At 71.9% G+C, this 112,764-nt stretch carries 112 protein-coding genes (2 of these 112 only partly in view); 43 read left to right on the top strand and 69 right to left on the bottom strand.

All coding sequences use genetic code 11. The annotated features are described in order from the left end of the window. From AC3YO9_RS16095 to rimP, 13 genes are all read right to left on the bottom strand, one after another. Window positions 1-410, bottom strand: partial view of a polyribonucleotide nucleotidyltransferase gene (locus AC3YO9_RS16095; RefSeq protein ID WP_489983880.1) — the beginning only. It extends 1,870 nt beyond the left edge of the window; the window shows 410 of its 2,280 coding nt (coding positions 1-410); it begins with the start codon at window positions 408-410; its stop codon lies off the left edge, out of view. Window positions 411-674: 264 nt separating this feature from the next. Then, window positions 675-944, bottom strand: a complete 270-nt coding sequence (gene rpsO, locus AC3YO9_RS16090) for a 30S ribosomal protein S15 (RefSeq protein ID WP_127782386.1) — start codon at window positions 942-944, stop codon at window positions 675-677. Window positions 945-1,118: 174 nt separating this feature from the next. Then, complete coding sequence (locus AC3YO9_RS16085) at window positions 1,119-1,613, bottom strand: helix-turn-helix domain-containing protein (RefSeq protein WP_489983879.1); 495 nt, start codon at window positions 1,611-1,613, stop codon at window positions 1,119-1,121. Continuing rightward, the gene (locus tag AC3YO9_RS16080; protein ID WP_489983878.1) at window positions 1,610-2,590 is read right to left on the bottom strand and encodes a bifunctional riboflavin kinase/FAD synthetase; all 981 of its coding nucleotides are present in this window, start codon (window positions 2,588-2,590) and stop codon (window positions 1,610-1,612) included. The genes AC3YO9_RS16085 and AC3YO9_RS16080 overlap by 4 nt, the downstream gene beginning before the upstream one ends. Window positions 2,591-2,622: 32 nt before the next feature. Further along, window positions 2,623-3,597: a tRNA pseudouridine(55) synthase TruB gene (truB, locus tag AC3YO9_RS16075; protein ID WP_489983877.1), complete on the bottom strand. Its 975-nt coding sequence runs from the start codon at window positions 3,595-3,597 to the stop codon at window positions 2,623-2,625. Window positions 3,598-3,681: 84 nt separating this feature from the next. Next, complete coding sequence (locus AC3YO9_RS16070) at window positions 3,682-5,058, bottom strand: MATE family efflux transporter (protein ID WP_489983876.1); 1,377 nt, start codon at window positions 5,056-5,058, stop codon at window positions 3,682-3,684. Further along, window positions 5,055-6,026, bottom strand: a complete 972-nt coding sequence (locus tag AC3YO9_RS16065) for a DHH family phosphoesterase (RefSeq protein WP_489983875.1) — start codon at window positions 6,024-6,026, stop codon at window positions 5,055-5,057. Before AC3YO9_RS16065 ends, AC3YO9_RS16070 begins: the two co-directional genes overlap by 4 nt. After that, the gene (rbfA, locus tag AC3YO9_RS16060) at window positions 6,026-6,517 is read right to left on the bottom strand and encodes a 30S ribosome-binding factor RbfA (protein WP_127782380.1); all 492 of its coding nucleotides are present in this window, start codon (window positions 6,515-6,517) and stop codon (window positions 6,026-6,028) included. The genes AC3YO9_RS16065 and rbfA overlap by 1 nt, the downstream gene beginning before the upstream one ends. A gap of 126 nt (window positions 6,518-6,643) precedes the next feature. Beyond that, the gene (locus AC3YO9_RS16055; protein ID WP_127782379.1) at window positions 6,644-6,937 is read right to left on the bottom strand and encodes a DUF503 domain-containing protein; all 294 of its coding nucleotides are present in this window, start codon (window positions 6,935-6,937) and stop codon (window positions 6,644-6,646) included. Between the two features lie 78 nt (window positions 6,938-7,015). Next, window positions 7,016-9,955, bottom strand: coding sequence for a translation initiation factor IF-2 (infB, locus tag AC3YO9_RS16050; RefSeq protein ID WP_489983874.1), 2,940 nt, complete (start codon window positions 9,953-9,955; stop codon window positions 7,016-7,018). Between the two features lie 88 nt (window positions 9,956-10,043). Continuing rightward, window positions 10,044-10,322 carry a YlxR family protein gene (locus tag AC3YO9_RS16045; protein ID WP_346773869.1) on the bottom strand — a complete coding sequence of 93 codons (279 nt, stop codon included), beginning with the start codon at window positions 10,320-10,322 and terminating at the stop codon, window positions 10,044-10,046. Window positions 10,323-10,396: 74 nt separating this feature from the next. Further along, on the bottom strand, window positions 10,397-11,452 hold the full coding sequence (gene nusA / locus AC3YO9_RS16040; RefSeq protein WP_127782378.1) for a transcription termination factor NusA: 1,056 nt from the start codon (window positions 11,450-11,452) through the stop codon (window positions 10,397-10,399). Beyond that, window positions 11,449-12,150 carry a ribosome maturation factor RimP gene (gene rimP / locus AC3YO9_RS16035; RefSeq protein WP_489983873.1) on the bottom strand — a complete coding sequence of 234 codons (702 nt, stop codon included), beginning with the start codon at window positions 12,148-12,150 and terminating at the stop codon, window positions 11,449-11,451. Before rimP ends, nusA begins: the two co-directional genes overlap by 4 nt. Window positions 12,151-12,244: 94 nt before the next feature. Between rimP and AC3YO9_RS16030 the strand changes: the two genes are divergently transcribed. The 3 genes from AC3YO9_RS16030 to AC3YO9_RS16020 are packed head-to-tail and all read left to right on the top strand — an operon-like array spanning window position 12,245 to window position 13,685. Next, complete coding sequence (locus tag AC3YO9_RS16030; protein WP_489983872.1) at window positions 12,245-12,814, top strand: hypothetical protein; 570 nt, start codon at window positions 12,245-12,247, stop codon at window positions 12,812-12,814. After that, window positions 12,811-13,278, top strand: coding sequence for a DUF4439 domain-containing protein (locus tag AC3YO9_RS16025; RefSeq protein WP_127782375.1), 468 nt, complete (start codon window positions 12,811-12,813; stop codon window positions 13,276-13,278). The genes AC3YO9_RS16030 and AC3YO9_RS16025 overlap by 4 nt, the downstream gene beginning before the upstream one ends. Continuing rightward, on the top strand, window positions 13,275-13,685 hold the full coding sequence (locus tag AC3YO9_RS16020; RefSeq protein ID WP_489983871.1) for a YjbQ family protein: 411 nt from the start codon (window positions 13,275-13,277) through the stop codon (window positions 13,683-13,685). Before AC3YO9_RS16025 ends, AC3YO9_RS16020 begins: the two co-directional genes overlap by 4 nt. 16 nt (window positions 13,686-13,701) lie before the next feature. On the opposite strand, the gene AC3YO9_RS16015 is transcribed toward AC3YO9_RS16020, so the two are convergent. Next, complete coding sequence (locus AC3YO9_RS16015; RefSeq protein WP_489983870.1) at window positions 13,702-15,438, bottom strand: proline--tRNA ligase; 1,737 nt, start codon at window positions 15,436-15,438, stop codon at window positions 13,702-13,704. Between the two features lie 120 nt (window positions 15,439-15,558). Here AC3YO9_RS16015 and AC3YO9_RS16010 point away from each other — a divergent pair, with 120 nt between their 5' ends. The 4 genes from AC3YO9_RS16010 to AC3YO9_RS15995 all read left to right on the top strand — a co-directional run bounded on the left by AC3YO9_RS16010 (window position 15,559) and on the right by AC3YO9_RS15995 (window position 19,818). After that, entirely contained in the window at window positions 15,559-16,494 is a 936-nt protein-coding gene (locus tag AC3YO9_RS16010) for a DoxX family protein (protein ID WP_489983869.1), read from the top strand. Window positions 16,495-16,602: 108 nt separating this feature from the next. Then, window positions 16,603-17,340 carry a peroxide stress protein YaaA gene (gene yaaA, locus AC3YO9_RS16005; protein ID WP_489983868.1) on the top strand — a complete coding sequence of 246 codons (738 nt, stop codon included), beginning with the start codon at window positions 16,603-16,605 and terminating at the stop codon, window positions 17,338-17,340. 69 nt (window positions 17,341-17,409) lie between these two features. After that, a complete protein-coding gene (locus AC3YO9_RS16000) occupies window positions 17,410-18,261 on the top strand; it encodes an SGNH/GDSL hydrolase family protein (RefSeq protein ID WP_127782370.1) in 852 nt (283 codons plus the stop codon). A 126-nt stretch (window positions 18,262-18,387) separates the two neighbouring features. After that, window positions 18,388-19,818: an NCS2 family permease gene (locus AC3YO9_RS15995; RefSeq protein ID WP_127782369.1), complete on the top strand. Its 1,431-nt coding sequence runs from the start codon at window positions 18,388-18,390 to the stop codon at window positions 19,816-19,818. An 81-nt stretch (window positions 19,819-19,899) separates the two neighbouring features. Here the strand turns inward: AC3YO9_RS15995 and AC3YO9_RS15990 are convergent, their stop codons facing one another. Further along, window positions 19,900-20,682: an IclR family transcriptional regulator gene (locus AC3YO9_RS15990; RefSeq protein WP_241249789.1), complete on the bottom strand. Its 783-nt coding sequence runs from the start codon at window positions 20,680-20,682 to the stop codon at window positions 19,900-19,902. Between the two features lie 715 nt (window positions 20,683-21,397). Between AC3YO9_RS15990 and AC3YO9_RS15985 the strand changes: the two genes are divergently transcribed. The 7 genes from AC3YO9_RS15985 (at window position 21,398) to AC3YO9_RS15955 (ending at window position 30,489) form a co-directional block, all read left to right on the top strand. Then, window positions 21,398-22,822, top strand: coding sequence for an ABC transporter substrate-binding protein (locus tag AC3YO9_RS15985; protein ID WP_489983867.1), 1,425 nt, complete (start codon window positions 21,398-21,400; stop codon window positions 22,820-22,822). A 288-nt stretch (window positions 22,823-23,110) separates the two neighbouring features. Next, entirely contained in the window at window positions 23,111-24,520 is a 1,410-nt protein-coding gene (locus AC3YO9_RS15980; protein WP_127782367.1) for an ABC transporter substrate-binding protein, read from the top strand. Window positions 24,521-24,839: 319 nt separating this feature from the next. Beyond that, the gene (locus tag AC3YO9_RS15975; protein WP_489983866.1) at window positions 24,840-27,155 is read left to right on the top strand and encodes an ABC transporter permease; all 2,316 of its coding nucleotides are present in this window, start codon (window positions 24,840-24,842) and stop codon (window positions 27,153-27,155) included. Continuing rightward, on the top strand, window positions 27,142-27,876 hold the full coding sequence (locus AC3YO9_RS15970; RefSeq protein ID WP_127782365.1) for an ABC transporter ATP-binding protein: 735 nt from the start codon (window positions 27,142-27,144) through the stop codon (window positions 27,874-27,876). Before AC3YO9_RS15975 ends, AC3YO9_RS15970 begins: the two co-directional genes overlap by 14 nt. Beyond that, window positions 27,873-28,619, top strand: coding sequence for an ABC transporter ATP-binding protein (locus AC3YO9_RS15965; protein WP_127782364.1), 747 nt, complete (start codon window positions 27,873-27,875; stop codon window positions 28,617-28,619). Before AC3YO9_RS15970 ends, AC3YO9_RS15965 begins: the two co-directional genes overlap by 4 nt. A 4-nt stretch (window positions 28,620-28,623) precedes the next feature. Beyond that, on the top strand, window positions 28,624-28,998 hold the full coding sequence (locus AC3YO9_RS15960; RefSeq protein ID WP_127782363.1) for a hypothetical protein: 375 nt from the start codon (window positions 28,624-28,626) through the stop codon (window positions 28,996-28,998). Window positions 28,999-29,124: 126 nt separating this feature from the next. Then, a complete protein-coding gene (locus AC3YO9_RS15955; RefSeq protein WP_489983865.1) occupies window positions 29,125-30,489 on the top strand; it encodes an HNH endonuclease signature motif containing protein in 1,365 nt (454 codons plus the stop codon). Between the two features lie 89 nt (window positions 30,490-30,578). On the opposite strand, the gene AC3YO9_RS15950 is transcribed toward AC3YO9_RS15955, so the two are convergent. The 14 genes from AC3YO9_RS15950 to AC3YO9_RS15885 form a co-directional block, all read right to left on the bottom strand. Further along, the gene (locus AC3YO9_RS15950; RefSeq protein ID WP_489983864.1) at window positions 30,579-32,189 is read right to left on the bottom strand and encodes an ABC transporter substrate-binding protein; all 1,611 of its coding nucleotides are present in this window, start codon (window positions 32,187-32,189) and stop codon (window positions 30,579-30,581) included. A gap of 48 nt (window positions 32,190-32,237) precedes the next feature. Next, entirely contained in the window at window positions 32,238-33,239 is a 1,002-nt protein-coding gene (locus AC3YO9_RS15945; RefSeq protein WP_489983863.1) for an ABC transporter ATP-binding protein, read from the bottom strand. Further along, window positions 33,236-34,339, bottom strand: a complete 1,104-nt coding sequence (locus tag AC3YO9_RS15940; protein WP_489983862.1) for an ABC transporter ATP-binding protein — start codon at window positions 34,337-34,339, stop codon at window positions 33,236-33,238. Before AC3YO9_RS15940 ends, AC3YO9_RS15945 begins: the two co-directional genes overlap by 4 nt. Then, complete coding sequence (locus AC3YO9_RS15935) at window positions 34,336-35,457, bottom strand: ABC transporter permease (protein WP_489983861.1); 1,122 nt, start codon at window positions 35,455-35,457, stop codon at window positions 34,336-34,338. Before AC3YO9_RS15935 ends, AC3YO9_RS15940 begins: the two co-directional genes overlap by 4 nt. Then, window positions 35,444-36,397, bottom strand: a complete 954-nt coding sequence (locus AC3YO9_RS15930) for an ABC transporter permease (RefSeq protein WP_489983860.1) — start codon at window positions 36,395-36,397, stop codon at window positions 35,444-35,446. The genes AC3YO9_RS15935 and AC3YO9_RS15930 overlap by 14 nt, the downstream gene beginning before the upstream one ends. Window positions 36,398-36,458: 61 nt before the next feature. After that, entirely contained in the window at window positions 36,459-38,081 is a 1,623-nt protein-coding gene (locus tag AC3YO9_RS15925; protein WP_489983859.1) for an ABC transporter substrate-binding protein, read from the bottom strand. A gap of 144 nt (window positions 38,082-38,225) precedes the next feature. Continuing rightward, window positions 38,226-39,848, bottom strand: a complete 1,623-nt coding sequence (locus AC3YO9_RS15920) for an ABC transporter substrate-binding protein (protein WP_489983858.1) — start codon at window positions 39,846-39,848, stop codon at window positions 38,226-38,228. 135 nt (window positions 39,849-39,983) lie between these two features. Further along, window positions 39,984-40,760 (bottom strand): SDR family NAD(P)-dependent oxidoreductase, encoded by a 777-nt coding sequence (locus AC3YO9_RS15915; RefSeq protein WP_489983857.1) that lies wholly within the window; start codon window positions 40,758-40,760, stop codon window positions 39,984-39,986. Window positions 40,761-40,800: 40 nt separating this feature from the next. Further along, window positions 40,801-41,628 carry a MaoC/PaaZ C-terminal domain-containing protein gene (locus AC3YO9_RS15910; RefSeq protein WP_489983856.1) on the bottom strand — a complete coding sequence of 276 codons (828 nt, stop codon included), beginning with the start codon at window positions 41,626-41,628 and terminating at the stop codon, window positions 40,801-40,803. Window positions 41,629-41,633: 5 nt separating this feature from the next. Then, a complete protein-coding gene (locus tag AC3YO9_RS15905; RefSeq protein ID WP_489983855.1) occupies window positions 41,634-42,812 on the bottom strand; it encodes a lipid-transfer protein in 1,179 nt (392 codons plus the stop codon). Then, window positions 42,812-43,276, bottom strand: a complete 465-nt coding sequence (locus AC3YO9_RS15900; RefSeq protein WP_489983854.1) for a MaoC family dehydratase — start codon at window positions 43,274-43,276, stop codon at window positions 42,812-42,814. The genes AC3YO9_RS15905 and AC3YO9_RS15900 overlap by 1 nt, the downstream gene beginning before the upstream one ends. After that, the gene (locus tag AC3YO9_RS15895; RefSeq protein ID WP_489983853.1) at window positions 43,273-44,388 is read right to left on the bottom strand and encodes an acyl-CoA dehydrogenase family protein; all 1,116 of its coding nucleotides are present in this window, start codon (window positions 44,386-44,388) and stop codon (window positions 43,273-43,275) included. Before AC3YO9_RS15895 ends, AC3YO9_RS15900 begins: the two co-directional genes overlap by 4 nt. Then, entirely contained in the window at window positions 44,388-45,380 is a 993-nt protein-coding gene (locus AC3YO9_RS15890) for a bifunctional MaoC family dehydratase N-terminal/OB-fold nucleic acid binding domain-containing protein (protein ID WP_489983852.1), read from the bottom strand. The genes AC3YO9_RS15895 and AC3YO9_RS15890 overlap by 1 nt, the downstream gene beginning before the upstream one ends. Next, window positions 45,377-46,543 (bottom strand): acyl-CoA dehydrogenase family protein, encoded by a 1,167-nt coding sequence (locus tag AC3YO9_RS15885; protein WP_127782350.1) that lies wholly within the window; start codon window positions 46,541-46,543, stop codon window positions 45,377-45,379. The genes AC3YO9_RS15890 and AC3YO9_RS15885 overlap by 4 nt, the downstream gene beginning before the upstream one ends. Before the next feature lie 254 nt (window positions 46,544-46,797). Between AC3YO9_RS15885 and AC3YO9_RS15880 the strand changes: the two genes are divergently transcribed. Beyond that, window positions 46,798-47,259 carry a nuclear transport factor 2 family protein gene (locus tag AC3YO9_RS15880; protein WP_489983851.1) on the top strand — a complete coding sequence of 154 codons (462 nt, stop codon included), beginning with the start codon at window positions 46,798-46,800 and terminating at the stop codon, window positions 47,257-47,259. A 9-nt stretch (window positions 47,260-47,268) separates the two neighbouring features. Here the strand turns inward: AC3YO9_RS15880 and AC3YO9_RS15875 are convergent, their stop codons facing one another. Genes AC3YO9_RS15875 through casI form a run of 3 tightly spaced genes read right to left on the bottom strand, consistent with a single transcriptional unit; the run spans window position 47,269 to window position 50,734 of the window. Further along, window positions 47,269-48,153: an LLM class F420-dependent oxidoreductase gene (locus AC3YO9_RS15875; protein WP_489984085.1), complete on the bottom strand. Its 885-nt coding sequence runs from the start codon at window positions 48,151-48,153 to the stop codon at window positions 47,269-47,271. A 13-nt stretch (window positions 48,154-48,166) separates the two neighbouring features. Beyond that, window positions 48,167-49,042 carry an SDR family NAD(P)-dependent oxidoreductase gene (locus tag AC3YO9_RS15870; protein ID WP_127782348.1) on the bottom strand — a complete coding sequence of 292 codons (876 nt, stop codon included), beginning with the start codon at window positions 49,040-49,042 and terminating at the stop codon, window positions 48,167-48,169. 3 nt (window positions 49,043-49,045) lie between these two features. After that, the gene (gene casI / locus AC3YO9_RS15865; RefSeq protein WP_489983850.1) at window positions 49,046-50,734 is read right to left on the bottom strand and encodes a steroid-22-oyl-CoA synthetase; all 1,689 of its coding nucleotides are present in this window, start codon (window positions 50,732-50,734) and stop codon (window positions 49,046-49,048) included. Between the two features lie 221 nt (window positions 50,735-50,955). Between casI and AC3YO9_RS15860 the strand changes: the two genes are divergently transcribed. Beyond that, window positions 50,956-51,471, top strand: a complete 516-nt coding sequence (locus tag AC3YO9_RS15860) for a nuclear transport factor 2 family protein (RefSeq protein WP_489983849.1) — start codon at window positions 50,956-50,958, stop codon at window positions 51,469-51,471. A 13-nt stretch (window positions 51,472-51,484) separates the two neighbouring features. On the opposite strand, the gene AC3YO9_RS15855 is transcribed toward AC3YO9_RS15860, so the two are convergent. Then, on the bottom strand, window positions 51,485-52,273 hold the full coding sequence (locus AC3YO9_RS15855; protein WP_489983848.1) for an SDR family NAD(P)-dependent oxidoreductase: 789 nt from the start codon (window positions 52,271-52,273) through the stop codon (window positions 51,485-51,487). Between the two features lie 287 nt (window positions 52,274-52,560). Between AC3YO9_RS15855 and AC3YO9_RS15850 the strand changes: the two genes are divergently transcribed. Next, a complete protein-coding gene (locus AC3YO9_RS15850; protein WP_127782344.1) occupies window positions 52,561-53,589 on the top strand; it encodes an alcohol dehydrogenase catalytic domain-containing protein in 1,029 nt (342 codons plus the stop codon). 13 nt (window positions 53,590-53,602) lie between these two features. Here AC3YO9_RS15850 and AC3YO9_RS15845 read toward each other — a convergent pair whose 3' ends face one another. Beyond that, on the bottom strand, window positions 53,603-54,334 hold the full coding sequence (locus AC3YO9_RS15845; protein ID WP_127782343.1) for a PaaI family thioesterase: 732 nt from the start codon (window positions 54,332-54,334) through the stop codon (window positions 53,603-53,605). Between the two features lie 274 nt (window positions 54,335-54,608). Between AC3YO9_RS15845 and AC3YO9_RS15840 the strand changes: the two genes are divergently transcribed. Then, window positions 54,609-55,412: an SDR family NAD(P)-dependent oxidoreductase gene (locus tag AC3YO9_RS15840; protein WP_489983847.1), complete on the top strand. Its 804-nt coding sequence runs from the start codon at window positions 54,609-54,611 to the stop codon at window positions 55,410-55,412. A gap of 45 nt (window positions 55,413-55,457) precedes the next feature. Continuing rightward, complete coding sequence (locus tag AC3YO9_RS15835) at window positions 55,458-56,387, top strand: TIGR03619 family F420-dependent LLM class oxidoreductase (protein ID WP_489983846.1); 930 nt, start codon at window positions 55,458-55,460, stop codon at window positions 56,385-56,387. Here the strand turns inward: AC3YO9_RS15835 and AC3YO9_RS15830 are convergent. Then, window positions 56,384-57,082 (bottom strand): TetR/AcrR family transcriptional regulator, encoded by a 699-nt coding sequence (locus tag AC3YO9_RS15830; RefSeq protein ID WP_489983845.1) that lies wholly within the window; start codon window positions 57,080-57,082, stop codon window positions 56,384-56,386. The genes AC3YO9_RS15835 and AC3YO9_RS15830 overlap by 4 nt on opposite strands. Window positions 57,083-57,209: 127 nt before the next feature. Between AC3YO9_RS15830 and AC3YO9_RS15825 the strand changes: the two genes are divergently transcribed. After that, window positions 57,210-58,727: an MFS transporter gene (locus AC3YO9_RS15825; protein WP_489983844.1), complete on the top strand. Its 1,518-nt coding sequence runs from the start codon at window positions 57,210-57,212 to the stop codon at window positions 58,725-58,727. Window positions 58,728-58,797: 70 nt separating this feature from the next. Here the strand turns inward: AC3YO9_RS15825 and AC3YO9_RS15820 are convergent, their stop codons facing one another. Then, window positions 58,798-59,976, bottom strand: a complete 1,179-nt coding sequence (locus AC3YO9_RS15820; RefSeq protein ID WP_489983843.1) for an acyl-CoA dehydrogenase family protein — start codon at window positions 59,974-59,976, stop codon at window positions 58,798-58,800. A 55-nt stretch (window positions 59,977-60,031) separates the two neighbouring features. Next, the gene (locus AC3YO9_RS15815) at window positions 60,032-60,892 is read right to left on the bottom strand and encodes an alpha/beta fold hydrolase (protein WP_489983842.1); all 861 of its coding nucleotides are present in this window, start codon (window positions 60,890-60,892) and stop codon (window positions 60,032-60,034) included. A 175-nt stretch (window positions 60,893-61,067) separates the two neighbouring features. On the opposite strand from AC3YO9_RS15815, the gene AC3YO9_RS15810 reads away from it, so the two are divergent. From AC3YO9_RS15810 to AC3YO9_RS15795, 4 genes are all read left to right on the top strand, one after another. Beyond that, the gene (locus AC3YO9_RS15810) at window positions 61,068-61,964 is read left to right on the top strand and encodes an LLM class F420-dependent oxidoreductase (protein ID WP_127782336.1); all 897 of its coding nucleotides are present in this window, start codon (window positions 61,068-61,070) and stop codon (window positions 61,962-61,964) included. Beyond that, window positions 61,957-62,463 carry a nuclear transport factor 2 family protein gene (locus tag AC3YO9_RS15805; protein WP_489983841.1) on the top strand — a complete coding sequence of 169 codons (507 nt, stop codon included), beginning with the start codon at window positions 61,957-61,959 and terminating at the stop codon, window positions 62,461-62,463. Before AC3YO9_RS15810 ends, AC3YO9_RS15805 begins: the two co-directional genes overlap by 8 nt. Window positions 62,464-62,647: 184 nt before the next feature. After that, on the top strand, window positions 62,648-63,565 hold the full coding sequence (locus tag AC3YO9_RS15800) for a 3-oxoacyl-ACP reductase (RefSeq protein WP_127782334.1): 918 nt from the start codon (window positions 62,648-62,650) through the stop codon (window positions 63,563-63,565). Window positions 63,566-63,640: 75 nt separating this feature from the next. Then, on the top strand, window positions 63,641-64,384 hold the full coding sequence (locus AC3YO9_RS15795; protein WP_127782333.1) for an SDR family NAD(P)-dependent oxidoreductase: 744 nt from the start codon (window positions 63,641-63,643) through the stop codon (window positions 64,382-64,384). 67 nt (window positions 64,385-64,451) lie between these two features. Here AC3YO9_RS15795 and AC3YO9_RS15790 read toward each other — a convergent pair whose 3' ends face one another. Further along, window positions 64,452-66,074: an acyl-CoA synthetase gene (locus tag AC3YO9_RS15790; RefSeq protein WP_489983840.1), complete on the bottom strand. Its 1,623-nt coding sequence runs from the start codon at window positions 66,072-66,074 to the stop codon at window positions 64,452-64,454. A gap of 279 nt (window positions 66,075-66,353) precedes the next feature. Here AC3YO9_RS15790 and AC3YO9_RS15785 point away from each other — a divergent pair, with 279 nt between their 5' ends. The 4 genes from AC3YO9_RS15785 (at window position 66,354) to AC3YO9_RS15770 (ending at window position 69,814) form a co-directional block, all read left to right on the top strand. Continuing rightward, window positions 66,354-66,545 (top strand): hypothetical protein, encoded by a 192-nt coding sequence (locus AC3YO9_RS15785; protein ID WP_164860528.1) that lies wholly within the window; start codon window positions 66,354-66,356, stop codon window positions 66,543-66,545. Between the two features lie 82 nt (window positions 66,546-66,627). Continuing rightward, the gene (gene trxA / locus AC3YO9_RS15780) at window positions 66,628-66,999 is read left to right on the top strand and encodes a thioredoxin (protein WP_127782330.1); all 372 of its coding nucleotides are present in this window, start codon (window positions 66,628-66,630) and stop codon (window positions 66,997-66,999) included. Window positions 67,000-67,050: 51 nt separating this feature from the next. After that, complete coding sequence (gene deoC / locus AC3YO9_RS15775; RefSeq protein ID WP_489983839.1) at window positions 67,051-67,728, top strand: deoxyribose-phosphate aldolase; 678 nt, start codon at window positions 67,051-67,053, stop codon at window positions 67,726-67,728. 82 nt (window positions 67,729-67,810) lie between these two features. Then, the gene (locus tag AC3YO9_RS15770; RefSeq protein ID WP_489983838.1) at window positions 67,811-69,814 is read left to right on the top strand and encodes a SpoIID/LytB domain-containing protein; all 2,004 of its coding nucleotides are present in this window, start codon (window positions 67,811-67,813) and stop codon (window positions 69,812-69,814) included. A gap of 3 nt (window positions 69,815-69,817) precedes the next feature. Here the strand turns inward: AC3YO9_RS15770 and AC3YO9_RS15765 are convergent, their stop codons facing one another. The 3 genes from AC3YO9_RS15765 to AC3YO9_RS15755 all read right to left on the bottom strand — a co-directional run bounded on the left by AC3YO9_RS15765 (window position 69,818) and on the right by AC3YO9_RS15755 (window position 71,921). Beyond that, the gene (locus AC3YO9_RS15765; RefSeq protein WP_489983837.1) at window positions 69,818-70,144 is read right to left on the bottom strand and encodes a DUF732 domain-containing protein; all 327 of its coding nucleotides are present in this window, start codon (window positions 70,142-70,144) and stop codon (window positions 69,818-69,820) included. A gap of 390 nt (window positions 70,145-70,534) precedes the next feature. Beyond that, window positions 70,535-70,906, bottom strand: a complete 372-nt coding sequence (locus AC3YO9_RS15760) for an SdpI family protein (protein WP_489983836.1) — start codon at window positions 70,904-70,906, stop codon at window positions 70,535-70,537. Window positions 70,907-71,057: 151 nt separating this feature from the next. After that, window positions 71,058-71,921 (bottom strand): helix-turn-helix domain-containing protein, encoded by an 864-nt coding sequence (locus AC3YO9_RS15755; protein WP_489983835.1) that lies wholly within the window; start codon window positions 71,919-71,921, stop codon window positions 71,058-71,060. 75 nt (window positions 71,922-71,996) lie between these two features. Between AC3YO9_RS15755 and AC3YO9_RS15750 the strand changes: the two genes are divergently transcribed. Next, window positions 71,997-72,590: a TIGR03086 family metal-binding protein gene (locus AC3YO9_RS15750; protein ID WP_127782324.1), complete on the top strand. Its 594-nt coding sequence runs from the start codon at window positions 71,997-71,999 to the stop codon at window positions 72,588-72,590. Window positions 72,591-72,597: 7 nt separating this feature from the next. Here AC3YO9_RS15750 and AC3YO9_RS15745 read toward each other — a convergent pair whose 3' ends face one another. The 9 genes from AC3YO9_RS15745 to AC3YO9_RS15705 form a co-directional block, all read right to left on the bottom strand. Continuing rightward, entirely contained in the window at window positions 72,598-73,551 is a 954-nt protein-coding gene (locus AC3YO9_RS15745; protein WP_489983834.1) for an urease accessory protein UreD, read from the bottom strand. Next, on the bottom strand, window positions 73,548-74,165 hold the full coding sequence (gene ureG, locus AC3YO9_RS15740; protein ID WP_127782323.1) for an urease accessory protein UreG: 618 nt from the start codon (window positions 74,163-74,165) through the stop codon (window positions 73,548-73,550). Before ureG ends, AC3YO9_RS15745 begins: the two co-directional genes overlap by 4 nt. A gap of 57 nt (window positions 74,166-74,222) precedes the next feature. Next, window positions 74,223-74,939 (bottom strand): urease accessory UreF family protein, encoded by a 717-nt coding sequence (locus AC3YO9_RS15735; protein WP_127782322.1) that lies wholly within the window; start codon window positions 74,937-74,939, stop codon window positions 74,223-74,225. Next, window positions 74,936-76,675 carry an urease subunit alpha gene (ureC, locus tag AC3YO9_RS15730; RefSeq protein ID WP_489983833.1) on the bottom strand — a complete coding sequence of 580 codons (1,740 nt, stop codon included), beginning with the start codon at window positions 76,673-76,675 and terminating at the stop codon, window positions 74,936-74,938. The genes AC3YO9_RS15735 and ureC overlap by 4 nt, the downstream gene beginning before the upstream one ends. Beyond that, complete coding sequence (locus AC3YO9_RS15725; protein ID WP_489983832.1) at window positions 76,672-77,079, bottom strand: urease subunit beta; 408 nt, start codon at window positions 77,077-77,079, stop codon at window positions 76,672-76,674. Before AC3YO9_RS15725 ends, ureC begins: the two co-directional genes overlap by 4 nt. A 55-nt stretch (window positions 77,080-77,134) precedes the next feature. Next, on the bottom strand, window positions 77,135-77,917 hold the full coding sequence (locus AC3YO9_RS15720) for a sirohydrochlorin chelatase (RefSeq protein ID WP_489983831.1): 783 nt from the start codon (window positions 77,915-77,917) through the stop codon (window positions 77,135-77,137). 1 nt (window position 77,918) lies between these two features. After that, window positions 77,919-78,224, bottom strand: coding sequence for an urease subunit gamma (locus AC3YO9_RS15715; RefSeq protein WP_127782318.1), 306 nt, complete (start codon window positions 78,222-78,224; stop codon window positions 77,919-77,921). Continuing rightward, window positions 78,221-79,933: a purine-cytosine permease family protein gene (locus AC3YO9_RS15710; RefSeq protein WP_489983830.1), complete on the bottom strand. Its 1,713-nt coding sequence runs from the start codon at window positions 79,931-79,933 to the stop codon at window positions 78,221-78,223. Before AC3YO9_RS15710 ends, AC3YO9_RS15715 begins: the two co-directional genes overlap by 4 nt. A 101-nt stretch (window positions 79,934-80,034) precedes the next feature. Next, window positions 80,035-80,592, bottom strand: a complete 558-nt coding sequence (locus AC3YO9_RS15705) for a hypothetical protein (protein WP_489983829.1) — start codon at window positions 80,590-80,592, stop codon at window positions 80,035-80,037. Window positions 80,593-80,717: 125 nt separating this feature from the next. On the opposite strand from AC3YO9_RS15705, the gene AC3YO9_RS15700 reads away from it, so the two are divergent. The 10 genes from AC3YO9_RS15700 (at window position 80,718) to AC3YO9_RS15655 (ending at window position 90,191) form a co-directional block, all read left to right on the top strand. Continuing rightward, window positions 80,718-81,590: an endonuclease/exonuclease/phosphatase family protein gene (locus tag AC3YO9_RS15700; protein ID WP_489983828.1), complete on the top strand. Its 873-nt coding sequence runs from the start codon at window positions 80,718-80,720 to the stop codon at window positions 81,588-81,590. Window positions 81,591-81,768: 178 nt separating this feature from the next. Beyond that, entirely contained in the window at window positions 81,769-82,443 is a 675-nt protein-coding gene (gene biuH, locus AC3YO9_RS15695; protein WP_127782316.1) for a biuret amidohydrolase, read from the top strand. A 54-nt stretch (window positions 82,444-82,497) separates the two neighbouring features. Further along, window positions 82,498-83,835 (top strand): cytosine permease, encoded by a 1,338-nt coding sequence (locus AC3YO9_RS15690; protein WP_489983827.1) that lies wholly within the window; start codon window positions 82,498-82,500, stop codon window positions 83,833-83,835. A gap of 25 nt (window positions 83,836-83,860) precedes the next feature. Further along, window positions 83,861-85,321: an amidase gene (locus AC3YO9_RS15685; protein WP_489983826.1), complete on the top strand. Its 1,461-nt coding sequence runs from the start codon at window positions 83,861-83,863 to the stop codon at window positions 85,319-85,321. After that, window positions 85,318-86,361, top strand: a complete 1,044-nt coding sequence (locus tag AC3YO9_RS15680) for a formamidase (protein WP_489983825.1) — start codon at window positions 85,318-85,320, stop codon at window positions 86,359-86,361. The genes AC3YO9_RS15685 and AC3YO9_RS15680 overlap by 4 nt, the downstream gene beginning before the upstream one ends. 365 nt (window positions 86,362-86,726) lie before the next feature. After that, window positions 86,727-86,969: an acyl carrier protein gene (locus AC3YO9_RS15675; protein WP_489983824.1), complete on the top strand. Its 243-nt coding sequence runs from the start codon at window positions 86,727-86,729 to the stop codon at window positions 86,967-86,969. A gap of 114 nt (window positions 86,970-87,083) precedes the next feature. After that, the gene (locus tag AC3YO9_RS15670) at window positions 87,084-88,007 is read left to right on the top strand and encodes a manganese catalase (RefSeq protein ID WP_127782312.1); all 924 of its coding nucleotides are present in this window, start codon (window positions 87,084-87,086) and stop codon (window positions 88,005-88,007) included. A gap of 113 nt (window positions 88,008-88,120) precedes the next feature. Beyond that, on the top strand, window positions 88,121-88,960 hold the full coding sequence (locus tag AC3YO9_RS15665; protein ID WP_489983823.1) for an SDR family oxidoreductase: 840 nt from the start codon (window positions 88,121-88,123) through the stop codon (window positions 88,958-88,960). 40 nt (window positions 88,961-89,000) lie between these two features. Continuing rightward, window positions 89,001-89,717 carry a hemerythrin domain-containing protein gene (locus tag AC3YO9_RS15660; RefSeq protein WP_489983822.1) on the top strand — a complete coding sequence of 239 codons (717 nt, stop codon included), beginning with the start codon at window positions 89,001-89,003 and terminating at the stop codon, window positions 89,715-89,717. A 39-nt stretch (window positions 89,718-89,756) separates the two neighbouring features. Then, a complete protein-coding gene (locus tag AC3YO9_RS15655) occupies window positions 89,757-90,191 on the top strand; it encodes a VOC family protein (protein ID WP_489983821.1) in 435 nt (144 codons plus the stop codon). Between the two features lie 6 nt (window positions 90,192-90,197). On the opposite strand, the gene AC3YO9_RS15650 is transcribed toward AC3YO9_RS15655, so the two are convergent. The 14 genes from AC3YO9_RS15650 to AC3YO9_RS15585 all read right to left on the bottom strand — a co-directional run bounded on the left by AC3YO9_RS15650 (window position 90,198) and on the right by AC3YO9_RS15585 (window position 104,731). Next, window positions 90,198-90,713 carry a GNAT family N-acetyltransferase gene (locus tag AC3YO9_RS15650; RefSeq protein ID WP_489983820.1) on the bottom strand — a complete coding sequence of 172 codons (516 nt, stop codon included), beginning with the start codon at window positions 90,711-90,713 and terminating at the stop codon, window positions 90,198-90,200. Window positions 90,714-90,734: 21 nt separating this feature from the next. Further along, complete coding sequence (locus AC3YO9_RS15645) at window positions 90,735-91,148, bottom strand: arsenate reductase ArsC (protein WP_127782307.1); 414 nt, start codon at window positions 91,146-91,148, stop codon at window positions 90,735-90,737. After that, window positions 91,145-92,248, bottom strand: a complete 1,104-nt coding sequence (gene arsB / locus AC3YO9_RS15640) for an ACR3 family arsenite efflux transporter (protein ID WP_489983819.1) — start codon at window positions 92,246-92,248, stop codon at window positions 91,145-91,147. The genes AC3YO9_RS15645 and arsB overlap by 4 nt, the downstream gene beginning before the upstream one ends. After that, on the bottom strand, window positions 92,245-92,607 hold the full coding sequence (locus AC3YO9_RS15635; protein ID WP_489983818.1) for an ArsR/SmtB family transcription factor: 363 nt from the start codon (window positions 92,605-92,607) through the stop codon (window positions 92,245-92,247). Before AC3YO9_RS15635 ends, arsB begins: the two co-directional genes overlap by 4 nt. 45 nt (window positions 92,608-92,652) lie before the next feature. Next, window positions 92,653-93,333: a sirohydrochlorin chelatase gene (locus AC3YO9_RS15630; RefSeq protein ID WP_489984084.1), complete on the bottom strand. Its 681-nt coding sequence runs from the start codon at window positions 93,331-93,333 to the stop codon at window positions 92,653-92,655. Beyond that, on the bottom strand, window positions 93,330-94,478 hold the full coding sequence (locus AC3YO9_RS15625; RefSeq protein ID WP_127782305.1) for a uroporphyrinogen-III synthase: 1,149 nt from the start codon (window positions 94,476-94,478) through the stop codon (window positions 93,330-93,332). The genes AC3YO9_RS15630 and AC3YO9_RS15625 overlap by 4 nt, the downstream gene beginning before the upstream one ends. A 29-nt stretch (window positions 94,479-94,507) precedes the next feature. Beyond that, window positions 94,508-94,933 carry a nitrite reductase small subunit NirD gene (gene nirD, locus AC3YO9_RS15620; RefSeq protein WP_127782304.1) on the bottom strand — a complete coding sequence of 142 codons (426 nt, stop codon included), beginning with the start codon at window positions 94,931-94,933 and terminating at the stop codon, window positions 94,508-94,510. Then, window positions 94,930-97,494 carry a nitrite reductase large subunit NirB gene (gene nirB / locus AC3YO9_RS15615; protein ID WP_489983817.1) on the bottom strand — a complete coding sequence of 855 codons (2,565 nt, stop codon included), beginning with the start codon at window positions 97,492-97,494 and terminating at the stop codon, window positions 94,930-94,932. The genes nirD and nirB overlap by 4 nt, the downstream gene beginning before the upstream one ends. Beyond that, window positions 97,491-98,984: a nitrate/nitrite transporter gene (locus AC3YO9_RS15610; RefSeq protein WP_127782302.1), complete on the bottom strand. Its 1,494-nt coding sequence runs from the start codon at window positions 98,982-98,984 to the stop codon at window positions 97,491-97,493. Before AC3YO9_RS15610 ends, nirB begins: the two co-directional genes overlap by 4 nt. A gap of 159 nt (window positions 98,985-99,143) precedes the next feature. Beyond that, window positions 99,144-100,370 carry a threonine ammonia-lyase IlvA gene (gene ilvA / locus AC3YO9_RS15605; RefSeq protein ID WP_489984083.1) on the bottom strand — a complete coding sequence of 409 codons (1,227 nt, stop codon included), beginning with the start codon at window positions 100,368-100,370 and terminating at the stop codon, window positions 99,144-99,146. Window positions 100,371-100,435: 65 nt separating this feature from the next. Then, complete coding sequence (locus AC3YO9_RS15600; RefSeq protein WP_489983816.1) at window positions 100,436-101,281, bottom strand: TIGR02569 family protein; 846 nt, start codon at window positions 101,279-101,281, stop codon at window positions 100,436-100,438. Window positions 101,282-101,429: 148 nt separating this feature from the next. Next, window positions 101,430-102,614 (bottom strand): adenylyltransferase/sulfurtransferase MoeZ, encoded by a 1,185-nt coding sequence (gene moeZ, locus AC3YO9_RS15595; RefSeq protein WP_127782301.1) that lies wholly within the window; start codon window positions 102,612-102,614, stop codon window positions 101,430-101,432. Between the two features lie 127 nt (window positions 102,615-102,741). Next, window positions 102,742-103,698: a DUF3152 domain-containing protein gene (locus tag AC3YO9_RS15590; RefSeq protein ID WP_346773865.1), complete on the bottom strand. Its 957-nt coding sequence runs from the start codon at window positions 103,696-103,698 to the stop codon at window positions 102,742-102,744. Window positions 103,699-103,744: 46 nt separating this feature from the next. Then, window positions 103,745-104,731 (bottom strand): alpha/beta fold hydrolase, encoded by a 987-nt coding sequence (locus AC3YO9_RS15585; RefSeq protein WP_489983815.1) that lies wholly within the window; start codon window positions 104,729-104,731, stop codon window positions 103,745-103,747. 133 nt (window positions 104,732-104,864) lie between these two features. Between AC3YO9_RS15585 and AC3YO9_RS15580 the strand changes: the two genes are divergently transcribed. After that, window positions 104,865-105,551 carry a TetR/AcrR family transcriptional regulator gene (locus tag AC3YO9_RS15580; protein ID WP_489983814.1) on the top strand — a complete coding sequence of 229 codons (687 nt, stop codon included), beginning with the start codon at window positions 104,865-104,867 and terminating at the stop codon, window positions 105,549-105,551. Window positions 105,552-105,611: 60 nt separating this feature from the next. Here the strand turns inward: AC3YO9_RS15580 and AC3YO9_RS15575 are convergent, their stop codons facing one another. Together AC3YO9_RS15575 and AC3YO9_RS15570 are read right to left on the bottom strand one after the other, a co-directional pair. Next, window positions 105,612-105,842 (bottom strand): DUF3107 domain-containing protein, encoded by a 231-nt coding sequence (locus AC3YO9_RS15575; protein WP_127782298.1) that lies wholly within the window; start codon window positions 105,840-105,842, stop codon window positions 105,612-105,614. Window positions 105,843-105,982: 140 nt separating this feature from the next. After that, complete coding sequence (locus AC3YO9_RS15570; protein ID WP_206518106.1) at window positions 105,983-106,654, bottom strand: ferritin-like fold-containing protein; 672 nt, start codon at window positions 106,652-106,654, stop codon at window positions 105,983-105,985. 376 nt (window positions 106,655-107,030) lie between these two features. Between AC3YO9_RS15570 and AC3YO9_RS15565 the strand changes: the two genes are divergently transcribed. Further along, window positions 107,031-108,662, top strand: coding sequence for a DEAD/DEAH box helicase (locus AC3YO9_RS15565; RefSeq protein ID WP_489984082.1), 1,632 nt, complete (start codon window positions 107,031-107,033; stop codon window positions 108,660-108,662). Between the two features lie 11 nt (window positions 108,663-108,673). Then, entirely contained in the window at window positions 108,674-109,915 is a 1,242-nt protein-coding gene (locus AC3YO9_RS15560) for an Rv3212 family protein (RefSeq protein WP_489983813.1), read from the top strand. Here the strand turns inward: AC3YO9_RS15560 and AC3YO9_RS15555 are convergent. Beyond that, on the bottom strand, window positions 109,908-110,705 hold the full coding sequence (locus AC3YO9_RS15555) for a ParA family protein (RefSeq protein WP_127782294.1): 798 nt from the start codon (window positions 110,703-110,705) through the stop codon (window positions 109,908-109,910). The two genes, AC3YO9_RS15560 and AC3YO9_RS15555, sit on opposite strands and share 8 nt — an antisense overlap. 88 nt (window positions 110,706-110,793) lie before the next feature. Here AC3YO9_RS15555 and AC3YO9_RS15550 point away from each other — a divergent pair, with 88 nt between their 5' ends. Then, window positions 110,794-111,678 (top strand): oxygenase MpaB family protein, encoded by an 885-nt coding sequence (locus AC3YO9_RS15550; RefSeq protein ID WP_489983812.1) that lies wholly within the window; start codon window positions 110,794-110,796, stop codon window positions 111,676-111,678. Here the strand turns inward: AC3YO9_RS15550 and AC3YO9_RS15545 are convergent. Both AC3YO9_RS15545 and AC3YO9_RS15540 read right to left on the bottom strand, forming a co-directional pair. Next, the gene (locus AC3YO9_RS15545) at window positions 111,641-111,967 is read right to left on the bottom strand and encodes a hypothetical protein (protein WP_241249780.1); all 327 of its coding nucleotides are present in this window, start codon (window positions 111,965-111,967) and stop codon (window positions 111,641-111,643) included. The two genes, AC3YO9_RS15550 and AC3YO9_RS15545, sit on opposite strands and share 38 nt — an antisense overlap. Beyond that, window positions 111,964-112,764, bottom strand: partial view of a RecB family exonuclease gene (locus AC3YO9_RS15540; protein ID WP_489983811.1) — the 3' portion only. The gene runs 105 nt beyond the window's last position; only the last 801 of its 906 coding nucleotides appear in the window; the start codon falls outside the window, past its right edge; its stop codon occupies window positions 111,964-111,966. The genes AC3YO9_RS15545 and AC3YO9_RS15540 overlap by 4 nt, the downstream gene beginning before the upstream one ends.

Here is a 112,764-nt window from a genome sequence, read left to right as displayed (position 1 = left end):
CTCATCACGGTGATGACGACCTGGATCTCGTTGCGCAGCCCGGCCTTGAAGGTGGGGCGCAGCGGCCGGTCGATGAGCCGGCAGGTGAGCACGGCGTCGGTGGAGGGACGGCCCTCGCGACGGAAGAAGGAGCCGGGGATGCGGCCCGCGGCGTACATCCGCTCCTCCACGTCCACGGTCAGCGGGAAGAAGTCCAGGTGGTCCTTGGGGTGCTTGGAGGCGCTGGTCGCGGAGAGCAGCATCGTCTCCTCGTCCAGGTACGCCACCACGGCGCCGTTGGCCTGCTGGGCCAGGTGGCCGGTCTCGAACCGGATGGTGCGCTGGCCGTAGGTGCCGTTGTCGATGACCGCGGTGGCCTCGTACACGCCCTCGTCCTCGAAGCTCTGGTCGTTCTGGTTGGTCTCGCTCATGTAGCTACCTCTCGTCTTTTCCTCGTCTGCCTCCGCGTCGCGCCCGGTCCGTGGGCGGACCTGTCGCGGGACGGCGGCCTTCGATCGAAGCGCTCGGGCTCGTCCAGGTGTGCCTGGCGTCCGAGTGCCACTACCGAGGACCGACTCACGCGTGCTCCGGCGCGGCGGAGTGGGAGTGTTCCCTGGTGGAGCTGGTGGTTCTGGTGGAGCAGGTGGTGCGGTCCGGTGGGGTCACGCCGCGAGGCCCGACCCCACCGGGTTGCATCAGCGACGCAGACCGAGCCGCTCGATCAGCGAGCGGTAGCGCTCGATGTCGACCTTGGCGACGTACTTGAGCAGGCGACGACGACGCCCGACCAGCAGCAGCAGGCCGCGGCGGGAGTGGTGGTCGTGCTTGTGCATCTTCAGGTGCTCGGTGAGGTCGCGGATGCGCTTGGTCAGCAGCGCGACCTGGGCCTCGGGGGACCCGGTGTCGGACTCGTGCAGGCCGTACTCGCTGAGAATGGCCTTCTTGTCCTCGGTGCTCAACGCCACGTACTGATCTCCTCGTTCACTGACGTCCGTGCGGGACGGTCGCCGGGCGGACCCGGCAGGAGCAGAGCCCTGCGCGGTGCTGCCGGAGGCGACCGGGGCGGTCCTGAGTGACCGCCGTGACCAGTGCTGGCCGGGTGTCGCCGCCACGGACCGCAGCCACACCTTCTGCCCACACTAGCAGGGAGCAGATACCGCAGCCTGCGACAACAGCCTGGCCAGCACCGGAGACTCCGCCGCGACCAGCTGGGCACACCGGGCGAGCTCGTCGGACCCGCACAGCTCGCGCAACGCCTGCACCAGCGACGGCGTTCCCGCCGCGACGGCGGCGTGCACCGGCCCGCGCTCCCCCGCCGCCTGGGCCACCACCACTGCCGGCGCCGCGGTGGCCACCTCGTGCAGGACCTGCCGGCGCCGGGCCTGCCCGGCGATGGTGAGCGCAGCCCGCTCCAGCAGCACCAGGCGGGCCAGCGCCACCGGGTTGGCCAGCTTCTGCCGGCGCCCGCTCATCACCTGGCTGAGCATGGGTGCGCTGACTCCGAGCACGGCGGCCAGCTGAGCCTGGGAGATGTCGAACTCCACCACCAGGCGGCGGGCACGCTCGCCGAACGGTTCGCCGTAGTACTCCCGCTGCTTGTCCAGGTTCCGGCGGACCGTCTCGGCCGTGCTCACCCCCGGTCGCCCTCCGGCGCAACCCCCAGCAGCTCCCGGGTGCGCTCGATGTCGTGGGCCATCGCGGCCGTCAGGTCGGTGACCTGGTCGAACTTCTCCATGCCGCGCAGCCGCGCCACGAAGTCCACTGCCACGTACTGGCCGTAGAGGTCGGCGGTGGTGTCGAGCACGAAGGCCTCCACGGTGCGGGTGCGGCCGGAGAAGGTGGGGTTGGTGCCCACCGAGACCGCGGCCGGACAGCGCTCGCCGGGGGTCACGCTGCCCACCGTGGGCCCCTTGCCCAGCAGGGTGAACCACGCGGCGTAGACCCCGTCGGCAGGGATGGCGGAGTGCATCGGCGGGGCGATGTTGGCGGTGGGGTAGCCCAGGTCGCGGCCCCGGCCGTCACCGCGCACCACCACACCCTCCAACCGGTGCGGACGGCCGAGCGCCTCGGCCGCGGCCTGCACGTCGCCGGCGTCCACGCAGGAGCGGATGTAGGTGGAGGAGAAGGTGACGTCGTGCTCCACCAGCAGGCCCACGCCGTCGGTGCTGAAGCCGAAGCGCTGCCCCAGCCGGTGCAGGGTCTCGATGTCGCCCTTGCCGCCGCGGCCGAAGGTGAAGTTCTGCCCCACCACCACGTCGGCGGCGTGCAGGCGCTCCACCAGCACCTCGTGCACGAAGCCCTCGGCGGACAGCCGGGACAGCTCGGCGGTGAAGGGCAGCACGCAGAACACGTCCACGCCCAGCTCCTCGGCCAGGTCGGCCCGGCGGGCCAGGGTGCTCAGCTGCGCGGGGTGGCTGCCCGGGCGGACCACCTCGGCGGGGTGCGGGTCGAAGGTGAGCAGCACGCACGGCACGTTGCGGGCGCGGGCGTGCTGCACCGCCGTGGAGATCAGCTGGGCGTGCCCGCGGTGCACCCCGTCGAAGACGCCGATGGTGACGACGCAGCGCCCCCACCCGGCCGGTACTCCGTCAAGTCCTCGCCACCTCTGCACACCATCACCCTAGTGGCAGACCTGGATCCGGATCAGTTGGTGCCAACCTGCTGCTGGGAGCGGTGCTGGGCGAGGTGCTCGGCGCGCAGCGTGGCCGGGCGCACCACCATCACCGTGCGGGCTCGGTTGCCCGTCTCCTCCAGCAGCGCCACCGCCAGCCCGTCCGGGCCGACCGCGGCGTGCACCCCCTCGATCCCCACCGGCTCCAGCCAGCGGCCCTGGCTGACCGACTCGGCCTGCTCGGCGGTGACCTCCCGCGACCCGAAGGCCGCCCGGATCGCCTCGTCCACGTCCAGGCTCACCCGGGGCGCCTCGGCCAGCTCCTCCAGGGTGCGGGCGTGCTCCAGGGTGAACGAGCCCACCCGGGTGCGCCGCAGCGCGGTGAGGTGGCCGCCCACCTCCAGGGTGGCGCCGAGGTCGCGGGCCAGCGCCCGCACGTAGGTGCCCGAGGAGCACTCCACGTCCACGTCCAGGTCGAGCACGGGGTCGCCGTCGGCGGTGGTGGTGCGGCGTCGGGCGTTGACGTGCAGCCGGGACACGACGACCGAGCGGGCGGCCAGGTCCACCTGCTCCCCCGCCCGCACCCGGGCGTGGGCGCGCTGGCCGTCGACCTTGATGGCGCTGACGGTGGCGGGCACCTGCTCGATGGCACCGGTGAGCCCGGCGATCACCTGGTCGACGGCGTCGTCGCTGAGCCCGCTGGGGTCGCCGACCGTCTGCACCTCGCCCTCGGCGTCGTCGGTGCTGCTGGACTGCCCGAGCCGGATGGTGGCGGTGTAGGCCTTGGTGGTGAGGCTGAGCAGGCCGAGCATCTTGGTGGCGCGCTCCACCCCCAGCACCAGCACGCCGGTGGCCATCGGGTCGAGGGTGCCGGCGTGGCCGATCTTGCGGGTGTTGAGCAGCTTGCGGCAGCGGGCCACCACGTCGTGGCTGGTCAGGCCCGCGGGCTTGTCCACCACGAGCAGGCCGGCGCCGGTCAGGCCGTCGTTGTCAGGGAGCTGGGACACTGCACCGATCCTGCCAGAGCCGCCGGTGCGCCCGGACCACCCGTTGGGCGCCGGGTGGACCCCGTCACTTCCGGGTGGACCCCGTCACGACCGGGTGGCGCCGGCCACCGCCCAGCGCCCCGACCGGGTGCGCACCACCACGGCGGCCAGGCGCAGCAGCATGAAGACGCTGAGCCCGGTCCAGATGCCGACCAGGCCCCAGTCCAGGGCCAGGGAGAGCCAGATCAGCGGCAGGAAGCCCAGCACCGCCGAGCCCAGGGTGGCGGTGCGCAGGAACCGTGCGTCCCCGGCACCCAGCAGCACGCCGTCCAGGGCGAAGACCACCCCGGCCACCGGCATCATCGCCACCAGGAACCACCACGCCTTGGGGATCTCGGCGAGCACGGCGGCGTCGGCGGTGAACACCCGCGGCAACAGCCCGCTGGCGGCGGCGAAGGCCAGGGCCAGCCCGACGCCCAGCACCGCCGACCAGCGGGTGATCCGCCAGGCCAGCGCCCGCGCCGAGGCGGTGCGCGAGGCACCCAGCGCCGCGCCCACCAGCGCCTGGGCGGCGATGGCGAGGGAGTCCAGCACCAGCGCCACGAAGTTCCACAGCTGCAGCACCACCTGGTGCGCGGCCACGCTGGCCGCGCCGAAGCGGGCGGCCACCGCGGCGGCGGAGAGGAAGCAGAGCTGAAAGCCGAGGCTGCGCAGCAGCAGGTCGCGGCCCAGCACGAGCTGCGCCCACATCAGCGCCGGCTGGGGCCGCAGCCGCACCCCCGGCTGCGCGTGCGCCTCCCGGCGCAGGGCCTGCAGGAACAGCGCAGCGGCCAGCACCTGCGCCACCACGTTGGCCACCGCGGAACCGGCCAGGCCCATCCCCACCGGGTGCACCAGCACCGGGCAGAGCACCGCCGAGACGGCGTTGCCCACCACCACGTAGCGCAGCGGGCGCACGGTGTCCTGCACGCCCCGCATCCAGCCGTTGCCCGCCAGCGTCACCAGGATGAGCGGGGCGCCGAGCACGGCGATGCGCAGCCACTGCTCGGCCTCGGCAGCCACCTCGCCGCCGCCGGCCAGCACCCGGGTGATCGGGCCGGCGAACAGCTGCACCCCGAGCACCACCAGCACCCCGATGGCCATGGCCAGCCAGGTGGCCTGCGCACCCTCGGTGACGGCGTCCGCCCGGCGGTGCGCACCGTGCAGCCGGGCCGCCCGGGCGGTGGTGCCGTAGGAGAGGAACGTGAGCTGGGTGCTGACCTGGGCCAGCACCACCGCTCCCACGGCCAGCGCACCCAGCGGCACCGCACCGAGGTGGCCGACGACGGCGGTGTCCACCAGCAGGTAGACCGGCTCGGCGGCCAGCACGCCCAGCGCGGGCAGCGCCAGCCGCGCAACCTGCCCGGCGGATCCCTCCTCGCGCGGGAGGGTGTCGGCGGCCTGCGGGGTGGGGCGGTCGTCCCGGTCTGCTGCGCGGCTCATCCGAGCACGGCCAGCAGCGCGGCGACGACCTCCTCGGCCGTGCCCACCGCGGAGTACCCGGCGGCCAGCCGGTGCCCGCCGCCGCCCAGCGCGGTGGCCGCCGCAGCGACGTCCACCTCGCTCTTGGCGCGCAGGGACACCGTCCAGCCCAGCTCGCTGGTCTGCTTGAGCACCGCGGCCACCTCGGCCTCCGAGGCGGTGGCGACCAGGTCGATGATGCTCTCGGTCTCCTCCGACCGCAGTCCCCCGATGTCGGCAGCGGGGACCACCGCGTAGGCCAGGCCACGCCCACCCGCGGCGGAGCGCTCCAGCACCGCCGAGCCCAGCACGCGGGAGAGCAGCTGCAGCCAGGCGAAGGGGTGGGTGTCCATCAGCGGGCGCACCACCTCCACCGGGTTGAGCCCCGTGGCGATGAGCCGGGACGCCAGCTCGTGGGTCTGCGGCCGGGCGCGCCGGAACGAGGAGGTGTCGGTGACCAGGCCGGCGTACAGGCAGTACGCCAGGTCCCGGTCGAGCTCCACGCCCCACGCGGCGAGCACGTCGGCCACCAGCACCGTGGTGGACTCCGCGAACGGGTCCACCAGGTTGGCGCTGCCGAAGTAGGTGTTGGACGCGTGGTGGTCGATCACCAGCGTCTGCTTGGCGGTGTCCACCCGGTCGCGCAGGTCGCCCAGGCGTCCGCTGCTGCCGCAGTCCACCACCACCAGCAGGCCGGGGGCGGGGTCCACCTCCGTGGGCGGCACCAGCAGGTCCTGGCCCGGCAGCGAGCGCAGCGACTCCGAGGGCACCGCCGGGTCGGCGAAGGACACCTGCACCCCGATGTCCGCGCGGCGCAGCGCGATGCCCAGGGCGAGCGCGCTGCCCAGCGCGTCGGCGTCCGGGTTCACGTGGCACAGCACGGTGACAGCCTCCGCCGTCCCCAGCAGGGTGGCGGCCTCGGACGCGCTGATCTCGGACGAGGCGGTCATCAGTCGGTGCCTGCACCACCGAGGCTGCTGCGGTCCACCACGTCCTCGTCGTCCTCGCGGACGCGCGGGACTCGGTAGGGATCGGGCTCGCCGGCCGGGACGGCCCGCGCTGCCGCGGCCGCCACCTCGGCGTCGCGGGCCCGAGTCTTGGCGAGCAGCTCCTCCATGTGGCGCGCGGTGTCGGGCACCGTGTCGGCCACGAAGGTCAGCGTCGGGGTGAACCGCACGCCGGTGCCGGCGCCCACCCGGGTGCGCAGCGCACCCTTGGCCTGCTCCAGCGCGATCGCGGCGCCCTGGTAGTCCGGCTCCTCGTCGACCTTGGCCCCCATCACCGTGTAGAAGATCGTCGCGTCGTGCAGGTCCGCGGTCACCTTGGTGTCGGTGATGGTCACCAGGTCGAGCCGGGGGTCCTTCACCTCGTGCTCGATCGCCGTGGCGACGATCTGGGAGATCCGCTTCGCAAGCTTGCGCGCCCGCGCGGGGTCGGCCATGACGGCCACCGTCCTCATCAGTGTCGTGGATGAATGTTGTTCAGTATGGGGTTCGTGCGCCTGCGGGGCCGACGCCGGCCCGGCACGAGAAGCGTTGTCCGCCAGTGCCACTGAGACCAGCGGCGGCTAGTCGTGCGGGCCGAGGACCCGGCGGTGCGCCGAGAGCAGGTCAAGCTCCGGCCGCCCGGCCACCATACGCTCGCAGGAGTCCAGCACCTGGTGCATGTGAGCAGCATCCGACGAGACGACGGCAACACCGATCACGCTGCGCCGGTACCGGTCCTGCAGTCCAGCCTCGGCCACCGACACCTCGAAGCGGCGCCGCAGCTCGGCCACCACGGGCCGGACCACGGAGCGCTTCTGCTTGAGCGAGGCGACGTCACCGAGGAGCACGTCCAGCTCGAGGACACCCACGTACACGTCGGCACCTCCGGCTGGTCGAGCCACAACCGCGCGGGTTGGGTGTGCTCGTGGCACACCCAACCCGCGCGTTGCGGACTAGTCGCGCGGCTTCTCGCGCATCTCGTAGGTCTCGATGATGTCGTCGACCTTGATGTCGGAGTACGACAGGGTCAAACCACACTCGAAGCCCTCGCGAACCTCCGTGACGTCTTCCTTCTCCCGCCGCAGCGAGGTGACGTTGACGTTCTCGGCGATGACGCGACCGTCCCGGATGAGCCGGGCCTTGGCGTTGCGCTTGACCTGGCCGGACTTGACCATGCAACCGGCGATCGTGCCGACCTTGGAGGAGCGGAACAGTGCCCGGATCTCCGCGCGGCCCAGCTCGACCTCTTCGTAGATCGGCTTGAGCATGCCCTTGAGCGCGCTCTCGATCTCGTCGATGGCCTGGTAGATCACCGTGTAGTACCGGATGTCGACACCCTCGCGAGTGGCCAGCTCAGTGGCCTTGCCCTCCGCGCGGACGTTGAATCCGATGATGATCGCGTTGGACGCGGCCGCCAGGTTGACGTTGGTCTCGGTGATGCCACCGACACCGCGGTCGATGACGCGCAGCTGCACCTCGTCGTCGATCTGGATGTTGTACAGCGCCTCCTCGAGGGCCTCCACCGTTCCGGAGTTGTCGCCCTTGAGGATGAGGTTGAGCTCGTTGGTCTCCTTGAGCGCCGCATCCAGGTCGTCCAGGCTGATCCGCTTGCGGGAGCGAGCCTGCAGCGCGTTGCGCTTGCGCGCGTTGCGACGGTCGGCGATCTGCCGCGCGATGCGGTCCTCGTCGACCTTCAGCAGGTTGTCGCCGGCACCGGGCACCGAGGTGAACCCGATGACCTGCACCGGGCGCGACGGGGTCGCCTCGAGGACGTCCTCGCCGTGCTCGTCGACCATCCGGCGCACCCGACCGTAGGCGTCACCGGCGACGACGGAGTCACCGACGCGCAGCGTGCCTCGCTGGATGAGCACGGTGGCCACCGGGCCACGGCCGCGGTCGAGGTGGGCCTCGATGGCCACACCCTGGGCGTCCATGTCCGGGTTGGCCCGCAGGTCCAGCGCCGCGTCCGCGGTGAGCAGCACGGCCTCCAGCAGGGCGTCGATGTTCGTGCCCTGCTTGGCGGAGATGTCGACGAACATCGTGTCGCCGCCGTACTCCTCGGCCACCAGGTTGTACTCGGTGAGCTGCTGGCGGATCTTCTCGGGGTTGGCCCCCTCCTTGTCGATCTTGTTCACCGCCACCACGATCGGCACGTCCGCTGCCTGGGCGTGGTTGATGGCCTCCACCGTCTGCGGCATGACGCCGTCGTCGGCGGCAACCACCAGGATCGCCAGGTCGGTGGCCTTCGCACCACGGGCACGCATGGCGGTGAACGCCTCGTGACCGGGGGTGTCGATGAAGGTGACCAGTCGCTGGTTGCCCTCGAGCTCGGTGAGCACCTGGTAGGCACCGATGTGCTGGGTGATGCCACCGGCCTCGCCCTCGCGGACGTTCTCCTTGCGGATGGTGTCCAGCAGTCGGGTCTTTCCGTGGTCGACGTGACCCATGACGGTGACCACCGGCGGACGCACGACGAGGTCCTCCTCGCCGCCCTCGTCCTCGCCGTAGGTGAGGTCGAAGGCGTTGAGCAGCTCGCGGTCCTCGTCCTCCGGGCTGACCACCTGCACGACGTAGTTCATCTCGGAGCCGAGCAGCTCCAGGATCTCGTCGTTGACCGACTGGGTGGCCGTGACCATCTCACCGAGGTGGAACAGGGCCTGCACCAGCGCAGCGGGGTTCGCGTCGATCTTCTCGGCGAAGTCCGACAGCGAGGCACCGCGGGCGAGCCGGATGGTCTCGCCGTTGCCGTGCGGCAGCCGCACGCCGCCGACGGCGGGCGCCTGCATGCTCTCGTACTCGGCGCGCTTCGCCCGCTTCGACTTGCGACCGCGACGGACGGGACCGCCCGCGCGACCGAAGGCACCAGCCGCAGCACCGCGACCGCGGTTGCCGCCACCGGGACGACCCCGGAAGCCGGAGCCCGCGGGGGGACCTGCCGGCGCACCGGTGCCACCACCGCGGTAATTGCCGCCGCCACCGGGACCGCCGGTGCGAGCACCGCCGGGAGCACCCGGACGACCGGGACGACCACCAGGACCGGCGGCCGGACGGGCCGCGCGCTGGGGCATCGCACCCGGGCTGGGACGCGGCGGCATGTTGCCAGGGCTGGGCCGGGGACCACCGGCGCCAGGAGCCGGACGCGGTCCGCCAGGACCGGCGGCCGGACGCGGTGCACCCGGGCGCGGAGCACCGGCACCGGGGGCAGGCGCTGCACCCGGACGCGGGGCAGCCGCAGGGCGCGGCGGCGTCGGGGCAGAGCTGAACGGGTTGTTGCCCACTCGCGGAGCCTTGGGCGCCGGAGCCTTGGGACCAGGCTTGGGTCCGGCCGGCGACGGGGCCGACGGAGCCTGGGCTGCGGGAGCCTGAGCCGCGGGGGCCTGGGGCTCCGGAGCTGCCGGTGCCTGCGGGGCAGGAGCCTGCGGCGCGGGAGCCGGAGCTGCCGCGGGGGCCTGCGGTGCGGGCGCACCGGGCTTGGCCGAGGTGGCCCGAGCCGCGGGTGCCTGCGGGGCCGGAGCCTGCGCGGCCGGGGCCTGCGGCTCCGGACGCTGGGCGGCAGGTGCCTGCGGGGCAGGAGCCTGCTGGGCCGGCGACGGCGCGGGAGCGCCCGGCCGGGGGCCGGACGGCTGCTGCGCTGCAGGCGCTTCGGGGGCGGACGGACGCGCGCCGGGACGGGGTCCCGGACGGGCTCCACCAGGCGTGGGCTGCGCGGCGGGGGCCGCGCTGCTGCCGTTCGCTCCGGGGAATGCCTCCCGCAGTCGACGGGCGACTGGCGCCTCGACCGTGGAAGACGCTGACTTCACGAACTCGCCCTGCTCCTTGAGCTTGGCGAGAACATCCTTGCTGGTGACACCGAGCTCTTTCGCTAGCTCGTGCACGCGGGCCTTACCTGCCACTGCTCTCCTTACTGGGAGGCCGGCGGCAAGATCCGCACGACCTCGGTTACAACCGACGGACGTTCATCACTGAGACTTCACGGGGTGCTCATGAGTTCTTGGCCTGTCTTCCTTGGTGGGCATGCTCTGTGGTGCTCACCGAACTGTCCGCCACGAGGGCGGCTGCTGCACTGACGTCGAGCGGACCAGGAACACGCAGTGCCCTGGGAAGTGCTCGCCGCCGCTCCGCAGCGTCCAGACACCGGCTGGTGGGGTGCAACCACGCACCCCGTCCGGTCATCCTGTGCTGCGGATCAGGGATCACGCACGAGCCTCGCGCAACTACCCTGAGCAGTTCGGCGGTCGACGCCCGGACCCGGCACCCCACACAGGTCCGTTGCGGCTGGTGTGCCGCGGCGGACCGAGTGGAACACAGGGCGTCAAGCTCGACCACGGACAAGTCTAGCGCTCCTGCCGGCCTTGCGACGAACCGTCCCGTTCACCCGGTCCCGCGGCGGCCGTCTCGTCGGTCGGCGCCGCGTCGCTGCGGATGTCGATTCGCCACCCGGTGAGCCGCGCGGCCAGCCGTGCGTTCTGCCCTTCCTTGCCGATCGCCAGGGACAGCTGGAAGTCCGGGACCACCACGCGCGCAGCGCGAGCCGCCTCGTCCACCACGGTGACGCTGACGACCTTGGACGGCGACAGGGCGTTGCCGACGAAGCGGGCGGGGTCGTCGTCGTAGTCGATGATGTCGATCTTCTCCCCCGCCAGCTCGCTCATGACGTTGCGCACGCGCTGCCCCATCGGACCGATGCAGGCGCCCTTGGCGTTGAGCCCCGCCACCTTGGTGCGCACCGCGATCTTGGACCGGTGCCCGGCCTCGCGGGCGACGGCCATGATCTCCACGGAGCCGTCCGCGATCTCGGGCACCTCCAGGGCGAAGAGCTTGCGCACCAGGTTCGGGTGGGTGCGGGAGAGGCTGATGACCGGCCCGCGCTGGCCGCGGGTGACGCCCACGACGTAGCACTTGACCCGCTCGCCGTGCTCGTAGCTCTCCCCGGGCACCTGCTCAGCCGGTGGCATCACGCCCTCCACGCCGGTGGCCTCGCTGCCGATGCGCACCACCACCATGCCGCGGGCGTTGGCCCGGGAGTCGCGCTGCACCACGCCGCCGACGATCTCGCCCTCGTGCGTGGCGAACTCGCCGAAGGTGTGCTCGTGTTCGGCGTCGCGCAGCCGCTGCAGGATCACCTGTCGCGCCGTGGTGGCGGCGATGCGGCCGAAGCCCTCCGGGGTGTCGTCCCACTCGGAGACGAGGTTGCCCTCGGAGTCGACCTCGCGGGCCATCACCCGGACCAGGCCGGTTCGCCGGTCGACGTCGATGCGGGCGTCCGGCTGGTGGCCGTCGACGTGCTTGTACGCGGTGAGCAGCGCGGACTGGATCGCCGAGATGACGGTCTCGATGGACACGCCCTTCTCCGACTCGATTGCGCGCAGGGCCGCGACGTCGATATTCACTTGTTCTCCTCGTTGTCCGCCACGGCGTTGTCCACCGTGCTCGATCCCCCCGCGTCACTGTCTTCGGTGTCTTCGGTGTCTTCGGTGTCTTCGGTGTCTTCGGTGTCGTGGTCTTCGGTGTCGTGGTCTTCGGTGTCGTCGTCATGGGTGCCGCCGGTCGCTTCCCCCAGCTCGACCGGCTCCCCGGGGACCGCACCGCGGGGCGCTCCGGTGATGGCCAGCTCGGCCGGGTCCGGCCGGGAGAACTCCACCTCGACCACGGCGGCGCGGACGTCGGCCAGCGCGACGGTGCGCACCTGTGGCTGCGGTCGAGCGGTCAGCACCAGCGTCACGGTGCCGTCGACGACCTCGCCCACCCGGCCGCTCACCTTCTCCTGCTCCAGGGTGACGGCGACTCGTCGGCCGCGGGCACGGCGCCAGTGCCGCTCCAGGGTGAGCGGGCGGTCCACACCGGGCGTGGTGACCTCGAGGGTGTAGGAGGAGTCGGCCACGCCGGGCGTGGCGTCGAGCACCGCGGAGATGGCCCGGCTCAGCTCGGCGACCTCGTCGAGCTCCAGCCCGTCCTCGGAGTCCACGATGATGCGGACGACGCTGCGACGGCCCGCTGCGGAGACCGTGACACCTTCCAGGTCGCAGGCGAAGCCGGCGACGACGTCACCGATGAGCTCGGTGACCTTGTCTGGGGGCGGGACGGGCATGAGTGGGGCTCCCAGCTGGGTTGAGGCGTGCAGTTGTGGCAGGCGACTGGAGTGCGCCCGCGAATGCTCAGACTAGCGGCTCGCGGCTGGCAAGATGACCGTCGTGCCTCCCGTTACAAGCCCCGTCCTGCCGGTGCTCACCCGCCGCCGCTTCGCGCTCGGTGCCACTGCGGTGGCAATGACCCTGGCGGCCAGCGGGTGCGGGGTGCTGGGCGGCTCGGACAGCCCTGACCAGCAGGAACAGGACATCGAGCCTCGGGTGGACCCGCTGATCGCCCTCGCCGCCGCAGCCCGTGCCGACGCCGCCGCAGCCACCCAGCTGGCCACCACCGTTCCCGAGCAGGCTGTGGTGCTCAGCACAGTGTCCGCCGACCGCACGGCGCACGCCGAGGCCATCGAGGCGGAGGTCACCCGCGCCGCGGGCCCCACCCCGGCCACCCCGCAGTCCGGGGCCACCACCACCAACCCGCCGGCCACCACGTCCGCGGCCGGGTCGACGGCCCCGGCCACCCCGGGCCCGGCCACCGTGGCCGAGCTCAAGACCGAGCTGCAGGCCCACGAGCGCGCCGCCGCCGAGCTGGCGCGGACCGAGCCGGCCTACCGCGCCGGGCTGCTGGGCTCCGTCGCCGCCGCCTGCGCCAGCCACCAGGCGGTGCTGGCATGAGCACCCCTCGCACCCCCGACGCCGCCGAGCAGCAGCAGGCCCTGGCCGACGCCGTGGCCGCCGAGCACGCTGCCGTGTTCGCCTACGGCGTGGTGGACGCCCACGCGTCGCCGCAGCGCCAGGCCTGGGTCACCGCCGTCTCCGCCGCACACCGCGCCCGCCGCGACGCCACCAGCGAGGCGCTGCGGGCCACCGGCGCCACCCCGCCGCACGCCGCGGCCGGCTACACGCTGCCCGTCGCGGTCAACGACCCGATCACGGCCGCCGAGCTGGGCGTGCGGGTGGAGACCGAGACCGCGGTGGCCTGGCGGGCCGTGCTGGAGCGCTCCGCGCCCGACGCCAGCGCCACCGGCCTGCGGGCCACCGCCGCCGCGGCGCTCACCGACTGCGCGGTGCGCGCCGCCTACTGGCGTGCCGCGCTGACCACCAACCCCGTCACCACTGCCTTCCCGGGACAGCCATGAAGACCACCGTGCTCGAGGTGCGCACCGGCTCCGCCGAGACCGTCGCCGACCTGACCGCCGACTGCGCCCGCTTCCTCGCCGACTGCGACGCCGACGAGGGCCTGCTCAACGTGTGGGTGCCGCACGCCACCGCCGGGGTGGCGGTGCTGGAGACCGGCGCGGGCAGCGACACCGACCTGCTGGCGATCCTGCGCGAGCTGCTGCCCGCCGACGACCGCTGGCGCCACCGGCACGGCTCCCCCGGCCACGGCCGCGACCACGTGCTGCCCGCGCTCGTCGCCCCGCACGCCACCATCCCGGTGCTCGGCGGCGAGCTGGCGCTGGGCACCTGGCAGTCGGTGTGCCTGGTGGACACCAACGGCGACAACACCACCCGCCAGGTCCGGCTCAGCTACCTGCGCGGCTGAGCCGGACCTCGGGGAGCTACCGCCCGCTGAGCAGCTCCAGCGCCTCGGCGGCGGGGACCTCGCGGCTGGTGCCGGCGAAGCGGTCGCGCAGCTCCACCATCCCGTCCTTCCAGCCGCGGCCCACCACGCAGATCACCGGCACGCCCAGCAGCTCGGCGTCGGCGAACTTGACGCCGGGCGACGCCTTGCGGTCGTCCAGGAACACCCGCACCCCGCGGGCGTCGAGGTCAGCGGCCAGCTGCTCCGCCCCCGCCGTGGCGTCGGCGTCCTTGCCGGCGATCACCAGGTGCACGTCGGCCGGGGCCACCTCGGCGGGCCAGCGCAGGCCGCGCTCGTCGTGGCACTGCTCGGCGATGACGGCGACCAGGCGAGACACGCCCACGCCGTAGGAACCCATGGTGGGCCGGACCTTCTTGCCGTCCTGGCCGAGCACGTCCACGGTGAACGCGTCGGTGTACTTGCGGCCGAGCTGAAAGATGTGGCCGATCTCGATGCCCCGGGCGGCCACCAGCGGCCCGCCGCCGTCGGGCGAGGGGTCGCCGTCGCGGACCTCGGCGGCCTCGATGGTGCCGTCGGGGGTGAAGTCGCGCCCGCAGACCAGGTCCACCACGTGCTTGCCCGCCTCGTCGGCGCCGGTGATCCAGGCGGTGCCGGTGACCACGCGGGGGTCCACCAGGTAGCGCACGCCGTTCGCGGCCAGCGCGCGCGGGCCGATGTAGCCCCGGACCAGGAACGGGTTCTTGGCGAAGTCGGACTCGGTGAGCAGCACCACCTCGGCCGGCTCCAGCGCCGCCTCCAGCCGCTTGGTGTCCACCTCGCGGTCGCCGGGGATGCCGACGCCCACCAGCTCCCACTCACCGCCCGGGAGCTTGGTCTTGACCAGGATGTTCTTCAGCGTGTCGGCCGCGGTGACGGTGCGGCCCAGGTCAGCACCGTTGGCCCACGTCACCAGGGCGTCGATGGTGGCGGTGTCCGGGGTGTCCAGCACCCGGGCCTCGGGCAGGCCCTCCAGCGACCGGGCGGGCGGGGCCACCGTGGTGACGGCCTCCACGTTGGCCGCGTAGCCGGACTCCAGGCAGCGGACGAAGGTGTCCTCACCGTTCGCGCTCTCGGCCAGGAACTCCTCCGACGCCGAGCCACCCATGGCTCCGGACATGGCCGAGACGATGACGTACTTGAGGCCGAGGCGCTCGAACATCCGTTGGTAGGCGCCGCGGTGGGCCGCGTAGGACTTGGCCAGGCCCTCGTCGTCGAGGTCGAAGGAGTAGGAGTCCTTCATGATGAACTCGCGGCCGCGCAGGATGCCCGCGCGCGGGCGCTCCTCGTCGCGGTACTTGGTCTGCACCTGGTAGAGGGTGACCGGGAAGTCCTTGTAGGAGTTCAGCTCACCCTTCACGGTGAGCGCGAACATCTCCTCGTGGGTGGGGCCCAGCAGGTAGTCGTTGTTCTTGCGGTCCTTGAGCCGGAACAGCGCCGGGCCGTACTCGGTCCACCGGTTGGTGGTCTCGTAGGGCTGGCGGGGCAGCAGCGCCGGCAGGCTGATCTCCTGCGCACCGATGGCGTCCATCTCCTCGCGCACCACCCGCTCCACCTCGCGGAGCACCCGCAGGCCCAGCGGCAGCCAGGAGTAGACGCCGGGAGCGATGCGGCGCACGTAGCCGGCGCGCACCAGCAGCTTGTGGCTGGGCACCTCGGCGTCAGCGGGGTCGTCGCGCAGGGTGCGCAGGAACAGGGAGGACAGGCGGGTGATCACGGGTGGTCAGCGTAGTCGCCGACGCGCGGGCCTCCCGCCGTCCTGCGGAGTGGCGTTCCCCTTCGTAGAGTTGGCGAATAGGGTCCTATAGGTCCATCACCGTCACCACAGGAGGATTCAGTGCTGATCCGTCGTCTTGCTCGACCCATGCTCGCCGCCTCGTTCATCTCGGGGGGCATCAACACGCTGCGCAACCCGAGCGCGCGGGTCGAGCAGGCCACCCCCCTCATCAACAAGGCTGAGGAGGCCCTGCCCGACGACGTCACCGCCAACGTGCCGACCGACCCCGACACCCTGGTGAAGATCAACGCCGGCGTGCACGTGCTGGGCGGGCTGCTGCTCGCCACCGGCAAGGCACCCCGCCTCGCCTCCACCGTGCTCGCGGCCTCGCTCATCCCCACCACGGTCGCCGGCCACCCCTTCTGGGAGGCCACCGACCCGAAGAAGAAGGCTGCTGACCAGCAGCAGTTCATCAAGAACGTGGGCCTGCTGGGCGGGCTGATGCTCGCGGCCGTGGACACCGAGGGCAAGCCTTCGCTGGGCTGGCGCGGACGCAAGGCCGCCAAGGCTGCCAGCGCCGCCGTCTCCACCGCGGTTCCCTTCGCCGCCGCCGGCGCCTCCGGCAAGGGCGAGTCCCTGGCCGGGGCCGCCAGCAAGGCCGCCGAGCGTGGCCAGGAGCTGGCCCACCGCGTCGCCGAGAGCGACACCACCAAGCGCCTCTCGGCCTCCAGCGAGCAGCTGGCCCAGGCTGCCCGGGTGCGTGCCGCCGAGCTGGCCCGCCTGGCCGCCGAGCGCGGCGGTGAGCTGGCCCAGGTCGCCAGCGACCGCGGACCGGTGCTGGCCGAGCAGGCCAAGGCCCGCAGCGCGGTCCTCGCCGCCGTGGCCGGCGAGCGTGGCTCCGAGTGGGCCGACCTGGCCCGGGCCCGTGGCGCCGAGCTCGCCACCGTCGCCAGCCTGCGTGGTGCCGAGCTGGCCGAGCAGGCCCGCGAGCGCGGCGCCGAGCTGGCCAAGGAGAGCGCGAAGCAGCGTCGCAAGGCGGAGCGTCGCTGGCTCTGACCTGACGATCACCGACGGCCCGGCAGGTTCCTGCCGGGCCGTCGGCGTCTGTCCGGGGGAGGTCGGGGCGCCCGGTCCCGCCGTGACCGGCGGCGATACGGTAGGTCAGTGCTCGTGCTGCTTCCGCCGTCGGAGACCAAGGCTCACGGCGGCGACGGACCCCCGCTCGACCTCGCCACCCTCGGCTTCGCCGAGCTGACCGAGCTGCGCCGCACCCTGCTGGACGCGCTCACCAAGCTGGCCACCGACCCCCCGTTGATGATGGCCGCGCTCGGCCTGGGCCCCAAGCAGGCCGACGAGGCCGAGCACAACGCCCGCCTGTGGGAGGCGCCCACCACCGCGGCGCTGGACCGCTACACCGGTGTCCTCTACGACGCCCTCGACGCCGGCTCGTTCACCGCCGCCCAGCGCGACCGGGCGCTGTCCCGCCTGGCCGTCGGCTCCGCCCTCTTCGGCCTGCTCCGCGCCGGTGACCGCATCCCCCGCTACCGGCTCTCCGCCGGCTCCACGCTGCCCGAGGTGGGCACCCTGCGCGCCCGGTGGCGCCCGGTGCTGGTGCCCGCGCTGGAGGCGGTGGACGGGCTGGTGGTGGACCTGCGCTCCGGCGCCTACGCCGCGCTCGGTCCGGCGCCGGGTGCGGTCACCGCCACGGTGCTCACCGAGCAGCCCGACGGCAGCCGCAAGGTGGTCAGCCACTTCAACAAGTCCCACAAGGGCCTGCTGGCCCGCGCGCTCGCCCTGACCCGTGCCGAGCCGGCCGACGTGCGCGGCGTGGCCGCCGTCGCGCGCCGCGCCGGGCTGCGGGTGGAGATCAGCGGTCCCACCGAGCTCGTCCTGCTCACCTGACGCTTCCTCGCCTTCCGGGCACGCCCACCGGCGCCCCCGGCTCCACCCCCCAGACAGGAGACCCCTGCTGTGCCTGCCCGCCCGTCCCGGCCCTGGACCCGCTACGTCGCCATCGGTGACTCCTTCACCGAGGGCATGAGCGACGCCCACCCCGACCAGCCCGACTACTACGTGGGCTGGGCCGACCGCCTGGCCGGGCACCTGGCCGCCATCGCCGAGAACGGCAGCGCCAGCTCCGGCGGCCCCGCGCACGCGAACACCCCGGCCGCAGGGCTGTCCTACGCCAACCTGGCCATCCGCGGCCGGCTGCTGGCGGACATCGCCGGCCGCCAGACCGACGAGGCGATCGCGCTGGCCCCGGACCTGGTGAGCATCAGCGGGGGCGGCAACGACATCATGCGTCCGCGTGCCGACGTCGAGGCGCTGGCCGCCGAGCTCGACGACGCCGTGGGCCGGCTGCGCGCCGCGGGGGCAGACGTGCTGATCGCCACGCCCGCCGACCCCAGGGGCGCGCCCGTGGTGCGCCACACGCGCGGCCGGGTGGCCACCTACACCGCGCACATCTGGACCATCGCCCGCAAGCACGACGCCTACGTGCTCAACCAGTGGGGGCTCGCCCCGCTGCAGGACTGGCGGATGTGGGCCGACGACCGCATCCACATGACCAGCGAAGGTCACCGGCGCGTGGCGCTTGAGGCGCTCAGCACGCTGGGCTGCTCCCCCACCGAGACCGGGTGGGCCGACCCGCTGCCGGTGCAGCCGACGCCCAGCCGCCGCGAGAACGCCAGGGAGACGGCGCGATGGGCCCGCGAGCACCTCGCACCCTGGGTGCAGCGGCGCATGCGGGGGGAGTCCTCCGGCGACCTGCTCGGTGCCAAGCGCCCAGAACTGCGGCCGATCGGCCCTCTCACCTGCGGCTAGTATCACCGCGTCACAACGGCGTGACCACCACGCCAGCAGCGATCGCAGCGGCGGCCACTTCCCATCTCCCTGGAGACACCTTTGACCACGGCGCAGACCTCGCCACGTCCGGCGCAGACGAGCTTCATGGACCGCTACTTCAAGATCACCGAACGAGGGTCCACGGTCGGCCGTGAGGTGCGGGGCGGCATCGTCACCTTCGTGACCATGGCCTACATCGTGGTGCTCAACCCGCTGATCCTCGGCAGCTTCTCCGCCGACTCCCCCAGCGCGCACCGCGACGTGGTGGGCAACATCCTCCCGGTCGCCCAGGTCGCCGCCGTCACCGCGCTGGTGGCGGGCGTGATGACGATCTTGTTCGGCGTCATCGCCAACTACCCGTTCGCCATCGCCACCGGCCTCGGCATCAACACCCTGCTGGCGGTCACCATCGCCCCGCAGGTGACCTGGCCCGAGGCCATGGGCCTGGTGGTCATCGACGGCATCATCATCCTGGTGCTCGCGCTCACCGGCTTGCGCACCCGGGTGTTCAACGCGGTGCCCAGCGCGCTCAAGGCGTCCATCGCCGTCGGGATCGGCCTGTTCATCGCCTTCATCGGCCTGGTCGACGCCGGCTTCGTCCGCCGGCTGCCCGACGCCGCCAACACCACGGTGCCGGTCGGGCTGGGCATCGAGGGTTCCATCGGGTCCTGGCCCACGTTCGTGTTCGTCTTCGGCGTGCTGCTCATGGGCGTGCTGGTGGTGCGCAAGGTCCGCGCGGGCCTGCTCATCGGCATCGTCGTCACCACCGTGCTCGCCGCCATCCTGCAGGCGATCTTCGACGTGGGCCCGTCCAACGGCGTGGACCCCAAGGGCTGGAACCTCAGCGTCCCGATCCTGCCGGACGTCTTCGCCAGCCTGCCCGACCTCAGCCTGGTCGGTGAGGTCAGCTTCGGCGCCTTCGCCCGCATCGGTGCGCTCTCGGCCAGCCTGCTCGTGTTCACCCTGGTGCTGGCCAACTTCTTCGACGCCATGGGCACCATGACCGGTCTGGCCAAGGAGGCCGACCTGGCTGACAAGGACGGCAACCTCCCCGGTGTCGGCAAGGCCCTGGTGGTCGAGGGCGTGGGTGCCATCGCCGGCGGTGTCGGCTCGGCCTCGTCCAACACCGTCTTCGTCGAGTCGGCCTCCGGCATCGCCGAGGGCGCCCGCACCGGCCTGGCCAACGTGGTCACCGGCGTCCTCTTCCTGGCGGCCATGTTCCTCACGCCGCTGTACTCGGTGATCCCCATCGAGGCCGCCGCTCCCGCGCTGGTGGTGGTGGGCGCGCTGATGATCGCCCAGATCAAGGAGATCGACTTCAGCGACCTCTCCATCGCGCTGCCGGCCTTCCTCACCATCGTGGTCATGCCGTTCACCTACTCCATCGCCAACGGCATCGGCGTCGGCTTCATCACCTGGGTGGTGCTGCGGGTCGCCCGCGGCCGCCGCAAGGAGATCAACCCCCTGCTGTGGGTGGTGGCGCTGCTGTTCGTCGCCTACTTCGCCGTCGGGCCGATCGAGGACCTCATCGGCTGACACCCCTCGGACGCCAGACGCCCTGTCGCCCATCCTCACGGATGGCGGCAGGGCGTCTGGCGTTGCTGGTGTCCGGACGGCTCAGCGGCGGGCGGCTGCTCCGCGGGGAACCACCGTGGGGGCCTGCACGGAGCGGGAGGCGCTGGCCGGTGCGGGGTCGGGCAGCAGCGCCTGGGAGACCCGGCGGGCGGCGTCGGCCAGCAGCGGGACCACGCGGTCGAGCTGGGCGCTGCCCGACTCGGCGCACAGGCTGATGGCGGCAACCGGTCCCTCGTGCGTGCGCACGGCGGCGGCCACGCTCGGGCACTCCGCGGTGAACTCCCCGCGGTCCAGGGAGATGCCGCCACGGGCCCGGATCCGGTTGAGCTCGCGGTGCAGGCTCATCAGGTCCCACTTGCCCGGCTGTGGTGGACGGGTGATGCGCTCACCGACGAGGTCGTCGACGCGCTCGGGCTCCAGCCAGGCCAGCATGGCGCGACCGCCGGTGGTCTTGTAGATCGCCGAGCGCTGGCCGACCTTGGAGGGCAGCACGCTGGCGTAGCGGCCGCCCACCTTGTCCAGGTACATCTCCATGGAGCCGTCCAGCACCGCCAGGTGCACCACCATGCCGGTGCGCAGGTGCAGGCTGTGCAGCACGTCCGCCGCTGCCTTGCGGATCTCGCCGTGCGCGCCGTCCTGGCCGCCGAGGCCCAGTGCCCGCCGGCCCAGGCTGTAGCCCATGGACGTGTGCTCCAGCCAGCTCAGCTGGACGAGCTGGTCGAGGATCCGGTGCGCGGTGGAGCGCGGCAGATGGGTGCGACACGCGATCTGCTCGAGGTTCAGCCGGGTGAAGCGGCTGTCGAACGCATCGACGATGAGCGTCATCCGCTCCACCATCGAGGGCGGGAGCGCTGGGCGGGCCGCTGCCTGAACCTGTGGGTTCGTGACCGCTGTCATCGTGCCTCCGTCTGACTCATTACGGCCCCCACCTGCAGGAACGCCGAAGAACTGAACTCAATTATGAAAACTGTAGCAGTGGGGCGCATCACAACCAAGCGAGTGCTTGTTAGTCCGTGTCGCGACGAGGCTCCCAGACAGCGGGACACCGGCGTGTCGCGGGTCGCAGACTGGTCTAGAACCGCGCGCGCACGGGTCCGCGCAGAGCCGTCCGAACGGTCGCCAAGGGGCTCTCAGCAGGCCCTTAGGGACGCACCAGCCCGACCGCGCGAGGGCGGCACCCGGAGCGCGCCCGGTGACACCGACGATCTCGGCCATCGAGACGTCACCCCTGTGTGATGTGCGTCGCACTCATCGCCCGCCGTGGGCGAGCTCGCGGCCCCCTGGCGACCTCGGGCGGGAACCCGGGACCGCCTCCGCCACCACCCCCGGCCGGGCGATGGTCGCCGCGTTGCCGCACGTCGGAGCGCTCGATCCGGGGCCCGCTGACGGTGAGTTCGAGTGATCTCACTCACTGAGACGCCCCACGGTATGACCTGGGTCTCGTCCTAGGTTCCTCAGGACCCGGGCCCCTGTCTGGGCAGATCCTGCAAGTAGGCGCACCAGATCCTGCCGCGAGCGCGGACAGGGTGAAGGAGAAACAGTGAGATACAAGAGAGCTGCGCAGACGGCGGCAGCGCTGGTCGCGATCGCGTTGGTGGTCCCGGCCTGTTCGTCCGACCGGACCGAGACTGCGGTGGGCGCCGACAGCGGTTCCAGCACCTCCTCGTCCAGCGAGAGCGCCAGCACCGCGTCGTCGCAGAAGTTCGGCACGCTGGACTCCCCCTGCGGCAAGGGCGACGCCAAGGGCGCCACCGACCAGGGCGTCACCGACAAGTCGATCACCATCGGCTACGGCGACGACCGCGGCGCCACCGCGAGCCCCGGCCTGTCCAAGGAGATGGGCGACGCCGTCAAGGCGATGATCGCGTGGTGCAACGAGCAGGGCGGGATCAACGGCCGCGAGATCAAGGGCAACCAGTACGACGCCGCGATCACCAAGGTGAACTCGGTGATGCAGGACTCGTGCAAGAGCGACTTCATGCTGGTCGGCCAGGGCTTCGCCGGCGACGCCGGTGGCGAGGCCACCCGCGTCGCTTGCAACCTCGTCACCGTGCCCGGGTACGTGACCAGCGCGGACGCCCTCAACGCCCCGATGATGTACGAGGCGTTCCCGACGCCGGCGGACTACTTCAACAACTCCCAGTTCCACCACCTCGCCACCCTGAGTCCCGACGCCAAGACGGGCACCGAGGTCATCTCCACCACGCTGCCCGCGGTCACCTCGACCAACCTCAAGGCCGTCGAGGGCGCCAAGGAGGCGGGCTTCACGCTGAAGAACTGCGGCATCACCACCAACTTCTCCGGTGAGCCCAACTTCGTGCCCTTCGCCGAGAAGTACAAGTCGTGCGGCATGACCTCGGCCTTCTACACCGGCTCGGGCACCCCGGCCATCTTCAACCTGCTGCAGGCCATCAACCAGGTGGGCACCCAGCCCACCTACGTGCTGGGCACGCCGTTCTACGCCGACTCCGTTGCTCAGTGGAACGCCGCCACCAAGATTCCGAACATGCACGTGGACATCGCCTTCCAGCCCTTCGAGAACGCGTCGAAGGTGCCCGCGGTGCAGAAGTACCTGGACATCGTGACCCCGACCGGTGGCAAGACCGCCCTGCTGGGCATGCAGGCCACCTCGTCGTTCCTGCTCTGGGCCACCGCGGCCAAGGAGTGCGGCAGCGACCTCACCCGCCAGTGCATGGTGAACGAGCTGTCCAAGGTGCACCAGTGGACCGGTGGCGGCCTGCACGCCACCACCGACCCGGGCGCCAACAAGCCGGCGAACTGCTCCATGACCCTCAAGCTCGAGGACGGCAAGTTCAACCAGGTCCTGCCCAAGACGCAGGGCGAGTTCGACTGCGACGGCAAGTACCTGGTCAAGGTCTCCGAGTCGGCCTGGGGCACCCAGCTGAACGAGGACCGGATCGTCACCAAGTACCTGACACCGAACACCATCAAGCCGCAGAGCTGATCACAACAGAGCTGATCACGACAGCGCTGATCTGAGGCGAGCTGGCCGGACCCCCAGGTCCGGCGGAGGGGCGGTACCGCGCGAGCGGTGCCGCCCCTCTGCGTTGCCAGAAGCAGTGACCCTGCGCGCCACCACGTCACTGTCTGTCATGTCGTTCGGTTGCCACACCTTCCTCCTGACGGCGACGTCCATCCCACTCAACGGGAAGGCTTCCGGCGTGATGTTCGTCGCACCCTAGGTTCCGTTCAACGCCTGGGGCACCTCGGGCACAGGGTGAGGAGAGAGCTTGTGAGACTGAGGAAAGTCGTCCAGACGGCAGCGGCGCTGACCGCGATTGCCCTGGTGGTCCCGGCCTGTTCGTCCAGCCGGTCGGACACTGGCAGCGACCCCGGCGCCGGCGCCCCCACCACCGCGGTCACCGCGGCCTCCGAGAAGTTCGGCACGCTGGAATCCCCCTGCGGCCAGGGCGACGCCAAGGGCTCCACCGACCAGGGCGTCACCGACCAGTCGATCACGATCGGCTACGGCGACGACCGTGGCTACGCGATCAACCCCGGCCTCAACGCCGAGATGGGCGACGCGGTCAAGGCCATGATCGCCTGGTGCAACAAGCAGGGCGGGATCAACGGCCGCGAGATCAAGGGCAACCAGTACGACGCCTCCATCACCAAGGTCAACTCGGTGATGCAGCAAGCCTGCAAGAGCGACTTCATGCTGGTCGGCCAGGGCTTCGCCGGTGACGCCGGCGGGGAGGCCACCCGGGTGGGCTGCAACCTCGCGACCGTCCCCGGGTTCGTGGTCAGCCCGGACGCCCTCAACGGCCCGATGATGTACGAGGCGTTCCCGACGCCGGTGGACTACTTCAGCAACTCCCAGTTCCAGCACCTGATCGAGCTGGACCCGGAGGCCAAGGCCGGCACCGAAATCATGGCGACCACGCTGCCCGCGGTCATCTCCACCAACGTCAAGGCCACCGAGGGCGCCAAGGCCGCCGGCATCGTCCCCAAGAACTGCGGCGTGACCACCAACTACGCCGGCGAGCCCAACTTCGTGCCGTTCGCCGAGAAGTACAAGTCCTGCGGGATGAAGACGGTGTTCTACACCGGCGCCGGCACCCCGGCCATCTACAACCTGCTGCAGGCCATCGACCAGGTCGGCGTCCAGCCCAACTACATGCTGGGCACCACCTTCTACACCGACGCCGTCGCCAAGTGGAACGCCACCACCAAGATCCCCAAGCTGAACATCGACATGGCCTTCCAGCCCTTCGAGAACGCCGACAAGGTGCCTGCGGTGCAGAAGTACCTCGACGTGGTCAACGGCGCGGGCGCCAAGCCGGCCCTGCTGGGCATGCAGGCCACCTCCTCGTTCCTGCTGTGGGCCACCGCGGCCAAGGAGTGCGGCAGCGACCTCACCCGCCAGTGCATGGTGAACAAGCTGTCCACGGTGAACGAGTGGACCGGTGGCGGGCTGCACGCCAAGACCGACCCCGGCAAGAACATGCCGACCGACTGCTCGCTCACGGTCAAGCTCGAGGACGGCAAGTTCAGCCAGATCCTGCCCAAGGAGCGCGCCGAGTTCGACTGCGACAGCAAGTACCTGGTCAAGATCTCGGAGTCCGCCTGGGGCACCCAGCTGAACGCGGACCGGATCAGCACCAAGTACCTGACGCCGAACGTGATCCTGCCGCAGAGCTGACTCAGGCCCGAGCGGCGGCAGGACCAGCCCACGAGGGGTGGCACTCGATTCGACGAGTGCCACCCCTCGTGGCCGATCAGGACGTGACCACGGTGCTCCCACTCACTGAGACTGGGTGCAGGAGTGACCTAGGTCGCACCATAGCGTTCTGCCCGTCCAGCGCTCAGCAGGCCGCGCGAACGGCCCAGCGCTGCCCCGAGCAGGTCTTTCGGAGCTCTCTCCCCACGATCCAGTGCCGACCACCGGTGCTCACAACTTGAACACCAGTGGCACCGCAGTCCGCGCCACTCCAGCCAGCCCACTTGCCGAAGGTGTGTAGATGAACGCTTTTGTGACCTTCACGATCCTGGGACTCGTGCTCGGTGCCGTGTACGCGATCGCCGCGTCCGGCCTCGTGCTCACCTACAACACCTCCGGGATCTTCAACTTCGCCCACGGTGCCCAGGCCATGCTCGGTGCGTTCTGCTACTGGCAGCTGCGCTCCGGCTGGGGGCTGCCCACCCCGGTGGCTCTGCTCATCACCCTCGGCGTCATCGGCCCGCTGATGGGCTGGGGCCTCTACCTCTTCATCATGAAGGGCCTGCGCAACACCGCCGAGGTCACCAAGATCGTGGTGACGGTGTCCATCCTGCTGGGTGCGATCTACCTCTCCCACTGGTTCTGGGACCCCAAGGACTCCCGCAGCTCGGAGAAGTTCTTCGGCAACAGCAGCCAGATCGACCTCTTCGGGTCGGTCATCAGCACCCACGACCTGATCGCCCTCGTGGTCGCCGTGCTCATCGCAATCGGCCTGCGCATCATGTTCACCCGCACCCGCATGGGCGTGTCCATGCGGGGCGCGGTGGACGACCCGGACCTGCTGCGCCTCAACGGCCACAACCCCGAGCGCATCGCCGCCACCTCCTGGGCCATGGGCTCCGTGCTCGCCGTGCTGGCCGGCATCCTCATCACTCCCATCAGCGGCGGGTCGCTGGAGGCCAACGCGCTGACGCTGCTCGTCATCGACGCCTTCGCCGCCGCGATGTTCGGCAAGCTCAAGAGCATCCCCCGCACCTTCGTCGGCGCCATCGTGCTGGGCCTGGCGAGCACCTACGTGCTGGCCTACTTCCCCTCCACCTGGACGTGGACCAGCAACTTCCGTATCTCGCTGCCGATGATCGTGCTGTTCATGGTCCTCATCGTGCTGCCGCACGACCGGCTCTCCGGCGCTGCGGTGCGCACCCGGGAGCGGGCCAACGTGCCCACCGTCCGCTCGGCCATCGCCTGGGGCGCGTTCCTCGTCGTCGCGGTGTTCCTGATCAAGCTGCTCATGGTCGACTCCGCGGTCACCCTGCTCACCACCGGCATGACGTTCGCGATCATCGCCCTCTCGCTCACCGTGCTCACCGGCTACGCCGGGCAGATGAACCTCGCGGCGATCTCCTTCGGCGCAGTGGCTACCGTGGTGGTCTTCCACTTCGGCACCACCACGTTCGGCTACGAGAGCCGCACCACCCTGGTGGGCGTGCTGCTCGGCATGGCCGCCGCGGCGGTGGTCGGCGGCATCGTCGCCCTGCCCGCACTGCGACTGCGGGGGCTCTACCTGGCGCTGGCCACGCTGGCCTTCGGTGTCTTCCTGTCCAACATGGTCCTCAACGACATCTCCCAGCACGAGCTCTTCGGCAAGAAGTTCTCGCTGTTCACCGACGGCAACCTGCTGATCCCGCCGGTCAAGGTCGGCCCGCTGGACCTCAAGGACGGTGACACCTTCCTGATGACGACCACGGCGCTGTTCGCGCTGATCGGCATCGGGCTGGTGGCCCTGCGCAACAGCGGCTACGGACGACGGCTCGCCGCCATGAAGGACAGCGAGGCGGCCTCGGCCACCCTGGGCCAGAGCCTGGTCCGGCTGAAGCTGAGCGTCTTCGTCATCTCCGCCGCCATCGCCGGTCTGGGCGGCATCCTGATGTCCAGCGCCATCGGCTCGGTCCAGTCGGACAGCTTCTCGGTGCTGGTCAGCCTCTCCCTGCTGATGCTCACCGTGGCGGCAGGCATCGGCTACGTCACCGGCGCCCTGTTCGGCGGCATCATGTCCGGCGTCGGCTTCACGATGGTCATCTCCACGTTCAACGACCTGGCGATGGACCACGAGAACCTGTCCTCGGTGTACACCACGCTCGGCTACATCGCCGCCGTCAGCCCGGCCCTCATCGGTCTCGGTGTCGGCGCCAACCCCAGCGGCACGGTGCACCAGGTGACCGAGGGCTACCGCGCCCTGCGCAACGCCAAGCCGGTGCTCATCGGTGGCGCGGTCATCGAGGTCATCCTCTACCTGCTGGCCTACACCGACACCATCGACAAGTGGTGGTTCGGCATCCTGACCATCACCCTGGTCTTCCTGCTGCCGGTGTTCGGCCAGATGCTGATGCCCGAGGCGGTGCTCGGCAAGGAGGAGATCGCCCGCCGGAAGGTCACGCCGCCCGAGCTCATCGGGGTGGACGTGCCGTTCTCCGAGCGCGACCGCCACGCGCTGGACCAGAAGCTCGGCCTGCCCGCGTTCGTCGGCGCGGTCCCCACCGGCCTCGCCACCTCCCCCGCCGCCGGCTCGCACGGCGCCGACCAGAACAAGGAGCTGAGCACCAATGCCTCTGCTTGAGAGCCGCGACATCACGGTCCGCTTCGGCGGCCTGGTCGCCGTCAACAACGTGAGCATCAGCATCGAGCCCGCCACCATCACCGGGCTGATCGGCCCCAACGGTGCTGGCAAGACGACGCTGTTCAACACCATCACCGGGCTGCAGCGCCCGTCCGCCGGCAAGATCCTGCTCGACGGCGAGGACATCACCAAGATGCGTCCGCCCAAGCGCGCGCACCGTGGCCTGGCCCGCACCTTCCAGCGGCTGGAGCTGTTCATGTCGCTGTCGGTGCGGGACAACATCCGCGTCGCCGGGGACATCCACAACGCCAACGGCCGCAGCAAGCGGATCGACGTCAACGCCGAGACCGACCGGGTGCTCGAGCTGTGCGGGCTGGGCGACATCGCCACCCAGGACGTCTCCGACATCCCCACCGGCCGTGCTCGCGTAGTCGAGCTGGCCCGGGCGCTGATGACCGAGCCCCGCGTGCTGCTGCTGGACGAGCCGGCGTCGGGCCAGACCGAGCACGAGACCGACCAGTTCGCCGACCTGCTGGTGCAGCTGGCCGCCGGCGGCCTGGCCATCTGCCTGGTGGAGCACGACCTGCCACTGGTGATGCGGGTGTGCTCGATGATCCACGTCCTGGACTTCGGCTCGCTGCTCGCCTCGGGCACGCCCGAGCAGGTGCGCCAGGACCCCGCAGTGATCGCCGCCTACATCGGCACGGAGGACGTCGCATGACCGACACGCTCACCGCTCCCGGCAGCGGGCCGGCCCACCCCGCCGTCGAGCCGATCCTGGAGCTCGCCGACGTTCGCGCCGGCTACGGCGCCATCGAGGTGCTGCACGGCGTGAACCTGCAGGTGCTGCCCGGGCAGGTGGTGGCCCTGCTGGGTCCCAACGGTGCCGGCAAGACCACCTCGCTGAAGATCTGCTCCGGCCTGGTGCCGGTCAGCTCGGGCGAGCTGCGGCTGTCCGGGCGGGCCGTCAACGGCGCAGGTGCCTCGGACCTCGCCAGGCTCGGGGTGTGCTCCATCCCCGAGGGCCGTGGGGTGTTCGCCAACCTCAGCGTCCGCGAGAACCTCTGGATCGGCACCGGCACCGGCACCAGCCTGGAGCACATGGAGGAGGTGGCGTACGCCCGCTTCCCCATCCTGGGCAAGCGCCGCAACCAGCTGGCGGGGTCCATGTCCGGTGGTGAGCAGCAGATGCTGGCGCTGTCCCGGGCACTGGGCACCGACCCCACGATCCTGTTGCTCGACGAGCTATCCATGGGGCTCGCGCCCCTGATCGTGTCGCAGATGTACGACACGGTGGGCCAGCTGGCGGCAGAGGGGCTGACCATCCTGGTCGCCGAGCAGTTCGCCCGGGCAGTCCTGCCCATCGCGGACTCGGCGGCGCTGATGCTGCAGGGCCGGCTGGTGCGAGTGGGCGCACCGGACGAGATCGAGAACGAGCTTTCAACCAGCTACCTAGGAGGATGACCTGATGACTGCTGAGCAGCGTCGTGAGCAGTTCAAGACAGATGTGGCCGAGCTCAAGCTCAAGACCGGTGGCTCCCGCCGCGACGGTCTGGTGCAGGGACTTGGTGTTCTCGGGATGGCCGTCGGCGTGATCGCCGCGTTCGTCTGCTACTCCATGTCGCTGAGCCAGACCAGTGTGGACGTGCTGTCCACCCAGGTGCTGACCCTGGCGTTCGTCGCGCTCACCGTCCTCGGTGCCGCGCTCTACCTGGCCGGCGCGCTGGCCAAGGTGCTGCGGCTGTGGCTGCTGCGCCAGCTCTACGAGGGCCAGGCCCACGTGGACCAGCTCGCCGCCGCCCTGGGTGGTTCCGGTGTCGAGAGGGACAAGACCACCGTCTGACCTTGCTGGTCATCCTCAGGACGCAAGCCGCCGCCTCCCGCTCCGGGAGGCGGCGGTTCTGCATTGTCAGGGCTTCGTTGCTGGTCAGGGGCAGAAACTGTCGGGGCGGGCTCCTATGATTCGAACATGAGTTCGAGTGGCGCAGCGGTGGCAGTGGAGGACCTCCCCGACGAGGTCTCCTCGCTGCTGGCTGAGCACGCCGCGATGATGGCTCGGCTGCAGCAGCTGCCGCTGGCCGGGCTCAGCGATGCCGGGGTGATGGCGGTGGTGCGCGAGGTGGAGCGAGTGCACCGGATGAAGCCCACGGTGGACCACCGCCTGATTGTGGAGATGGAGTGCCGCTCCTTGGCCACGGTGTTCCTGGCCCGGGGCACGGCGGGGTTGTTGTCAGAAGTGCTGCACCTGGACATCCAGGAGGCCCGCGCTCGTGTCCGAGCAGCGGAACTTCGCGGCCCGCGCACGTCCTTCACCGGTGAGGATCTCGGTCCTCTGCAGCCCGCCACAGCAGCAGCCGAGGCGGAAGGATCCCTCTCGCCGCGGCACGCCGACATCATCACCAAGACGCTGCACGACCTACCCGCATCGCTGGACGCCGAGACTGTTGGTCTGGCCGAGCAGACCCTCGCCGCGCCGGCCTGCGCGCTGCGCCCGTCCGAGCTGGCCAAGGCGGCGGAGCGGCTGACTGCCTACTTGGACCCGGATGGGCGGGAGACGTCTGACGTGGATCGGGCGCGGCGGCGGGGTTTCACCATCGGCCGCCAGCGCCCGGACGGGATGAGCCGCATCAGTGGTGAGCTGGATCCCATGACGCGAGCCCTGGTGGACGCGGCGTTCTCCGCCGCCGCCCGGCCCGTCACCGAGGACGGCATGGCGGACCCGCGCAGTGCCGCACAACGCAACCACGACGCGCTGGCCACGCTGTGCCGCAACGCGCTGGCGGGTGGTGAGCTGCCGAGCAACCGCGGGTTGCCGGCCACGGTGGTGGTCACCATGGGACTGGCGGACCTGGAACGCCGGGCGGGTTCCGCATCAACGGCTTCCGGTGGGACGGTGCCGGTGCGGGATCTGCTGGGGATGGCCGCCGACGCGAAGTGGCTGCCCTGCGTGCTCGACTCCGCCGGCCAAGTCCTGCATCTCGGTCAGGGTCAGCGCCTGGCCTCCCCGGCCCAACGATTGGCGCTGTATGCCCGCGACCGCGGCTGCACCCGACCCGGCTGTGAGATGCCCGCCCAGTGGACCCAAGTCCACCACCTGCACGAGTGGCAACACGGCGGACCCACAGACCTGCACAACTTGGCGCTCGTCTGCCCGTTCGACCACCGGCTCATCACCCACGAAGGCTTCACCGTCCGCATGGGCACCAGCGGCCGGGTGGAGTGGATCGCACCCAGACACATTGACCCACACCAGACTCCACGCACCAACCCGATCCACCACCCACCCGACCTCAGCGACCCCGACCCACCCCGCTGCCACCGTGGCGCGGCTTAGCCACCACCGCTACAGCCACCCAACCGCACAACGGCGTGCGGCCGGTCCCCCGCAAGGGGAACCGGCCGCACACCGTCAGCGCTGACGTGTCAGGGCTTCATCCACGCCTTGTCGAACAGCATGATGTCGGTGGCGTGCGGCGTCACGCCGTGCACGTTCTTCTGCCACGCGATGTACGACGGAATGGCCCCGAGGCTCACCGACGGCACCGACTCGTTGGCCCGCTGCTGGATCTTGCCGATGACCGCCTTCTTGGCGTCCACGGTGCCCGCAGCCTGCAGCTCGCCGAGCAGGGTGTCCATCTGGGCGTCCTTGTAGCCGACCACGTTGGACGGCGACGCGCTCTGCAGCGTGGTGTACAGACCCAGGAACGGGATGTCCTCGTACAGGCCCAGCCCAGCGTGCGCCAGGTCGAAGTCCCGCTTGATGTACACGTTGTTCACCACGTCCTCGGCGCTGTTCGCCGGCATGATCGTCACGGTGAAGCCCACTGCCTGCAGCTGCGCCTGCACGGCCAGGCCGATGGCCCGGTCGCGCGGCTCCTGCAGCACCACGTACTTCAGCTCGCCGTTGTAGCCGTCCTTCTTGGCCTCCGCCAGCAGCTGCTTGGCCTTCTCCGGGTCGTGTGCGACCGGCTTGACGTCGCCTGCCCACTGCGACGACGGGTCGAACAGGCCCGAGCTGGGCCGGCCCTTGCCCTCGTCCACCCGGTCGTCGACCGCGGTCGGGCTGGTGGCGTAGGCGATGGCCTGCCGCACCCGCACGTCGGCTCCCGGACGACCCTCCCGGTTGTTGATCATCTCGGCACTTCCGGCGTTGAGGAAGCTCAGGTAGCCGGGCAGGCCCGCCGCCCGCGCGTCCGAGATCGCCGTGGCACTGGCCCGCAGGTAGCCGACCTGCAGCTGGTTGCTCTTGAGCGACTCCCAGGTGGCCTGGGGACCGTTGAGCGCCACGAACCGCAGCTTGTCCAGGTACGGCTTGCCGCCCCAGTAGTCAGCACGCGCGGCCAGCACTCGCTCCTCGTTGGGGGCGTAGCGCTCCTGCACGAACGGACCCGCGCCGATCGGCTGGAAGGTGCCGGACTTCATCGAGCTGGGCGCCACGATCATGCCCTGGCCCAGGGCCATCATGGCCTCTAGCTCGGGCCAGGCCTTCTTGAGCTTGACCACCACGGTGGTCGGGTCTGCCGCCACCGCGCTGTCCAGGTTCATCTTCCACAGCTCGCTGCCGTTGCCGCGGTTCTGGGTGTAGCGGTCCCAGCTCCACAGCACCGCGGCGGAGTCCAGCGGGGTGCCGTCGCTGAACTTCACGTTCTCGCGCAGCTTCAGCGTCCAGGTCAACCCATCCGCGCTGGCCTCGAACGACTTGGCCAGCTGCGGCACGAACTTCTTGTCCGCGGAGTTGTAGCGGACCAGCACGTCGTACACCGCCGCCAGCTCCGACCCACCGGAGGAACCGCGTGCGGCGGTCTTGGCCGGGTCCATGGTCGCGGCCGCGGCCTGGGTGCCGAAGGTGAGCGTGCCTCCCGCCACCGGGTCCCCGCCGTCGGGCTGGTCGCCCACCAGGCCGAGCTGGATCTCCTGGTCACCGCTGGGCGAGGCCGCGGTGTCGTCGTCAGATCCACCCCCGGCACACCCCGCGAGCAGCAAGCTGCCCGCCATCGCCACGCCGGCCAGGCGCACGAGCGCTAGTCGAGCCATGTTTTTTCCTCCACAGGTAACCGAATACTCACGACAGAAAACAGAAGGTCAGACGTGGTGGCACGCCACCAGGTGGTTCTCCCCCACCGGGCGCAGCAGCGGCTCCTCCTGCGCGCAGCGGTCGGTGGCCAGCGGGCACCGGGTGCGGAAGCGGCAGCCGCTCGGCGGGTTCAGCGGTGACGGAAGCTCACCCACCACCTCGTGCGCTTCGTCCTCGACGCCCGGGGTCCGCGGGCCCGGCACCGACGCCAGCAGCAGCCGGGTGTACGGGTGCAGCGCCTGCTCCTGCAGCCCGTCCGACGGCGAGATCTCGCAGACCTTGCCCAGGTACATCACCATGATGCGGTCGCTGATGTTCTTCACGACCGCCATGTTGTGGGCGACGAACAACAGGCTCAGGCCGTAGCGCTTCTTGGTGTCCTCGAGCAGGTTGAGGATCTGCGCCTGCACCGACACGTCCAGGCTGGACACCGGCTCGTCGCAGATCATCAGGGTCGGCTCGAGCATGAGGGCACGCGCGATGCACACCCGCTGGCACTGTCCGCCGGAGAGCTCGCGGGGGCGACGATCCCACACCACGTCCGGGTCCAGGCCCACCGCGGTGAGCGTCTCCCGGGCACGGCGCTCGATGGCCGCCTTGTCCTTCTCGCCCCAGATCGACGGACCCTCGGTGATCAGGTGCTTCACCTTGCGCCGGGGGTTCAGCGACGAGATGGGGTCCTGCAGGATCATCTGCAGCTGGGTGCGGGTGCGGCGCAGCTCCCCCGGCTTGAGGGTGGTGAGCTCGGTGTCGTTGAGCCGCACCGAGCCCGAGGTGGGCGAGGGCAGCTGCATGATGGCCTTGCCCACGGTGGACTTGCCGCAGCCGGACTCCCCCACGATGCCCAGCGTCTCCCCGGCGCCCAGGGTGAAGCTCACCCCGGACACCGCGTGCACCGTCTGGCCGTGGCCGACGGGGAACTCCACCACGAGGTCGTCCACCACCAGCACCGGCGCCTGCTCGGTGGGCAGCGACGCGGCCGGGCTGGTCACGACGTCCGTGCCGCTCATGCCACCACCTCCGGCCGAGCCAGCTCGCGACCGGCAGCGGTCGCGCCGGCCGCCTCGTTGGCGGACAGCGCCTGCTCCCCCTCGGGGGTGCCGACCGGGAAGAAGCAGGCGTGGCTGTGCGGCGTCGCCGCCAGGTCCACGGTGGGTGAGGGCAGCAAGTCCGGCTCCTTCTCCAGGCAGGTGGGCTGGGCGTAGCGACAGCGGGCGGCGAAGCGGCAGCCCGGCATCGGGCGCGTCATGTCCGGCAGCCCACCACCGATGGTGGCCAGCCGGGTGTGCGCCGGCTGCTCCAACCGCGGGATGGAGGCCAGCAGCGCCTCCGTGTAGGGGTGCCGCGGGTGGTTGAACACCTCGCCGGCGGCGGCGGTCTCCACCACCTTCCCGGCGTACATCACCGCCACCCGGTCAGCGCGGCCGGCGACCACCCCGAGGTCGTGGCTGATCAGGATGACGCCCATGCCCAGCTCGTCGTTGAGCGACTCCAGCAGGTCCAGGATCTGCTTCTGCACCGTGACGTCCAGCGCGGTCGTCGGCTCGTCGGCGATGAGCAGCTCGGGGTCGCAGGCCAGCGCCATGGCGATGACCACCCGCTGGCGCATGCCGCCGGAGAGCTCGTGCGGGTACTGGTCCAGCCGGCGGGCGGGGTCGGGGATGCCCACCTTGCGCAGCAGCTCGGTGGCACGGCTGCGTGCCTCGGCCTTGCGCAGGCCCAGGTGCACCTTGAGCGACTCGGTGAGGTGCACGCCGATCCGCTTGAACGGGTTGAGCGCAGTCATCGGGTCCTGGAACACCATGGCCACCCGGGGGCCCCACAGCTGACGGTGCTCGGCGCTGCTCATGGCGTGCACGTCGCGGCCGGCGAAGGACACCGTGCCGGTGACGCGGGTGCTGCCGCTGTTGGAGGTGAGCCCCATGATGGTGCGCCCGAGCACGGACTTGCCCGAGCCGGACTCGCCGACGATGCCGAGGGTCTCCCCGCGGTTGAGGGTGAGCGAGACCCCGTCCACCGCGCGCAGCACGCCGCGCTCGGTGGTGAACGCCGTCTGCAGGTTCTCCACCTGCAGCAGAGGCTCGGTGGCTGTCGTGGACTGTGTGGTCATGTGAGCACCTGCTCCTGCTGGGAACCGACGCGCTGGCGGGCCTTCTCGCCCACCAGGTTGAAGGCGAAGACGGTCAGGAACAGCACCAGCCCGGGCACCAGGACGATGTGCGGGTGCTTCTCGAAGACCCCGCCCTCACCCTCGGCGATCATGTTTCCCCAGGTGGGCTGCGGGGGCTGGATGCCCAGGCCCAGGAAGCTCAGCGACGACTCGGCCACGATGAGCACCGAGATCATCACCATGGCCAGCGAGGCCACCGGGAGCACCACGTTGGGCACCAGCTCGCGGAACATCACCCGCCACCGGGTGGCGCCCATCGCCCGGGCGGCCAGCACGAACTCGCGCTGGGCGAAGGTCAGCGTGTTGGCCCGGGCCAGCCGGATCATCGACGGGATGGCCAGCACCGACAGCGCCAGCGCCACGTTGCGCATGGTCGGTGCCAGCACCGAGGCCAGGGCGATCAGCAGGATCAGGGCGGGCACGGCCAGCAGCGAGTTGGTGAGCACGCCCACCACGGTGTCGACCTTGCCGCGCAGGTACCCGGCGAGCACTCCGATGGAACCGCCCACCAGCATCCCGATGAGCGCAGCGGAGAACGCCACCACGAGCGACGCCCTGGCCCCGTAGATCACCCGGGAGAGCAGGTCGAGGCCGAAGTTGTTGGTGCCCAGCGGGTGCGCGGAGAACAGCTCCGGCGAGGCGAAGCTGGGGTCGGCGATCGTCTTGACCGTGTCCGCGTGCTCGGCCAGCGGCAGCAGCGGGGCGAAGATCGCCGCGGCCACCAGCACCACCAGCCAGGTGCAGCACAGCCAGAAGGTGAGGTCGAAGCGAGCCCCGAACCGCCTGCGGCAGATGATCTGCATCCCCTTGTACAGCGGGACCAGGCCGACGAGGGCCAGCAGGATGCGGACGGCGACCATGATCTGGGCTCCGAGCGCACCCACCAGGACCAGGGCGATCCCGGCAACCAGCAGGCCGGCGCCGATCAGGTAGCTGCGCCGGGCCGAGCCGGACGGCTGGGCGGGGTCGGGCAGGGTCTTGTCCCCCGCGATGACGCTGCTCAGCTCGCCCACCTGGTCGGGCTCGAGCGCGTCCGGTGCAGTGCTAGACGTGGGCACGACGGCTCCTCGGGTCGAGGTATCCATAGAGAGCATCGATGACGCCGTTGATGACCACGTACAGCACGGCGATCAGCAGGACCGCCCCCTGCACCATGGGCATGTCACCCTGCTGGGCGGCCCGCACGATGAGCGTGCCGAGGCCGGGCAGGGAGAACAGCGTCTCGACGATGACGGTGCTGCCGATCATGGAGCCCAGGGCCAGACCCATCATGGTCAGCAGCGAGAACGAGGACGGCCGCAGCGCGTCCTTGAGCAGGATGTGCTTGTTGGACATGCCCTTGGCTCGGGCGACGGTGATGTACTCCTCCTGCAGCGTGGTGATCAGGTCGCTGCGGAGCACCCGGATGAAGATCGCCATCTCCAGCAGCGCGATGGTGATGGCCGGCAGGATCGCGTGGTAGAGGTTGTCCCCCAGCCCCTCGCTGATGCGCACCCACTGCGAGCGCGGGAACCAGCCGAGGTCGTTGACCACCACCATGATCAGCAGCAGGCCCGCCAGGAAGCTGGGCACCGAGAGCACCGCGAAGGTGCCGGCGCTGATGACCCGGTCGATGAGCCCGCCCGCGTGCCTGGCCGACCACAGCGCCAGCGGCACCGCGAAGGCCAGGGCCAGGAAGATGCCCATCACCGCGATCTGCACGCTCACCGGGAGCGCTGCACCGATGCGGTCGGTGATCTCGTCCTGCGGCGGCACCAGCGACTGGCCGAGGTCGCCGTGCAGCGCGCCCCACAGCCAGTCCCAGTAGCGCTGGAAGAACGGGTCGTCCAGACCCAGCTCGTCGCGCACCCGTTGGTACTCCTCCGGCGGCTTGCCCTCACCCACCAGGGTGACGGCGGCATCGCCCGGGATGAGCGCTTGCAGCCCGAAGGTGCCGAGGCTGACGATGAACAGCACCGCCAGCAGCTCTCCGAGCTTTTTGAGGACAGTCCTCACCATGTGAGCGTTCCCCTCCTGTTTCTTGTGACGAGCTGATGGCAGGTGATGCGGGCGGAGCCGGTCAGGGGGTGATCCACGCCTTGTCGAACAGCATGATTCCGTCGTAGCTGGGTCGGACCCCGTGCAAGCTGTCCTGCCAGGCGATGAAGGTCTTGAACGCACCCACCGGCGCCACCGGGACGGTGTCGTTGATCTTCTGCTGGATCTCGCCCAGCACCGTGCGCTTGGCGTCGTCGCCGTCAGCGCTCTTCAGCTTGAGCAGCAGCGCGTCCATGCCGGGGTCGCTGTAACCCATGATGTTGTTGGAGGCCCCGGTGGTGAAGGCCGGCATCAGGCGGGTGAACGGAGCCGCGTCCTGCACGCTGTAGGCGCCGTAGGTGATGTCGAAGTCGTGGTCGACGTACATCTTCTTCACCAGCTCGGTGAGGTTGTTGGCGTAGGCGATCTCCACGGTGAACCCGACGGCCTGCAGCATCGCCTGCGTGGCGAGCGCGCCCTGCAGCGCCGACGGCTCGTTCAGCCCGAGGTAGGTGAGCTTGCCGTCGTAGCCCTTCTTCTTGGCCTCCTCCAGCAGCGTCTTGGCCTTGGCCGGGTCGTAGGGCAGGCCGTCGACGTCGTTGTGCCACTTCGAGTGCGCTGGGAACGCGTCCCGGCCGAGCAGGCCCTTGCCCCCCCACACTCGCTCGTTGTAGGTCTGGTCGTTCACCGCGTGGGCGATGGCCTGGCGCACCGTGAGGTCGGCGCCGGCCTTGCCGGCCCGGGAGTTGATCTGCAGGATCGAGGTCAGTCCGGCCGCGTCGACGTACCCGGGGTAGCCGGCGTTGAGCACCTCGTCCACGGTGATGGCGCTGCGCAGGTAGGCCACGGTGTTGCCACCGGACTTCAGCCCGTCGGCCTTGGCCTGCTCGCCGTTGATGGCCACGAAGCGCAGCCGCTCCAGGTTCGGCGCACCGTCCCAGTAGTCCGGGCGCGCCTTCAGCACCAGCTCGTTGTTGGCCGCGAAACGCTCCACCGTGAACGGGCCCGCCCCGATCGGGGTGAACTTGGCAGGATCCTGGTACGCCGCCGGAGCCAGGATCATGCCGTGGCCGGTAGCCAGCAGCGCCGGCAGCTCGGAGTACGGCTGGTTGACGGTGAGCTTGATGGTCAGCGGATCGGTCGCCGTGGCGGAGGTGACCGTCCTGGTCCACACCTCGTTCTGCGAGCCGCGGGCGGCGTTGTACCGGTTGATGCTGGCGAGCACGGCCGCGGCGTTCAAGGGGGTGCCGTCGCTGAAGGTGACGTTCTCCCGCAACGTGAGCGTCCACGTCAGCTGGTCGTCGCTGACCTCGAGGGACTTGGCCAGCTTGGGCACGAACTGCTTGGTGCCCAGGTCGTAGCGCATCAGCAGGTCGTAGACCGCCGCCTCCTCGGTGCCACCGGTGGCGCCAGCGGGCAGCGCCTTGGTGGGATCCAGGCTGGTGACGAACCCGTACGGCGCGAACGTCATGGTGCCGCCCTTGACGGGCGTCCCGCTGTCGTCCTGGTTGCCGATCAGTCCCGTCACCGGAGCCTCGGCCGGCGCGCCGGCACCGCCGTCAGCGTCATCCTTGGTGCTGGCGCACGAGGCGAGCAGCACGCTGCCGGCCAGGGCTACCGCCACCAGGCGACCAGCGCGACCAAGGCTCATTCGGGGACGCAGCATTCAGACCCTCCACAGGCGACACGTGAGTTGGGGGAACAGCAGTGGTATGACTCAGTTCACTATTACTGTTCGGCAGTGCCATCTTGTGGCAAAGATCAGCCTGGCGGCGGCGGATTCCGCTCAGTGGGACACCGGAGCGGCCGGTCAGGGCGTGAGCCACGCCTTCTCGAACAGCATGATGCCGTCCGAGCTGGGGCTGACCCCGTGCAGGTTCTGCTGCCAGGCGATGAAGGTCTTGAAGGCCCCGATCGGCACCACCGGGACGGTGTCGTTGATCTTCTGCTGGATCTCGCCCAGCACCGTGCGCTTGGCGTCGTCGCCGTCGGCGCTCTTCAGCTTGAGCAGCAGCGCGTCCATCCCGGGGTCGCTGTAGCCCATGATGTTGTTGGACGCCCCGGTGGTGAGGGCGGGCTTCAACCGGGTGAACGGCGCGGCGTCCTGGACGTTGTATGCGCCGTAGGTGATGTCGAAGTCGTGGTCGACGTACATCTTCTTGACCAGCTCGGTGAGGTTGTTGGCGTAGGCGATGTCCACCGTGAAGCCGACGGCCTGGAGCATCGCCTGCACGGCGAGCGCGCTCTGCTGCGCAGCCGGCTCGTTCAGCCCGAGGTAGGTGAGCCTGCCGTCGTAGCCCTTCTTCTTGGCCTCCTCCAGCAGCGCCTTGGCCTTGGCCGGGTCGTGGGCCAGGCCCTTGACGTCGGTGTTCCACGCGGAGTGCGCCGGGAACACGTCGCGGCCGGGCAGCCCCTTGCCGCCCCAGACCCGCTCGTTGAAGACGTTCTCGTTCACCGCGTGGGCGATGGCCTGGCGCACCGTGAGGTCGGCGCCGGGCTTGCCGGCCCGGGTGTTGATCTGGGCGGTCGCGCTCAGCGCGGGAGCGTCCACGAAGCCGGGGTAGCCGGCGTTGAGCGTCTCGTCCACGGTCACCGCGCTGCGCAGGTAGGCCGCGGTGCTGCCACCGGACTTCAACCCATCGGCCTTGGCCTGCTCGCCGTTGATGGCCACGAAGCGCAGCCGCTCCAGGTTCGGCGCTCCGTCCCAGTAGTCCGGGCGGGCCTTGAGCACCAGCTCGTTGTTGGCCGCGAAACGCTCCACCGTGAACGGCCCCGCCCCGATCGGGGTGAACTTGGCCGGATCCTGGTACGCCGCCGGGGCCAGGATCATGCCGTGGCCGGTGGCCAGCAGCGCCGGCAGCTCGGAGTACGGCTGGTTCACGGTGAGCTTGATGGTCAGCGGGTCGGTCGCGGTGGCGGAGGTGACCGTGCTGGTCCACACCTCGTTCAGCGAGCCGCGGCCGGCGTTGTATCGCTTGATGCTGGCGATCACCGCGGCCGCGTCCAGCGGAGTGCCGTCGCTGAAGGTGATGTTCTCCCGCAGCGTGAGCGTCCAGGTCAGCTGGTCGTCGCTGACCTCGAGGGACTTGGCCAGCTTGGGCACGTAGGACTTGCGGTCGTGGTCGTAGCGCATCAGCAGGTCGTAGACCGCCGCCTCCTCGGTGCCACCGGTCGCACCGGCGGGCAGCGCCTTGGTGGGGTCCAGGCTGGCGACGAAGCCGTAGGGGGCAAAGGTCATGGTGCCGCCCTTGACGGGCGTCCCGCTGTTGTCCTGGTTGCCGACGAGCCCCGCCTCGGGGGCCGGGGCGGGTGCGCCGGCACCGCCGTCGGCGTCGTCGTTGGTGCTGGCGCACGAGGCCAGCAGCACGCTGCCGGCCAGGGCTACCGCCACCAGGCGCCCAACGCGGGCCACGCTCTTACGGGGACGCAGCATCCGGAAACCTCCACGGGCACACCTGCACGGCAACAGGCGTAGTGACGCAGGTCACTTTCCCGTTCGGTATGCGCCATCTTGTGGCAAAGATCAGCCCGGCGGCACCGGATTCCGCTCAGTGGGATCGTGCCGGGGTCAGGACCAGCGGGCCTGACCACCGTCGAGCGGGATGGTCGCCCCGCTCAGGTACCCCGCGTCGGGTCCCACCAGGAAGGCGACCGCACGGCCGATGTCCTGCTCGCAGTCACCGATGCGGCCGAGCGGAATGGTCTTGACGAACTCCGCAGCCTCCTCCGGGCGGTTCTCCGTCCACCACTTCAGGCCGGGCGAGAGCGCGTGCGGCGCCACGGCGTTCACCCGGATGCCGTCGACCCCCCACTCGCTGGCCGCGGTGCGGGTGAGCGAGCGCATGGCCTCCTTGGCCGAGGCGTAGGCGCCGTAGCCGCTGGTGTCCCAGCGCACCGCCGCCGAGCTCACCATGTTGATGATCGCTCCGCCGCCGGCGGCCTTCATGTGCGGGTGGCAGGCCTTCATCAGCCGCAGCGCTGCCAGCGGCCCGGTGGCAAAGGCCTTCTCCAGCAGGTCCACGTCGATCTCCAGCAGGCTCCCCAGGGCCGAGGAGTTGGCGTTGTTCACCAGGATGTCCAGCCCGCCCAGCAGCTCCACGGTGCGCTCCACGGCCGGGGCCGCCTGCGCGGCGACGCTGACGTCGCAGACCACCGGCTCGGCCCGGCCGCCGAACGCCTCGATCTCCTTGCAGGTGTCCAGCAGCTTCTGCTCGGTGCGCCCGGCCACCGCGATGGCCGCGCCCCGGCGGGCCAGGGCGAAGGCGATGCCCTGCCCCACGCCCTGTCCGGCACCGGTGATCAGGGCGACCTTGCCCTCGAGCGTGCGGGAGGAGTCGGTGCTCATGGGTGCGCTCCAGAGGGGTTGACGGACGGGGGTGCTCGGGTCAGGCGAAGGCGAGGCGGCCGGCGCTGACCACGGCGGCGCCGTCGGGTCCGTGCACCTCGAACGCCAGCGGGCCGGCCTCCGGCTGCCACAGGTCCAGCCGCAGGGTGTCGCCGGGAAAGGCGGGCGCGGCGAAGCGTCCAGCCAGGGCAGCGAGGTCCGCCGGGTGCGCGCCCAGGGCGTCAGCGGCCCCCAGCATCGCCGTCGCCACCGTGCACAGGCCGTGCATGATCGGCCGCGGCTGCCCGATGCCCGCGGCGGCCACCGGGTCGACGTGGATGGGGTGGCGGTCGCCGGTGAGCCGGTAGAGCACTGCCTGCCGTGGTGAGGTGGGCAGCGCGCGGCTGTCGGTGGGCGGCGTGCTCGGCGCCGGCGGCTTGCCCGGTCCGCGCTCGCCACCGAAGCCACCGCTGCCGGGGCCGAAGATCGACCAGGTGGCGACGAAGTACTCGCTCTCCACCGCGACCTCGAACACCGCGGCCGCGCCCTTGTCCCACACCTGCCCCACCGAGGCGGACATGGTGAGCTCACCGGAGCGGGGCAGCGGCTTGAGCACCGTCAGCTCCTGCGCCCCGTGCACCGAGGTGCGGGTGTCGAAGCCGCCGGCCGAGCCCAGCGCGTCCGGGGCCCACTGCGCCAGGGACAGCGCGAACGTGGGCAGCACCCGCAGGTCTCGCTCGAAGACCAGGTCGAGGTCGGTGGCCGCCGCGCCCACGGCGAGCGCGTAGAGGATCGCGTCGCGCTCGTCGTAGGCGACGGTGCGGGTGCCCAGCGCGGTGCCGGCCCACTCCCCCGCCGGCCGTGGGTCCAGGCCGGTGGTGGTGCTCACCGGGCTCAGGCCAGGCCGAGCAGCAGGCCGCTGGTGGGCACCGCGGTGCCCGCCGTGACGACCATGTTCTGCACGCCATCGGGCTGGTTGGTGGACGTGCCACGCAGCACCCGCACCGCCTCGGCGATGCCGTTGGTGCCGTGCAGGTACGCCTCGCCGACCTGGCCGCCGTGGGTGTTGCTGGGCAGGCGCCCACCGATCTCCAGGTTGCCGTCGGCGATGAAGTCCTTGGCCTCCCCCACGCCGCAGAAGCCCAGCTCCTCCAGCTGCGGGAGCACCAGCGGGGTGAAGTGGTCGTAGAGGACGGCGGCCTGCACGTCGTCCGGGCTCAGCCCGCTCTGGCTGTACAGCTGCCGGCCGACCAGGCCCATCTCCGGGATGCCGGTGATGTCCGGGCGGTAGTAGCTGGTCATCATGTGCTGGTCCTTGCCCGAGCCCTGCGCCGCACCCTTGATGATGGCGGGGGTGTGCTTGAGGTCCTTGGCCCGCTCGGCGGAGACGATGACCAGCGCCTGGCCACCGTCGGTCTCCTGGCAGCAGTCCAGCAGGTGCAGCGGCTCCGCGATCCAACGCGAGGCCTGGTGGTCGGCCAGCGTGATGGGGCGCTCGTAGAACCACGCCTTGGGGTTGTTGGCCGCGTGCTTGCGCGCCACCACGGCCACTCGGCCGAAGTCCTCGCTGGTGGCACCGTGCTGGTGCATGTAGCGGCGGGCGAACATCGCCACCCACTGCGCGGGCGTGGACAGCCCCTGCGGCGTCAGCCAGGCGTAGGCGGCCCGGTCGGCGGTGCTGTCCAGCGGGCGGTCGTGCTGGCCGAGGCCGTAGCGGACCCCGGAGCGCTCGTTGAACGCGCGGTAGCAGACCACCACGTCGGCCACGCCGGTCGCCACGGCCATGGCCGCCTGCTGCACGGTGGCGCACGCGGCGCCGCCGCCGTAGCCGATGCGGGAGAAGAACTTGAGCTCGCCCAGGCCACAGTTGCGGGCGACCAGCACCTCGCCGTTGGTCTCCGCGGTGTAGGTGGAGAGCCCGTCCACCTCGGACGGGTCGATGCCGGCGTCGGCCAGCGCGGCGACGATGGCCTCGCAGGCCAGCGAGAGCTCGCTGCGCCCGGAAGCCTTGGAGAACTCGGTGGCGCCGATGCCGACGATGGCGGCGGCGGCGGACAGGGGGCTGGGAGCCATCAGCTGTTCGCTCCTTCGGTGCCGACCGCGGAGGCGTCGGTCGGGAAGACGACCGTGACGGTGCCGCTGGCGTGGTTGCCCAGGCTGTTGGCCCCGACCACCTTCACCTCGACGGCGCCGTCCTGCTTGGACACCACCTCACCGCTCATGGTCATGGTGTCGCCGGGGTAGTTGGGCGCACCCAGCCGGATGTTCACCCGACGCAGGAAGACCTGCGGCCCGGCCCAGTCGGTGACGTAGCGGCCCACCAGGCCGTTGCTGGTGAGGATGTTCATGAAGATGTCCCTGGAGCCACGCTCGGCCGCCAGCGTCGGGTCGTGGTGGACGTCCTGGAAGTCCCGGGTGGCCAGCGCCGTGGCGATGATCAGCGTGCGGGTGAGCGGGACGGCCAGCTCGGGCAGCTGCTCCCCCACCTGGACGTCGTCGTAGCTGCGGCCCTGCAGCGCTGCGGAGGTGGCGCTCACGAGGCCACCTCGACACCGGCGGCCAGCTGCGCGCCCAGGCGGGCGAGGTCGGAGCTGGCCCCGCCGAGGGTCGCCGCGATCTGCTTGTTCCACAGCAGGTAGCGGTGCACCGGGTAGTCGGTGTCCACGCCGATGCCGCCGTGCACGTGCTGGGTGCGGTGCACCACGCGCTGTCCACCGTCGGTGGCCCACCACTTGGCCACCAGCACCGAGGTGCCGGTGTCCAGGCCCTCCGACAGCAGCCACGCGGCCTGCCACAGGGTGACCCGCATGGCCTCCAGGTCGATGTAGCAGTCGGCCATCTGGTGGGCGACGGCCTGGAAGGTGGCCAGCGGCTTGCCGAACTGGTGGCGACCGTTGAGGTAGTCCACGGCCTGGCGCACGGCGCCGTCGCCGACGCCGATCGCGATGGCGGCCAGCGCCAGCTCCACCCGGTCGAGCAGCCAGGACACCGTGCTGCCGTCGGCGGCGCCGACCAGCTCGGCGGGGGCGGAGCTGAGGTCCACGTTGCCGCACACCTCGTGGGTGGTGGACACCGTCTGCTCCACCTGCACGCCCTCGGCGGCCAGGTCGAGCAGGAACAGCGCGGGGCCGGTGTCCGTGCTGGCCGAGACCACGGCGCGGTGGGCCACGTGGGTCACCGGTACCACGGCCTTGGCGCCGGTGAGGCGCCACTGGCCGTCGGCGTCCTGGCGGGCGGACACGGTGGGGGCGCCGTCGGTGAAGGTGCCGAACTCCTCCAGACCCACGGTGAGGATGATGCTGCCCTCCGCCGCGGCCGGGACCAGCTCGGTGCGCTGCGCGGGCGTGCCGTGCTCGGCGATTGCCAGCGCGGCCAGCGTGTGCGGCCACACCGGCACCGGGGCCACGTGGCGGCCCTGCTGCTCGAGCAGCACGTACAGCTCGGCCAGCCCCAGGCCGCCGCCGCCGAGGTCCTCCGGGAGCGCGATGCCCAGCAGGCCGCTGTTGGCCAGCTCGCGCCACAGCTCGCGGTCGACGTTCTCGGCGGTCTTCTCGACCTCCTTGACCCGGTCGGTGGTGGCCTTGCCGGTGAAGATGTCGGCAGCGAGGCCGCGAATGGCCTCCTGCTCCTCGCTCAGGGTGAAGTCCATCAGATGCTCTCTCCTGCGGCCGGCCGGAACGCGGGAAGCGTCAGCTCCGGGTCTGCGTCGATCCAGTCCAGCTCGACCGGCATGCCGATCGTCACCTCGTCGGGCTGGACGTGTGTCATGTTGGCGATCAGTCGGGTCCCCTCCTCGAGCTCGATGACGGCGACCACCAGCGGGTAGTCGAAGGCATCGATCTTGGGGTGGTGGTTGACCACGAAGCTGTAGACGACCCCGCGCCCGGAGGCGTCCACGGTGTCCCAGTCCAGCGACTGGCACTGCCCGCACATGGGGCCGGTGGGGTGGCGCAGCGTGCCGCAGCTGGTGCAGCGCTGGATGACCAGCCGGTGCTCCTTGGCCGCCTCGAACCAGAAGAGGTTGTCCTGGTTGAGCGCCGGGCGGGGGCGCAGCGCACGCTCGGGTGCCGGCGCGGCAGCCTCGGTGGACGCGGCAGCCTCGGCGGGCTTGAAGCGCAGCAGGCGCCAGCGCTGGGTACCCACCACCTCGTCGTCGGCGTCGCGGTAGGTGCGCAGCGTGGTGACGAAGTGACCGGTGCCCAGGCCGGTCTTCTTCTCGTCCGAGATGGACTTCACCACCTCGGTGGTGCTGACCACGTCACCGGGGCGCAGCTCGCGGACGATCTCCTGGTCGGAGTCGGTGGCCACCACGGAGGTGAAGCCCGCCTCGTCCAGGACCGCCTGCAGCTGCTCGGCCACCGACGGCTCGCCGGTGCCGGCACCGCTCTCCGCGGCGGCGTTGGCGGCCATCTTCTCGGCGAAGGTCTTCATGGTCCAGACCTGCAGCATCATCGCCGGGGCCACGACGCCGGGACGTCCGGTGGCCTTGGCCGCGGCCTCGTCCAGGTAGATCGGGTTGGTGTCGCCCATCGTCTCCACCCAGTGGCGGATCATCGGCGTGTTCACCGCGTCCGGTCCCCACGCGGCGGGAACCAGGGTCTTGCCCTCGAAGGCCTTGAGCCTGGTGAGGAAGTCGCTCACTTCACCCTCTTCTCTCGTGCCATGCCGAGGCCGATGGTGGCGACCATGTCGCGCAGCACCTCGTTGACGCCGCCACCGAAGGTGTTCACCACGCCCTGGCGGGAGATCTGCTCGATCTGCCCGGCCAGCACCGCGCCCGGGGACTCCGGGCGGATGCGCCCGGCCGCGCCGAGGATGCCCAGCAGGGTTCGGTAGACGTCGATGTGGGTCTCGGTGCCGTAGGTCTTGGTGCCACCGGCGTCGGCACCGGAGAGGGTGTCGGCGGCGACGGCGCTGGTCATCTTCCAGTTCAGCAGCCGCATCGCCTCGAGCTTGGCGTGCGTGCGGGCCAGGTCGGCCTGCACCCAGGGCAGCTCGATCGCGCCGGTCTCCTTGGCCCAGTCCAGCACCTGGTGCCACAGGCCGTAGGTCCGCCCGCCGATGGCGGCCAGGCCGATGCGCTCGTGGTTGAGCTGGGCGGTGATCAGCCGCCAGCCGCCGTTGACGTCGCCGACGACGTCGCCGTCACCGACGCGGATGCCGCTGTAGTAGGTGGCGGTGACCTTGAGCCCGCCCACGGTCTCGATGGGCGACCAGGAGAAGCCGGGGTCGTCGGTGGGCACGATGAGGATGGACACGCCCTTGTGCTTGGGCGCCTCGGCGTCGGTGCGGGCGGCCAGCCAGACGTAGTCGGCGGTGTTGGCGCCGCTGGTGAAGATCTTGGAGCCCTCGATCACCCACTCGTCGCCGTCGCGCACCGCGCGGGTCTTCAGCGAGGCCAGGTCGGTGCCGGCCTCGGGCTCGGTGTAGCCGATGGCGAAGACGATGTCGCCGGCCAGGATGCCGGGCAGGTAGCGGTCCTTCTGCTCCTGCGTGCCGTACTTCATCAGCGTGGGGCCGACGGTGTTCACGGTGACGAAGGGGAACGGCAGACCGGCGCGCTGCACCTCGTCGAAGAAGATGAACTGCTCCTCGATGGAGCGACCCTGGCCGCCGTACTCGGTGGGCCAGCCGATGCCCAGCCAGCCGTCCTTGCCCAGCAGCTTCACGATCTCGCGGAAGCTGGAGCCACCGACACCGCCCTCACCGGCAGCGCGTCGCTTCTCCTCGGGCAGGAGCGTGGCGAAGTACTCCCGGAGCTCCTTGCGCAGCTCCCGCTGCTCGGTCGTCTCCCGCAGATCCATGACCACTCTCCTCATCACCGGTGCAACCCAGACCTGGCACGGCGCCGCTGGGGCCACCACGCGCATCTCTCCCGGACGCTAGTCAGCCGCTCCTGCCCCCGCCGTGCGGTGTCTCGGTGAGCGGAAGGGGCGCTCGCCTGGCGACGCCCCGACCGGCTGAGATGGCAGTCACACCCACCCAGGCACACCCATCAGGCACACCCCTCCAGGCACACCCCTCCAGGCACCCCCGCCCAGCACAGGAGACCGCACCGATGACGCGCACGCTCGCAGACCAGCTGGCCCTGGTCGACCTGCCCGGCCGCTACGCCCAGGCGGTGGACCGGCGCGACCAGGCGGCCCTGCTGGCGCTGTTCACCGACGACGCGGTGCTGGTGCAGCCCGCTACCCTCGTCCGCAAGGGCCGCAGCGCGGAGATCGTCGGCGCCGAGGCGGTGGCGGCCGGTCTGCTGCAGGCGACGGGGCACCTGCTGGGCACCCACCACGTGGTCAGCCAGCAGGTGCTGGCCGAGGCCGGCGAGCACCCCGACACGGCGCACGCCGAGACCTACTGCGCCGCCCACCACCTCTACCAGCGCGGGGAGGAGACCCGGGACAACGTGCTGTTCCTCCGCTACCAGGACACCTACCGCCGGGTGGCCGACGGCTGGCGCATCGCCCGCCGCGAGCTGGTGGTGGACCTGTCCGAGGACCGCTCGGTCACCCTGCTGCGCTGAGCCGCCCCGTCACACCAGCCCCAGCCGCGCTGAGCACTCCGCCATCTCGTCGATCACCTTGTCCAGGCTGTCTGCCCGACCCGACGCCGACACCAGGATGCGGTCGGAGCCGAGGGAGCGGGCCCAGTCGAGCTTGGCCTCGTCCAGTCGGTGCAGGCCCGCGCCGAGCACCAGGCTCACCTCCTGCGGGTCGCGGCCCGCGCCGGTGGCGGCCTCGCGCATGACGGCCACGGCCGCGGCCAGGTCGTCGCCGCCCAGGCCCAGCGGCTGGAAGCCGTCCCCCAGCCGTCCGGCGCGCCGGGCCGCCGCCTTGCTGTGCCCACCGACGTACAGCGGGACGCGGTGCTCCCGGGCCGGCTTGGGCCAGCTGTGCGCGCCGCGGAAGGAGTAGTGGTCGCCGTCGAAGCTGACGCCCTCCGGGTCGGTGCCGGCCCACAGCGCGCGCATCACCGCGATGGCCTCGTCGGCGGTCTTGCCGCGCCGGTCGAAGTCACCGCCGCAGGCCTCCACCTCCTCGCGCATCCAGCCCAGCCCCAGGCAGATGCGCAGCCGCCCGCCGGAGAGGCGGTCCAGGGTGGCCAGCCGCTTGGCCAGCACCACCGGGTTGTGGTTGGGCAGCACCAGCACGCCGGTGGCCAGGCCCAGGGTGGTGGTAGCCCCCGCCAGGTAGGACAGCAGCTCCAGCGGGTCGGGCAGGCTGCAGTCGTCGGGCAGGTGGGACTTGCCGGTGGGCGAGTACGGGTAGGTGCTGGTGGTCTGGGAGATCACCACGGAGTGCTCCACCGCGGAGACCTCGTGGAAGCCCAGCGACTCTGCGGCCCTGGCGAAGCGCAGGATCCACTCGGGCTCGCCGGCCTGCCCCAGCTCCACCGGCATCACCACGCCGATCTTCATGTCGGACGTCATCTCAGTGGTCCTCTTTCCCTGTCGGTGCCACGTCTTCGGCCGGTGTCTCGGCCAGCTCCCGCACCAGTCGCGGCGCGGAGACCACCGTGCCGAGGAAGCGGTCCGCCTGCGGCGAGGTGGCCAGCCACACGGCGGCGTCCGCGGCCATCGTGGCCGGGACAGCAGTGGCGCCGGCCTTCTCGATGGCGTCGGTGCCGCCGCGGGCCCGCCCGCTCTCGGTGATGACGAAGCCGGGGCTGAGGTTGTGCGCGGTGACCCCGTGGCTGCGGTACTCGGCGTTGATCGCGCCGGCCAGCCGCCCGAAGGCGGCCTTGGACGCGGCGTAGGACAGCCCCCAGCCACCCTCGCCGGGTGCGGCGGGCGGGTCCGTGGTGGCCGAGCCCGACGCCAGGTTGACGATCACTCCCCCACCAGCCGCCACCATCGCCGGCAGCACCTGCTGGACGAGGGCGAGCTGGTGCAGGTAGCTGCCGCGCACCATCGCCTCGGCGTCGGCCAGGTCGATCTCCAGCAGCCGGTCCATGTTGCCCGCGGTCTGCGCGTAGGCGTTGTTCACCAGCACGTCCACCCGGCCCCACTCGGTGAGCACCCGGGCACCGGCGGCCCGCACCGAGGCAAGGTCGAGCAGGTCCATCGGCACCGGCAGCACCCGCACCCCGCACGCGGTGATCTCGGCGGCGGTGGTGTCCAGGCTGCCCGGCACCGCGATGGGACCGGCGGGGTCCGACCGGGTCCGCGGGGCCACGGCACCCTCGCCCTCGTGCACCGTGCGGGCGGTGATGGCCACGTCGAAGCCGGCGCGGGCGAAGCTCAGCGCGACCTCCCGGCCGATGCCGCGACTGGCCCCGGTGACCAGGACGACCCTGCCGGTGCTCATCGGCTAGACCCCGAGGAAGCGCTGGCGGCCGTGGGTGGTGAACTCCGCGTCCAGCGCGTCCTTGTCGGCCTCGCTCATCAGCGTGTAGGTGGGCGCGCCACGCCCCACCCAGCGGTAGACCGGCTCGTCGCAGCGCCAGCGCTCGCCCTGCAGCGTCCGCTTGAGCACCTTGTTGGAGCCGGTCATCGGCAGGCTCAGCGACACCCGCACGAAGCGTGGCGCGGCCTTGGACCCGAGGTCGTCCTGCGCGCCCAGGAAGGTGGCCAGCTCGGCCGGGTCGAAGTCGTCCAGGTCGGCCACCTCCAGCGCAGCCATCACCTGGTCACCCGAGCGGGGGTCGGGCACGGCGTAGACGCCGGTGGCGATCACCTGGGGGTGGCGGCGCAGGATGCGCTCGATCATCAGGGCGGAGGTGTTCTCGCCGTCCACCCGGATCCAGTCGCCCTTGCGGCCGGCGAAGTAGATGTAGCCGTCCTCGTCCACGTAGCCGAGGTCGCCCGTCCAGTACCAGCCGTGCCGGATCTTCTCGGCGATGGCGTCCTCGTTCTTGTAGTAGCCCTCGAAGCGCTTGGCGCCGCCGCGGTCCACCATCTCCCCGATCGACTCGTCGGGGTTGAGCACCTGGCCGTGCGCACCGAGGCGGGCGCGGACGCGCTCCTGCCGGGTGTCGGGGTCGACGATGGCGATGTCGGCGTGCGCGGGACGGCCCAGCGCGCCGGACGGGGCGGCGGGGTCGAGCACCACCGAGCCCGCACCCTCGCTGGAGCCGTAGCCCTCGAACAGCTCGGCACCGAAGCGGCGGAGGAACTCCGACTTGTCCTCCGGGGACGCCTCGGTGCCGAACCCGCGCACCAGGGTGTTGTCGGCGTCGTCAGACTGCTCGGGGGTGGCCATCACGTAGCCCAGCGCCTTGCCCACGTAGGTGAAGAACGTGGCGCCGAAGAAGCGGACGTCGGGCAGGAAGCCGGAGGCGGTGAACTTCGGGGTGAGGCAGACCGTGGCCCCCACGGCCAGCGCCGGTGCCCACAGCGCCATCAGCGCGTTGCCGTGGAACAGCGGCATGCAGCAGTAGTCGACGTCCTCGCGGACGTGGCTGTACTTGGCGACGTTGGCGTAGGCCAGCCGCGCCAGCCGTCCCTGGCTGCACCGCACCGCCTTGGACATACCGGTGGTGCCGGAGGTGAACAGCAGCAGGAACAGGCTCTGCTCGTCCACGCCCGGCGCGACCGCGGGCTGCGTGCCCTGGTGCGCGGCCAGCTGCTCGGCGTAGGCGGGGCTGTCCACCAGCAGGAAGCGGTCCTCGCTCAGGCCCAGGTCCAGCGCGGCCAGCTGGGCCATGCCCGCGGCGTCGGTGACGATGAGCTGGCAGTCGACGTAGCGCACCTCGGCCTCGAGCTCGGCCCCGCGCCGGGTGGGGTTGATGCCCACGATGGTGGCCCCGCTCAGCGCGGCGCCGCCCAGCCAGAAGATGAACTCGGGGGTGTTCTCCAGCAGCACGCCGACGTGGAACGGACCGTCCTGGCGCAGGCTCTGGGCCAGGGCGCCGCGGGTGGCGCTCTCGTGCACCACCTCGTGCCAGGTCCAGTCCTGCTCACGGGTGCGCAGCCCCAGGTGCTCGTCGCCGAGGCGGTCGAGGAGCTGGGCGGCGACGGTGGCGCGCTGCTGCGCGCTGGGGACCTGGGTGCTTGCCAACTGGGTGCTTGCTACCTGCGTGCTTGCCAACGAAAAAGTCTCCTCGTGCGACGCGCAGGGACGCGTCTGGTGGGGGCGGCTTGGTGGTCACGGCCGGCGTCCGGCGCGCGCCCGAGGGGCGTCGGGGTGGACGCTAGCGGCGGCGCGCGATCCCTGGCCGCAACGTCTCACTCATCGGAAGCACCGTGGTGGGCAGCAGGATTGCGTGAGACGTTCGCCCCATGACTGACGCTGCGCTGCAGGAGCTGTTGGACAAGCAGGCGATCTACGAGGTGGTGCTGCGCTACTGCCGCGCCATCGACCGCCTGGACCTGGAGGCCGTCCGCAGCTGCTACCACCCCGACGCCGTCGATCACCACACCGGCTTCGACGGCGGCGTGGACGAGTACCTGGCCTGGGTGGAGCGCGGGCTGCGCCGCCTGGGCGGCACCATGCACCACGTCGGCAACCACCTGGTGGAGCTGCACGGCGACGTCGCCGTGAGCGAGACCTACCTGAGCGCCGCGCACTGGGGAGCCCCGGACGCACCGCCGGAGGCGAGCTTCACCTCCGGCGCCCGCTACGTGGACCGGATGGAGCGTCGCGAGGGCCGGTGGGCCATCGCCGAGCGCTGGGCGGTGCGCGAGTGGACCCGCTCCGACGCGGGCCGGCTCGTCCCGCCCAAGGCTGCGGGGCCGCGCGGACGCCGCGACGGCACCGACCCGGTGGACCAGCTCCGCGCCGCCCTGCGCGGCTAGCGGGCGCTCAGCGTCAGTCGACGGTGGGCGCCCACTGCACGCCGTTGATGTGGCTGCCGCCGTCCACGTACAGGGTGTTGCCGGTGACGTAGCGGCAGTCGTCGCCGCCCAGGAACACCGCCACCGGACCGATGTCCTCCAGCGGGTCGCCGACGCGGCCCATCGGGTTGCCCGCCGCCATCGCCGCCGCGTTCTCCGGGCTGGCGGCGGCCATCCGCTGGTAGGCCGCGCTCATCGCACCGGGGCAGATGACGTTGCAGCACACATGGTGCGGGGCCCACTCCCGGGCCGCGGTGCGGGTGAGGGTGCGCAGCGCCTCCTTGGCGGCGTTGTACTGCACCGAGTACATGTGCGCGTTGACGCCGTTGAGCGAGCAGAGGTTGATCACCCGGCCGGTGCCGTGCTCGCGCAGGTGCGGCAGCGCGGCCTGCATCGCCCAGAACGCCGCCATCACCGCCATGTCGAAGCCGCCGCGCAGCTGCTCGTCAGTCATCTTTTCCAGCCGGGCGAAGCCGCTGCCGCGCCAGGCGTTGTTCACCAGCACGTCCAGGCGGCCGAAGCGCTGCACCGCGGTGTCCACCATGGACAGCACCTGGGCCTTGTCGGTGACGTCCACGGGCACGAACACCGCCGGCGTCCCCCACTGCTCGCCGATCCAGCTCACCGTCTCGCGGCCGGCGGCCTCGTCGATCTCGGCCACCACCACCGAGGCACCCTCGCGGGCGTACGCGCCGGCGATGCCGCGCCCGATGCCCATGCCCGCACCCGTGATGACTGCGACCCGACCGTCCAGCTTGCCCATGGTTCCTGCTCCTCGTTGCCGTCACGGTGCGTGCGTTTTCCGCGGACACTAAGTGCCACGACGAGGCGCTGACCTGGGCATCTCGGTCACCGAGAACTCCTGTGCGGCACCGTTGACACCGCGGTGTCGCCGTCATAGCGTCCTGCCCACCAGGGCCTCCGAGCAGCACCGTCCACCCCGGGCACCCGCCTCGCCCGGACCCGCGACCCCGCCGGAGACCTCCGTGAGCCGTTTCGCCCGCCCGTCCTACCCCAGCGCCTCTGCGCCCTCCCCCGAGGGTCGCTGAGGTGCGGGCGCTGCAGCTCGTCTCCCCCGGCCAGGTGGCGCTCCGCGAGGTCGACCTGCCGCCCATCGCCCCCGACGAGGTGCTGGTGAAGGTGGCCGGCGCAGGCGTGTGCCACTCCGACCTGCACCTGCTGCACCTGCCCTTCCCCGCGCCACGGGCGATGACCCTGGGCCACGAGACGGCCGGCCACGTGGCCACGGTGGGTCCGGCGGTGGAGGGCTTCGCCGAGGGCGACGCGGTGCTGGTCTACCTGGTGTGGGCGTGCGGCACCTGCCGGGCGTGCGTGCAGGGCCGCGACAACGCCTGCCTCGCCGCCGGGCGCCAGGGACTTCCGCCGTGCCCGGGCCTCGGCCTGGACGGCGGGATGGCCGAGTACATCGCGGTCAAGGCCCGCTTCCTGGAGCCGCTGGGCACGCTCGACCCGGTGACCGCCGGGCCGCTCGCGGACGCGGGACTCACCCCGTACCACGCCATCAACGGGGTGCGGCAGCGCCTGGAGCCCGGCGCCACGGTGGCCGTGCTCGGCGTCGGCGGCCTCGGGCACGTGGGCCTGCAGATCCTGGCGGCCACCTCGGCGGCGCGGCTGGTGGCCGTGGACCCCTCCCCGGACAAGCGTGAGCTGGCGGCCCGCCACGGCGCACACGCGGTGCTCGACAGCGACGAGTCCACCGCCGCGGCGATCCTGGAGCTCACCGACGGCCACGGCGCCGACGTGGTGCTGGACTTCGTCGGCTCGCAGTCCACCGTGGACCTGGCCACCTCGGTGGTGGGCGCCGACGGTGCGCTGCGCTTCGTCGGGCTGGCCGGCGGCAGCTTCCCCTACAGCGCCGGCGCCGACGCGCTGCCCTGGGGCGTGGACGTGCGCCGCACCTACGCCGGCACCCGCAGCGACCAGCGCGCGGTGCTCGCGCTGGCCGAGCAGGGACACCTGCACCTGCAGGCTCAGCAGTACGCGCTGGAGGACGGCGCCAAGGCCTTCGCCGACCTGGAGGCCGGCACCGTGCTGGGCCGGGCGATCCTGGTTCCCTGAGCGCGCGAGGTCGCTAGCTCTCCGGCTGCTGGTGCCCGGGACGGGGCAGGTGCTTGTTGATGAACAGCCCCTGGGCGCTGACGCACACCTGGCCGTCAGCCGTGGCGATCTGGCCCTCGGTGCGGATCTTGCGGCCCTCCACCGACACCTGGCGCCCGGTGATGGTCAGCGGCTCGAACAGCGGCGTCGGCCGGTGGTAGCGCAGCGTCAGCTCGGCGGTCATGCCGGAGTCGCCCGCCCAGTAGTTGGCCACCCCGAGCGTGTGGTCGAGCAGCAGCGCGGACACGCCACCGTGCACCATCCGCGGCGGCCCCTGGTAGGGCAGCGTCAGCGTGACCACGCCCTCGATGGAGCCGTCGTCCTTGCCCGCCAGCACCACCGGCGGGGCGATGGCGTTCTCCGGCCCGGTCACCGGGTCGTGCCGGGTGACGCCCTCGCCGCCCCACATGTCCGCCAGCCGCTCCTCCACCTCGGGGCAGTGCGCCTCCAGGTTGTCCGCGATGGAGTCGAGCTCCTCGGTGATCCGGGAGAGGTCCGGGCTGTCCCGGCTGGTGCGCAGCAGGGCGTCCACGAGGCGCCGCGCGGCGCGGGTGGCGCGGTCGATGGGGTCGCCGGTGGGCGGAGAGGTGAGCACCGGGCCGCGGGCGTCGCCGTCCGGGTCCACCGGGTCCGGCCCGGCCAGGAACGGCGTCTGCGTGTCCCGGTCCTGTGGGGAAGGGCTCTGCGGGGAAGGACTGCTGTCCATGCTGGACCTCCGTGGTCGCGTACAGGCACCGCCGCCTGCACCTCGCGCCGGGGCCAACGCGCTCCCCCGAGCACCGGTCACCAGCCACCGCTGTGGCCGGGTCCCGCCGATCGTCTCACCCAGCTGCGGCGGCCGGCGCGCACCGTCCCTGTCACCGGTCGGCGGCACTGATCGCGTTGTCCGCAGGCGTCTTCCGCTGATCAAGACCTGCTCGGACATCACCCTGCGCGCCTGCCAGGCTGAGCCGGCGAACACCCTCAGCAAGGGAGAACCTGTGCCCGACCCTGTTGCACCGCCCACCGCGCTGCTCGCCGGCCGCACCGCCCTGGTCACCGGGGCCGCCGCCGGCATCGGTGCCGCCATCACCACCCTCTACGCCGCCCACGGCGCCACCGTGCTCGCCGTGGACACCGACGCGGCGGCACTCGCGGACCTGCCCCCAGGAGTGCAGACGCTGGTCGCCGACGTCACCGACCCGGACTTCCCGGCCCAGGTGGCCGAGCACCCGGTGGACGTGCTGGTGAACAACGTCGGACACTTCCTGCGCGCGCCGGTCACCTTCGCCGACGCCTCCCCCGAGGAGTGGGAGCCCCTGGCGGAGGTCAACCTGAACCACGCGCTGCGGCTGACCCACGCAGTGCTGCCGGGCATGATCGCCCGCGGCCGCGGCGGCTCGATCATCAACCTCACCACCGTGGAGGCCCACCGCGGCATCCCCGGCCACGTCATCTACTCCACCTACAAGGCGGCGCTGCGGCACTTCACCCGCAGCCTCAGCCTGGAGGTCGGTCGGCACCAGATCCGGGTGAACAACATCGCGCCCGACCTCATCGAGACCCCGCAGGTGCCCTACCAGCGCCTCGTCGCGCCCGAGGACCGCGAGCGGTGGCCGCGCTGGGCCCCGCTCGGCGGACCCGGCCAGCCCACCGACGTCGCCGGACCCGCGCTCTTCCTCGCCTCCGACCTGTCCCGCTACATGACGGGCTCCACGCTGCACGTGGACGGCGGCAGCCACGCCGCCGGCGGCTGGTTCCCCCGCGCGGACGGCTCCTGGACCAACCGACCGATGAACGCCTGAGCTCCTGTCCTGCCACCGTCCGACCACGCCGAAGGATCCTCACCCGTGCGCCCCACCCTCAGCCTGAACGTGCCCAACTTCGGACCGCTGCTGGCCCGCGACGGCTACCGCCACCTCATCGAGCTGGCCGAGCGCGCCGAGGCCGCCGGGATCGACCGCGTCAACGTCACCGACCACGTGGTGATGGGGCCCGACACCTCGGCCTACACCTGGGGCCCCTTCGCCACCGAGCCGGACGCGATGTGGCTGGAGCCGCTCACCGTGCTGTCGGTGATGGCCGGGCGCACCCGCACCATCCGGCTGGGCACCGGGATCGTCATCGCGGCGCTGCGTGGCGCCGCCGTGCTGGCCAAGACCGCCGCCACCCTGGACCTGCTCTCCGGCGGGCGCCTGGACCTGGGCGTGGGCACCGGCTGGCAGGCCAAGGAGTACGAGGCCGCCGGGATGGACTTCGCCCGCCGCGGTCGGCTGCTCGACGACACCCTCGCCGGGTGCCGCGCCCTGTGGGAGCAGGCCCCCGCCTCGGTGGACACCCCCACGGTGTCCTTCAGCGACGCCTACTGCATGCCCCGCCCGCCGGCCGGCGCCCGCATCCCGATCTGGGTGTCCGGGACGCTGTCCACCCCGGTGGTGCGACGGCTGACCACGTGGGGCGACGGGTGGATCCCGATCATGGGCGCCACCCACGACGACATCGCCCGGGGTGCCGACCAGCTGCGCGGCGCCTTCGCCGACGCCGGCCGGGACCCGCAGCAGCTGCAGGTGCGCGGTCGCCTGGCGGTGGCCCGCAGCGCGTCCGGCGAGATCGACTGGGACGCCACCGCCGCGGACGCGGCCGCGCTGCTCGCGGTGGGCTGCACCGACGTCAACGTGGCGCTGCAGGTGGTCGACCCGGACCCCGACCGGGCGGCCGAGCAGCTGCCGGCGCTGGCCGCGGCCTTCGCCTCGGCCCACACCGGTGAGGCGGTGCGCTAGCGCGAGCCCAGCTTCTGGATGCGGCGCATGGTGGTGTGCAGCTGCTCGGTGCTCAGCGCGGGGGTCTCCAGCGCGGTGCAGCTGTCGCGGCTGGCCCGCAGCCCGTCGAGCACGATGCCCAGGGTGCGTCGCCACAGCTCGGGCTGGCCGCCGTCCACGTGGCCGCTGGCCGCCTGCACCGACAGCGCCAGGATCGGCAGGTCGGTGGCCTCGACGTCCGGCCGCAGCGCCCCGGCCTCCTTGGCCCGCCGCACCAGCAGCGCCACCTGCTGCTCCAGCACCAGCTGGGTCTGCTCCACCGCGTCCACCAGGCCGCGCTGGGTCGCCGTGTTGGCCGAGCACAGGGCCCGGGTCGGGCCACCCACCACCAGGTCCCGCAGCCCCCGGTCCTCGGCCAGCATCCGGGTGTTCTCGGTGAGGAACGACACCAGCCCCTCCCACGGGTCGGCCACCTCGGTGGCCGACCGGGCCAGGGCCATCAGCTCCTCCAGCCGGGAGACGAACAGGCGCTCGATGAGCTCGTCCTTGCCGGTGAACCGCCGGTAGACGGTGCCCACGCCCACCTGGGCCTGCTCGGCGACCTCGGCCAGCGTCGCCTCGAGCCCGCGCAGGGCGAACACCTGCCGGGCGGCGTCCAGGATTCGCTCGAGGTTGGCCCGCGCGTCGCTGCGCAGCGCCGGGGTGTTGCGGGGCATGGCGCGGACCCTACGCGGGTGATCTCGGGCCGGCGCCCCCACCGGCAACTAAGCGGAACCTATCGTTCCGGACTGTTACCGTGGCGCGGAATCTCTCGTTCCGCTTCTCTCCCGGAGGCCTTTTCGCATGACCCAGACCCACGGCACACCGCCAGCGACCGAGGGGGACAGCCGCCGCCGGTGGCTGATCCTGGCGGTGCTCAGCGTTGCCCAGCTGATGGTGGTGCTGGACGCCACCATCGTGAACATCGCTCTGCCGGAGGCGCAGCGCTCGCTGGAGTTCGGTGACAGCGAGCGCCAGTGGGTGGTCACCGCGTACTCCCTCGCCTTCGGCAGCCTGCTGCTGCTCGGCGGGCGGATCAACGACCTCTTCGGCCGCCGCAACTCCTTCATCGTCGGGCTGGTCGGCTTCGCCGCCGCCTCCGCCCTCGGCGGCTGGGGCCCCAGCTTCGAGGTGCTCGTCGCCGCCCGCGCCCTGCAGGGCGTCTTCGGTGCGCTGCTCGCTCCGGCGGCCCTGTCCCTGCTGTCGGTGACGTTCGCCGGCTCCGCCGACCGCGCCAAGGCCTTCGGCGTGTTCGGCGCCATCGCCGGTGCCGGCGGGGCGATCGGGCTGCTGCTCGGTGGCGTGCTCACCGAGTACCTCTCCTGGCACTGGTGCCTCTACGTCAACGTGATCTTCGCGATCGCGGCCCTGGTCGGCGCGGTGCTGTTCCTCCCCCGCAAGGCCGAGGGCGGCCACCGGCACCGGCTGGACTGGCCGGGCACGCTGCTGGCCACCATCGGCCTGTTCTTCCTGGTCTACGGCTTCTCCCACTCCGAGACCCACGGCTGGTCGGACACGCTCACCCTGACGTTCCTCGCGCTCGGCGTGGTGCTGCTCGCGGCCTTCGTGTGGGTGGAGACCCGGGTGAGCCACCCCCTGCTGCCGATGCGGGTGGTCGCCGACCGGCTGCGCGGCACGTCCTACCTGGTGATGCTCATCGCCGCCGTGGGCATGTTCGGCATCTTCCTGTTCCTCACCTACTACATGCAGCAGACGCTGGGCTACAGCCCGGTGGTCACCGGGTGCGCGTTCGTCCCGATGGTCGCCGCCATCGCGGTGTCGGCGTCGGTGCTCGGTGCCCCGCTGTCCGCCCGGTTCAGCCCCCGCATCCTGGTCAGCGCGGGCATGGCCATCTCCGCGCTCGGCCTGGGGCTGCTCACCGGCATCGAGGTGGACAGCTCCTACGTCACCGGTGTCCTGCCCGGCCTCGTCCTCTTCGGCCTCGGCATGGGCCAGGTGTTCTCCAACGGCATCGCCGCCTCCACCAGCGGGGTGCAGGACGAGGACGCCGGCGTGGCCTCGGCCACCGTCAACACCGCGCAGCAGGTCGGTGGATCCATCGGCGTGGCCCTGCTGAGCAGCGTCGCGGCGTCGGCCGCAGAGGGCTACGTCAGCGACAACCTGGCCGCCGCCCAGGCCGCCGGCGGTGACCCGGCCATGCTGGCGCAGCGCCTGGCCGAGGGTGCCGCGCTGTCCAGCTACCACTCCGCGTTCTGGCTGGCCGCGGCGTTCTTCGCCGTCGGCGCGGTGCTCTCCGCGATCCTCTACCGCAACGAGATCCCCAACCACGACGCGCACGGGGCGCCGGCCATGGCCCACTAGCCAGCCTGCCACCACGCAGCAGCGGCCGCACCCCACCGGGGTACGGCCGCTGCTGTGCGTCAGGCGCAGGTCAGATGGTGTTGCGCATCATGCCCTGCGGGTCGCCGCCCAGCTCGAGCAGCGCGGTGGCGTGGTAGATCGAGCCCGGCACGTGCACCGCGTGCACCAGCCCGGCGTGCGCGTCGCGCCAGAAGCGCTGCAGCGGGGTGTGCAGGTGCAGCGCGCCACCACCGGAGCGGTCGAAGATGTCGTCCACCGCGCGCACGGCCCGACGGGCCGCCGCGACCTGGGTGCGTCGTCCCCGGGCGCGGTCCTCGAAGCTGACCTCCTTGCCGGCGTCGACGGCGTCGAAGAAGCGGTCGGTGGTCTCCAGCAGCGCGGCGCGCGAGGCGGCGATGTCGGCCGCCGCGTCACTGATCGCGTAGAGCACGTACGGGTCTTCCTTGATCTTGGTGCCGGTGACCGCCACGCGGTTCTTCTGCGCCGCGACGTGGCAGGCCATCGCACCCTCGGCGATGCCGATCACGGCGGAGGTGATGCCCAGCGGGAAGATGGCCCAGTACGGGTACTTGTACAGGGTCTCGGTGCGGCCCTGCTCCTTGACCAGCGTGCCGTCGCCGACCTTGGCGGCGTCGATGGTGCGGTACTCGGGGATGTACGCGCCCTTGACGGTGACGTCCTTGCTGCCGGTGCCCTTGAGCCCGACGACCTCCCAGCTACCGTCCACGATCTCGTAGTCGGGGCGCGGCACCAGCACGTGGATGACCTTCGGCGGCATGATCGGGGTGCCGTCGGGGTTGCCCACCATGGCGCCGATGAACAGCCACTGGCAGTGGTCGGTGCCGGAGGAGAACGACCAGCGGCCGTTGAGGATGTAGCCGCCGTCGGTGGGCGTGGCGATGCCCATCGGCGCGTACGGGGACGCGGTCCAGGTGTCGTTGTCCTCGCCCCAGACCTCCTCCTGCACCTTCGGGTCCGCCAGCGCCAGCTCCCACGGGTGCACGCCGACGATGCCGGTGAGCCAGCCAGTCGCGCCGTCGAGGGCGGCGGTGGCCATCACGGTCTCGGCGAACTCGCGGGGGTGCGACTCGGAGCCGCCGTACTGCTTGGGGGCGAGCATCCGCATGACGCCGGACTCGCGCAGCACCTTGGCGGCAGCGTCGGTGAGCTTGCCGCCCGCCTCGTTCGCCTCGGCGTTGGCCCGGATCTCGTCCGCCCGCGCCATGATCGTGTCCAGAACCTGGCCCATGTCTTCGTTCTCCTCTAGGTGTTGCTCGCCGGACGCCGGATGGCGGGCGGGATGATCAGCTGGCGTCGGGTCGGGTGAGGAAGGCCTTGACTGTGCGCAGCCACGCCTCCCTGGCCTCGATCATCGCCCAGTGGCCACAGTTGGGGAAGATGTGCAGCTCGGCGTCGGCGATGGTGCGCATTGGCAGCAGCGCCATGTCCACCGGGCTGACACGGTCGTCGCGACCCCAGGTCAGCAGGGTCGGCGCGGTGATCTTGTGCAGCTGCGCCCAGTACGGGATCGCGTCCTTCTGCGCCGCGGCGGTCGCCGCGAACGCCTTACTGCTGTACATCTTGCGCGCCCCGGCCAGGGTCTCCGGGTCGGTGGCCAGCGCCCAGCGCTCCTCGATGAGCTGCTCGGTGACCACGGCCCGGTCGTAGACCATGGAGTGCAGCCAGCGGACGAGGCCCTCGCGGGTGGGGTTGTCGGTGAACTCCATCAGCAGCTTGATGCCCTCGCCGGGGCCGGGGCTGAAGATGTTGCGCCCGATGCCGCCGATGGTGACCAGCTTGTGCACCCGCTGAGGCATGTGGATCGCCACGTTGGCGCCGACGATGCCGCCCATCGAGTTGCCGATGATGTCCACCGCGCCGAGGCCGAGCTTGTCCAGGAAGGTGGCCACGGAGACGCCCGCGGTCATCATCGGGTGACCCTCGGTGGGGTCGCTGACGCCGAAGCCGGGGAACTCCAGGATGAGGCAGCGGAAGTCCTCCGCGAGCTCACCGAGCACGCCGCGGTAGTTGCGCCAGCCGGTCACGCCGGGACCCGAGCCGTGCAGCAGCAGCAGCGGGGGGCCGTCGCCGGCCTCGTGGTAGCGCAGCACGCCTGCGTCGGTCTCCAGCTCGCGCCGGGTTCCCTCGAAGCTCACATCAGTCATTCATCCACCTCAGGTGACAGTCGGCCGCGTCGTTGCGCGTCAGTGACGCTAGACACGCTAACCCGCCGGTAATCGCGCGGTCCCGATCAGCGAGATCCCGACCCGGTCGCCCGGCGCGGCGCGACACCATGCCCTAGTCCATTTACCTCTCCCAGCCCCCGAGGAAGTGCCAGCAGTGCGCATCGGACTCAGCTCACCCATCGTGGTGCAGCACCCGTCCACCACGTCCGAGTGGGAGCGCTCCGCGGGCATCGCCGAGCTGGCGCGCGTGGCCGAGGCCGCCGACGGGCTGGGCTTTCACCACCTCACCTGCAGCGAGCACGTGGCGGTCCCGGTGGACGTGGCCCAGGAGCGCGGCGGCACCTACTGGGACCCGCTGGCCACCCTCGGCTACCTCGCCGCCCGCACCCGCCAGGTCCGGCTGACCACCACGGTGCTGGTGCTCGGCTACCACCACCCGCTGGAGATCGCCAAGCGCTACGGCACCCTGGACGTGGTCAGCGGCGGCCGGCTGGTGCTGGGGCTCGGCGTGGGCACCCTGCGCGAGGAGTTCGAGCTGCTGGACGCGCCGTTCAGCGGCCGCGGCGCCCGCGCCGACGACGCGCTGCGAGCGCTGCGCGCCTCGCTGTCGCAGCCGGAGCCGAGCTACCACGGCGAGCACTACTCCTACGAGGGCTTCCTGGTGTCGCCGCACGCCCAGCAGGCGCGGGTCCCGCTGTGGATCGGCGGCCGCACCCCGCGCTCGCTGCGCCGCGCCATCGAGCACGGCGACGGGTGGGTGCCCTTCGGGCTGGGCCTGCGCGAGCTCACCGAGCTGCTCGGTGCCGCCGAGCTGCCCCCGCAGCTGGAGGTGGTGCTCTCCCCCGGCCGCCAGCTCGACCCGCTGGGCGCCCCGGACGCCTGTGCCACCGCGCTGAGCCGGCTGCGCGACGCCGGCGCCACCGTGGTGAGCGTCGCGATCGACGCCACCGGCGCCCAGCACTACTGCGACCAGCTGCACGCCCTGCGCGAGCTCGCCGAACCACTCGGCGCGCGCTTCACCCCGCCTACCGAAGGATCCCTCGATGACTGACGTCGACGCCCGCCTGGCTGCCCTGGAGCAGCGGGTCGCCCTGCTGCAGGACCACCTGGACATCACCACGCTGATCTACACCTACCCCGCGGCGGTGGACAGCGGCTCGGCGACGACGGTGTCGGGCCTGTGGACCGAGGACGGGGTCTACGACGTGGACCCGCGCCCGATGAACGGCCGCGCGGAGATCGAGGCGATGGTGGGCTCCTCGGCCCACCAGGGCTACATCCACGACGGCTGCGGCCACTTCCCCGCGCCGGCCCGCGTCACCGTGGACGGCGACACCGCGGTGGCGATCCAGTACACGCAGCTGATCATGAACAAGGTGAACGCCGCCGGCTTCCGCATCGCCCGGCTCACCGCCAACCGGTGGGAGCTGGCCCGCGGCGCCGAGGGCTGGCGGGTCACCAAGCGCACCGGTCGCGTGCTGGACGGCCGCCCCGAGTCCCGCGAGATGCTGGCCGCCGGGGTGGGCGGGCAGCCGGTCTCGCGCCCCTGATCCCTGCCGCCGGGCGGCCGTGGTGGGTAGCGGTTGCTGACCTGCGCGGGGCGGCTGGGGCGTACTTGCAGACGTACCCAGGTGTTCCGATCACCGGGACGTCGGCGCTGCCGCACGGTCAGCCTGCCTAGCATCTGCCGGCAGGTAGTCCCCTGCTCTCCCCCGTACAAGGAGCCGTTCGCAAATGGTTGAGTCCCTGAGCTTGGACGGCAAGGCCGCCGTCGTCACCGGTGCGGGCGCAGGCCTGGGCCGCGCCGAGGCGCTGGCGCTGGCCGGTGCCGGTGCCGCCGTCGTGGTCAACGACATGGGCCCGGCCGCGCACGACGTGGTGGACGAGATCAAGGCCAGCGGTGGCCAGGCCGTCGCCGTCCTCGGCGACGTCTCCGACTGGTCGCTGGGCGACACGCTCGTGCAGACCGCGGTGGAGAGCTTCGGCTCGTTCGACATCCTGGTGAACAACGCCGGCATCCTGCGCGACAAGATGATCTTCAACCTGTCGGAGTCGGACTGGGACGACGTCATCCGGGTGCACCTCAAGGGCCACGCCGCCACCTCCCACGCCGCGGCGGTGCACTGGCGCCAGAAGTCCAAGGACGCCGGTGGCCCCATCTTCGGCCGCGTCATCAACACCTCCTCCGAGGCGTTCCTGTTCGGCTCCGCCGGCCAGCCCAACTACTCCGCCGCCAAGGCCGGGATCACCGCGCTGACGCTGTCCACCTCCCAGGGCCTGCAGCGCTACGGCGTCCGCGCCAACGCCATCTGCCCGCGGGCGCGCACCGCGATGACCGCCGAGGCCTTCGGCGAGCAGAGCGAGCCCGGCGCCGACCCGCTGTCCCCGGACCGCGTCGGCACCCTGGTCGCCTACCTGGCCTCCCCCGCCTCCGAGGAGATCACCGGCCAGGTGTTCGTCGTCTACGGCAAGATGGTCGCGCTGATGGCCGCCCCGCAGGTGGAGAACCGCTTCGACGCGGCGGGCTCGGCGTTCTCCGTCGAGGAGATGAACGACCAGCTGACGCCGTACTTCTCCGGCCGCGGCCGCTACGAGACCTACTCCGCCTACAACGTCGCCGCGCTGGAGAAGCCCGCGCTCGCCATAGACTGACGTCGAGCGGGCACCTCCCCCGCGGATCTCTCCCGCAGGACCCGAGCCTGACCTACAGCACCAGCTAGGAGCGCCATGCGCCTGGACGGAAAAGTCGCGATCGTGACCGGCGGGGCAGGCGGCATCGGCCGCGGCATCGTGCAGGCCTTCACCAAGGAAGGTGCCCGGGTCCTGGCCGTCGACGTCAACGACGAGGCGGGCCAGGCCCTGGCGTCGGAGCTGGGCGAGTCGGTGCGCTTCCTGCGTACCGACATCTCCCGGCCCGAGGCGGCGCAGGAGATCGTGGACGCCGCGGTGGCGGCCTTCGGCGGACTGCACGTGCTGGTCAACAACGCCCACGCCTCTCGCCAGGCGCCGCTGCTGGAGCACACCCAGGAGATGTTCGACCTGTCGTTCGGCACCGGCTTCTACCCCACGGTGCACCTGATGCAGGCCGCACACCCCCAGCTCAAGGAGCACGGGGGCACGGTCATCAACTTCGCCTCCGGGGCCGGCCTGAACGGCCAACCCACCCAGACCTCCTACGCCGCGGCCAAGGAGGCCATCCGGGCGGTCAGCCGGGTGGCGGCACATGAGTGGGCCCGCGACGGCATCACCGTCAACATCATCAGCCCGCTCGCTGCCACCGAGGGTGTGCGCAAGTGGCAGGAGGAGCACCCGGCGATGGCCGAGGCGGTGCTCTCCGGTGTTCCGCTGCACCGCTTCGGCGACCCCGAGCAGGACATCGGCCGGGTGGCGGTGTTCCTGGCCAGCGACGACGCCCGGTACATGACCGGGCAGACGCTGATGGTCGACGGCGGCAGCATCATGCTGCGCTGAGCTGCACGCTCGCCCCCACGCACGCAGACAGGCCCGGACCAGCAGGTCCGGGCCTGTCTGGTCGGCGCTAGCCGCGGGTGCTGGGCGCTGCTGCCTCGGCGCCGGCCTCGGCGACGGTGGCCTTGGCCCAGCGGTAGTCCGCCTTGCCGCTGGGCGAGCGCACGATGAACGGTGCGACCACCAGCGAGCGGGGAATCTTGTACCCGGCGATCTGGGTGCGGCAGTGCTTCTGCACGTCCTCCAGGCTGGGCTCGTCGAAGCCCTCGCGCAGCTGGACCACCGCGCCCACCCGCTCGCCGTAGAGCGGGTCGGGGGCGCCGGCGACCAGCGCGTCCATCACGGCAGGGTGGCTCTTCAGCGCCTGCTCCACCTCCTCGGGGAAGACCTTCTCGCCGCCGGTGTTGATGCAGCCCGAGCCCCGGCCCAGCAGCACGATGGTGCCGTCGGCCTCCACCCGGGCCATGTCGCCCAGCACCGACATCCGCACACCGTCCACCACCGGGAAGGTGGCGGCGGTCTTGGCCGGGTCGTTGTAGTAGGCCAGCGGGACGTGGCCCCGCCGGGCGAGGTAGCCCAGCTCGCCCGAACCGGGCTCCACCGGCTGCAGCGTCTCGTCCACCACCACGGCGTTGGCGCTGGGCGCCATGCGCATGGACCCGTCCTCCCCCATGGCCAAGGTGCCGTCGGCGCCGGACTCCGAGGCGCCGAAGCTGTCCCGCAGGTAGAGGTTGGGCAGCAGCTCCGTGAGCTGGGCCTGCACGGTGCGCGACCACAGGGCGCCACCGGAGCCGATCATGAACAGCGAGCTGAGGTCGTGCTCACCGGCGTGGGCGGCGATGGCGTCGGCCAGCGGCCGGGCGATGGCGTCGCCGACCACCATCACGCAGCTGACCGCCTCCGCCTCCACCAGGCGCAGCGCCTCGACCGCGTCGAACTGGCGCATCAGCACCTGCTTGCTGGCCATGAAGAACCCGCTGAACAAGGAGTACACCGCGGCGCCGTGCATCAGGGGCGCGGTCACCAGGAACGTCATCGGGGTCTCCGCCGCCGCGGCGGCCGCGGCCACCTCCGCCGCGCTGGTGTAGGAGTCGCCGTAGTGGTTGCCCCCGCCGAGCGCGGCGTGGAAGAAGTCCTCGTGGCGCCACACCACACCCTTGGGCATCCCGGTGGTGCCGCCGGTGTAGATCACGTAGTGGTCGTCGTTGCTGCGCTCGCCGAAGTCACGCTCGGCGGACTGGGCAGACACCCCCAGCTCGTAGTCCACGTGGGTCACCGCACCGAGGTCGGCGTCGGTGGCGCCCAGCGTGAGCACGTGCTTGACGGTCGGGCAGGCCGGGAGCACGGCGGCCGCGGTGGCGGCCAGGTCGCCGTCCACGATCACGCCGACCAGCTCGGCGTTGCCGTACAGGTAGCTCAGCTCGGCGTCGGTGTAGCGGAAGTTGATGTTGATCGGCACGGCCCGCGCCTTCAGGCAGCCCAGCAGCGACTCCACGAACTCCAGGCTGTTGCGCATGTGCAGACCCACGTGGTCGCCGGGCCGGATCCCCAGCTCCTGCAGCTGGTGCCCCACCTGCGTGGCCCGGGTGTCCAGCTCGGCGTAGGTCCTGCGCTGGCCGTCGCAGACCAGCGCCACCCGGTCCGGGATCGCGTCCGAAACGGCTTCGTACAGGTCAGCGAGGTTCAGCGACATGGTCGTCCTTCGTCAGCGGGCGGCGCGGTGCCTGCGGCACGGGTGCGCCAGTGTGTTCTGCGGCACTGCCATTCCCGCACCCCGGCGGGGGCCGACCAAGCGCGGCTACCGGTCAGTGAGACCAGGACCACGCCACGCCGGGCCGGGCGCTCGCCGACACGCCGGGCCAGGAGCGCGGAGCTGTCGGGGCCTGGTGGTACCAACATCAGCAGAGCTTGACCGAGGCTTGACCCCCAGATCTGCGAGGTGCGTGTGATGAGTGACCAGTGCATTGACTGCGTGAGCGAGAGCGACCACTGCCACGGCACGCTGATCGTGCACCTCAGCCACGTCCTGGAGTGCACCGAGGACGGCTGCGTGGTGCTGGACTCCGCCCGTCACGACCTGCTGCTCACCTGCGACCGGCTCGGCAGCGCCTGTGACTGCCTGCCCAGCCTGCCCGCCGACGAGCGCGAGCTGCTCAGCGCCTGAGGACGAGCGCCGCTGCCCGGGATGAAATCGTCGGGTCGCGACGTTGTCCGAGCCACGGGGTAACCAGCACCGAAAGGACGTCATGACGACCACCAACCTGACCAAGGAAACCTTTCCCACGGCGATCCAGGAGCCGGGAGTGGTCCTGGTCGATTTCTGGGCCAGCTGGTGCGGTCCGTGCCGGGCGTTCGCGCCGGTCTACGACGCCGCCGCGGAGAAGCACCCGGAGATCACCTTCGCCAAGGTGGACACCGAGGCCGAGCCCGAGCTCTCGGCGGCGCTGAAGATCATGTCGATCCCCACGCTGATGGCCTTCCGCGACGGCATCCTGGTCTACAGCCAGCCCGGCGCCCTGCCCGAGGCGTCGCTGCAGCAGCTCATCACCCAGGTGGAGGAGCTCGACATGGACAAGGTGCGGGCCGAGCTCGCCACCGCGGACAGCGCCTCCAGCTGAGCCCGCCTGCTGGCGGATCGCGCGGCACGCACTACCCGTAGCGTGCCGGCCATGCCGACAGCACCCCTCACGCGCGCCGGACTGGCGCGCCTGGTCGACCACACGCTCCTCAAGCCCGAGGCCTCGGCCGCAGCGGTTCGCGCCGCTGCGGCCGAGGCCGTTCGGCTGGGGTGCGCCTCCGTCTGCGTCAGCTCCGCCCGCCTGGTGGACGCCGCCCCGGTGGTGCGGGACACCGGCACCGCGCTGTGCACGGTGATCGGGTTCCCCGCCGGCGCGGTGCTCACCGCGGGCAAGGTCGCCGAGGCTCGTGCGGCCCTCGCGCTGGGCGCCACCGAGCTGGACATGGTCGCCGACCTCGGCCGAGTGGTCGATGGCGACCTCGTCGGTGTGCAGCACGACATCGCCGCCGTGCGCGCCGTCACGCCGGCCGACCACGTGCTCAAGGTGATCCTGGAGACCGCGGCGCTCAGCGACGAGCAGGTGGTGCTCGCGTGCCGGGCCGCCGAGCAGGCCGGCGCCGACTTCGTGAAGACCTCCACCGGGTTCCACCCCACTGGTGGCGCCACCACCGAGGCGGTGCGGCTGCTGCACCAGTCCGCGCCCGCGCTGGGGGTGAAGGCATCCGGCGGCATCCGCAGCCTGGCGGCGGCCCAGGCGATGCTCGACGCCGGTGCCACCCGGCTGGGCATGAGCGCCACCGCGGCCGTGCTGGCCGAGCTGCCCGAGTAGTCCGGGCAGTCCGGCACGCCCGCTCCCAGACCCCGTCCCGGGATGCGCTCATGGGGCGCTCGCCCCTGCCGATGGTCACCTTGTGGCATCTTTTGATTACTTACTGTGCTCAATCCTGCGCAACCCCGGCGCGCCGGCTCGCCGCCGCTCGCCGCGCCTGGTAACGCCCCGCGCACCGGGCCGCGGCGCCGGTGCGCTGTTCGTCCGCCGGTTCGCGCGCACCGCCGCCCTCGTGTCGGTGGCCGCCGCGCTGATCGCCACCTCCGGCACGCCGCCGGTGGAGGCGCCGGTCCGGCTGGCTGCCCTCAGCGCGGACGCCCAGGTCACCATCACCGGCCACGGCTACGGCCACGGGCGCGGGATGGGCCAGTACGGCTCCTACGGCTACGCCACCCGCCACGGCTGGAGCCACCAGCAGATCCTGGCGCACTACTACGGCAACACCGTGCTCAGCCAGGTCGGCAACCCGCTGATGACGGTGCGGCTGACCGGCAGCGACGGGCGCGCCATGTCGGTGTTCTCCGACCGCGGCTTCTACGCCGGTGGTACCTGGATCGCCCCTGGCGACGCGGTCACCATGGTCGCCAAGCCCAGCGGCGGCGCCACGGTGACGGCGACGGCCGGCTGCGGGGGACGCACCTACTGGGTGCGAGACACCGCGGGCACCCGAGCCGACCCGCCGGTGGAGGGGCTGAACCGCCCCACCGCCGAGCACCTCCGCCTGTGCAGCACCGGCACCCGGTACCGCGGGTCGCTGGTGGCGGTCAACGACGGCGGCGTGCAGCGCACCGTCAGCTCGCTGTCCACGGAGGACTACCTGCGCGGGGTGGTGCCGTCGGAGTCCCCCGCCAGCTGGGCCGACAGCGGCGGCGCGGCGGCGCTGCGGGCGCAGGCGGTGGCCGCCCGGTCGTACTCGCTGTCGGAGTCGCGCTACCGCTACGCCAAGACCTGCGACTCCCAGTCCTGCCAGGTCTACACCGGCTCCGGCGCCGAGGACCGGCGCAGCGACACCGCCATCCTCGCCACCGCCGGCGTGGTGCTCACCCGGGGCGGCGCCGCGGTGCGCGCCGAGTTCTCCTCCTCCACCGGCGGCCACACCGCGGGTGGCCTGTTCCCCGCGGTGCCCGACGCCGGCGACGCCGTCTCGCCCTACGCCACGTGGACCACCACCGTCACCGCCGGCTCCATCGCCCGCGCCTACGGGATCGGCGAGCTGGTGAGCATGGACGTCAGCGCCCGCAACGGCCTCGGCGTCGACGGCGGCCGGGCGACGCAGGTGCGCATCGTCGGCACCCAGGGCACCGTCACCCGCACCGGCGACCAGGTGCGCATCACCCTGGGGCTGCGCTCTGACTGGTTCCGCATCGCGGTCCCTGGCACCGTCCCTGGCACCGTCCCGGGCACCGTCCCGGGCACCACCCCCGCCGGCTTCAGCGTGGGCGGCGCCATCGGCGAGCGCTACCAGGTCCTGGGCGGCGCCCGCAGCATCCTCGGCGCGGCCACCACCAACGAGCTGGGCACCGCCGACGGGGTCGCCCGCTACAACCACTTCCAGGGCGGCTCCATCTACTGGTCCCCCGCCACCGGCGCCCGTGAGGTCTACGGGTCCATCGGGGAGCGCTGGGCGGGGCTGCGCCGGGAGGCCGGCCCCCTGGGCCTGCCGATCACCGGCGAGCTGGGCACACCCAACGGTCGTGGCCGCTACAACCACTTCCAGTCCGGGTCGCTGTACTGGTCGCCGACCACCGGCGCGCAGGAGGTCTACGGCGCTGTCCGGGACGTGTGGGCCGCGCAGCGCTGGGAGGCGGGCTTCCTGGGCTTTCCCACCACCGGTGAGACGGCCACCAGCAAGGGCACCGGCCGGTACAACCACTTCGAGGGCGGGTCGGTCTACTGGTCGCCGGCCACCGGGGCCCACGAGGTGCACGGCGCGATCCGGCAGGCCTGGGCCGCTGGTGGCTGGGAGACCGGCTCGCTGGGCTTTCCCACCTCCCACGAGCACGACGTGCCGGGCGGACGGGCGTCGCGCTTCCAGGGCGGCACCCTGACCTTCTCGTGGGCCACGGGGCAGGTCGTGCGCAGCTGACCCTCAGGGGGTCAGCAGGTAGGTGTACTGCGGGCAGTAGACCCTGACCGCCTCGCCGGCGAAGTACCCGGCCAGCACCGCGGAGTAGTCGTACGGCGGATCCATCAGCTCGTTGGCCTCCGCCGTCAGCCCGCTGCCCTGGGACAGCCCCTGGCACACACCGCGAGCGCCGACCACCTGCACCGCGTCGTCGGGCGTGACGATGTCCCTTGCGCGCATCCGAGCCAGGAAGTCGGCGTCGGAGTACGAGCTGCCATAGGTGGGATAGCCGCCGTAGCCGGGGTAGCTCGGGTAGGGCACGTACTCGGTGTAGGTGGAGCCAGTCGGCACCACGTACACCGTGGTCCCCGGCGGCGGTGCTGCCAGCGGCGGTGAGGTGCCCGACGGGGAGGCAGCAGGCGGGGTCGTGGATGGCGGGGTCGTGGCAGGCGGTGGCGAGGGCGTGGTCACGGGGGACGAGCCGTCGGCTCCGCACCCCGTCGCTCCCAGCCCTGCCGTCGCGGCGAGGGCGACCACCGCACCGGCGATCCGGGTGTTCACTGGCATGGGCTCGTCCTTGGCTGTCGGGCTGCGCCCGCGCCAAGGTACGCCCGGCTGCGGCACCTCGCCGCCGACCCTCGCCCACCCGGCATCCTCGGCCTGGCGCGCCCCTACCGTCTCGCCACGGTGGCGAACCAGCCGACTTTCGGTCACGCCCCAGACTCTCGGGGCACGACCGGATCAACGCTGCAGCGACTTCGCCGCGGCGTTGCCCTTCAACGCCGCACAGAGCAGGACGGTGAACACTGCGAGAAACACCGATGGTGCAGCGACAGCCGACACCACTGATCCGAAACCGGTCACCACACCGATCACGACCTGCACGCACAATCCCGCTCCGGCGGTCCACACCGTCCGGCGCAGAAGCGGCCGCGCAACCTGATGGCCCAGCTGCCACGCCTCGGGGCTCGACATCGTCGCCTTGGTGCGTATGCCCACCACGGGATTCGGTTCCTCACCGACAAGTCGCGGCATGAGTCCGGCAACGAGCGCGACGACGAGCGTGGAGGCCGTCAGCGAGGTCGTCAGACCCAGCAAGTCCGATGATCCCACCGTCCAGCCCCTCTCGGCAGAGTGTTGCCACCACGAACCTTCCCCGCTCAGGTCCGCTGGGGCACCACCTGACTGTATGCGAACCGCTTGCACGCCAGGCTGTTCGGGTGACGCGACCGCAGGCACGGAACCGGCAGCCGTCAGACCGGCCCTAGCCCCGCTCCGCCCGGCGTGCCTGCGCCTGCGCGTACGCCGCGGGCGTCTGTCCCAGCGCCGCCCGGAAGTCCCGGATCAGGTGCGCCTGATCGGCGTAGCCCATCTCCACCGCCACCTCCGCCCACACCACCTGCCGGCCGTCGCGCACCGCCTCCGCGGCGTCGAGCAGGCGGTAGCGACGGAGCACCCACGTCGGCGGCACCCCGGCGTGGCGCAGGAACTTGCGCTGCAGGGTCCGCGGACCGACCGCAGCCCGCGTGCACAGGTCCGCCAGCCCCCGCACCGTGCGGTCGGTCTCCGCCACCCGGGCCAGCCGAGCCACCTCCCGAGCCGTGCCGGCCCGCGAGGGACGCACGGCTGCGACCAGCGCCCGGGCCAGCACGCCCACTCGAGCAGCCTCGTCGGCGGCGCCGGACACCTGCGCCACGAGTGCGTCGGTGTCCACGCCGATCGCCACCCCCAGTGGCACCGTGCGATCAGTCAGCGTGGCGGCGTCGGCGTCCAGGAAGGCGCCCAGACCGCCGGGGGTGGTCAGGGCGGCCACGGTCCACCCGCGCCCGGTGAGCGTGCGGGTGGTCAGGCCGGTGGACACCCCGGCGCACTCCGCCACCACCGAGCCCGCGCTGCTGCTGCGCCCATCGGCGTGGCCGACCGAGAGGTTGGCGCCAGGATGGGTGAGCACCTGCTGGGCGTGTACCTGTCCGGCCGGCAGGTCCCACTGCACCGCCCAGAAGCGGTCGACCAGCCCGAGCAGCTCTGGCTGCACCGGGTATCGGGTGAGCCGCACCCGCTGCCGCAGCAGCCACGGGTCGAGGATGCCGCGGCTGTCCCGCTCCACCGGCTCTGGTTCCCTCACCACGTCCGCGACCCTAGCCCGGCCGGGTGACGCTTTTGTTCAATCGGTGCTGGTCAGCGCGGTTCTACCGTGGAGGTCATGACCTCTTCCACGCAGCACACCACCGCCCTGCTGGACACCGTGCTCGATGACCTCGGCACCGTCGTCGCCACCATCGGACCCGGCCAGCTGCACAATCCCACCCCGTGCACCGAGATGGACGTGGCCCAGCTGCGCCAGCACGTGCTGGCCTGGCTGAGCAACTTCGCCGACGGCTTCGCCCACCCCGACAACCGCGCGCAGGCGGCGCCGGCCGATCCCGGTGCGAGCGTCGACCACGTGACCGCGGTGCGCGCCGCTTCCGACCAGCTGGTGGCATCGCTGCAGGCCGGCGCCGCCGAGCAGCCGCTGTACCTCGGCGACGACGCCATGCCCGGGGAGATGGCGCTGGGCATGATCCTCTGGGAGTACCTGGTGCACGGCTGGGACCTGGCGCGGGCCACCGGACAGCCGTGGGCGCCTCCGGAGGCGGCCGCGGCCCAGATCGTGGCGTTCGCCCCGAGCATGCTCAGCCCCGACTACCAGGGCGAGGGCAAGATGTTCGCCGACCCGGTGCCGGTGCCGCCGAGCGCGCCGGCCATGGACCAGCTGCTCGGGCTGTCCGGCCGGGACCCGCGCTGGTCCCCGGCGTAGCCCTGCCCTACACCTTGCGCAGCGGTGGGGCGGGCACCCCGATCAGGCAGCGGCGCACCGCGTCCCACGCGGCCGCCATGGCTGCCGCCACCGCCGGCGGGTCGCTGCCGAGCACCCGCGCCCAGGCGCCGCTGTCCTGCGGCAGCACGCTCACCCCGTGCTGCACGGGGTGCTCGGCCAGCGCGGCGTGCAGCACGTCGGCGACGTCGGTGGCCGGGGCCAGCGGGCTCACCACGTAGAACGAGGCCATCAGCCTGTGCCCGGCCAGCACGCCGGGGCCGCGCACGTCCGCACGCCCGGGCTCCAGGCGCACGGTGTCCACCGCCAGCAGCTGGCCGTCGGGGCGGCGCACCTCCAGGTCGGTGGCCACCACGTCGTAGGCGTGGCACTCCCCGCGGGCCAGGCGTCCACCCACCAGCGTGTCGCTGAGCAGCACCGTGGCAGTGGGATCGACGGTGACCACGGTGCGCTGGTGCAGCCGCGCGCCGGCGAACGGGATCACCGGGTCGGGCAGGTGCTCCAGGTACCCGCCGGCACCCACGGTCAGGTTCACCTGCTGGGTGGCGAAGTCGGCGTCGGCCCGGTGCACCTTGGTGGCGGCCTGGGTGGTCAGGTGCACCGCAGTGTCCGCGCCGCACACCACGTCGGTGCGCAGCCGGTCGGCCTGCACGATGCCCCCGCCGGTGGACATCAGGTACACCACCGCCAGGTCCGGCCGGCCCGGGTCCACGTGCAGCGGGCGCATGATCTGCAGCGGTGACTTCTGGTAGTGCCGCACCAGCTCGGTGCGCGGGCCCACCACCTCGAAGCCCAGCTCCAGCAGCCCCACCTTGCCCGGGCGTCCCACGCCCAGGGTCTGCGGCACGCCGGTGTGGCGCAGCACCTCCACCGGGATCTGCGGCGGTGCGTAGTGGGCGGCGGCGAAGCGGTCCACCACGAGCGGCTCGGGGGCCAGGCTCACGCGGCCACCCGTCGGTAGCCGTCCAGGAACGCCACCACCTGCTCCAGCCCCTGCCCGGTGAGGCAGTTGGTCAGCGCCACCGGCCGGTTGTCCCGCACCCGGTAGGCGTCGGACTCCATCACGTCCAGGTTCGTGCGCACGTGCTCGGCGATGTCGATCTTGTTGATCACCAGCAGGTCGGAGTCGGTGATGCCCGGGCCGCGCTTGCGGGGCATCTTCTCCCCGCCGCCGGTGTCCAGCACGAAGACGAACACGTCCACCAGGATCGGGCTGAAGGTCAGGGTCAGGTTGTCCCCGCCGGACTCGTAGAACAGCGTGTCCACCTCGGGGAAGCGCTGCAGCATCTCTGCGCCGGCGGCGAGGTTCATCGTCGGGTCGTCGCGCACGGCGGTGTGCGGGCACGCGCCGGTCTCCACGCCCACCACCTTCTCCGGGTCGAGCACGCCGGCGAGGGTGCGGCGCACGTGCTGGGCGTCCTCCTGGGTGTAGATGTCGTTGGTGATCACCGCCGGCCGGCGGCCACGAGCGGTGAGCACCGGGACGAGCGCCTCGATCAGGGCGGTCTTGCCGGTGCCCACGGGGCCGCCGATGCCGACCTTCAACACGTTGTCCATCGAGGGGTCCTTCTTCTGCTGGGTGGTGGGGGTGCGGGTGGGGAGCTCGAGCGCGGATCAGGTGGCGAACATGCGTGCCTCCGCCCGCTCGTGCCGGCCGGACATGACGTCGAACATCGGGGTGCACCCGCCCAGGTCGGCCAGCCCACGCTGCAGCGCATCCGCGGTGACCTCCTCGATCACCGCCGCGGTGCGGTGCAGCACGGCCTGCGCGGCCCGGTGGTCGGTGAGCCGCAGCCGCAGCGCCGCACCCACGAAGCTGGTGGCGAAGGCGAACAGGTCCGAGGCCACCGCGTGCTCCACCGGCACCCCGGTGCCCGCGTAGGCCACGCCAGCGGCCACCGGCTGGCAGCCGGGGGTGCGGCGGGAGGTGACCAGCTCGGAGTACCGCTGCAGGATCGGTCCGCCGAAGGAGGCCAGCGCGACGTCGAGCACCTGGCCGCCGGTGCGGGTGCACGCCACCCGCAGCTCGCGGGTGAGCTTGGTGGCGTGCAGGCGCTGGTCCACCGCCACCACGGTCTCCCAGTCGCCGGTGTCGGCCGCGCGGTGGGCCAGGGCCAGCGCCGTGGCGTCGGCGGGACCGACGGTGTGGCGCAGGGCGTCGGCCAGCAGCTCCGGCATCGCCGCGGCGTCCACCGCCCGCGCCTGGGCGAAGCCCTCCAGCCCGTGGGAGAGCGTGTAGAAGCCGCTGGGGAAGGCCGAGTCGGTCAGCTGCAGGCTCACCAGCAGGGAGCCCAGCCCCGTGCCGGTGCCGGTGTCGCTCACGTCGCTCACACCAGGTAGAAGAGCTGGCTCAGCGGCAGCGTGCGCGCCGGCTCGATGGTGGCCGGGGCGCCGTCCAGGGTCACCTGGTAGGTCTCCGGGTCCACCTCGATCACCGGGGTTCCGCTGTTGCGCACCATGTCCTGCTTGCTCACCGTGCGGCAGCCGCGCACGGCCACCACCCGGCTGGTCAGCCCCAGCCGCTCCGGCACGCCGGCGTCCAGGGCCGCCTGGGAGGTGAAGGTGATGCGGGTGTGCGCCACCGCCTTGCCCAGCGCGCCGAACATCGGTCGGTAGTACACCGGCTGCGGGGTGGGCAGCGACGCGTTGGGGTCGCCCATCTGCGACCAGCAGATCATCCCGCCCTTGATGATCAGCGCCGGCTTGGCGCCGAAGGAGTCGATCGGCCACAGCACGATGTCGGCCAGCTTGCCCGGCTCCAGCGACCCGATGTGGTCGGCGGTCCCGGTGACCAGCGCGGGGTTGATGGTCAGCTTGGCCACGTAGCGCAGCACCCGGAAGTTGTCGTTGCGCGAGGTGCCGTCGGCCGCGGTGTCCTCCGGCAGCGGACCGCGCTGGTCCTTGCAGTGGTGGGCGGTCTGGAACGCCCGCGTCCACGACTCCCCCACCCGGCCCATGGCCTGGGAGTCGGAGGAGATGATGGAGATGACCCCCTCGTCGTGCAGCACGGTCTCGGCGGCGATGGTCTCCGCCCGCACCCGGGAGTCGGCGAAGGACACGTCCTCGGGGATGTTGTGGCTGAGGTGGTGGCACACCATCACCATGTCCAGCAGCTCGTCCACCGAGTTCACCGTGTAGGGCAGCGTGGGGTTGGTGGACGAGGGCAGCACGTGCCGCTCCCCCGCCACCCGCATGATGTCGGGCGCGTGCCCGCCACCGGCGCCCTCGGTGTGGAAGGTGTGGATGGCGCGGCCGTCGATGGCGGCCAGGGTGTCCTCGTAGAACCCGGACTCGTTCAGGGTGTCGGTGTGCAGCGCCACCTGCACGTCGTAGGCGTCGGCCACCTTCAGCGCGGTGTCGATGGTGGCCGGGGTGGCGCCCCAGTCCTCGTGCACCTTGAGCCCGCAGACGCCGGCGACGACCTGCTCCTCCAGCGCCTCCGGCAGCGAGCCGTTGCCCTTGCCCAGCAGCCCGACGTTCACCGGCAGGTCGTCCACCGCCTGCAGCATCCGGGAGATGTTCCACGGGCCCGGGGTGCAGGTGGTGCCCTTGGAGCCGTCGCTGGGCCCGGTGCCGCCGCCGATGAGGGTGGTGATGCCGTTGGACAGCGCCTCCTCCACCTGCTGCGGGGCGATGAAGTGGATGTGGCTGTCGATGCCGCCGGCGGTGGCCACGAGGTGCTCACCGGCGATGACGTCGGTGCCCGGTCCGATCAGCAGGTTCGGGTGCACCCCGTCCTGGGCCTGCGGGTTGCCGGACTTGCCGACGCCGACGATGCGCCCGTCCCGGATCCCGATGTCGCCCTTGACCACTCCGAGCACGGCGTCGAGCACCACCACGTTGGTGATCACCAGGTCCAGCGCTCCGGCGGCGGAGGTGGCGGCCGGGTCCTGCGCCATGCCGTCGCGGATGGCCTTGCCGCCGCCGTACACCGACTCGTCACCGTGGGCACCGCGGTTGTGGTCGTGCTCCACCTCCACGACGAGGTTGGTGTCGGCCAGGTGGAAGCGGTCGCCCACGGTGGGGCCGTAGAGGTCGGTGTAGGTGCGCCGCGGCAGCGTGGTCACTGCTGCACCTCCGCAGCCTCGAGCTCGCCGTCGGCGGCACCCAGGAAGCCCAGCGCCTCGGCTCGTCGCAGCGCCGCGGCGCGGATGCCGGGCTTGTCCAGCGCACCGTCCACCAGGTTGCTGAAGCCGATCAGCCGGCTGGTGCCGCCGTAGCTGCACAGCGCCACGTCGCGGGTGTCGCCAGGCTCGAAGCGCACCGCGGTGCCGGAGGCGATGTCCAGGTGCATCCCGTAGGCCGCGGCACGGTCGAAGTCGAGCTCCCGGTTGGCCTCGAAGAAGTGGTAGTGCGAACCCACCTGCACCGCGCGGTCGCCGGTGTTGCTCACCCGCACCGTGGCCGTGCGCCGACCGGCGTTGATCTCCACCGGCTCCTCGCCGTAGAGATACCTGGCACCTGCTGACATCGTCGTGAGCTCCTTGGTCGTGGGTCGCTGGTGGTGGGTCGCTGGTGGTGAGTCGCTAGTGGTGGCTGTGGGCGGGTTCAGCGCCGTGGCTGTGGGCGTACCCGTGGCCGTGCTCGGCGTGCAGGGCGGCCTCGATCCCGGTGTGGCCCAGCACCAGGTGGTCCAGCGCCGCGGTGACGCGCGCCGTCACCACCGCCTGCACCGCGGCGGTGCTCAGCAGCGGCCCGCCGTCGTGCACCGGCACTCCTGGTGGCACGTCCGCGGTGGGCGCCGGCCCGAACGCCGCGGGCACCACGGTGACGTGTCCGGCCCCCAGCACCGCGCACCGGCACAGGCCCTCGGTCACGTCCGGGTCACCGCCGGCCAGGGCCACCTCCACCCAGGGGTGTGGTCCGTGCTGGCGGACCAGGCGGGCCACCCGGAACAGGTCAGCCTCGTCGAACGGCCCGCTGGCCGCGGCCGTCACCAGCAGCGCACCCCGGTCGCCGGGCCAGCGCGCGGCGGCCCCGGTGGCCGCGGCGCGCAACCAGCCCACCAGGTGGTCGGGGGTACCGAACGGCTCGGTCAGCGCCAACCGTCCGGTGTCCGCGTCGTCCCCCTGCCACCGCAGGGCTCGGGCGGCCTCGGCCACCAGTGCCGGGTCCCGGCCCAGGGTCATCGGCACCACGACCACCGGCCCGCTGCTCTCGCGCAGGACGGCCCGCACCGCCGCCCCGAGCTCGCGGCCGGCCCGCACCACCACCGCGCCGGGGACCAGCCCGAGCAGGTCACGGCCGTGCGCGCTCTCGTGCCCGCCGAGCAGCACGACGCTGGCCACGGCCGGGGCCGCAGCAGCCAAGCTAGGCCCCCACCGGGTCGTGGCAGGAGACCAGCTTGGTCCCGTCCACAAAGGTCGCCTCCACCTGGATGAGGGCGGCCATCTCGCGCACCCCGGGCATCACCTCGTCGTTGCTGACGACGTGCTTGCCCAGCTCCATGCACTCGGCGACGGTCTTGCCGTCCCGCGCACCCTCCACGATGGCCTCGCAGATCAACCCGACCGCCTCGCTGTAGTTCAGCTTGACGCCGCGGTCGCGGCGCTTGCGGGCCAGGTCGGCCACCAGGTGGATGTGCAGCTTGTCGATCTCCCGCGGGCTGAGGTTCATTCCTGGGACCGTACCGCTGGACTCGTCCTGCTCGACTGCTCCGGCAGCACGTGTGCGCCGGTCTTGTCCGTGCTGAGCATGAGCGAGCTGATGTACTGCTTCTCCCCGTTCGGGCCGGGCACTGCCGAGGCGATCATGTCCGGGCGCTCGAACTCGGTGCCGGAGAGGTGGCAGAGCAGCGTCTCCCCGGAGGGGTTGCCGTGCTCGTCGAACATCGGCAGGTCGATGCCGTCGTCGGTGCGGCGCAGGTAGTACTTGCCCTTGGTGGCCACCGCGAGGATCGGCGGCATGACCAGGGCGATGAGGATGGCCACGATCGGCGAGTACGGCTTGATGGTGTCGCCGAACGCTCCAAAGAAGACGGCGATGGAGATGCCCGCCGAGAGCAGCATGGAGACGAAGCCGACGGGGTTGACGTTGTAGAGCATCCCGCGCCGGAACTCCGGGACCATCGGCGAGAGCTTGAGCAGGTACTTGTTGATGGCGATGTCCGACGCCACGGTGATCACCCAGGCGATGCCGCAGTTGGCGTAGAAGCCCAGGATGGTGTTGAGGAAGTCGAACATGTTCGCCTCCATCAGCACCAGGGCGATGCCCAGGTTGAACAGCACGAACACCAGGCGCCCGGGGTAGGTCTTGGTCACCCGGGTGAAGGAGTTGGTCCACGCCAGCGAGCCCGAGTAGGCGTTGGTCACGTTGATCTTGATCTGGCTGATCACCACGAGCACGACGGCCAGGGTCATCGCCAGCCAGTGCGGGACCATGTTCTCGTAGGTCTCCAGGAACTGGTGGACGGGCTGGTTGGCCGTGGCGGCGCCGTCGGCGACGTTGGCGATGAGGTAGACCGCGAGGAACAGGCCCAGGATCTGCTTGATGGCGCCGAAGATGACCCAGCCCGGTCCGGCCAGCAGCATCGCCGCCCACCACCGGCGGGAGTTCTCCGGCGTCTTGGGCGGCATGAACCGCAGGTAGTCGATCTGCTCGGCGATCTGGGCGATGAGGGAGAGGCAGACACCGGCGGCCAGCATCACGGACCCGAAGTTGACGCCCTCGTTGCTCTCCCCGCTGTAGGCCAGGAAGGTCCCCACCGAGTCGGGGTGCTGGATGACGAGGTAGCCCACCGGCACCACCATCAGGACCAGCCACAGCGGCGTGGTCCACACCTGCAGCGTGGCCAGCGTGTTCATCCCGTAGATGACGAGCGGGATGACCATCAGGGTGGACACCGCGTAGCCCAGCCACAGCGGGATGCCCAGCCCCAGCTCCAGGCCCTGGGCCATGATCGAGCCCTCGAGGGCGAAGAAGATGAAGGTGAACGTCGCGAAGATGACGTTGGTGACCACCGAGCCGTAGTAGCCGAACCCGCTGCCGCGGGTGATCAGGTCGAGGTCGATGTTGTACCGCGCCGCGTAGTAGGACAGCGGCAGCCCGCTGAGCATGATGACCACCGCGAACACCAGGATCCCCAGCAGGGCGTTGCCCGTGCCGTAGGAGATCCCGATGTTCGCACCGATCGAGAAGTCGGCCAGGTAGGCAATCCCCCCGAGGGCCGACGTGGCCACCACCCCGGTGCTCCAGCGGCGATAGCTGCGCGGGGCGAACCGGAGGGTGTAGTCCTCCAGCGTCTCGCGCATCTTGTCCGAGCCCTGCGGCAGCCCCGCTGCCGTCACCCCACCCGTTGCGACCGTGTCGCCCTTGCTCGTCGTCATGACCGCGAAACCTAGTGACGGTGTGTTGCCTGTCCGTGTCTCCTTGTTTCCGATGCGTAACGCCTGTGCCGATCGGACACATCAGTCACGGGCGATTCGGGCTAGTGCTGGCGCGCGGCCTGCCACGACGGCGGATTCGTCGCCAGCGCGTCGGCCACGGCTCCGGTGACAAATGCGTAAACCGCCTTGTGCAGCACGTCCACCACCAGCTCCCGACGTGGCCACGTCCACGGTGGCGCACCCTGGCCGGTGACGTTCTCCAGGGTCTGGTCCAGCGACAGCCGGATGACGGTGAAGGCTGCCGACGCCCGCGGCCCCCGGAGCCCGCCCTCGGCCATGACGCCGCGCCAGGCACCGAGCAGGATGGCCTGGCCGGTGTGCATCCCCAGGTTCATCAGGTGCCGCTCGGCGTCGGGGCGCTGCGGGCGGCCGAGCAGCCGCTCCAGGGTGTGCGCGGGCATGTAGGAGTCGGGCCGCCCGGTGAGGCGCTGCTCCACCTTCTCCCCCAGCGTCATCACCGCCACCCCACAGGCTCCGGCGAACAGGCCCTTGGCGACCCCCAGCCCGACGCGCCGCCCCACGTCGATCGGCTCGGTGTCGTCCTGCCGGGTCCAGCGGATCTGCTTCAGCCCGGTCCGACGGTGCCAGCTGTGTGCCATGGGCGTGCATCCCTCCTGCTCTGCGGTGACCGGTCTGGCGCGACCGGCCCCGTTCGTGCGCACCAGTTTTCTGCACCAGCGAGTCCCCCGCACGCCAGGGGACGGGTCGACGATCATGGATCCCGATGAGCACTGCTGCGCCCGGGCACGACCCGCTGCTGGTCATGACCTTCAACCTCTGGCAGCTGCGGCTGCGCGGGTCACGCCACCGGGCCGAGCTGGCGCTGCAGGCGATCCTCGACGCGAGCCCGGACGTGGTGGTGCTGAACGAGGCGTTCAACCGACCTTCGCGCGGGCTGGTGGTGCAGCTGCGTTCGGCCGGCTACCACTGCTCTCCCTACCTCGGTGGCGTCGGTGGGCGGTGGGCCGGGGTGAGCGGCCGACGGCGCGGGGTGCGCCGGCTGGTCGGCGGCGGGGTGTTCGTGCTCAGCCGGTTGCCGCTGCAGCAGTGCCACCAGCACGTCTACCGGGCCGCGCAGCGCCGCACCACCTCCTCGGTGCTGGAGAACAAGGGGGTGGTGCTGGTGGCGCTGGGCGGGGCCGGCGCCGGAACCTGGGTGGCGGGCACGCACCTGCAGGCCGACGAGCGCGGCGACGCCCACCAGGTGCGGATGGCCCAGCTGGCCGAGCTGCGCGCGCTGGTCGCCGCCACCGTCCCGCCGGAGCACACCGTGGTGCTGGCCGGTGACCTCAACGTGGCTGCCCGCGCCACCGACGGCCGCTGGGCACAGGCGTGCCGCGTGCTGGGCGGGCTCACCCACGGCCAGCTCCACGAGCCCACCTTCGACGCCACCCGCAACCCGCTCACCGCCGCCCAGCACCCGGGAGTCCGGGAGGTGCTCGACCACGTCGGTGTGCTGCACCGCGACGGGGCGGCGCCCCGGCTGCGGGTCAGCAGCACCACCCTCGCCCCTGCCGCCGGCCGCGAGGCCTCCGACCACTTCCCCGTCCTGGCCACCATCACCGCCACCGCCTCCAGCGGGTTTACCCAGCCGTAAACAGCATCCGGAGAGGACGTGTGCGCCCGTAACACGGACGTACGCGTCGCGAAACGCGTGCTCCCTACCGTCACTCGAGTCGACGCCGCAGACCCCGACACCGCCGACCGCGACACCGCCGACCGCGACACGGCTGCGCCGACGTCCTCGTTCTCTCCTCCCACGACTGTGAGCTGCCATGTCCACGATCGCCGCACACCCCTACGCCTGGCCGTACGACGGCGAGCTGTCCGTCGAGCGCACCGCCCTGGTCAACATCGACTGGCAGGTCGACTTCTGCGGCCCGGGCGGCTACGTCGACGCCATGGGCTACGACCTGTCCCTGACCCGGGCGGGGCTGCCCGCCACCCAGACGGTGCTCGCCGCTGCTCGGGCCGCCGGGATGCTCGTCATCCACACCCGAGAAGGACACCGGCCGGACCTGTCCGACCTGCCACCGAACAAGCTCTGGCGCTCCCGGCAGATGGGGGCGGGGATCGGCGACGCCGGCCCGTGCGGGCGGATCCTGGTCCGCGGCGAGGTCGGCTGGCAGATCGTTCCGGAGGTCGCCCCGGTGGACGGTGAGGTCGTCATCGACAAGCCGGGCAAGGGCTCCTTCTACGCCACCGACCTCGAGCTGGTGCTGCGCACGCGCGGCATCACGCACCTGATCCTCACGGGCATCACCACCGACGTGTGCGTGCACACCACCATGCGCGAGGCGAACGACCGCGGATTCGAGTGCCTGCTGCTCTCCGACTGCACCGGTGCCACCGACAAGGACAACTACGAGGCCGCCCTGAACATGATCACCATGCAGGGCGGTGTCTTCGGAGCCGTCGCCACCTCCGAGCAGCTGCTGTCCGCGCTCTGAGTCCAGCCCGCTTCCCTCTCCGCCCCTGCTCCCTTCCACTCCGAAGGACACGCCATGACTAGCACCGCCACCACCCCACCCGTCGAGCACGGCCTCGAGTCGGAGTTCGAGCACGAGCCGGTGCCCGCCAGCCACCGCAGGTCCCTCGGCTCGGTCTCGGCCGTCTGGTTCGGCTTCCCCATGATCATCACCAACGCCATCTTCGGCGGCACCATCGTCTACGGGCTCGGCTTCTGGCGGGGTCTCGCCGCCATGGTGCTGGGCAACGTGGTGCTGATGGCCTACGTCGGCGCCCTCAGCTACTCCGCCGGCCGGACCGGCAAGAACTTCGGGCTGCTGGCCGCGGAGACCTTCGGCAGCCGGGGCGCCACCATCACCGCCGGCTTCCTGTCCACCGTGGTGATCGGCTGGTTCGCCTTCCAGACCGGCCTCACCGGGGCCACCCTCAACGCCGCGCTCGGCTGGAACGAGACCGCGATGATCGCGCTCGCGGGGGTGCTCTACATCGGAGTCACCTTCATCGGCATCCGGGCGCTCACCATCATCGGCCTGGTGGCCGCTCCGCTGTTCGTCGTGCTCGGCGGGCTGGCGATCTGGTTCGCCACCCGCGACCACGGGCTGAGCGGCATCACCTCCTACTCCGGCGGCGCCCCGGACGCCACCGTGCTCAGCATCGGCGCGGCCGCCACCATCGTCATCGCCGCCTTCGCCGACTCCGGGACCATGACCGCCGACTTCACCCGGTGGTCGCGCACCGGCAAGGAGGCCGTGCTGGCCGCCTTCTCCGCCTTCCCCGTCGCCAACTTCATCGCGCTGGTGGTGGGCGGGATCATCGTGGCGGCCGGCGCCGCGATCGACCCCGCGGTCAACGGTGGCGACTTCCTGTCCATCCTCACCGACCACGGCCCGGTGCTCACCTCGCTCGCCGTCGTGTTCGTGTTCGTGAACCTCGGCTCGGTGTGCACCCACTGCCTCTACAACGGTGCGGTGGGCTGGGGCCAGATCAGCGGTGGCCGCATGCGGGTGCTCACCCTGGCGCTCGGCGCCGTCGGCCTGGTCGCCGCCCTCGCCGGTGTCTGGAGCCACTTCTCCGAGTGGCTCAACCTGCTCGGCATCTTCGTGCCACCGATCGGCGCCGTGCTCATCGTCGACCAGCTCGTCCTGCGCAAGGTCCGCAACCGGGCCGTGCGCACGCTGCGCGTGCAGCCGTTCGCCGCCTGGGTGATTGGTGCCGCCGGTGCCTACGCCGTGCACCTGTGGGCGCCGCAGCTCAGCGAGGCGATCGCCGGCATCCTGCTGGGCGGACTGGCCTACCTGGCTATCGAGGGGCTCAGCCGCGGCCGCAGCTCCACCATGGAGACCGCAGCACCAGCGCCGGTACCGGCCGCGTGACCATCACCCCACCGAGGAGCCTGACGTGAACCCGAACGAGCTGCACGCCCTGCCGGCGACCGAGGTCGCCCGGCTCATCCGCACCGGAGAAGTCTCCGCGGTCGACGTGACCGAGGCCGCCCTGGACCAGATCCACACCCTCGACGACCAGCTGCACGCCTTCTGCGAGCTGACCGCCGACCAGGCCCGCCAGCAGGCCCGGGCCGTGGCCGACGCAGTGGCCCGCGGGGAGACCCTCGGACCGCTGGCCGGGGTCCCGATCGCGGTGAAGGACCTCATCGCCACCAAGGGCATCCCCACCCGGTGCGGCTCGCCCGCCTACCGAGACTTCATCCCCGACGAGGACGACGTCGTGGTGGAGCGCGTCAAGGCCGCCGGTGCGGTGGTCCTGGGCAAGACGACGGTGCCGGAGCTCGGCTACAGCGGCGTCGGGCACAGCCCGGTGTCGCCCACCGCCCGCAACCCGTGGGACCCGGCGATGACACCCGGCGGGTCCAGCGCCGGCTCCGGCGTGGCGGTGGCCGCCGGCATGGCACCACTGGCGCTCGGCAGCGACGGCGGCGGGTCCATCCGCACCCCCGCTGCGCACTGCGGGGTGTACGGGTTCAAGGCGTCCATGGGCCGGGTTCCGCTGTACCCGGGCTGCCGCGACGACCGATACCCCGGCATCTCCAGCTGGGAGAGCCTCGAGCACATCGGTCCGCTCACCCGCACGGTGGACGACGCAGCCTTGTTGATGTCGGTCCTCGCCGGCCCGGACCCCCGCGACCGGCACTCCATCCCGTGCGACGACGTCAGCTGGCTGACGGCACCGCGGGGCGGGATCAAGGGTCTGCGCGTCGCGTTCAGCGCCGACTGGGGCTACCTCGCCGTCGACCCCGAGGTTCGCGAGATCGCCGCGCGCGCCGCACAGGTGTTCGCCGACGACCTGGGGTGCGAGGTGGTCGAGGCCGACCCCGGCTGGGAGGACCCCTTTGAGGCGTTCTGGTCGCTGGTCGTGGCCGACACCGACCTCAGCGGCATGCGGGAGCTGGTGCGCCGGCACGGCCACGAGATGTCGCCGCACCTGGTGGAGCTGCTGGGCAAGCCGTGGACCGCGGAGCAGCTCACCGACGCCGACACCGCCCGCAAACGACTGGTGAACCACATGTGGCGCTTCATGGCGGACTACGACCTGCTGCTCACCCCCACCCTCACCGTGCCGGCGTTCCCGGTGCACGTGCAGGGCCCGGAGGTGGTGGACGGGCGCATGGTCCCGCCCACCGCCTGGCTCGGCTTCACCTCACCGATCAACATGACCGGCCAGCCGGCGGCGAGCGTGCCGGCGGGCTTCACCTCCGCCGGGCTCCCGGTCGGGCTGCAGATCGTGGGGCGCCACCTGGCCGACGCCAGCGTCCTGCGGGCGTCCGCCGCGTTCGAGGCCGCTGCCCCCTGGGCGCAGCGGTGGCCGACGCTGGCCCGCACGCCCGAGGGAGTGGCCGCATGACCGGCCTCGGTGGGCTCAACCCCTCACCCGGGGCGCTGGTGCTCGGCCTGGTGCAGCAGCAGGTCCCCGTGGTGGACGAGCCGGCTGACCTGCTGCGCACCGCGGAGAAGATCGCCGCGACGGTGCGCTCCGCCAAGGCCGGCCTGCCCACGCTGGACCTGCTCGTCTTCCCGGAGTACAGCCTCAACGGGCTCAACCCACAGTCGTGGGCTCGTGAGGAGATGCTCTGCGAGCTCGACGGCCCCGAGGTGCAGCTGTTCCGCGCGGCCTGCGCGGAGAGCTCGGTCTGGGGCTGCTTCTCGCTGATGGAGCGCAATCCCGACGGTGCGCCCTACAACAGCGGCATCATCGTCAACGCCGACGGCGAGATCGCGCTCTACTACCGCAAGATGCACCCCATGGTGCCGCTGGAGCCGTGGGAGCCGGGCAACCTCGGCATACCCGTCTGCGAGGGACCCGCCGGCTCCACGCTCGCGCTGATCATCTGCCACGACGGGATGCTTCCGGAGATGGCCAGGGAGGCGGCCTACAAGGGCGCCAACGTCATCCTGCGCACCGCCGGCTACACCGACCCGGTCCGCCACCAGTGGCGCATCACCAACCAGGTCAACGCCTTCACCAACGTGGCGTACACGGCGTCGGTCGCGCTGGCCGGCGCCGACGCCACCGGGATCTGGTCCATCGGTGAGGCCATGATCTGCGACGTCGACGGCGTGGTGCTCGAGCAGGGCGACAACACCCCCGACCGCATCGTCACCGGTGAGGTCGTCCCCGCCCGCGCCGACGCCGCTCGCCGCGGGTGGGGAGTGGAGAACAACATCTACCAGCTGGGCCACCGTGGGTACGTCGCCGTGCGCGGCGGTGCGACCGACTGTCCGTACACCTACATGACCGACCTGGCGGCACAGCAGTACCGCGTCCCGTGGGAGGACCAGGTCGAGGTGACCGACGGCACCGGCGCCGGGCACGGACCGCCGCGGGAGAAGGGCACCACCACGGCTACCCAGTCGGCCTCTGCTTCCCGGCAGACCACCGGCTAGCCGGCACAGATCCGCATCGGCCCTCCACAGTGGACCAGATTCGTGGGTGCACAGTGGAGGGTTCGAGCGAGCCCTTCCCCTTGCGCAGCACCGGACACTGGTCGGCGACGGCGTGGTGCCCCCGTCCCCGCGACGGGGGCACCACGCTGTTCTCATCCAGCGCTGCCCGCCCGCCGCTGGTACACAGGAGGCAGCCCGGCGACCACGATTCGCACCGCGTGGTTCCCGAGCCCACGTCGCGGTCGAGCAGGCTGCCGCGCACGTGCCAGATGACGCCCGGTCCAGCGGCTCCGCCCCCGGGGGCACCCCGGCTCCGAGCGCCAGTGAACAGCTCCCGCAGAGCACTCACTGAAGGGCGAACTCCCATGGCCACCGGTGAAACTGGCTTCGACGACGTGTCGTTCGACCTGATCTCCCTCCAGTACCACTCGCTCAAGGCCGGGCACGACTACGGCCAGTACGTCCGCGATGCCCGAAACGCCGGGCGCGAGGACATCGCGTCCTTCTTCGAGGAAGTGATGTCGCAGGACTCCGCGCGGGCCGCGCGCTGCCACGACTTCCTCCGCGAGCTCAGCGGCAGCTCTCCGTCCGGCCCAGCGGTCAGCTGAGCTCCGGGCACCTTTCCCACTGTCTCCGGGTTCAGCACCGAGCCCGTCCAGCGCCGTTCGCGACGCAGCAGGGACAGGTTCTCGTCACCAGGCATCACCTTTCGGAGGTAGCAGATGTTTCTCCACACCAAGGGACTGCAGTTCGAGTGCAAGCCCGAGCAGGCCGACGCCCTCTACGCCATGAAGTTCCAGGAGATCCTGGGCGGACAGTTCGGCGAGATGACCGTGATGATGCAGTACCTGTGGCAGGGCTTCACCTGTCGGATGCCCGGCAAGTACAAGGACATGATCATGGACATCGCGACCGAGGAGATCGGGCACGTCGAGATGCTCACGACGATGCTGGCCCGCCTCCTCGAGGGTGCGCCCGCGGAGGTCGTGGAGAAGTCCGTCGCCGCCAATCCCGTGCTCGCCGCCGTCATCGGCGGCATGAACCCCCAGCACGCCATCGTCAGCGGTGGCAACGCCCTGCCCCGGGACAGCCAGGGCGTGCCGTGGAACGCCGGCTACATCGTCGCCAGCGGCAACCTGCTGGCCGACTTCCGCTCCAACGTGGCCGCCGAGGCGCAGAGCCGGGTGATGACCAGCCGCCTCTACAACATGACTGACGACCACGGGGTGAAGCAGACCCTGGCGTTCAACCTGGCTCGGGACACCTTCCACCAGCAGCAGTGGCTGCGCGGCATCGAGCAGCTCGTCGCCGATGGCCTGGTGGAGAGCGAGATCGAGACCAGCAACGCCGAGTTCGAAAACGAGGAGGCGGGCCGCACCTACTACGGCTTCGACCCTGACAGCCAGGCCCACGAGGGCATGTGGGCCAACGGTCGCACGATGCTCGGTGATGCCGACGTCAACTACGTGGTCAACCCTGCCCCGAGCGCGGACGACGGCATGCTGCCGCCGCCGGACCCCAAGCTGTTCGTCACCTACGACGGCAACGCAGGCACGCCCAAGACCGGCGACGCTGCCGGCGCGCACCTGCAGGGGGCGCAGAACGTGGTGAGCAAGGTGAAGGACAAGCTCACGCCCGACGAGTAGCCGGCGCTCCGGCACCTGAGCAGCCCTGCCCGGCTCCGGGTCGGGTCGTCCGCTTCCCCGCGTGGCGACCGGCCCGGAGCCGGGCAGGGTCCCACCCAGCACCGAAGGACACGATGAACCAGCCAGCTCAGCAGCAGCAGCCACCGGGCACCGAGCAGGACCTCACCCCCAGGGCCGATCACGGCGAGCAGAGCTACCGCGGCTCGGGGCGGCTGGAGGGCAAGGCCGCCGTCATCACCGGAGCGGACAGCGGGATCGGCAAGGCCGTGGCGATCGCCTACGCCCGGGAGGGCGCCGACGTGGTGATCTCCTACCTCGACGAGCACGAGGACGCCGAGGACACCCGCAAGTGGGTGGAGGAGGCCGGGCGCCGGGCGATCCTGGTGCCGGGCGACCTCGCCGAGCCCGCGCACTGTCGCGCAGTGGTCTCCCGCGCGGTCGAGGAGCTCGGCCGGGTGGACGTGCTGGTGAGCAACGCCGCCTTCCAGATGACCCACGAGTCCGTCGAGGAGATCCCCGACGAGGAGTGGGACCACACAATCGCGACCAACCTCAGCGCGATGTTCCACCTGGTCAAGGCGTCGGTGCCGCACATGCAGCCCGGTTCTTCCATCATCGGGACGACGTCGGTCAACTCCGACAACCCGGTGCCCACCCTGATGCCCTACGACGTGACCAAGGCGGGCATCGCCAACATGATCGCCGCGCTCGCCCAGCTGCTGGCCAGCAAGGGCATCCGGGCCAACAGCGTCGCTCCCGGCCCCATCTGGACGCCGCTGATCCCCTCCACCATGCCGCCGGAGCAGGTGGAGGAGTTCGGCAACCAGGTTCCGCTCAACCGCCCCGGCCAGCCCGCCGAGGTGGCCCCGGTGTACGTGATGCTCGCCTCCGACGAGGCCAGCTACGTCTCCGGCGCCCGGGTCGCCGTGACGGGCGGACAACCCATCCTGTGACCGCAGACCTGGCCGCACCACCGACTGGAGGAGACGTTCGATGACCACGTCCATCGCGCACCAGAGCATCGAGGAGCTGGGCGGGCCCACCAGCATCCTGGCGCGCCAGCGCTCCGACCACGAGCGCCTGGACCACCTGATGACCAGGGCGCGGGAGACCGAGGCGGCGGGCGGACTGGAGCACGAGCAGGCCCTGCGTGCGGTGGCGCGACTGGTGTTCACCCACGCCTTCGCCGAGGAGTCGGTGCTGTTCCCCGCAGCCAGGAAGGTGCTGCCCGAGGGCGACCCGCTCACCCTGGAGATCGAGGAGGAGCACCAGGAGGTGAACGAGGTGATGACCGAGCTCGACCGCTCCGAGCCCGGTGACCCGGGCCGCCACGAGCTGATGGAGCGGGCCTTCACCGTCCTGGACCAGGACGTCCGTGACGAGGAGGATCGCCTCCTGCCCCGGCTGCAGGAGCTGATGACGCCGCAGCAGCTGCGGGCGCTGGGCTGGCAGTGGTGGGCCCTGCGGCGCACCTCGCCCACCCGGCCGCACCCGATGGTGTCCCGGCGCCCGCCGGGTCAGGTGCTCTCGGCACTGCCCCTGACCGTGCTCGACCGGTCCCGCGACGGGCTCCAGGTGCTCAACGAGCGGACCGACCGCCGGATGAACCACCTCATCGGACCCGCCGACCAGGCACTGGCCACCGCCGCGGGTGCGGTGGAGCGGCTGCCGATCATGCGCAAGGGCGACAAGGCACCCACCAGCCGCTAGCCCTTTCCCCGGGGTGGGGCTGTAGGTAGGTTGCGACGGGTGGAGCAACGCCTCAGCCTGGTCTCGCTCGGCGTGACCGACCTGGCCCGGGCCCGCGACTTCTACGCCGCCCTGGGGTGGACCGGCCAGGAGGTGCAGGAGACGGTGTTCCTGCAGGCCGGGGGCATCGGCGTGGTTCTGTGGAGCCGGGGCAAGCTCGCCGCCGACTGTGGGCTGCCCGACGCGGGCCCGGGTGGGTTCGGCGGCATCGCCCTGGCGCACAACGTGCGCTCGCGCCCGGAGGTTGACGAGGTGCTGGCGGCCGCCGCCGCGGCGGGCGCACGGGTCACCCGGCCGGCTGCGGAGACCTTCTACGGCGGCTACGCCGGGGTGTTCTGCGACCCGGACGGGCACGCCTGGGAGGTCGCGCACAACCCTGGCTTCCCGCTGGCCGCGGACGGCTCGATCACCATCCCCGACCTCGGTCAGGCCTGAGCACACCTAGCCGTCGGTGAGCTCCTCGGCGAGCAGGTCCATCAGCAGGGCGTCGTGCCAGCTGCCGTCGTTGCCGCGCTCGGAGCGGCGCAGGGTGCCCACCGGGCGGAAGCCCACCTTGGCGTAGCAGGCGATGGCCGCGGCGTTGTCCGCCGCCGGGTCGATCTCGATGCGGTGGTGGCCGTGGTCGTCGACGAGGTGGCGGGCCAGGGTCCGCACCGCGTCGGTGCCCACCCCGCGACCGTGCACCGCCGGGTCGAGGTAGACGTCGATGGACGCGTGCCGGTAGTCCGGCTCGGCCTCCTCGCCCCACTGGATCCAGCCGACCACCCGCCCGTCCAGCTCGACGACGTAGGGCGTGGAGCCCGCCTCGTCGAGGTCCTCGGCCACCGCCGCCACCAGGTCCGGCCCGCCCCGCCACCGCTCGTGCACCTCGGGCGTCTCGCGGATCGGGACCAGCGCCGGAATGTCCGCAGTGGTCGCTGGGCGCAGCGTGACCTGGGAGCCGGAGAGCGTCGTCATCTCTCCACGCTAGGTCCAAGCTCAGCCTGCGTGCTCCACGCCGAGCTCAGCCAGCAGCGCCTGCACCTTGGTGCGGATCTCGTCGCGGATGGGACGGACGGCCTCGACGCCCTGACCGGCCGGGTCAGCCAGCTCCCAGTCGCGGTAGCTCACACCAGGGAACACCGGGCAGGCATCGCCGCAGCCCATGGTGATCACCACGTCGGAGGTCTGCACCGTGTCCGGGGTGAGCACCTTCGGTGCCTGGGTGGAGATGTCGACACCGACCTCGGCCATCGCCTGCACCGCGGCGGGGTTGATCGTGTCGGCGGGGGCGCTGCCTGCGGAGCGCACCTCCACCGCGCCGCCGCCGAGCGCGGTGAGGAACCCAGCGGCCATCTGCGAGCGCCCGGCGTTGTGCACGCAGACGAACAGCACGCTCGGCCGTCCGCTCACGACGTGACCTGCGTGGTCTTGACGGCACCGCTGACCGGACGCTCCCGGAAGCGCGTGCGCAGCGCCAGGGAGACGTACACCAGCGCCACCAGCACGGGCACCTCGATGAGCGGGCCCACCACCCCCGCCAGCGCCTGCCCGGAGGTGGCACCGAAGGTGGCGATCGCCACCGCGATGGCCAGCTCGAAGTTGTTGCCCGCGGCGGTGAACGCCAGCGTGGTGGTGCGCTCGTAGCCGAGGCCGACGGCCGCGCCGAACAGGTAGCCCCCGCTCCACATCACCGCGAAGTAGACCAGCAGCGGCAGCGCGATGCGCACCACGTCCCACGGGTTGTCGGTGATCTGCTCGCCCTGCAGGGCGAAGAGCACCACGATGGTGAACAGCAGGCCGTACAGCGCCCAGGGCCCGATCCGCGGGAGGAAGGTGCCCTCGTACCACTGCCGACCCCGCACCCGCTCCCCCAGCCGGCGCGACAGGAAGCCGGCCAGCAGCGGGATGCCCAGGAAGATCAGCACCGACCGGGCGATCTCCCACGGCGAGGCGTCGATGGTGGTCTGGTCCAGCCCCAGCCAGCCGGGCAGCACCGAGAGGTAGAACCAGCCCAGCACGGCGAACATGACCACCTGGAACACCGAGTTGATCGCCACCAGGACGGCCGCGGCCTCCCGGTCCCCGCAGGCCAGGTCGTTCCAGATGATCACCATGGCGATGCAGCGGGCCAGGCCCACGATGATCAGCCCGGTGCGGTACTCCGGCAGGTCGGGCAGCAGCAGCCAGGCCAGCGCGAACATCAGCGCCGGACCGAGGACCCAGTTCAGGATGAGCGAGCTGACCAGCAGCTTCTTGTCGCCAGTCACCGAGCCCAGCCGGTCGTAGCGGACCTTGGCCAGCACCGGGTACATCATGATGAGCAGACCCAGCGCGATGGGCAGCGAGATGCCCTCCACCTGCACCTTCTGCACCGCCTCGGTGACGGCCGGGGCGTTGGTGCCCAGCACCAGGCCCACCACCATGGCCACACCGATCCACACGGGCAGGAATCGGTCCAGCACGGACAGCTTGCCGAGCACGGTCTCCTGCTCGCGGACGGGCGCGCTCATGCGGGCACGGCAGCGGCAGCCGGGGCACCGGTGATGGGGCTGAGCACGCTGGAGAGCTGCTGCAGCGCAGCGGGAACCACCCAGTAGTAGACCCAGGTGCCGCGGCGCTCGCAGTCCAGCAGGCCCGCCTCGCGCAGCACCTTGAGGTGGTGGGAGATGGTCGGCTGGCTCAGCTCGAAGCTTGCGGAGATGTCGCAGACGCACGCCTCCCCGCCCTCGTGGCTGGCCACCAGGCTGAGCAGCCGCAGGCGCACCGGGTCGGCCAGCGCCTTGAAGCCGCGGGTGAGCTCCTCCGACCGCTGCCGGCTCAGCGGCTCGCGCACCAGCGGCACCCCGCACGCACTCTCGTAGTTAGACACGCCTCTATATTGACCGACCGTGAACCAGCGGGCAACCGGGTGGTCTCAGTGCTCGGCGAGCGCGTCCGCGTAGCGTCGGCGCACCAGCTCCACCAGCAGCGGGTGCACCCCCACCGGCTCGGCCACCGCGTCCGCGCGCGCCTGGGCCAGGCGGGTGTGGAACAGCCCCGGCGCCAACAGGTACGGCGAGACCAGCACCCGTCCCGCTCCCTCGGCCCGCAGCCCGGCCACCACCTCGGCCACCGGCGGCTGGGCCGCCACCAGGTAGCCCACCGGCACCGGCGCCTGGAGCAGCTCGGCCAGCAGGGCCCCGGCCGCCCGCACGTCAGCCAGAGCGCGGTCGTCGGCCGAGCCCACGGCGGCGAGCACCACCGCCTCGCCGGGTTGCCAGCCCGCCTCGTGCAGCCGCGCCAGCTGGGCCTGGGCCAGCACCGGGTCCGGCCCCAGCGCCGCGGTCACGTGCACCTGCTGGTGCCCGCTGGCCCGCACCTGCGCCGGGACGTCGGTGCGCACGTGGTAGCCGGCGGCGAAGAACGCCGGCACCACCACCACCGGCTCGGTGAGCTCGGCCAGCACCTCCGACACCGTCGGCCCGAGCACGTCGGCGAAGGCCAGCCGCACGACGGTGCCGTCGGCGGCCACGACGCTCGCCAGCTGCCTGGCCAGCTCGACGCCGCGCGGGTCACGCGTGCCGTGCGCGACCAGCAGCAGCACGGGTGCGCTCAGACCGGCTCCACCGCCAGCCGGTAGCCCCGCTTGACCACGGTCTGCACCAGCCGGGGCTGGCCGAGCGCGGCACGCAGCCGGCCCACCGCAGCCTCGACGGCGTGGGTGTCGCCGCTGTTGCCCGGCAGCTCGGCCAGCAGCTGCTGCATGGACAGCACCCGGCCGGGCTGGCGCGCCAGGGCGTGCAGCAGCGCCATGCCCGCCGGCGGCACCGCCTTGAGCTCGCCGTCCACCACCACGGCCTGGCCGCGGATGCTCACCTGTGCGCCGGCCACCTGCAGCTGCGGCACGCGGCTGGGCAGCTCGTCCACCAGGAAGCGGGCCAGCGCGCCCAGGCGGGCCCGGGTGGGCTGTGCGGTGGGCACGCCGATGGCCTCCAGCGGTCCGGCGGTCACCGGTCCCACGCACGCCACCAGCATCCCGGAGCGCAGCGCGTCCCTCAGCTGGTCGACGATCCCGAGGTCCTTCGCGCGGCTGAGCACGCTGGCCACCGCCGGGGCGCTGGTGAAGGTGACGGCGTCCAGCCCACCGGACGCGCAGGTCTCGATGAGGCGGTCCATCGGTGCCAGGTCGGCCGGCGGCAGCCAGCGGTACACCGGCACGGGCAGCACCTCGGCGCCGGCGTCGCGCAGGGCGGCGCAGATGTCGTACTGCACCTCCCACTCGGTGTTGGTGCCGTGCAGCTGCACCGCGATGCGCTTGCCGGCCACGCCCTCGGCCACCAGGTGCTCGGCCACCTCGACCGCCGACTCGCCCTGGGGTGACCACTCCTCGCGCAGCCCCGCCGCCCGGATGGCACCGGTGGTCTTGGGGCCGCGGGAGAGCACCCGGCAGCCGCGCAGCGCGTCCACCAGCCGGCCGCTCTCGCCCCAGCTCTCGGCGGCGTCCACCCAGCCGCGGAAGCCGATGCCGGTGGTGGCGACGACGATGTCCGGCGGGTGGGCCACCACGGCCTCGGTGGCCTGCTCCAGCTCGGTGTCGTCGGCGACCGGGATGATGCGGATGGACGGGCCGTGCAGCACCGCGGCACCCTTGCGCACCAGCAGCGCGGCCAGGTCCTCCGCGCGGCGCGCAGCGGTGATCCCGATGGTGAACCCGGCAAGGGCTTGGGGCTGGCCGGAGGTGTCCTGCGCTGGTGCCGCCACAGCGTCCTCCGTCCTGGTTCGTGCGGGCGTCACGGCCCTGCTGTCAGTGGTGCCGCTGTCAGTGGTGCCGCTGTCCGGGGTGCCGCTGTCCGGGGCGCCCCGACCTGCACCGTCGCTCGTCCGGCCCCAGTGTCCACGACTCGGACATCGTAGACGCGCACGGCGACCGTCTCGTCGTCCAGGCAGACCCCGGAGCGCAGCGAGAACACCTGCTTGAGCAGCGGGGACGCGACCGTGGGCTCACCGTCCCGGTCACCGACCAGCCCGCGGGAGAGCACTGCGGCCCCGGAGAACGGGTCCAGGTTGCACAGCGCGTGCAGGCTGCCGTCGGCCAGCCGGAAGAGCGCGGCCTGCTTGCCGGTGGGCAGCAGCACCGCCACCCCGCGGCCCGGGATGAGGTGGTCGAGCGGGCAGGCGTCCACCCAGGTGGTGGCCGGGGTGTCCAGGACGGTCATCGCGCTGCCTCCAGCTGGGGGTCGGGAACGCTCGACGAGCGGTCGTCGCGGCGGGTGGGCAGCCCGAGCAGCACCGGCACCTTGCGGCCGTCGGCCTCGGTGAAGGCGATGGTGGGGTCGGGCTCGGCCGGGGCGTTGACGAAGGAGACGAACCGGGACAGCTTGTCGGGGTCGTTGAGCACCCCGGCCCACTCGTCGGTGTAGCTGTCCACGTGGGCCTGCATGGCCGCCTCCAGCTCGGCGCCGATGCCCAGGCTGTCCTCGCACACCACCTGCCGCAGGTGCTCCAGGCCGGTGCGCCCGTCGGTGCCCAGCGACTCCATCCACGGCGCGGTGCGCTGCAGCCGGTCGGCGGTGCGCACGTAGAACATCAGGTACCGGTCGATGTAGCTGACCAGGGTGGCGTCGTCGAGGTCCTGGGCCAGCAGCTCGGCGTGGCGCGGGGTGAAGCCACCGTTGCCGCCGACGTAGAGGTTCCAGCCGTGCTCGGTGGCGATCACGCCGACGTCCTTGCTCCGCGCCTCCGCGCACTCCCGCGCACAGCCGGAGACGCCGAGCTTGATCTTGTGCGGCGAGCGCAGCCCGCGGTAGCGGTTCTCCAGGGCCACGGCCATGGCCACCGAGTCCTGCACGCCGAAGCGGCACCAGCTGGAGCCGACGCACGACTTCACGGTGCGCAGCGACTTGCCGTAGGCCTGGCCGGACTCCATGCCCGCGTCGATCAGCCGCTTCCAGATGGCCGGCAGCTGCTCCACCCGCGCACCGAACATGTCGATGCGCTGGCCGCCGGTGATCTTGGTGTACAGCCCGAAGTCGCGAGCCACCTCGCCGATGACGATGAGCTTGTCCGGGGTGATCTCCCCGCCGGGCACCCGGGGCACCACCGAGTAGGTGCCGTTGCGCTGGATGTTGGCCAGGAAGTGGTCGTTGGTGTCCTGCAGCGACGCCTGCTCACCGTCGAGCACGTGCCCGGTGCCCAGCGAGGCGAGGATGGAGGCCACCACCGGCTTGCACAGGTCGCACCCCGCACCCTTGCCGTGCTGGGCGATCAGCGCCGAGAAGGTGCGGATGCCGGTGGCCCGGACGATCTCGAACAGCTCGGCCCGGCTCTGGGTGAAGTGCTCGCACAGCGCGGTGGACATCTCCACCCCCGCCGAGGCGAGCAGCGTCTTGAGCATGGGCACGCAGCTGCCGCAGGTGGTGCCGGCGCTGGTGCACGCCTTCAGGCCCGCAACGTCGCAGCAGCCGCCGGCGATAGCCGCGTCGATGGTGCCCTTGGTGACGGCGTTGCAGGAGCAGACCTGGGCGTCGTCGGGCAGCGAGCCCACTCCCACCTGCGCTCCGGCCGGGGAGATCAGCGCCGCGGGGTCGGCAGGCAGCGGGTGCCCGACCAGCGGGCGCAGCGTGGCGTAGGCGCTGCTGTCGCCCACCAGCACCCCGCCGAGCAGGGTCTGGGCGTCGTCGGAGACGACGAGCTTGGCGTAGGTCCCGGCGACGGCGTCGTTGAGCACCACCTCCAGCGCGCCGGGGGTGGCCGCCTGGGCGTCGCCGAAGCTGGCCACGTCCACCCCGAGCAGCTTGAGCTTGGTGGACAGGTCCGCGCCGGGGAAGCTCGCCTCGCGGTGCAGCAGCCGCTCGGCCACCACCTCCGCCGACGCGTAGCCGGGACCGACCAGCCCGTAGCAGCGGCCCTCGATGGCGGCGCACTCGCCGACGGCGTAGATGGCGGGGTCGCTGGTGCGGCAGCCGGTGTCCACCAGCACGCCGCCGCGCTCGCCGACGGCCAGGCCAGCGTCGCAGGCCAGCTGGTCGCGCGGTCGCACCCCGGCGGAGAACACCACCAGCGAGGCGTCGATGGTGCCGCCGTCGGACAGGCCGACGCGCAGCCCACCCTCGGGCAGCTCGGTGATCTCCTGGGTGCCCACCCCGGTGTGCACCGTGAGCCCGAGCTTCTCCACCAGGTTGCGCAGCAGCGCGCCGCCCCCGGCGTCCACCTGCAGCGGCATCAGCCGCGGCGCGAACTCCACCACGTGCGGGGTGATGCCCATCAGGTTCAGCGCGTTGGCCGCCTCCAGGCCGAGCAGCCCGCCCCCGACCACCACGCCGGTGGGACGACCCTGGGCCGCGGCCGCCTCAGCCGCGGCGCGGATGCCGTCCAGGTCGGCCAGGGTGCGGTAGACGAAGCAGCCGGCGGAGTCGCGTCCGGGCACCGGGGGCACGAAGGCCGAGGAGCCGGTGGCCAGCACCAGCGCGTCGTAGCCGAGCACCTCCCCCGAGGTGGTGGTGACGGTGCGCGCGGCGCGATCGATGGCCAGGGCGGTCTCCCCCAGGCGCACCTGCACCTGTTCGTCGCCGGCGTAGTCGTTGCCGGCCAGCGCCAGCGAGCTCGCGTCCCAGCCGCCCACGTAGGAGGAGAGGGCGACCCGGTCGTAGGCGGCCACGGGTTCCTCGCTGAGCACCGTCACCTGCCAGGTGTGGTCGACGTCACGCTCGCGCAGCGCCTCCACGAACCGGTGGCCCACCATGCCGTGGCCGACCACGATCACGGTCCGGCTGCTCATGCGACGCCGCCCCGGGCCGAACCGGCGGGCGTGTTGGCGGCGACGCTCGCGGCGGGCAGGGTGGGGCGGCGCAGGTAGATGGCCCAGGTGACCAGGGCACACACCGCGTAGAACCCGAGGAAGACCCAGAAGGCCATGGTCGCCGACTTGGCCGGGGAGTTGTAGGAGGCCCGCAGCACCAGGTTGATGGCCACCCCGCCGAGGGCACCCACCGAGCCGGCGATGCCGATCAGCGCCCCGGACATGGTGCGCGACCACGCGGCCGCCTCCGCCGCGGTGCCGCCGGCCTCGACCACACCGCGCGACTTGGCCTCGAAGATCGCCGGGATCATCTTGTAGGTGGAGCCGTTGCCGATGCCGGAGAGGATGAACAGCAGGATGAAGCCGACGACGAAGGCGACCATCACCGTGCCGCTGGCCGCCCCTGCGGCGCCGTCGTCCACCGTTCCGGCAACCACCAGCACGCCGGCGGCGGCGATCATCGACACGAACGTGTAGAGGGTGATTCGCCCGCCGCCGATGCGGTCGGCGAGCATGCCGCCGAGCGGGCGGGACAGCGAGCCCAGCAGCGGGCCGATGAAGGCGATCTGCGCGGAGTGCAGGGCGGCCTCGGCCTGCATGGCCGGCGTGGCCGCCACCGCCCCGCCGCCGGTGAGGTCGGCCAGGAAGTTGATCTGCAGCACCTGGCCGAAGGCGAAGCTGAAGCCGATGAACGAGCCGAACGTGCCGATGTAGAGGAAGGACATCACCCAGGCGTCACGGAAGTGCAGCACGTCACCCAGCGAGCGGAGGTTCACCCGCTGGTTGCCCAGGTTGTCCATGAACACCGCGGCCCCGACGGCGGCACAGGCGATGAGCACCAGGTACACCGCGCAGACCAGCTCTGGGGACCGGTTGCCCGCGGTGGCGATGACCAGCAGGCCGATCAGCTGGATGGCCGGCACCCCGATGTTGCCGCCGCCGGCGTTGAGGCCCAGCGCCCAGCCCTTGAGCCGCTGCGGGTAGAAGGCGTTGATGTTGGTCATCGAGGAGGCGAAGTTGCCACCGCCCACCCCGGCGAAGGCCGCGATCACCAGGTAGGTGGTGTAGGAGGCGGGGTTGAGCATGAAGTACAGCGTGAGCAGGGTGGGCACCAGCAGCACCAGCGCGCTGAAGATGGTCCAGTTGCGTCCGCCGAAGCGCGCGGTGGCCACCGTGTAGGGCAGCCGCAGCACGGCACCGACCAGGGTGGGCACGGCGACCAGGAAGAACTTGCCTGCGGCGTCGATGCCGTACACCGACATCGGCATGAACAGCACCATCACCGACCAGATCGACCAGATGGAGAAGCCGACGTGCTCGGCGACCACCGACCAGATGAGGTTGCGCCGGGCGACGTTCTTGCCACCGGCCTCCCAGGCGGCGACGTCCTCGGCGTCCCAGTGCTCGATGTAGTGCTTGCGCCTGCGGGTCCGGCTGCCGCTCGCGTGGCTGTCCTGCGTCGTGGTCACTGTGGGCCTCTCCTCCTCGCGGGAGGCCCACAGTAGGGACGTCGTGTTGCGCCCAGCCTGCGCCCGGTGAACCCGACGTCACGACCTCCTCACGCCCGTGCGCGCGACGGTGTGAGGAGGTGCCGGGCACCGTCGGCCCTGCTCAACGGGCGCCCGGTGCTACAGCAGGTACCGGAAGATCGGGCTCTCCGGCGGGATCAGCTGCACGTCCGGCGGCGCCAGCCGCATGCGCTCCAGCAGCGCGGGCAGGTCGTCCGGGCGGCTCAGCTCGATGCCCACCAGCGCCGGCCCACGCTCCCGGTTGTTGCGCTTGACGTACTCGAACAGGGTGATGTCGTCGTCCGGTCCCAGCACCTCGTCCAGGAAGCCGCGCAGCGCACCCGGCTCCTGCGGGAAGTCCACCAGGAAGTAGTGCTTGCGGCCCTCGTGCACCAGCGCGCGCTCGACGATCTCGCCGTAGCGGCTCACGTCGTTGTTGCCACCGGAGACCATCACCAGCGTGGTGGTGCCGGGCTCCACCGCCACCACGGTGCCCAGCGCGGCCGCGGCGAGCGCGCCCGCGGGCTCGGCGATGATGCCGTCGGTCTGGTACATCGCCAGCATCTCCACGCACACCTGGCCCTCGGCGACGCTCACCAGCTCGGCGCCGGAGTCGCGGATGATCGGGTAGGTCACCTCGCCGGCGCGGCGCACGGCGGCGCCGTCGACGAAGGGGTTCACCTCGGCCAGGCCCACCGGACCACCCGCAGCCAGCGCGGCGGCCATGCACTGCGCGCCGGCCGGCTCCACCCCGACCACGCGGATGCCGGGGTGGCGCTCCCGCAGCCAGGACAGCGCGCCGGCGAGCAGGCCGCCCCCGCCCACCGGAAGCACGATGGTGTCGGGCGGGCCGTCCAGCTGGGCCAGTGCCTCGGCCAGGGCGGTGCCCTGCCCGGCGATGGTCCGCGGGTGGTCGAAGGCGGGCACCACCACGGCGCCGGTTCGCGCGGAGTCGGCCGCCGCGGCGGCGGCGGAGTCGTCGTAGCTGTCGCCGAGCACGATCAGCTCGATCATGTCGCCACCCAGCGCGGCGATGCGGTCGCGCTTCTGCCGCGGGGTGGTGCGGGGGACGTAGATGCGGCCGCGCACGCCGGTGGTGGCGCAGGCGTAGGCCAGGCCCTGCGCGTGGTTGCCGGCGCTGGCGCTGACCACACCGGCCGCGCGCTCGTCGTCGTCGAGCTGCGCCACAAAGTTGAAGGCGCCACGCACCTTGTAGGAGCGCACCACCTGCAGGTCCTCGCGCTTGAGCAGCACGGTGCCGCCCACCCGGGCGGAGAGCCGGCGGTTGACCTCCACCGGGGTGGTGGGCACGTGCCCGGCCAGGCGCTGGGCGGCGTCCTCCACCATCGCGGCATCGACGTCACCAGCGCTGGCGGGAGCGGCGCTGGGCGGGGGTGTGCTGGGGTGGGTGCTCACAGCTGCTCGCGGACCAGGACCGAGGTGTGCAGCAGCCCGTCCAGCGCCTCGGGCGTGGAGTGCGGGTGCAGGGCGTGCACCGCCAGCCGGAACAGCAGCGCGCGCAGCAGCATCTGCGGCCACTCCGGCAGCTGCTCCCCGCTGGTCAGCAGCTCCTCGTCGGCGTTGCCCCAGGCGAGGGCGTCCACCACCGCCACGGCGGAGCCCCACGCGGCCGGGCGCCAGAAGGGGGTGAGCTCGGTGATGCCGGGCTCGGCGGCACCGGCGAAGAGCACCGTGCCGAACAGGTCACCGTGCACCAGCTGCGCCGGGGACTCCACCGGCGTGCGCGCCTCGGCCAGCTCCTGCCACAGGTCGCTGGCCAGCAGCACCTCCAGGCCCGCACCGGCCGGGCGCTCCGCCCAGGCCGCCGCGTCGGCGACGGCGAGGAAGTCGGCCAGGTCCACGGCACCGGTGAGGAACCGGGGACGCTTGGCGCTCTCCAGCGCGGTGTGCAGACGCTGGGCGACCTCGACCACCTCGAGGTGGCGGGGCTCGGGCTGACCGGTGAGGAAGGTGTCGGCCGTCCAGCCGGAGACCACCCAGCGGCCGTCGGTGGAGCGCACCGGGCGGGCCAGACGGACGCGGTCGATCACCAGCGTCTCGCGCACCCCGGCTGACCAGGTGGCGCGGGCGTGGTCGGCACCCGGGGTGAGGACCACGTCCCCGCAGCGCCACCCGCTGCTCCACTCCGAGCCCAGCGGCTCCGGCTCCACGTTGCGCAGGCCGAAGGTGGCCAGCACGTGCGGAGGTGGCTCGTCCGCAGGGCTCGCCTGCGGGGTGGACGCATCAGTGACACTCACTCGTCGCAGGCTACCGGTGCGGCCCTGCCGACCACCGGATCCCCGGGGCGTTCCGGGCCCTTGTCGCCCCTGGCGACGCCAGAGAAGGGCGACAAGGGCCCGGAACACCGTGCACCGAGGGGCGCACGGCGGTGCAGCTCGGCTGGCCCTAGTAGGTCGGCAGCGAGGTGTCCACCTGCTTGGCCCAGGCGAGCACACCACCCTGCAGGTGCGTGGCGTCGGAGAAGCCCGCCTTCTTGATCGCGGCGAGCGCCTCGGCCGAGCGCACCCCGGACTTGCAGTGCAGCACGATCGGCTTGTCGTGCGGAAGCTCCGACAGTGCCTCGCCGGAGAGGATGCGGTCCTTGGGGATGAGCCTGGCGCCAGGGATGCGGACGATGTCCCACTCCACCGGCTCGCGGACGTCGATCAGCTCGAAGTCCTTGCCGGCGTCCATCATGTCCTTGAGCTCCGGGGCGGTGATGGTGCTGCCGGTCGCCGCCTCCCGCGCGGAGTCCGAGACCACGCCGCAGAACGCCTCGTAGTCGATGAGCTCGGTGACCTTGGTGGCCTCGGGGTCCTTGCGCAGCTTGATGGTGCGGTAGGTCATGTCCAGCGCGTCGTAGACCATCAGCCGGCCCAGCAGCGGCTCGCCGATGCCCATGATCAGCTTGATGGCCTCGGTGCCCATGATCGAGCCGATGGAGGCGCACAGGATGCCCAGCACCCCACCCTCGGAGCAGGAGGGCACCATGCCCGGCGGCGGCGCCTCCGGGTACAGGTCCCGGTAGTTCAGGCCCTTGCCGTTGGGCGCGTCCTCCCAGAACACCGACGCCTGGCCCTCGAAGCGGTAGATGGAGCCCCACACGTAGGGCTTGCCCAGCAGCACCGCGGCGTCGTTCACCAGGTAGCGGGTGGCGAAGTTGTCGGTGCCGTCCAGGATGAGGTCGTAGTCGCGGAAGATGTCCAGGACGTTGTCGGCCTCCAGGCGCACCTGGTGCAGCACCACGTTGACCAGCGGGTTGATCTCCTCGATCGACTCCTTGGCGCTGACGGCCTTGGGCTTGTCGAGGTCGGACTGGCCGTGGATGACCTGGCGCTGCAAGTTGGACTCGTCGACCACGTCGAAGTCGACGATGCCCAGCGTGCCCACCCCGGCGGCGGCCAGGTAGAGCAGCGCGGGCGAGCCGAGACCGCCGGCGCCGATGCACAGCACCTTGGCATTCTTCAGCCGCTTCTGTCCGTCCATGCCGACGTCGGGGATGATGAGGTGCCGGCTGTAGCGGGCGACCTCCTCCTTGGTCAGCTCGGCGGCTGGTTCGACCAGCGGTGGCAGCTGGGTGGCGCTCGCCATGGTTTCTCCTGTTCGGGCGGTGCGTCGCACGTGCGGGGTGCGCGACGTTGCGTGAGCGTGCGTGCGTGTCGAGAAGCGATTCTCCAACCCTGCAACGCGCGGAGTGCCGTGGGGCTTCCCGAGCTGTTCAGCCGCGCGGAAACGGCCACGGGTTGAAGCGACAGGCGAACCCGTCGGCGGGCACGACACCGCCGGGGTCCACCGTGGCGATGGTGTTGTTGGCGGTGCTGATGGTCTGCTGCATCATCACCGGCGCCAGGCCGCCGTCGGACGCGCAGGCCTGGTGGGCGGCGTAGCCGATGCCGTGCCCCACCTCGTGGTTGATCGCGTACTGCCGGTAGGAGCCGATGTCACCCTGGAAGTCCACCGCGCCGCGGACCCACCGGGCCACGTTGAGCACCACCCGGTCGAGGTCGCTGGTGTAGCAGGACACCTCCAGCTTGATGGTGTAGCCGCAGACCTCGCGCACCGTGGTCGGCGTGGCCAGCGAGATCCGCAGCGCCGGCTGACCGGAGTCCACCCGCTGGAAGGCGTGCTTGAGCTCGCCGGTCCAGCTCTTGGGGTTGCTCAGCGTCTCGTCCACCATCCGCGCGAACGACTCCTCGCCGCCGAAGGAGGCGGTGTCCATGCCGTCCTCCACCTCGACGGAGTAGGTGGTCAGCTGGGCGGTCTCCGCGCCCACCCGGGGACCGGTTCCCGGCACCACGTGCCAGGTGCGGGTGGGCACGTCGGGCACGGGGCCGCCGTTCGGCAGCACCCCGGAGGGGACGTCGGGGGCGAAGGTGCCGTCGCCCGGGGGACCCGGCACCGCGCTCTGCTCGGCAGTCGTCCCGGAGCCGGCCAGCTGGGTGCCGGGGGCGGGCTGCGGGGGCGCGGACTCCGCCGAGGTGGCGGTGCTGGGCCCCGAGCGCACCACGCCCACGCTGGCGATCACCGTGAGCACCACCAGGAGCGGAACGGCGTAGGCCCGCCAGCCGTAGGCGGCCACGAAGCGGCCCAGCGGTCCGCGGCGCGAAGCGGGCAGACCGGTCGGGCGGGGCACCGGCCGCTCGTCGCCGTCGCGGTCTTCCGGTGGCCGGCTCACGGCGCCCAGGTTGCCACACCGGGCCGTGCCCGGCGCCGAGGCACGCTCACCACTGGCCCTCCTGCACCTCCTGCAGCATCCCGCGGACGGCCCGAGCCACGGCCACCGGCCGCTCCATCTGCGCGACGTGCCCCACCTGGTTGAACACCAGCAGGCGGCTGCGCCGGATCACCGCGACCAGCTTGGGGGCGCGCTCCACGGTCACCAGCCGGTCCTTGGTGCCCCACACCACCAGCGTCGGGGCCTGCACCTTGCCGGCCACCGACCACAGCGAGCGGTGCGGCAGGGTCACCCAGGTCTGCAGGATGGCGTTGAAGGACTTGTTCAGCGCCGACGACGCCCACGACTGCCCCTTCCGCTCGTCGGCCTCCTGCACCGCTGCCGCGATCTTGTTCTCCGGCACCGCGTCCGGGTCGGCGAAGCACAGCCGGATCATCTGCTCGGCCCGCCGCTCGGCCGGGGTCTCGGCCAGCTGGTGGCGCACCAGCCGTCCGATGATGGGGACCACCGCGAGCACCATCCGCAGGTCGGACACCCGCCGCGGGTCCGGACGCAGGTCAGGCACCGCCGGCGAGACGAGCGTGAGGGTCTGCACCAGGTCCGGCCTGCGCGCCGCCACCAGGATGGCGATGGCCCCACCCATGGAGTTGCCGAAGAGGTGCACCGGTGCCGGCTGCTGCTCGAGGTAGTCGATCACCAGGTCGGCGCAGCCGGGCAGGGAGTAGTCACCGTCGGCTGGAGGCTCGCTGCGGCCGAAGCCCGGCAGGTCCAGCGCGTAGCCCGGCATGAGGGGGGCCAGGGCACCGGCGAGGTCGGTCCAGTTGGTGGCCGAGCCGCCCAGGCCGTGCACGTACACGGCCGGGACAGCGCCTTCCGGGCCGGGCGTGGTGCGCACGTGCACCGCCCGACCACCGACGTCGACCATCTCCCCCGGCCACTCCGTCCGGGTCAGGTCGACGGCACCCAGCTCGGCGTGCACGTCGGTGGAGAGGGCGGTCGGGGCGACCACGGTGGCCGGGGCTGCGTTGCGCATGGCAACCAGGATGCGGCATCTGCGCCCCTCCCGCAGACTCAGTGCCGCCGTCCCGGCCTGTGGGCGGAATGCGTCCCGAGCTCATTACCCGCGAGTAACCTGGGCGGGCACACCAGCGAGCGAAGGCGGGTTGATGACGGACGTGGGCACGGACCAGGCCAGTGCAGGCTCCTCGAGGTCGACCCCGGTGCCGCGGCGCAACGCGCGGCTGCCGCGGACCGCACGACGGGCGCAGCTGATGGCAGCCGCCCGGGACGTCTTCGTCGCCCGGGGCTACCACGCCACGGGCATGGAGGAGATCGCGCTCCGCGCCGGGGTCAGCAAGCCCGTGCTCTACCAGCACTTCCCCGGAAAGCTCGACCTCTACCTGGACCTGCTGCACAGCTACGTCGACGACCTGGTGCGCCTGGTGCGGGAGGCCATCAACTCCACGCCGGACAACAAGCTGCGGGTGCACGCGGCGGTGGCGGCGTACTTCGACTTCATCGACGCCGACGGCCAGGGCTACCGCCTCGTCTTCGAGTCCGACCTGCTGGGCGAGCCGTCGGTGCAGCAGCGGGTGGACCGGGGCACCGAGCAGTGCATCGACGCGGTCACCGAGGCGGTGATGGCGGACGCGGGGCTGGACCCGCAGCGGGCCCGGCTGCTGGCGGCTGGCCTGGTCGGCGCCAGCCAGGTGGGCGCCCGCTACTGGTTGGACTCCGACCGCCCCGTGCCCAAGGAGGAGGCGGTGGAGATCATCAGCTCGCTGGCCTGGGCCGGGGTCGGCCACCTGCCGCTGCACGCGGGACAGGAGCGGGAGCCGGCCAGACCGAGCTGAGACCCGGCCGGACGAGCCGCGGGGCAAGGATCGTCCCCGTCGGCCCGTCCGGGTGGGCGATCAGGCTGTTCCGAACCCCACGCGGCGGCCGTCAGCAGGGCCGATCTCGACGTAGGAGATGCGCGAGGACGGCAGCACGAAGCGGCGTCCCTTGTCGTCGGTGAGGGCCAGCACTCCGTCGCGCGCACCCTTGAGGGCAGCGTCGACCAGCTCCTGGACCTCGTCCGGCGACTGGCTGCTGCTCACCAGCAGCTCGCGCGGACTTTCCGCAATGCCGATCTTGACCTCCACGGGGAACCTCCGGTCCACAGACAACTACCTACGGCCCGAAGGCTAGTGCAGCCGCCCTCGCTGGACGCACCCCGCGGCTGTGCTGTCAGCGAAACCAGGGCCCGCAGCGAACCCGGGGCCCGCAGCCGAGGAGCAGAGCGTCAGCCCAGTCCCATGGCGCGCATCCGCCGGGTGTGCTGGTTCTGCAGGCGCCGGAACAGCTGGGCGAAGCCGACCAGCCCGGAGGTGCTGGTGATGAGCAGCTCGGCGAGGTCGTCGCGCCGGGCCACCACGTGCTGGGCCTGGGTCACGGCCTCCCCCAGCAGCCGTCGCCCCCACAGCGTCAGCCGGGCGGCCAGCGCGGGGTCGGCGGCGCAGGCCGCGCTCACCTCCTGCTCGGCGAAGGCGGAGTAGCCGGTGTCGGCCAGCACGGCGCGCACGGTGGCCCCGGTCTCCTCGTCCAGCGCCCCGGCGATCTCCCGGTAGAAGTCGGCCGCCAGCCCGTCGCCCACGTAGGCCTTGACCAGCGACTCCAGCCACGAGTCGGGGGCGGTGAACTCGTGGTAGGAGTCCAGCGGGGCGATGAAGGGCTGCATGGCCTCCTGCACCGCCACCCCGCGCTCGGCCAGGAAGGCCTCCACCTGGTGGTAGTGGCCCATCTCCGCTGCGGCCATGGACGCCAGGGCCGCCCGGCCGTCGAGGGTGGGTGCAGTGCGCGAGTCCTGGGCGAGCCGGTCGAAGGCCGACAGCTCGCCGTAGGCCAGCACCCCCATCAGGTCGACCACGCCCGGGTGCAGTGCAGCGCTGACCTCGGCGCTCTCGGCGATGCTCATGGGGCGTGAGCCTAGTCCGGCTGACGCGTGTCGCATCTGTCATGGTGAGACCACTTCAGTGCCAGTTGCGGTTACCATGTAGTTCGAGCACCAAGCGACATGCGGGTGCTCAGAAACTGCGCGCGCACCAGCCTCCCACGCTGCCGCGCCTCGCCGGAGCCGCTCAGCGGCAGCCGCAGCGGGGGCGCCTCACGGAGTGCAGGCCGGGTCTGCCAACCGGATCCGTCAGGTGCGTGCTGGCCCGAGAGAGGCACGACCCCTGACTACTTCACCGCTTTCCGACACAGACACCACCTCCACGGACACCGCCGTGAACGAGAACGTCGTCGACCAGAGCGTCGACCACACCGCCGCGGGCACCGCCCCCGAGGACGCCATCGCCAAGCCCCTGGTGGGCGACGCGCCGGTGGCCCCGCAGTCGCCGTCCTTCGCCGAGCTGGGCGTGCGCTCGGAGATCGTCGAGGCCCTCAACGAGGTGGGCATCGAGCGCACCTTCGCCATCCAGGAGCTCACCCTGCCGCTGGCGCTGGCCGGCGACGACCTGATCGGCCAGGCTCGCACCGGCATGGGCAAGACCCTGGGCTTCGGCGTGCCGCTGCTGCACCGCATCACCACCGACGGCTCCGGCACCACCACCCTGGACGGCACCCCCCGCGCCCTCATCGTGGTGCCCACCCGCGAGCTGTGCGTGCAGGTCACCCAGGACCTCAAGGACGCGGGCAAGCACCTCGGCATCCGGCTGCTGTCCATCTACGGCGGGCGCCCCTACGAGCCCCAGGTCGCGGCGCTGCAGAAGGGCGTCGACGTCGTCGTCGGCACCCCCGGCCGCCTGCTCGACCTGGCCCAGCAGGGCCACCTGGTGCTCGGCAAGATCGGCGTCCTGGTGCTCGACGAGGCCGACGAGATGCTCGACCTCGGCTTCCTGCCCGACATCGAGCGCATCCTGCGCATGGTGCCGGACAAGCGCCAGACCATGCTGTTCTCCGCCACCATGCCCGGCCCGATCATCACCCTGGCCCGCACCTTCCTCACCCAGCCCACGCACATCCGCGCCGAGGAGCCGGACTCCTCCGCGGTGCACGATCGCACCACCCAGCACATCTACCGCGCCCACGCGATGGACAAGGTGGAGATGCTCAGCCGGGTGCTGCAGGCCAAGGACCGCGGCCTGTCCATGATCTTCACCCGCACCAAGCGCACCGCGCAGAAGGTCGCCGACGAGCTCGCCGACCGCGGCTTCGCCGTGGGCGCCGTGCACGGCGACCTCGGCCAGGGCGCCCGTGAGCAGGCCCTGCGCGCGTTCCGCACCGGCAAGATCGACGTGCTGGTGGCCACCGACGTCGCGGCCCGCGGCATCGACGTCACCGACGTCACGCACGTGGTCAACTACCAGTGCCCGGACGACGAGAAGACCTACGTGCACCGCATCGGCCGCACCGGCCGGGCCGGCAAGACCGGTGTGGCGGTCACCCTGGTGGACTGGGACGACCTGCCCAAGTGGCAGCTGATCGACAAGGCGCTCGGCCTGGGGCTGCCCGAGCCTGAGGAGACCTACTCCAACTCGCCGCGCCTGTTCAGCGACCTCGACATCCCCGAGGGGATCACCGGCCGCCTGCCCCGGGCCGAGCGCACCCGCGCCGGCCTCGGCGCCGAGGTGCTCGAGGACCTGCCCGGCTCCCGCACCGGCGGCAAGAGCGCTCGTTCCGGCGGCCAGGGCCGCTCCGCCGGCGGCGACCGGCACGAGCACGGCAGCCGCCAGGAGGGCACCGACAAGCCCGCAGGGGCCGGTCGCCGCGGACCGCGCAAGCGCACCCGGGGCGGCTCCGCCGACGGCGCGCCCGCCGGCACGGGTGAGAGCACCCAGGCCACGGTCGCTCCGTCCACGGCAGGCACCGAGGGTGGCGAGGGCGGCGACGCACCCCGCAAGCGCCGTCGTCGCCGTCGCGGCGGATCGGGCGGCAACGCCTCGGGCGAGACGCCGGCCACCAGCACCGTCAGCGCTGACTGACCTGCTCCCCCGTGCTGGCACCGGAGCGGCGCACGCGAGCTGACGTGCTGGCCGCCACGGCGATCGTCCTGGTCGTCGTGGTGGCCGCAGCGCTGCTGTGGTGGCGCAGCGACGCCCGGGCCACCACCTCGATGGTCGCCGAGGAGCCCGCCGCCGCGCTGGTCCCCGCGACCACGGTGCCACCGACGCTGAGCGAGTCCTGGCAGGCGCCGTCAGCCGCCACCACCGCCCCGGTGGTCGCCGGTGGTGTGGTGGCCACCGCCGACGGCTCCGAGGTGGCCGGGCGCACGCCCAGCACCGGGCAGACCCGGTGGAGCTACACCCGCGCCAACAGCACGCTGTGTGCCGCAGCCGGGCAGTGGAGCCTGGTGGTCGCGGTGTACCGCACCAACCGCGGCTGCAGCGACGTCACCGCGCTGCAGGCCTCCACCGGAGCCCGCGGCGCGCAGCGGACCAGCCTGGCCGACGACCAGGTGACGCTGCTCGGCGACGGGGTCTACCTCGCCTCCATCGGCTCCACCCGCACCGAGGTGTGGCGTTCGGACCTGGTGCGCACCATGGAGCTGGGCCGGGTGGACGCCCCGGTCAACCCCGGCTCGCAGCCCCGCGAGGGGTGCGCGATCCGATCGGTGGCCTCCTCCACCAGCCGCGTCGCGGTGGTGTTCTCCTGCCCCGGCGAGGCCGGCGAGCGGCTCTCGCTGTTCGGCCCCACCCCCGACGACGCCACCAAGCCCGCCGAGCTGGCGACCACCCTGCTGGGCGTCGACGGCGCCCGTGCGGTGGCCGAGGCCGGCGACCGCACCGTGGTCTACCTGCCCGGTGAGCAGCCCGTCCTCACCGTCTACGACTCCGGCGCGCGGCCGGTGAGCACCGTCCCGGTGGCCGCCGCCGACGCCCCGCCCCCGCGCACCGGCTCAGCCGAGGGTGCGCGCCTGGTGGAGCCCACCACCACGCTGGGTTCCACCCTGCTGTGGTGGACCGGTCGCGCCACCGTGGCGCTGCGCACCGGCGACTACTCCACCGCGTGGGCGCAGCCCGGTGCGCTGGGCCCCGGGGTGGAGATGGCCACGCAGCTGCTGCTGCCGGTGCCGGAGGGCATCGCGGTGCTCTCCCCCGCCACCGGTCTGCGGATGCGCACCATCGACGTGCCGCGTCCGGCGGGGTCAGTACCTCCCGGCCAGGCGCTGGAGCTGGCGGTGGCCGGGACGGTGGTGCTGGAGCAGCGCGGTGCGACGGTGGTGGCGCTCAGCTGACGGCGACGTCGACCGTCACCAGCTGCGCCCCGTCGTCCCAGTGCGCCAGCAGGTTCTCCGCCAGCTCGCGGTAGGCCTGGGCGCCCTTGTTGCGTGGACCGGTGAGCACCGAGCTGCCCGACGCCGACGCCTCGGCGAAGCGCACCGTGCGCGGGATCGGGGGCGACAGCAGGGGCAGCTGGTAGCGGTCGGCGACGTCGGCGAGCACGTCCCGGCTGTGGGTGGTGCGCGAGTCGTACAGCGTGGGCAGCACGCCCAGCATCGCCAGCTCGGGGTTGGTGATGGCCTGCACGTCGGCCACCGTGCGCAGCAGCTGTCCCACCCCGCGGTGCGCCAGCGTCTCGCACTGCAGCGGCACCAGCACCGCGTCGGCGGCCGTCAGCCCGTTGAGGGTGAGCACCCCCAGCGACGGGGGGCAGTCGATGATCACCACGTCGAAGTCGTCGGCCACGGTGGCCAGCGCCCGCTTGAGCGCGTACTCCCGGCCAGGGCGCATCAGCAGCATCGCCTCCGCGCCGGCCAGGTCGATGGTCGCCGGCATCAGGCGCGGGCCCTCGACCACGTCCAGCAGCACCGTCGCGGCGGTGGCGTCGCCGAGCAGCACCTCGTGGGCAGAGGCGGTGAGCCCGTCCGGGTCGTGGCCCAGGCTGAAGGTGAGACAGGCCTGCGGATCGAGGTCGACGAGCAGGACTCGTCGCCCCAGCGCGGCCAGCGCCGCCCCCAGGGACGCCACCGTCGTGGTCTTGGCCACTCCGCCTTTTTGGTTCGCTACCGCCAGGGTGAAGGTCACCGGCAGATACTCCCACGCCGGGACCGCGGTCAGGCGCAGCAACGCAGCTCTGCTAGCGCGCGTCCCGCACCAGGGCCATGCTGGGACGATGCCCCCGCTCACCGCGAACCCACAGCCGGGCGCAGCCACCGACCCGGCTGAGGACCTCGGCCTGTTCGGCCCGGACAGCATCACCTGGCGGGTGCTGGCCGACCCGGCCATGGGGATCGGCGGGCTGCGGGCGCTGTTCCTGCAGGCGCTGCACCCGCTGGCGATGGCCGGGGTCTACGAGCACTCCGACTACCAGGCGAGCTTCTGGCCACGGTTGCGCCACACCGCCGAGTACGTCAGCACCGTGGGGTTCAGCCCCACCGCGCAGGTGGAGTCCGTGGCCGCCCGGGTGCGCCAGATGCACACCCTGGTGCACGGCACCGACGCGGTGACGGGTCTGCGCTACTCCGCCCAGGACCCCGACCTGCTGACCTGGGTGCACGTGACGGAGGTGTCCAGCTTCCTGCACACGGCGCGGCGCGGCGGCCTGACGCTCACCGGGGCCGAGCAGGACCAGTTCCTGGCCGAGCAGGTCCGGGCGGCGCGACTGCTCGGTGCGGACGAGGTGCCCGCCAGCCGGGCGGAGGTGGCGCAGTACCTGCAGCGGGTGCGCCCGCAGCTGCGGTGCAGCTCGGCCACCCGCGACGCCGCCCGGGTGCTGCTGGTGCCGCCGATGCCGTGGCGGGTGCAGCTGCTCACCCCGGCACGCCCGGCCTGGTCGGCGGTGGCGCTGCTCGGGTTCAGCCTGCTGCCGGCCTGGGCGCGGCGGATGTACCGGCTGCCCGGCCTGTTCACCACCGACCTGGCGGCGGGGGTGCTGCTGCGCGGGCTGCGCACCGTGGCGCTGGCGCTGCCGGAGCGGGTGCGGGTGGGCCCGCCCGTTCAGCAGGCCTGGGCGCGGGCGGCTAGCTCCACCACTGGGTCCACAGCAGACCACCCGTGAGCGCCAGCACCACCGCAGCGGAGCCCACGGCCGCGGCCGGCCCTCGGCGGTCGCCGTAGACCTGCACCAGCACCGCGGCCAGCGCCACCAGCAGGTGCGCGGCCATCATGGTGGCCGGTGGGCCCATGGCCCCGCGCTGCGCGGCCAGCACCGTGGCGCCCACCACCACCACGGCGAGGATCACCAGGCCGCCGGTGAGCACCCCGGAGATCATCCGCACCAGCCCAGCCAGGCGCTCGCCCGCGCTCGGGCCCCCGGTGTACGTCTCTCTCCTGCGCACGGTGCTCACGGCGCCAACCCCGCCCACGGCGCCAGCTCCGGCGCCTGCCGGCCCAGGTCGCAGCTGCGGCGGACGTCGCACCAGGAGCACTGCGCCCCCGGGCTCGGCGGGAACAGCACGTCGGGGTCGCCTCCGGCAGCGAGCGTGTCCGTGGTCAGCTGGATCTCCTGCGCCGACTCCTCGGCCCGCTGCTGGTGCCGGGCGAGGGACTCCGGCGTGTGGTCGAAGGCCAGCACCTCGCCGGTGGGCAGGTGGTGCAGCTCCACCCGGCGGCAGGGCTTGCGCAGGGTGCGCCGGGTGGCCAGCACGTACAGGGCCAGCGCCTGCGAGCCCCGCGCGTCGTCCACGGTCAGCGGGCGGCGCCCGGTCTTGTAGTCCACCACCACCAGCTCGGTGCCCTCCGGTGCCTGCTCGTTCACCCGGGCGTCGATGCGGTCGACGCGGCCCTCCGCCACGATGGCGCCCACCGGGGCGGCCACCCAGCGCTCCAGGCCCACGGGCTCCACCTCGGCCGCGCCACCGTCGAGGGACTCCACGTAGTCGGCCACCCAGTCCTGGGCACGCTCGCGGTAGCGCGCGGACTGCTCGGCGTCGGCGAACCCGCTGGCGCCCTGCACCGCGCTCCACGCGGTGCGCACCTGCGCGCGGGCGTCCTCCACCGTGCGGCGTGCGGCGGGCTGGTCGAAGAAGGTGCGCAGCGCGGCGTGCACCACCGCGCCCACGGTGTTGTGCGCCCACGCCCCGGCCCGGGGTGGCGCGGGGCGGTCCAGGTAGGTCATCCGGTAGCGGCGGCGGCAGGCGGTCCA

Source organism: Rhodococcus sp. Z6_132 (assembly GCF_058133635.1).
This window is presented reverse-complemented; position numbering and strand designations above follow the sequence as displayed.

Coding starts and splice junctions, on each gene's coding strand:
- AC3YO9_RS16070 (WP_489983876.1), bottom strand. CDS start 5,058: ATGAGCCGCGCAGCAGACCGGGACGACCGCCCCACCCCGCAGGCCGCC.
- AC3YO9_RS16065 (WP_489983875.1), bottom strand. CDS start 6,026: ATGACCGCCTCGTCCGAGATCAGCGCGTCCGAGGCCGCCACCCTGCTG.
- rbfA (WP_127782380.1), bottom strand. CDS start 6,517: ATGGCCGACCCCGCGCGGGCGCGCAAGCTTGCGAAGCGGATCTCCCAG.
- rimP (WP_489983873.1), bottom strand. CDS start 12,150: ATGCCCGTCCCGCCCCCAGACAAGGTCACCGAGCTCATCGGTGACGTC.
- AC3YO9_RS16030 (WP_489983872.1), top strand. CDS start 12,245: ATGACCGTCGTGCCTCCCGTTACAAGCCCCGTCCTGCCGGTGCTCACC.
- AC3YO9_RS16025 (WP_127782375.1), top strand. CDS start 12,811: ATGAGCACCCCTCGCACCCCCGACGCCGCCGAGCAGCAGCAGGCCCTG.
- AC3YO9_RS16020 (WP_489983871.1), top strand. CDS start 13,275: ATGAAGACCACCGTGCTCGAGGTGCGCACCGGCTCCGCCGAGACCGTC.
- AC3YO9_RS15995 (WP_127782369.1), top strand. CDS start 18,388: ATGGACCGCTACTTCAAGATCACCGAACGAGGGTCCACGGTCGGCCGT.
- AC3YO9_RS15990 (WP_241249789.1), bottom strand. CDS start 20,682: ATGACGCTCATCGTCGATGCGTTCGACAGCCGCTTCACCCGGCTGAAC.
- AC3YO9_RS15975 (WP_489983866.1), top strand. CDS start 24,840: ATGAACGCTTTTGTGACCTTCACGATCCTGGGACTCGTGCTCGGTGCC.
- AC3YO9_RS15970 (WP_127782365.1), top strand. CDS start 27,142: ATGCCTCTGCTTGAGAGCCGCGACATCACGGTCCGCTTCGGCGGCCTG.
- AC3YO9_RS15965 (WP_127782364.1), top strand. CDS start 27,873: ATGACCGACACGCTCACCGCTCCCGGCAGCGGGCCGGCCCACCCCGCC.
- AC3YO9_RS15960 (WP_127782363.1), top strand. CDS start 28,624: ATGACTGCTGAGCAGCGTCGTGAGCAGTTCAAGACAGATGTGGCCGAG.
- AC3YO9_RS15955 (WP_489983865.1), top strand. CDS start 29,125: ATGAGTTCGAGTGGCGCAGCGGTGGCAGTGGAGGACCTCCCCGACGAG.
- AC3YO9_RS15950 (WP_489983864.1), bottom strand. CDS start 32,189: ATGGCTCGACTAGCGCTCGTGCGCCTGGCCGGCGTGGCGATGGCGGGC.
- AC3YO9_RS15945 (WP_489983863.1), bottom strand. CDS start 33,239: ATGAGCGGCACGGACGTCGTGACCAGCCCGGCCGCGTCGCTGCCCACC.
- AC3YO9_RS15940 (WP_489983862.1), bottom strand. CDS start 34,339: ATGACCACACAGTCCACGACAGCCACCGAGCCTCTGCTGCAGGTGGAG.
- AC3YO9_RS15930 (WP_489983860.1), bottom strand. CDS start 36,397: ATGGTGAGGACTGTCCTCAAAAAGCTCGGAGAGCTGCTGGCGGTGCTG.
- AC3YO9_RS15925 (WP_489983859.1), bottom strand. CDS start 38,081: ATGCTGCGTCCCCGAATGAGCCTTGGTCGCGCTGGTCGCCTGGTGGCG.
- AC3YO9_RS15920 (WP_489983858.1), bottom strand. CDS start 39,848: ATGCTGCGTCCCCGTAAGAGCGTGGCCCGCGTTGGGCGCCTGGTGGCG.
- AC3YO9_RS15915 (WP_489983857.1), bottom strand. CDS start 40,760: ATGAGCACCGACTCCTCCCGCACGCTCGAGGGCAAGGTCGCCCTGATC.
- AC3YO9_RS15905 (WP_489983855.1), bottom strand. CDS start 42,812: ATGGCTCCCAGCCCCCTGTCCGCCGCCGCCGCCATCGTCGGCATCGGC.
- AC3YO9_RS15895 (WP_489983853.1), bottom strand. CDS start 44,388: ATGGACTTCACCCTGAGCGAGGAGCAGGAGGCCATTCGCGGCCTCGCT.
- AC3YO9_RS15885 (WP_127782350.1), bottom strand. CDS start 46,543: ATGGATCTGCGGGAGACGACCGAGCAGCGGGAGCTGCGCAAGGAGCTC.
- AC3YO9_RS15880 (WP_489983851.1), top strand. CDS start 46,798: ATGACGCGCACGCTCGCAGACCAGCTGGCCCTGGTCGACCTGCCCGGC.
- AC3YO9_RS15875 (WP_489984085.1), bottom strand. CDS start 48,153: ATGAAGATCGGCGTGGTGATGCCGGTGGAGCTGGGGCAGGCCGGCGAG.
- AC3YO9_RS15870 (WP_127782348.1), bottom strand. CDS start 49,042: ATGAGCACCGGCAGGGTCGTCCTGGTCACCGGGGCCAGTCGCGGCATC.
- AC3YO9_RS15860 (WP_489983849.1), top strand. CDS start 50,956: ATGACTGACGCTGCGCTGCAGGAGCTGTTGGACAAGCAGGCGATCTAC.
- AC3YO9_RS15855 (WP_489983848.1), bottom strand. CDS start 52,273: ATGGGCAAGCTGGACGGTCGGGTCGCAGTCATCACGGGTGCGGGCATG.
- AC3YO9_RS15845 (WP_127782343.1), bottom strand. CDS start 54,334: ATGGACAGCAGTCCTTCCCCGCAGAGCCCTTCCCCACAGGACCGGGAC.
- AC3YO9_RS15830 (WP_489983845.1), bottom strand. CDS start 57,082: ATGCCCCGCAACACCCCGGCGCTGCGCAGCGACGCGCGGGCCAACCTC.
- AC3YO9_RS15825 (WP_489983844.1), top strand. CDS start 57,210: ATGACCCAGACCCACGGCACACCGCCAGCGACCGAGGGGGACAGCCGC.
- AC3YO9_RS15820 (WP_489983843.1), bottom strand. CDS start 59,976: ATGGGCCAGGTTCTGGACACGATCATGGCGCGGGCGGACGAGATCCGG.
- AC3YO9_RS15815 (WP_489983842.1), bottom strand. CDS start 60,892: ATGACTGATGTGAGCTTCGAGGGAACCCGGCGCGAGCTGGAGACCGAC.
- AC3YO9_RS15805 (WP_489983841.1), top strand. CDS start 61,957: ATGACTGACGTCGACGCCCGCCTGGCTGCCCTGGAGCAGCGGGTCGCC.
- AC3YO9_RS15800 (WP_127782334.1), top strand. CDS start 62,648: ATGGTTGAGTCCCTGAGCTTGGACGGCAAGGCCGCCGTCGTCACCGGT.
- AC3YO9_RS15795 (WP_127782333.1), top strand. CDS start 63,641: ATGCGCCTGGACGGAAAAGTCGCGATCGTGACCGGCGGGGCAGGCGGC.
- AC3YO9_RS15790 (WP_489983840.1), bottom strand. CDS start 66,074: ATGTCGCTGAACCTCGCTGACCTGTACGAAGCCGTTTCGGACGCGATC.
- trxA (WP_127782330.1), top strand. CDS start 66,628: ATGACGACCACCAACCTGACCAAGGAAACCTTTCCCACGGCGATCCAG.
- deoC (WP_489983839.1), top strand. CDS start 67,051: ATGCCGACAGCACCCCTCACGCGCGCCGGACTGGCGCGCCTGGTCGAC.
- AC3YO9_RS15750 (WP_127782324.1), top strand. CDS start 71,997: ATGACCTCTTCCACGCAGCACACCACCGCCCTGCTGGACACCGTGCTC.
- ureG (WP_127782323.1), bottom strand. CDS start 74,165: ATGGACAACGTGTTGAAGGTCGGCATCGGCGGCCCCGTGGGCACCGGC.
- AC3YO9_RS15725 (WP_489983832.1), bottom strand. CDS start 77,079: ATGTCAGCAGGTGCCAGGTATCTCTACGGCGAGGAGCCGGTGGAGATC.
- AC3YO9_RS15715 (WP_127782318.1), bottom strand. CDS start 78,224: ATGAACCTCAGCCCGCGGGAGATCGACAAGCTGCACATCCACCTGGTG.
- AC3YO9_RS15710 (WP_489983830.1), bottom strand. CDS start 79,933: ATGACGACGAGCAAGGGCGACACGGTCGCAACGGGTGGGGTGACGGCA.
- AC3YO9_RS15705 (WP_489983829.1), bottom strand. CDS start 80,592: ATGGCACACAGCTGGCACCGTCGGACCGGGCTGAAGCAGATCCGCTGG.
- AC3YO9_RS15700 (WP_489983828.1), top strand. CDS start 80,718: ATGAGCACTGCTGCGCCCGGGCACGACCCGCTGCTGGTCATGACCTTC.
- biuH (WP_127782316.1), top strand. CDS start 81,769: ATGTCCACGATCGCCGCACACCCCTACGCCTGGCCGTACGACGGCGAG.
- AC3YO9_RS15690 (WP_489983827.1), top strand. CDS start 82,498: ATGACTAGCACCGCCACCACCCCACCCGTCGAGCACGGCCTCGAGTCG.
- AC3YO9_RS15680 (WP_489983825.1), top strand. CDS start 85,318: ATGACCGGCCTCGGTGGGCTCAACCCCTCACCCGGGGCGCTGGTGCTC.
- AC3YO9_RS15675 (WP_489983824.1), top strand. CDS start 86,727: ATGGCCACCGGTGAAACTGGCTTCGACGACGTGTCGTTCGACCTGATC.
- AC3YO9_RS15670 (WP_127782312.1), top strand. CDS start 87,084: ATGTTTCTCCACACCAAGGGACTGCAGTTCGAGTGCAAGCCCGAGCAG.
- AC3YO9_RS15665 (WP_489983823.1), top strand. CDS start 88,121: ATGAACCAGCCAGCTCAGCAGCAGCAGCCACCGGGCACCGAGCAGGAC.
- AC3YO9_RS15660 (WP_489983822.1), top strand. CDS start 89,001: ATGACCACGTCCATCGCGCACCAGAGCATCGAGGAGCTGGGCGGGCCC.
- AC3YO9_RS15650 (WP_489983820.1), bottom strand. CDS start 90,713: ATGACGACGCTCTCCGGCTCCCAGGTCACGCTGCGCCCAGCGACCACT.
- arsB (WP_489983819.1), bottom strand. CDS start 92,248: ATGAGCGCGCCCGTCCGCGAGCAGGAGACCGTGCTCGGCAAGCTGTCC.
- nirD (WP_127782304.1), bottom strand. CDS start 94,933: ATGACCGTCCTGGACACCCCGGCCACCACCTGGGTGGACGCCTGCCCG.
- nirB (WP_489983817.1), bottom strand. CDS start 97,494: ATGAGCAGCCGGACCGTGATCGTGGTCGGCCACGGCATGGTGGGCCAC.
- ilvA (WP_489984083.1), bottom strand. CDS start 100,370: ATGGTGGAGGACGCCGCCCAGCGCCTGGCCGGGCACGTGCCCACCACC.
- moeZ (WP_127782301.1), bottom strand. CDS start 102,614: ATGGCGAGCGCCACCCAGCTGCCACCGCTGGTCGAACCAGCCGCCGAG.
- AC3YO9_RS15585 (WP_489983815.1), bottom strand. CDS start 104,731: ATGCGCAACGCAGCCCCGGCCACCGTGGTCGCCCCGACCGCCCTCTCC.
- AC3YO9_RS15580 (WP_489983814.1), top strand. CDS start 104,865: ATGACGGACGTGGGCACGGACCAGGCCAGTGCAGGCTCCTCGAGGTCG.
- AC3YO9_RS15570 (WP_206518106.1), bottom strand. CDS start 106,654: ATGAGCATCGCCGAGAGCGCCGAGGTCAGCGCTGCACTGCACCCGGGC.
- AC3YO9_RS15550 (WP_489983812.1), top strand. CDS start 110,794: ATGCCCCCGCTCACCGCGAACCCACAGCCGGGCGCAGCCACCGACCCG.